The sequence below is a fragment of the Micromonospora sp. HUAS YX12 genome, from assembly GCF_040215685.1.
GTDB lineage: Bacteria > Actinomycetota > Actinomycetes > Mycobacteriales > Micromonosporaceae > Micromonospora > Micromonospora tulbaghiae.
The window spans coordinates 5,320,497-5,435,839 of the sequence record NZ_CP157974.1 but is presented as its reverse complement, the minus strand read 5'-3'; the positions used below and the strand labels follow the sequence as shown (position 1 = coordinate 5,435,839).

Here is a 115,343-nt window from a genome sequence, read left to right as displayed (position 1 = left end):
TCAACGGCTTCGCCGCGTCGTAGATGCGCTTGCCCGCGTCGGTGTCGGAGAACGGCTCGACCGCGGCGGCCACCGCGCCCACGTCGGCACGGCGGTAGAGGTGCGGGGCGCCGCGTACGGTCCAGAGCAGGGCCAGGTCGTCACCGGTCAGCGGGGCCACATCGACACCGCGCGCGGCGAGCGCCCACCGGCCGCCGTCGGAGCCGGTGTCCTGCACGCCGATGTCGAGCACGGCGGTGTCGGCGAGCGAGCCCTCGGCCCGGTCGAGCTGCTGAGCGCGGACCCGGAAGGCCATCACCTGGCGCCTGTCGATCATCGCCACAGCGTAGGCGGCGGCACCGACACGTCCGGCGCAGCGCACGGGCCGGCGTGGCCGGATGCCGTCAGCGAGCGGCGTGCGGCACGGACTCCGTCCGCCGGTCGCCGCCGGAGCGCTTGAGCAGGAACACCCCACCGCCGACGAGAACGAGGCTGAACACGATTCCGAACAGGTTGCCCTCGGCGAGGGTGGAGAAGATGCCGAGCAGGCCGAAGATGACGGCCACACCCCCGACCAGACGCATGAGGTAACGACCGACTGACTTGCCCCGTGAATCCACCATGGACTCCCGTCTACCCCTGCCCCCGCGCCACCAAACGGGCGACCGGTCCGGCGGGGCACCGGTGCAGTAGGGTCGCGCGGTGACCGCCTACGACATCGCCGCGAAGCTGCCGGGCATCGACCTGCTCAGGCAGCGGTGCCGGGCGCTCGCGGTCCTGGAACGCCTCCTCGACGAAGGTCACCCCTACTACGCCTACGACCCGGCATGGGGAGCTGACGAGGCGGCGCTGATGAGCAACGGCGGCGGGGACGAGTGGGCTGTGGTGTTCGCCCCGGAGGGAGCCTTCATCCGGGTCTTCGACCACGAGTCGTCCATGTCGCCGTATGCCGACGACGACCTCGAACTGTGGCCGGGCCTGCTCGACGGCCTGCCGGCGCAGTTCCATCGGCTGGTCGAGGAGCCCGCGTTCGGCGACGAGGGCCGGTTCGTCGCCACCGCTGTCCTGTGGCGGCTGGCCGGCGACGACCGCTGGCACGCCGGCCAGGGAATCGACTTCCCCCCGTCGCGCGGGCCGTACGACGACACCGGACCGGACGGGTCACCGATGTTGGAGATCCTCTGCGACGACGTCGTGGACGAGTTCGTGGAGTTCGCCGGCGAATACCACGAGGTGGCACTGGATCGGGACGCGGTCGCAGCCGTCGTCGCCCACCGGCCGCTCACGGAGGCGTTGGTGCGGGCCGTGAACCCGGAGGCGTCCCTCAGCGCGGTCCGTGCCGACGTCGAGAACATGGGTTACCCGGTCGCCTGAGAGCGCTCGGTCAGCGGCCGGCGAGCAGCCGTTCGCGGACCTCGCGGCGCAGGATCTTGCCGATCTGGGAGTAGGGCAGCTCGTCGACGACCACGACCCGGCGCGGCACCTTGTACCCGGCCAGGTGGGTGCGGCACGAGGTCCGGATCGCCTCCGGCGTACCGGCCACCGCCGGGTCGACCACCACCGCGGCGACGACCTCCTCACCGTCGTCGGTGGGCATCCCCACGGCGGCGGCCTCGCGTACGCCGGGGACGCGGCGCAGCGCCTCCTCCACCTCGGACGGGTAGACGTTGAAGCCGCCGGTGATGATCAGCTCCTTGATCCGGTCGACCACCGTCACGAAGCCGTCGGCGTCCATGGTGACGATGTCGCCGGTGCGCATCCAGCCGCCGGGCAGCAGCACCTTGGCAGTCTCCTCGGGCCGGTGCCAGTAGCCGGAGAACACCTGCGGGCCGCGGACCAGCAGCTCACCGGCCTCGCCCGGCGCGCGGTCGCGGCTCGGGTCCTCCGGGTCGACGATGCGCACGTCGGTGGAGGGGAACGGCACGCCCACGGTGCCGGGGCGGCGGGCCGGCGCGACCGGGTTGCCCACTGTGATCGGGGACGTCTCGGTCATCCCGTACCCCTCGACCAGCAGGCCGCCGGTCACCTGCTCCCACAGCTCCACCGTGGCCGGTGGCAGCGACATCGCGCCGGAGATCGCGTACCGGATGGAGGTGAGGTCGACGCCGCGTTCGCGGGCGACGGTGGCCAGCTTCGCGTAGACCGGCGGCACCGCGGGCAGGAACGTCGGCGGGCGGCGGCGGACCGCGTCGAGCACCTGGTCGGCGTCGAAGCGGGGGAACAGCACCAGCGTCGCCCCGATGCTCACGGCGAAGGTGAGGCAGAGCGTCAGCCCGTAGGCGTGGAACAGCGGCAGCACCGCGTACACCGTCTCCGCGCCGTCGCGCAGGCCGGGCACCCAGGCCCGGCCCTGCGCGGCGTTGGCGCGCAGGTTGCGGTGAGTCAGCACCGCGGCCTTGGGCTCGCCGGTGGTGCCGCCGGTGTACTGGAGCAGCGCCACGTCCCCGGCCTCCGGCGCGGGATGCCCGGCGGGCAGCGGCCCGGCGGCGGCGACCAGGTCCGACCAGGCCAGGGCGCCGGGCGCGGGGGCGGTCATCGCGGCCCGGGCGGCGCGGACCTTCGGCAGCGGCACCCGCAGCGCCCACCGCTTGAGCCGCGGCAGCACCGCGGTCAGGTCGACCGCCACCACGGTACGCACGGCGCCGCGTCCCGCCACCGGCGGCGCGACCTTGTCCCATGCGATCGCGACTGTGGCACCGTGGTCGGTGAGCTGCCGGTCCAGCTCGTCGGCGGTGTAGAGCGGGTTGTGCTCGACGACCACCGCGCCGAGGCGCAGCACGGCGTAGAACGCGACCACGTGCTGCGGGCAGTTCGGCAGCACCAGTGCCACCCGGTCGCCCGGGCCGACGCCGAGCCGGCGCAGCGCCTCGGCGGCGCGCGCCACCTGGCCGGCCAGCTCGGTGAACGTGGTGGTGGCGCCGTAGAAGTCGAGCGCGACCCGGGGACCGAACCGTCCGGCCGCCTCGGCGAGCAGGTCGACGAGTGAGCCGTCCGGCTCGGCGATCTCGGCCGGCACCCCGGGTGCGTAGCTACGGGTCCAGGGTCGCTGGGCGGTCGCGTCCATCGCCGTTACTCCTCGTCCGCGCGGATGACGCCCCCAGCCTAACTTAACCGCCCGGTAACCTACGCTCACGTAGGTTGCCGGGTGGGTCAGACTCTCCGCACGTCAGCGTCGGCGGGTCGAATGCTGGTGCACCACCCGCCGGCCCTGCACGATCCCGAAGATGATGACCGCGGCGAGCGCGATCACGCCGATGATGACGAGCCAGCGGACCGCCTCCAGCAGCAGCCCGAGCAGGATGAGCACACCGGCGACCACGCCGACCACCCAGAGCAACGCGCGCATGTCCCAGCCTCCAGTCGTACGGTGGGCCGTGCGCTTTCCCGCTGCTCGTGCGGCCATGCGCCGCCGGGCGGTTCAGTGCCGGGCCACGTACACGGTGTTCGCCGCCTCCCGGCCCTGCAACGGGTTCGGGAACCGGACGACGTGCGCCACCGAGGTCGGGAACACCTCGGTGAGCGTGCGCTGGAACGCCGTGTCGGGCGGGTCGTTCGACCACAGCGCGAAGACCCCCTCCGGGTGCAGCAGCGCGGCCAGCCGGCGCAGCCCGTCGACCGTGTAGAACGGGGCGTGGCTGGGGTGCAGCACCTGACGGGGGGAGTGGTCCACGTCCAGCAGCACCGCGTGGAAGCGGCGCCCGGGCTCGTCGGGGTCGAGAGCGCCGGCGGCGACCGCGGCGAAGAAGTCCGCCCGGACGAACCGGGTACGCGGATCGGTGGCCAGACCGGCGGCGAACGGCAGCAGATCCCGCCGGTGCCAGTCGATCACGTCCTCGATCGCCTCGACCACCACCAGCGACCGCACCCGGGGATCCTCCAGTGCGGTACGCGCGGTGTAGCCGAGGCCGAGCCCGCCGACCACCACGTCCAGCGCGTCACCGGCGAGCGGGGCCAGCCCGAGCCGGGCCAGTTCGATCTCCGCGACCGGGAAGGCGCTCGACATGAGGTACTCGTCGTCGAGCTTCACCTCGTACACCTCGGAGCCCAGTGCCGGGTCGCGGCGCCGCCGCAGGCTGATCTCGCCGATCGGCGTCTCACGCCAGGCCAGTTCCTCGAAACGCGCGCCCACCCGGTGTCCTCTCCGCCGATCCGTCCCCGGATGCTACCGGCCGGTCCCGGCCCGGCCCGGCGAAACGACGGGGGCGGCGGTCAGTCGGCGGGGCGGGTGGCCACGACGACGGTGTCCAGCGCGTCGACGGTGCCGCCGTCGGCGTCCGGGACCGGCCGGCGGGTCGTCTCGGCCCGCTGCACGCGCAGCCCGGCCAGCCCGTCGACCACCGACTCCGGCGTGAGCAGCACGTCCGGGTCCTGCGGGCCGCCGATGCCGCCGGAGAGGTTGGCCAGGTCGTGGCCCACCACCACGAGCGTGCCGCCGGGGCGCAGCGCGGACTTCGCCGCGGCGAGCACCCCGGCGAACTCCGGCGCGGGCAGGTGCAGGTAGCTGATCAGCACCAGGTCGTAGCTGTTCGGCACCGGCCGGTACGCGGTCACGTCCGCCACCCGCCAGTCGACTGTGACACCCCGCGCGGCGGCCAGCTCCCGCCCCCGGTCCACGGCCACCGCGGAGAAGTCCACCGCGTTCACCCGCCAGCCCTGACCGGCCAGCCAGATCGCGTTGCGGCCCTCGCCGGCGGCGATGTCCAGCGCTGACCCGGGAGTCAGCCCGGCGACCGACTCGACCACGAAACGGTTGGGCTCAACGCTCCACACCAGTCCGGGCGTGCCGGCGTACCGGCTGTCCCAGGCGCTGCTGTCCACTGTGGTTCCTCCTCCGGCGGCCCCACACCGCCACGGTGACCGTACCGGCCACGGCAAGCACTCCCACGGCGAGTCCCCACACCGGCGGCAACTGCTGCGCGAGCACGAACACGCCCATCACCACGACGAACCAGCCGAACCCCCGGCGCAGCAGGCCGGCCGGGATCCGGCCGGCGATCCGGCCGCCGAGCAGGCTGCCGACGACGGCGGCGGCGGTGACCCCGGCGGCCAGCCCCCAGTGGATCTGCACGCTGGACAGGTAGCCGGCCAGGCCGGCGAACGACTTCATCGCGATGACGACCAGCGAGGTGCCGACCGCGACCGGCATCGGCAACCCGCCCAGCAGGGCCAGGGCGGGTACGACCAGGAAGCCGCCGCCCGCGCCGACGAGGCCGGTGACCAGGCCGACGACCACGCCGTCTCCGACCACCCGCAGCACCGGCAGCTCGCACGGCGCCGGCCGCCCCTCGGCGGACCGGCTGCCCCGGAGCATCGCGACCGCGGTGGCGAGCATCATCAGGGCGAACCCGGTGAGCAGGACGCCGGCCGGGACGAACTCGGCCAGCCGGCCGCCCGCGTACGCGCCGGTCATGCCGGCCAGGCCGAAGATGAGCCCGGTGCGCCAGCGGACCCGGTTCGCGCGGGCGTGCGGCAGCACGCCGACGGCGCTCGTCACGCCGACGACGAGCAGCGAGGTGGCGATCGCCTCCTTGGCGGGCAGACCGGCGACGTAGACCAGCAGCGGCACGGCGAGGATCGACCCGCCGCCGCCGAGCAGACCCAGCGTCACGCCGATCAGCACCGCGCCGGCCAGCGTGAGCGCGAGGGTGGTCACTTCCGGATCCCGTCGCGCAACTGCCCCACGATCGTGTCGAGGTCGCAGCTCGCGCCGCGGTTGTAGGGCAGCTTGCTCAGCAGCATGCCCATGGCGCAGGTGTTGGTGAGCGCGGCGAACGTGAGGCCCGCGCCGATGAACGCGGCGACCCACTTCAGGCCGGGCACGAACACCGACCCGGCGACGGCGGCGAGCACGATCGAGCCGGCGACGAGGCGTACCTGGCGCTCCAGGTCCCAGCGCGACCGGCCCTGGTTGACCGGGGCGTCGGTGGCCTGCCAGGCCAGCATGCCGCCGTCGAGCACCTTGACGTTGGGCAGGCCGACGGTGCCGAGCGCCTGACCGGCCTGGCTCGCCCGGACGCCGGAGCGGCAGATCAGCACCACGTCCTCGTCCAGGTGGCCGCGCAGCTCCGCGCGGTGCTCCCGGAGCAGGTCCAGCGGCACGTTGTACGCGCCGGGGATGTGCGCCGCCTCGAACTCGCCGGGCGTGCGCACGTCGAGCATCCGGGGCGTACGGCCGGCGGCGATCAGCTCGCGCAGGGTCGCCGCGTCGATGGTGGTGGGGGTGGTCGTGGTCATGCTCTGTCTCCTTCACGGGGTGTTTCCGGGCAGGGTCGGGCGCCGGCCGGCGTAGGGACACGCCGGCCGGGCACTCGGGGAGGGGTCAGGCGGTGGGCGCCATGCGTACGCCGGCCGCCTCGGCCCGGCCGTACGAGTCGTCGATCAGCACCACGTCGCGGCCGGCGTTGGCGAGCAGGGACGCGGCGGCGGTGGCCCGGTAGCCGGAACCGCAGTGCACCCAGATCGTTCCGGCGGGGATGTCGGCGAGCCGCCCGGGCACGTCCGGCAGCGGCACGTGCACCGCACCGTCGATGTGCCCGGCCTTCCACTCGTTGGTCATCCGCACGTCGAGGACGACCTGCGGCTCGGGCAGCCCGGCCGGGGTGTTCCCGGCCTGCGCGGCGGCGAGCGCGCCGAAGTCGGCCACGGGCAGCTCACGCAGCTGCGACGGGTCGCCGGTCCACTGCTCGGGCTCGCCGGTGGCCTGGGCCGCCGGGCGGTCGATGCCGATGCGCACCAGTTCCCGCTGGGCGTCGGCGACCTGCTCCGGGGTCTGCGCCAGGAACGTGATCGGCACACCCCAGTCGATCAGCCAGCCGAGCCACGTCGACATCGGACCGTCCAGGCCGAGGCTGACGGTGCCGGCCAGGTGCGAGGCCGCGTACGCCTTGCGGTGGCGCAGGTCGACCACCCACTCGCCGGCGGCGATGCGACGGCGCAGCTCGCCGGCGTCGGCGCGGGCCACCGGCGTGAGGTCGACCGGGGCGGGACCGGCGGCGTTGGCGACGCCCATGTGGGCGTAGTACGCCGGGTAGGCGTCCAGCCCGGCCAGCGTCTCGGTGACGAACCGGTCGGCGGCCAGCCGCAGCACCGGGTTGGCCTCCTTCTCCCGGCCGATCGTCGACTCGGGCGCGTCGGCCTGGCTGGCCGAGCAGAAGCTGCCGAAGCCGTGCGTGGGCCACACCTGCGCGCCGTCGGGCAGCAGGTCGGCCAGCTTGCGCGCCGAGGCGTGCTGGTGGTGCGCCAGCTCGTGCGCGTACTGCTGGCCGAGCAGGTCGGTGCGGCCGGTGGTGCCGAACAGCAGCGATCCGCCGGTGAACACGCCGGCCGGCGTCCAGCCGCCGTCGGTGGCCTCGTCGATCGCGTACGACAGGTGGTGGAAGGTGTGACCCGGGGTGCCGATCACCCGCAGGCGCATCGTGTCCGACACCGGCACGGTGTCGCCGTCGGACACCGGGGTCCGGTCGAACTCCACCGTGTCGGCGGCGGCCACCAGGTACCGCGCGCCGGTGATCCGGGCCAGCTCCAGGCCGCCGGAGACGTAGTCGTTGTGGATGTGCGTCTCGACCACGTGGGTGATCCGCACGCCCGCGGCGCCGGCCAGGTACAGGATGCGGTCGATGTCGCGCTGCGGGTCGACCACGATCGCCACCCGGCCGTCGGAGGCGAGGTAGCTGCGGTCGCCGAGCGAGGAGGTCGCGATGACGGACACGTCGAGAGTCATGCCGTTTCCTCTCATTGCCTATATACCCCGGGGGGTATGCGTGGGACAGTCTGCGGCCTGGGTCTCCAGGCAGGTGTTTACCCGCCCGCGTCGCTGTCACACGGCGCGGGCGGGACTCAGCCGGTCAGGCGGGCGCCGTCAGGCCAGGGACAGGAAGAGCTTCTCCAGCTCCTCCTCGGTCATCTCCGGTTCCTCGCCCGCCTGGCGGGCGGCGTCGCAGTAGCGCATGCCGGAGGCGATGATCTTGAATCCGGCCCGGTCGATGGCCTTGGAGACCGCCGCCAGCTGGGTCAGCGCGGCGCGGCAGTCCTCGCCGTTCTCCATCATCTCGATGACGGCGTTGAGCTGCCCCCGGGCCCGCTTGAGCCGGGTCAGCGCGTCGCCGGTCATCTCAGGTCGAAGCTTCACGTCCCACCTCCTGCCCCCAACATACCCCAGGGGGTACCCGATCCGCCACCGCCCCTGCGCCGAGCCTCGCTGATCTTGCACTTGGTGTCCGTAGCATGCCCTTTGTGCCCTGTTTGTCGGGGCGGTAAGTGCAAGATCAGCGGGGGGAGGGGTGGGCGGAGGGGACACGGAGGGTCTTCGGGGGAGTGACGGAGCGTCTATCCTGTGCGCCGACCATCCCGGCGGGAAGGGATCAGATGGCGTCGCGGCAGGACCAGCTCCACTCGTACCAGTTCACCGTCCAGCGGGCGGTCGCCGCGCTCGTCATGCGGGAGACGGACCCGCCGCAGTCACCGTTCCGCCGGCTGGCCGGCGCGGGGCTGGCGAGCGTCCTGGTCGCGGCGATCGCGCTCGGCGGCGTCGCGCTCTACGGCCTGTTCACCGGCGGTGGTGACTCGTGGCGCGATACCGGCGCGGTGATCGTGGAGAAGGAGTCGGGTGCGCGGTTCGTCTACCGGGACGACAAGCTGCACCCCGTGCTCAACTACGCCTCCGCGCTGCTGATCATCGGGGCGGAGCGTCCGAAGACGGTGCTGGTCAGCCGCCGCGCCATCGACGGGGTGCCGCGCGGCCTGCCGCTCGGCATCGCCGACGCGCCGGACTCGCTGCCCGCCTCGAACCGGCTCGTCCGCGACGGCTGGACGCTCTGCTCGGTGACGGGCGACGAGGCCGGGCGCGGGGAAACCGGACGGCCGGGCGCGGGGCGCGGCGAGGCCCGGTCGGTCCTGCTGATCGGGCGGGAGGCCACCGGCGGCCGGGCGCTCGGCGACCAGGGCCTGCTCGCCCGGCACCCGGACGGCGGCCTGCACCTGCTCTGGCACGACCGGCGCTACCTGCTGCGCGACACCGACCGGGTGCTCGCCGCGCTCGCCGCCACCCGGGAGCGGGCGGTGCCGGTGGCGGCGGCGCTGCTGAACACGCTCCCGGCCGGCGCCGACCTGGCCCCGCCGCCGGTCGGCGACCTCGGCGAACCGTCCGAGCGGGTCACCGGCGCGACGGTGGGCGACGTCTACCTGGTGCGCAACTCCGGCGGCGGGCGGCAGTACGCGGTGGCCCAGCGCGGCGGGCTGGCCGGCATCACCGAGTTGCAGGCCGCGCTGCTGCTGGCCCGCACCGGCCAGGGCGAGCCGGAACCGATCACGCTCGGCCGGTTCGCGGCGCTGCCGAAGCTGCCCGGTCTGGTGCCCGGCGGGCCGACCGCGCCGCCCGCCGTACCGCCCCGGCTGGCCGCCGCCGAGGGTGCCCTCTGCGCGCGGGCCGGCGACGACAGCGGCGTACGCGAGATCCGCCTCGGCGTCACCGCGCCGGACCCGTCCACCGCCGCGCGGGCGCCGGGCGGCCGGGCCGGGCTCGCCGACGAGGTAGTGGTGGAGCCGGGACGCGGCGCGCTCGTGGAGGCGGTGCCCGCGCCGGGCGCGACCGGCGGCGCGATCTGCGTGGTCACCGACCTGGGCCGGCGGTACGCGCTGACCGGCGCCGACGTGCCCGGCATGCTCGGCTACGCGGGCGTGCGCCCGGCGCGGCTGCCGGCGGGCCTGGTGGACCTGCTGCCCGCCGGCAGCCCGCTCGACCCGGAGGCCGCCCGCACGGTCGCCGCACCCGCCTGAGCGCCGCGCGTCCGGCTCGGACGCCCAGGCGCTGGCCGGGCCCGAGCCGGGCCGAGCCGGGCCCGAGCCGGGGCCGAGCCGAGCCGGGCCGAGCCGGGCCGAGCCGGGCCGGAAAGAGCAACGGGTCAGCCGGCGGGGCGGCGCAGCACCGTCACCGCGAAGTCGGCGTCGTCGCGCCACGGCCGCAGGTCCCAGGTGGCGAAGCGGTGCTCGGGGCGCAGCCCGGCGGCGATCGCGTCGGCGTCCAGGTCGGCCACCGGGTAGCCGCGGTCGGTGGCGAAGCCGACCACCACCAGCCCGTCCGGGCGCACGTGCGCGGCCACGCGGGCCAGCACGTCGCGCTCGGTGCCGGGGGCGACGAAGACCATCACGTTGCCGGCCAGCACGGCGGCGTCGAACGGCTCGGCCTCGCCCTGGGCGGCCAGGTCCAGCTCGGCCAGGTCGGCGACCAGGAAGCGGGGGCCGGGGTGGTCGGCGCGGGCCGCCTCGACCAGCGTCGGGTCGGCGTCCACGCCCACGACGTCGTGCCCGCGTGCGGCGAGCGCGGCGGCGACCCGGCCGGTGCCGCAGCCGGCGTCCAGGACGCGGGCGCCCGGCGGTACGAGCGCGTCGAGCAGCCGCGCCTCACCGGCCAGGTCGGCGCCCTCGGCGGCGAGCTGGCGGAAGCGGTCCACGTACCACTGTGAGTGGCCGGGTTTCGTGTCGGTCACCCAGCGGGTCGGCTTGCCCATGGGGCCACCGTAGCTGATCTTGTGGGACCGGGTCAGGCGAGCGCCAGGAACGTGCCCGCGGCGAGCGGCCCGCCCAGCGCGACGCCGGCCAGCACCTGCGGCCAGGTGTGATCGCGCAGGCGTACCCGGGACCATCCGACGGCCGCGACGAGCGCCCAGCCGACGTGCGCCGCCGGGCCGGCCAGCGGCACCAGCACGGCGACGGTGGCGGCCGCGACCGCCGCGTGGATGCTCAGCTTCCACCAGTGGTTCACCAGCGTGCACGCCGCGCCGACCACGAAGACCACCACGATCACGGCGAACAGTTCGGCGGGCGCGCGTACCGCCGCCAGCAGCAGCAACCCGGCCGCCACCGAGGCCAGCCCGATCGACAGCGGCCGGGCCCGCTGGGTCCGGTCGCCGACGTGCCGGTCGGTGAGCCGCCCCCGGCGTACGCCGTGCACGAGCACGCCGATCGGGATGACGGCGCAGAACGTCAGCGCGATGCCGCCCCAGAGCAGGAACTGGCCCGCCGAGCGGCTGACCCGGGCGGCGGCGATCAGCGGCAGCGCCGTGACCAGGACGGTCGGGGCGAGCGCCTCGGTGAGCAACCGGGCCGCCCGCGCGCCGGCCCGGCGCTCCCGTGATGCTCGCACCCGATCATCCTGACACGGACGCTCAGCCCTTCTCGGCCCCGCTGGTGAGTCCCTCGGTGAGCAGGCGCTCCCCGGCGAAGAACAGCACCACGATCGGCAGCGTGAGGATGACCGAACCGGCCATCAGCACGGTCTTGGGCACCTCGACGCCGTCGGCGAGCAGCGACAGCCCCAGCGACACGGTCCACCGGTCCGGCCGGTCGACCAGGAACAGCAGCGCGAACAGGTACTCGTTCCAGGCGATCATGAAGTCGTACAACGCGACCGCCATCACCGACGGCGCGGCCAGCGGAAGGCTGACCCGGCGGATGATGCCGAGCCGGCCGGCGCCGTCGATCGCCGCGGACTCCTCCAGGCTGACCGGGATGGTCTCGAAGTAGTTCTTCATCATGTAGACCGACACCGGCAGCGTCTGCGAGATGTAGACGAGCACCAGCCCGGTCAGCGACCCGCGCAGCCCGGCCCGGGTGAAGACCACGAACAGCGGGATCGCGATGACGATCGACGGGAACAGGTAGACCGCCAGGAACAGCGCGCTGACCTGCCGGCGGCCGAAGAACCGCAGGCGGGACACCGCGTACGCGCCGGGAATGGCGATCACCAGGGTGAGCGCGGTGGCTGCGAGCGCCACCAGGCCGCTGTTGCGGATGAACGTGAGGAAGCCCTGGCCGCCGTCGGAGACGGACTTCAGCACCTCGGCGTACGTGGCGACGGTCAGCTCGCCGAACGGCACCCAGAGCGAGCCGGGTTCCAGCAGCAGGCGTTCGATCGGGCGTACCGACAGCACCAGCATGTACCAGAACGGCAGCAGCGTGACCACCAGGAACCCGGCGATCACCAGCCGGCGCAGCCAGCGCAGGCTCACCGTCTCGATCCGGTCCCGGTCCATCACGCCTCCCGTCGCGCGCCGAAGAAGCGCAGGTAGATCGCCACGAACACGAGCAGCACCACGGCCAGGACGACCGCCTGGGCGGCCGCCGCGCCGATGTCGGTGCGGGCGGTGAGGAACTGGTAGACCCGGACGCTCACCACCTCGGTGCCGGCCGCTCCGCCGGTGAGCAGGTAGACGTCGTCGAACTTGTTGAACGTCATGATGAACCGCAGCACGCCGATCAGCGCGATCACCGGCATGAGCTGCGGCAGCAGGATGTGCCGGAACCGCTGGGTGGGTGTCGCCCCGTCGACCCGGGCGGCCTCCTCCAGCTCACCCGGCACCGCCTGGAGCCGGGCCAGCAGGAACAGGAAGGCGAACGGGAAGTAGCGCCACGCCTCGAACGCGATCACCGTCCACAGCGCGGTGGACTCCTGGGACAGGAACGGCACCGGCGCGTTCCAGCCGAGGAAGCGCCGCCCCCAGTCGTTGACGATGCCGAGCTGCGGGTCCAGCATCACCTGCCAGACGAACGTCATGGCGACCACCGGCGCCACGTACGGCAGCAGCATCGACGCGCGTACCAGCGTGCGGCCCCGGAACGGCCCGCGTACGGCGAGCGCCGCCGCCAGGCCGACCACTATCGAGCCTGCGGTGCCGCCGACGCTGTAGACCACCGTGGTCCAGAGCGTGTCGGCGAAGCCGGGCGTGTGCAGCACCCGGTCGATGTTGTCCAGGGTCAGCTCGCCGAACAGGCCGGTCTTGCGCAGTGTCGCCAGGCGTACCCGCTGGAAGGCCAGCACCACCGTCCAGACGATGGGTATGCCGATCACCGCGACCACGACGAGCAGGGTCGGGGTGACCAGCGCGAGCCCGGCGCGGGACTCGCGGCGGCGCAGCGTCAGCGGGCGTCGGCCGGGTCGGCGGGGCCGCTCCGGTGCGGGGGAGCGGCCGGCCTCCGGCGCGGTGGTGGTCAATTGACGCCCTTGGCTATCGCCTCGACGTCCTTGCGGGCGCGTTCGGCGGCGGCGCGGGCGTCGGACTTGCCGCCGACGACGTCGGCGAGCGCCTTGGGCACCGGCAGTTCACCGAGGATGGCGCCGACGAGCTTGCCCTGGTTCTCGGTCAGGCCCCAGCGCTGGAACGTGTCCGGGCTGCGCCGCAGCGTGGCCAGTACGTCCTCGCCGTAGACCTCCGACAGCGGCTTCTTGGTGTCCACGCCGGCCGGGCTGGTGTTCCAGGCGGTCCGGAACTTCTGCCGGTCCTCCGGCGTGCCGGTGCGCACCGGGAAGCGCCCCTCGGGGGACATGCCGAACCAGCGCGGATAGCCGTCGGAGAGCATGTACTCCACGAACGACTTCGCCGGGTCGGCGGCGCCGTCGAGCACGGCCCAGGAGCTGACCTCGCCGTACTGGGCCGGTTCGGTGCCGTTGGGGCCCTTGATCGCGGTGACGAAGCCGCTGTTCTTCGCCAGCCAGGCCGGGTCGGACTGGCACTGCGGGCACGTCGGGCGGGCGTCGGCGCGCAGCCCGGCCAGCTCGTCGAGGATGAACGGCGACCAGATCAGCATGGCCGCCTTGCCGGCGAAGTAGGTGGCCCGGGTGGTGTCGACGTCCTGGGCGCCCTTGACCGAGTTGTTCCGCATCAGGTCGCCGTAGAAGCGGAACGCCTCGACGCACTCGGGGGAGTCGAGCGTGACCTTGCCGGAGTCGTCGGTGAGCCGGCAGTTGTTCGCCAGCGCCAGGTGCTCGAACGTCTGCTGGGTGAACACGTCACCGGGGGCGGTGGCCGCGGTGATGCCGGCGACGCCGCCGGTGTTCAGCTCGGCCGCCGCGGCGGCGATCTTCTCGTACGTGTCGGGCGCCGGCAGGCCGGCGGCGGCGAACAGGTCCTTGCGGTAGACCAGCAGCTGGCCCCACCCGTCGCTGGGCACGGCGAGCTGCCTGCCGCCGTCGCTGGTGAGCTCCAGCGCGCGGGGCGTGAACGTGTCCCGGCCGAGCCGGTCGACGACGGTGCCGTTGGCGTCGGCGTCGAGGAGTTCGTTGGCGGACAGCGTGCGCACCCCGGCGAGGGAGACCGAGCCGACCACGTCGGGCAGGTCGCCGGCGGCGGCGCTGGAGGCGATCAGGGACGGGAACTGGTCCTCGTTGACGGTGACCAGGTTGACCTGGACGCCGGTCTTGGCGGTGTAGTCGGCGATGATCGCCTTGGTGGCGGCGACGCGGTCCGCCACGTCTTCCAGGCTCCAGACGGTGATCCGGGAACTGTCGGATTTCTGCCCGTCGTCGCTGCATGCGGCCACGCTGGTCCCGGTCAGTGCCAGGATCAGGCTGATTGCGAGCCGCCGCGTGGAGGGTGATGACATCGGTGGCACTCCTCTCGAAAGAGCACGGCCTGCCGCTAATACCCATCGATTCATCAATCTAATCACATATGCCCATTTTTTGGGTTAGAATCGGGGTCGGCACTTCTCTCGGAGCGACGCCATGAGCAACTGGGTTGTCTCTCTGGCCGGGCCCCGGCACGTACGCCTGGAGCCCTGCCCCACGGACCGGCTCGGTCCGGGCCAGGTCCGCGTCCGCACCCGTTACTCGGGCATCTCCGCCGGCACCGAACTGACGCTCTACCGGGGCAGCAACCCGCGCCTGCGCAAGGACTGGGACGCCGGCACCCGCATGTTCGTGCCCCGCCAGGCCGCGCCCGCGTACCCGGTGGTGGGTTTCGGATACGAGGAGGTCGGCGAGATCGTCGAGGTCGCACCCGACGTGGCCGCGCGGCGGCCCGGCCAGCTCGTCTGGGGCATCTGGGGGCACCGCGCCGAGGCGGTGCTCCCCGCGACGGCGGCGCATCCGCTGTCACCGGGCCTCGACCCGCTCGCCGCCGTGTTCGCCCGGCCCGGCGCCATCGCGCTGACCGCCGTGCTCGCCGGTGACCTGCACCTGGGCGACTGGGTGGGCGTGTTCGGGCAGGGTGTGATCGGGTTGCTCGGCACCCGCCTGGCCGCGCTCTCCGGCGCCCGCGTGGTCGCCGTCGACCGGATGCCCGGCCGGCTCGCGCACGCCACGCGGCTCGGCGCCCGCCGGGTGGTCGACGCCGCCGCCGACTCACCCGCCGCCGCGCTGCGGGCCGCCACCGACGGCCGGGGCGCCGACGTCTGCCTGGAGCTGTCCGGGTCGTACCCGGCGCTGCACGAGGCGATCCGCGCCACCGCACCCGCCGGGCGCGTGGTCGCGGCCGGCTTCTACCAGGGGTACGCCCACGGGCTGGAACTCGGCGAGGAGTTCCACCACAACCGGATCCAGCTCGTGGCCGCCCAGGTCTCCGGGCCGGACCCGGCACCCGGCACGGCCGGCCGGTGGTCCGGGACGCGGATCGCGCACACCTTCATGGACCTGGTGGCCGAGGGCAGCGTCGACCCGCTGCCGCTGGTGAGCCACGTCGTCGACGCGGGCGCGGTGGCCGACGCCCTGGCGTTGCTCGACCGCGGTGACGGTGACGTCCTCCAAGTGGTGCTGAGGTTCTGATGGACATTCCGCTTGCCTGCCAGGAACAGCTGCTTCCCGGCGCCGACCTGACCCGGAAGTACGCCCTCGCCGTCTCCCTCGGCTACCAGGGCGTCGAACTGCGCGGGCGGGGCGGCCTCGCCCTGGCCCGGCGGCTGCCGGAGCTGCGCCGAGCCCGCGCCGCCGGAGTGGTGATGCCGACCGTCTGCGTCGAGATGGACCACTTCATCGGCGACTTCGACCCGGACCGCTCCCGCCACGCGGTGCGCAACCTGCGCTCCCAGCTCTCGGTGATCGCCGAGCTGGGCGGCGTCGGCGCGATGACCCCGGCCGCGTGGGGCATGTTCTCCCGCCGGCTGCCGCCGTTCGAACCACCACGCTCGGCCGACGACGACCGGCGGGTGCTCGTCGACGCCCTGGGCGAGCTGGCCGGGCACGCCCGCGCCGAGGGGGTCACCGTGTTCCTGGAACCGCTCAACCGGTACGAGGACCACATGGTCAACCGGCTCGACCAGGCGGTCGAGCTGTGCCGCGCGGTCGGGTCACCGGCGCTGCGGGTGGCCGCCGACACGTACCACATGAACATCGAGGAGGACGACCCGCACGCCGCGCTGCGCGCCGCCGCGCCGTACCTCGGGCACGTCCAGGTCAGCGACTCCAACCGGCACCAGCCCGGTGCCGGGCACCTGGACTGGGGCGCGTTGCTGGCCACGCTCGACGCGATCGGCTACTCCGGCTGGCTGGCGCTGGAGTGCCGGCTGCGCGGTGAGCCGGTCGCCGCGCTGCGCCAGGCCGCCACCGTGCTGGCGCAGGCCCGTCCGCGGCGGGCCGCCGCATGACGCTGACCACCGGGGTACGCGCCGGCGCCGACCGGCACGCCCGGCTGCGCCGCCTCGCGCTGGCCACCCTGGACGCCAACTGGGAACACGACCACACGGTCCCCTCCCGCACGCTCTACCCGCACCAGTGGAGCTGGGACTCGGCGTTCATCGCGATCGGCCTGGCCCACGTCCGCCCCGACCGGGCCTGGCGGGAACTGCGCACGCTGTTCGCCGCCCAGTGGGTCGACGGGCGGGTGCCGCACATCGTGTTCAACCCCGCCTCGCGCGCCGGGCCGTACTTCCCCGGGCCGCAGTTCTGGGACTCGGCCCGCGCCGACGGCGCACCGGCCCGGCCCACCTCCGGGATCGTCCAGCCGCCGGTGCACGCCCCGGCCGCCTGGCTGGTGCACCGCCACGCGCCCGGCGAGGCGTCGGTGGCCGCGCTGCGCCGGCTCTACCCGAGGCTCGTCGCGCAGCAGCGCTACCTGACCGGGCGACGCGACGCCGGCGGCGGCGGGCTGGCGTCGATCGTGCACCCCTGGGAGTCCGGGCTGGACAACAGCCCCGCCTGGGACGCGCCGCTGGCCGCGGTGCCGGCCGACGAGGCGGTGATGCGCGCGTACCGCCGGCACGACACCGCGCACGCCGACGCGGCGCAGCGCCCCACCGACCTGGACTACGCGCGCTACGTCGCGCTGGTGGACAGCTATCGGGCCGGCCGCTACCGGGACGAGGGACTGCTCGGACGGCACCCGTTCCTGGTGGAGTGCCCGCTGGTGAACGCCGCGCTCGGCGTCTCCGAGTACGCGCTGGCCCGCATCGCCACCGTCATCGGCGCCGACCCGGGACCGCACCGGGACCGGGGTGCCCGGATCACCGAGGCGCTCGTCACCCGGCTCTGGGATCCGGTCACCGGCACGTTCCGTCCCCGCGACGTCCGGGCGGACCGGCTCGTGCCGGCCCGGACCGTGCTCGGGCTGATGCCGCTGGCGCTGCCGGAGCTGCCCGCCGCGCAGGTGTCAGCGCTGCTGGCCGAGGCGTGCTCCCCGCGTTTCGGGCTGGCCGCCCGGATGGACCGGCCGCTGCCCACGTACGACCGCACCGCGCCGGACTTCGAGCCGCTGCGTTACTGGCGCGGCCCGAGCTGGGTCAACACGGGCTGGCTGCTCTGGCAGGGTCTGCGTACCCACCGCCGCGCCGATCTGGCCGCCGGGCTGCGCGAGTCGCTGCTCGACCTGGCCGACCGGGCCGGCTGCCACGAGTACTTCCACCCGGACACCGGCGCCGGTCTCGGCTCACCGGCGTTCAGCTGGACCGCCGCGCTGGTGCTGGACGCGCTCGCCCAGGAGTGACACCGTCGGCCACCTCGTCGGCGGGCGGCTCGGCGGTCAGCAGCCCGGCCGGCACCGGCTCGACCTCCACCCGGCAGTCGTGGAACGTGGGCGCCTCGCCCAGGTCGGTGTCCCGGACGGCGGTGACCGCGTTGACGGTGGACCGCCCCGGGCTGCGCCGCGCCCAGTACGCCTTGTACGTGAACGCCAGGCCGGGCCGGGCCGCCTCGTCCACCGCGACCGCGGCGAGGAACGCGCCCCGCTCGTTGTGCACGCGTACCGCGTCGCCGTCGGCGAGCCCGCGCGCCGCCGCGTCGGCCGGGTGCAGGTGCACCCGGGGCGGCCCGGCGCGGCGGGTGTGCCACGGCAGCGAGGCGAACGTGGAGTTCATCAGGTAGCGGTTGGCCGGGGTGAGCAGCGTCAGCGGGAACCGGCGGGCCAGCTCCGGGTCGGCCGCCTCGGCTGGTGGCGTGTACCCGGGCAGCGGGTCCACCCCGAGCGCGGCCAGCGCCGGGTCGTGCAGCCGGGCCCGGCCGTCCGGTGTGGGGAAACCACCGTCGGCGTACGGCGCGGAACCCACCGGCACACCGGTGAGCCGGGCGTACGTGCGCTCGCGCAACTCCTCGTACGTGATCGGGGCGCCGGCCAGCAACTGCCGGGCCAGATCCTCGTCGCTGTCCCGGAACGCCGGGTGGTCGATACCGAGCGCGGCGGCGATCCGCCGGAAGATCTCGGTGTTCGGCAGCGCCTCGCCCGGCGCGCGGGTCACCGGCAGGTTCAGCGTCGTGTAGTGGTGCCCGTAGGACGTCTGGAGATCCAGGTGCTCGGGCTGCATCGTCGCCGGGAGCACCACGTCGGCGTAGTCGCAGGTGTCGGTCCAGCGCTGCTCGAGCACCACTGTGAACAGGTCCGCGCGGCGCAGCCCGGTCAGCAGCCGGGCCTGGTCGGGGGCGGTCGCCGCCGGGTTGGCGTTGAACACCACGAGCGAGGTGACCGGCGGGTCGGCCTCCCCGGTGAGCACGGCGGCCAGCCGGCTCATGTTCAGCGACCGGGCCGGCGGGGCGGGCATACCGGCCGGCCGGATCACCGGGCCGTTGTCGACCGGGTGGTGGCCGCTGGTGGTCACCAGCGCCCCGCCGCCGGGGTACCGGAAGTCGCCGGTGACCAGCGGCAGCGCGCAGATGGCCCGGATCGCCTGCCCGGCGCCGTGGTGCCGTTGCAGGCCCAGCCCGACCCGTACCGCTGTCGGGCGGGTGGTGGCGATCCGGTCGCCGAGGCGGCGTACCGTCCCGGCGGGCAGGCCGCACTCGGCGGCGGCCCGCTCCACCGGCCAGTCGTCGAGCCGGGCGGCCAGCTCCGGCCAGCCGGTGGTGTGCGCGGCCAGCCACGCCTCGTCGGCCGCCCCGGCGTCGCGGACGTGCCGCATCAGCCCCAGCGCGAGCGCCGCGTCGGTGCCGGGCAGCGGCGCGACGTGCTCGTCGCTGCGGGCCGCCGTGTCGGTACGCAGCGGGTCGATCGTCACCACGTACGCGCCGCGCTCGCGGGCCTGCTGCACGAACGGCCACAGGTGCAGGTTGGTGACGAGCGGGTTGGCGCCCCAGAGCACGATCAGTCCCGCCTCGACGATCGACTCCGGCTCGAAGCCGACCGAGGCGCCGTAGAGCGAGCGCAGCGCCGCCCGCGCCGCCGCCGTGCAGATGGTGGTGTCCAGCCGGGACGCGCCCAGGTGGGCGAAGAGCCGGGGCCCCAGGGTCCAGCCCTGGACCAGGCCCATGGTGCCGGCGAAGTAGTAGGGCAGCACCGACTCCGGGCCGTCCCGCTCGATGCTCGTCCGCAGGCCGGTGGCCACCCGGTCGAGGGCCTCGTCCCAGCTCGCCGGCCGGTACGCGACCCGGCCGGCGCCCTTCGGGCCGGTGCGGACCCGGGGCGTGGTGAGCCGGTCCGGTCCGTTCACCGCGTCCAGGTAGCGGTTCACCTTGCCGCAGAGCGCGCCCCGGGTGAACGGGTGGTCGCGGTCGCCGCGCAACGCGACCGCCCGGCCGTCGTCGACGGTGAGCTGCCAGACACAGGTGTCCGGGCAGTCCAGCGGGCAGGCGCCGGGATGGGTGGTGGCGGGGGCCATGGGCGGATGCTACCCACGCGACCGGCCACCTGCGCTCCGGCTTTTCCGCCTCCCGGTGGGTGGGGCGTTTGGCCGGCGCCCCGGCGGGTACCCGCCGGGGCCGACCGCGGTGGCGTGGTGCCGCCGGCGGCGAGGGGAGGGGTGGGATGCGGTTCCCCCTGTTCGTCGAGGCGGTGTCGCGGCGGGCCGAGTTGCCCGCGGACGAGGCCGCGACCGTCTCCCGTGCGGTGTTGCAGACCCTCGCCGACCGGATCACCGCGGACGAGGCGACGGACCTGGCCGCGCAGCTGCCGGACGACGTGGGCGGCTATCTGGAGCCCGGCGGCACGGCCACCACCGGCGGCGCGGTGGACTTCCTGTATCGGGTGGCCGAACGGGCGGCGGTGGACCCGGCGGTCGCCGAGGTGGGCGCGGTCGCGGTGCTCGCCACGCTGCGCGACACGGTGACGGTGGGGGAGTTCCACGACCTCGTCGCGCAGCTCCCGAAGGGCTTCGACGCCATGGTGGACCCCATCCCGCGCCCACCGTACGATGTCTGAGCAGGCTCCCCGCGACCCGGGTTGAGCTGCGGCACCGAGGCCCTCTGCGGCGAAGATTCCACGGCCTGGAAGTATTTTCACCGTAAAATAACTTGCCGCTCGTCACGTACGCTGTAAAACGTCTACGCGCTAGAGGGATGATCGGACGATTTCCTCCGTCCGAGGTTCCAAGGTGCCTCCCCTCTTCGGCTCAAGCCTCATCGCCGCCCTTCCGGCGCAGGGATCGAGCCATATTCTGCTTCCAATGTGAAATCCTGGGGGGGATCAATGATCACATTCGTCGATCGCTGCGTGCCTGTCCTCTATGGAGCGCAACCCGCTTCCTGACATGGCAGAGACGATGATCATCAATCGTTTCGGCGCGATCTCGGCGGTACACGGCGGACGTCCGGCACTTCTCGGTGAGACCCACGAGGTCACCTACACCGAGCTGGCCGGGGTGGCCGGCGGGCACGCTGCCGTGTTCGCCGCCGCGGGCCTGCGCGCCGGAGACCGGATCGCGCTGCTCACCGCACACGGCGCGCCCACCGTGGCGGCGCTGCTCGGCACCCTCGCCGCCGGGTGCGCGTACGTGCCGCTGGACCCGGGCTTCCCGGTCGCCCGGCTGCGCCACATGGTCGACGCCGCCGGGGTCACCGCCGTGGCCTGCGCCGCCGAGCACCGCGAGCTGGCGTCCACGCTGGCCGGCGAGCGCCCGGTCGTCGCGCTGGACGAGGTGCCGCCCGCTCCGCTGCGCCCGGTCGCGGCCGACCCGGACGCGCCGGCGTACGTGCTGTTCACCTCCGGCTCCACCGGCGTCCCGAAGGCGGTCGGGCAGACCCACCGCAACCTGGCCCACGTCATCGACAACCAGATCGCCGCGCTCGGCGTCGGCCCGGACGACCGGCTCAGCCTGCTCGCGTCGTTCAGCTTCGACGCCGCCATCCCCGACCTCTACCCGGCGCTGCTCACCGGCGCCGCCGTCGTCCCGGTCGACCTGCGCCGCCACGGGCTGGCGCACGCCGTCGACCAGCTCGACCGGCACCGCGCCACCGTGCTGCACTGCACGCCCACCGTCTACCGCTTCCTGCTCGACACGCTCGGCACGCGCCGGCTGCCCACGGTGCGGGCGGTGCTGCTCGGCGGCGAGCAGGCCACCTGGACCGACGCGGCCCGCGGCCGGGACCGGTTCGCCCCCGGCTGCGTGCTGGTCAACGGCTACGGCGCCACGGAGATGACGTTCGCCGCCCGGCACGTGCAGCAGCTGTCCGAGGTGGACCCGGACGCCCGCGGGCCGCTGCCGGTGGGCGTCGCGTTCCCCGGCTACCGGCTGGACCTCGCCCCGGACACCGGCGAGATCGTGGTCCGCAGCCGCCACCTCGCCCCCGGCTACCTCAACCAGGACAGCGACCGGTTCGGCGTCGACGCCGACGGGGTGCCGTCGTACCGCACCGGTGACCTGGGCCGGCTGCTGCCCGGCGGGGAACTGGTCTGCCTCGGCCGGCTCGACCGGCAGGTCAAGGTGCGCGGGCACCGGGTCGAGCTGACCGAGATCGAGGCCGTGCTGTCCGCCCAGCCCGGCGTCGCGGGCGTCCGCGCCGTCGTCCGCGACGGCGAACTGCTCGCGTACGCCCGGCCGGCCGGCGCCCGCCCGGACCCGGCGGCGCTGCGCGCGGCGCTGACCGCCGCGCTGCCCGGCTACGCCGTGCCCCGGGCGGTGGTGGTGGTCGACGAGTTCCCGCTCACCGTCAGCGGCAAGATCGACGAGCGGGCGCTGCCCGACCCGGTCACCGAGGTGCCCGCCGAGGAGGCCCCGGCCACCGACACCGAACGCGCCGTGCACGACATCTGGTGCGCGGTGCTGGGCCGCGACGCGGTCGCCCGCACCGCCAGCTTCTTCGACGTGGGCGGCCAGTCGCTGCTGCTGGGCCAGGTGCAGCAGCGCCTCGCCGAGCGGTTCGGCGTACGCCTGCCGATGCTGCGCCTGTTCGACCACCCGAGCGTCGCCGCCCAGGCGGCGCTGCTGGACGCACCGCCCGACGCGGTCCGCGCCCCGGTGCTGCCCGCGCCCGCCGCGCCGGTGCGCGCCGCCCGCGAGTACACCGGCGACGAGATCGCCGTGGTCGGCGTCGCCGGGCGGTTCCCCGGCGCGCCCGACGTGGCCACGTTCTGGTGGAACCTGTGCACCGGCGTCGACTCGGTGCACGACCACACCGACGAGGAGCTGGCCGCGCTCGGTGTCGGCCCCGCCCTGCGCGCCGACCCCCGGCACGTCCGCGCCACCGGCCGGCTCGACGGGGTGGCCGACTTCGACGCCGAGTTCTTCGGCTTCGGCGCCGACGAGGCCGCCCGTACCGACCCGCAGCACCGGCTGTTCCTGGAGACCGCCTGGGAGGCGCTGGAGGACGCCGGGCACGACCCGGCGCGCTTCCCCGGACTCGTCGGCGTCTACGCCGCCACCTCGGCCAACCGCTACTTCCTGTTCCACCTCATGGACAACCCGGCGGTGGTCGGCGACGTCGACCCGGACGACTGGGAGGCCCGGCTCGTCGGCCGCCAGTTCACCGACCACCTGCCCGGGCAGGTGGCCTACCGGCTCGGCCTGACCGGCCCGGCGATGGCCGTGCAGAGCGCCTGCTCCAGCTCGCTCGTCGCGGTGTGCGTGGCCGCGCAGAGCCTCGCCGACTACCAGTGCGACCTGGCCCTGGCCGGCGGGTCCACGGTGATGTGGCCCCGGCACCGGGCGGGCGGGCTCGCCTCGCCCGACGGGCGGTGCCGCGCCTTCGACGAGGCCGCCGCCGGCTCCGGCTTCGGCTCCGGCGCGGGCGTGGTGGCGTTGCGCCGGCTCGCCGACGCGCAGGCCGACGGCGACCGCATCTACGCGATCCTGCCCGGCTGGGCGGTCACCAACGACGGCCCGGACCGGGCCGGCTTCGCCGTGCCCGGCCCGGCCGGACAGGCCGCCGCCGTCGCGGGCGCGCTCGCCACCGCCGAGGTCGCACCCGGCGAGGTCCGCTTCGTCGAGGGCCACGGCAGCGGCACGCCACTGGGAGACGCCATCGAGGTCGCCGCGCTGCACGAGGTGTACGCGGGCGCCGCGCCCGCCGAGTCCACCGCGCTCGGCTCGGTGAAGACCAACATCGGCCACCTGGACGCCGCCGCCGGCATCGCCGGGCTGATCAAGACGGTGCTCGCCGTCCGGCACGGTGTCATCCCGCCGAACCTGCACTTCACCCGCCCGCACCCGGAGATCGACCTGGGCGCCGGACCGTTCTACGTGCCCGTCAAGGCGCGGGACTGGCCGGACGACGCGCGCCGGGTCGCCGGGGTGAGCGCGTTCGGCCTGGGCGGCACCAACGCGCACGTCGTGGTGGAACAGCCGCCGCCCGCCGAGCCGGCCGACCCGCCCGGCGAGGGACCGTGGCTGCTGCCGGTCTCCGCGCGTACCCCGGCGGCGCTGCGGACCGCGCTGGCCCGCCTGCGGACCCACCTCGCCGGCGCCGCCCCGGCACTGCCCGAGGTGGCCGCCACGCTGGCGCTGGGCCGGCGGGCGTTCGCCCACCGGGCGGCGGTGGTCGCCGCCGACCTACCGGCCGCGCTGTCCGCACTGGACGTGCTGCTGGACACCGACGCCCGCATCGCCGGTGACGGCGGCCCGCTGCGCGAGACGGCCGCCGAGTGGGTCGCCGGGCGCGACGTCGACTGGCACGCGCTGCACCCCGAGGGCACGGTCCGGCGCACCGGACTGCCCACCTACCCGTTCCAGCGCCGCCGGCACTGGATCGACCCCGTGCAGAAAGGTCCGCGGTGAACTGGTTCGTCTCCGCCGGAAGCCGACCCGAGGCGCCGGTGCGGTTGTTCTGCCTGCCCTACGCCGGAGCGGGCGCCAGCGCGTTCCGCCGCTGGGCGGCCGAGTTCGGTGCGAGCGTCGACGTGGTGCCGGTGCAACTGCCCGGCCGGGAGAACCGGATCACCGAGGATCCGCGCTTCAGCGTCGCCGAGGTGGCCGACGCCATCGCCTCCCGCGCCGACCGCCCGTACGCGATCTACGGCCACTCGATGGGCGGACGGCTCGGCTTCGACGTGGTCCGCGAGCTGCGCCGTACCGGCCGCCCGTTGCCGCTGCGGCTCTACGTCGGCGGCGCCCGCGCCCCGCACGTCGCCACGCCGGGCCCGTTCGACGGGCTGTCCCGGGCCGGCGACGACGAGCTGCTGCGCCGCCTCGGCGAGGGCGGCGGCCTCCCCGCCGAACTGCTCGACCACCCCGAGCTGGTGGAACTGCTGCTGCCGCTGCTGCGCGCCGACTTCGGCCGGGTCGACGACTACCGCCACGTGCCGGGCGAGCCGCTGCCGGTGCCGATCGTCGTGTTCGCCGGCCGCACCGACCGGGCGGTCAGCCGGGAGCAGAGCGCCGCCTGGGCCGGGCACACCGCGGCCGGGTTCACCCTGCACGAGCTGGACGGCGGGCACTTCTTCCTGCACGACCGGCTGACCGAGCTGGTCGCGCTGATCCGGGCCGACCTGACCGCCGCGCCCACCGACACCCGCCCCGGCACGCCGGACGCGGGTCCGGACCCGGTGCGCGCCGCCGGTCGCGGGACCGCCGGCGCCGCGCACCGGGTTCCGCTCGGCGACACCGGCTGGTCGGTGTGGCGCGACGCGGTGCTGCGGACCACCGGGTTCCCGGCCGACGGGCTGGACCTGTTCACCGCGCCCCGGGCCGCCGCGGCGGCCGACGAGCTGCTGGCCACCGGTGCCGGTGAGGACCGGTTCGCCAAGGAGTTCGAGGAGGCGCTGCGCGCCGGCGCGCAGCGGTTCAGCGAGCTGGCCGCCGACCCGCTGCTGCGCGAGGCGGTCACCTGGCAGAACCGGGGCGCGCTCGTCGCGTTCGACGGGCTGGTCCGCGGCGGCGCCGACGCGGCCCGCAACGTGCGCCGCCGTGACCGGGAACGGGCGCTGCTGAAGTACTGGCAGCGCTACTGCGGCAAGAACGAGACGGTCGGTTTCTTCGGCCCCAGCTGCTGGGTCACAGTCGATCCCGCGCAGCCGGAGGTTGCCCGAGTCAACCCCGGCGACAGCCTGACCCGGCGGCGCTGGGTGTGGTTCGAGTCGTGGGCGCTGTCCGCGTACGCCGAACGGATCGGCGCGGACCTGGCGGTGCGCCGGTGGTGGCCGCCGATGCTGCGGGCCCACCTGGCGGTCCGGGACCGGGACGTGCTGCGGCCCGGCCGGCCGCCGCTGACGCTGACCCCGGTGGAGGCGGCGCTGCTGCGCGCGGCCGACGGCCGGCGCGCCGCCGCCGACCTGGTCGCCGACCCGGCGATCGGGCTGCGCCGCCCGGAGGACGGCTACGCGCTGCTCGACCGGCTGGCCGAACGGGAACTGATCACCTGGGACGCGGCCCTGCCGGTGAGCCCGGACGCCGAGCGGGTGCTGGCCGACCGGATCGACGCGATCGGCGACGACCCGGCCCGCGCGGCCGCCCGCGCCGGGTTCGACCGGCTGCGCGCCGCCCGCGACGACGTCGCCGCCGCGGCCGGCGACGCGGACCGGCTGCGGACCGCCCTGGACGCCCTCGACGCCACGTTCACCGAGCTGACCGGCGTGCCCGCGGTGCGCCGGGCCGGACAGATGTACGCCGGCCGCACGGTCTGCTACGAGGACAGCGCCCGGAACCTGGACGTGGAGTTCGGCGCACCGCTGCTGGCCGAGCTGGCCGCCCCGCTGGACGTGCTGCTGCGCGCCGCCCGCTGGCTGGCCAACGCGCTCGCCCGCGCCTACCTGGACGTGCTGCGCGGCCTGTACGAGGAGCTGCGCGCCGAGTCCGGCGCCCCGGTGCCGCTGGCCGACCTGTGGTTCCTGGCCCAGGGGATGTTCTGGGGCGACGGGGAACGGCCGGTCGACGCGGTCGCGGCGGACTTCGCCACCCGCTGGGCCGGACTGTTCGGCCTGGACACGCTGCCCGCCGGCGCCACCGACGTACGGCTGCGCGCGGCCGACCTCGCCGGACGGATCGACGCGGTGTTCCCCGGCGACGGTCCCGAGTGGTCGAACGCCGCCATGCACAGCCCCGACCTGCAGATCTGCGCCACCGACGCGGACGCGCTGCGGCGCGGCGACTACACGGTGGTGCTCGGCGAGCTGCACGCCGCCTGGTCGTCGTTCGACTGCGCGGTGTTCACCCCGTCGCATCCGGACGTGGAGCGGCTGCGCGACGCGCTCGCGGCGGACATGGGGCAGCGGCGGGTCCGGCTGCTGTTCCCGGCCGACTGGCCGCGGCGGACCAGCCGTACCGCCGAGTCGCTGACCGGCCCGGCCGACCGGCACCTGGCGTTCCTCGACGCGCCGGGCGCCGACCCGGACCGCGTGCTGCCCACCGTCGACCTGGTGGTCGACGAGGTGGACGGCGAGCTGGTCGCCACCGCCTCGGACGGTCAGCGCTGGCCGCTCGTCGAGATCTTCGCCGAGCCGCTCAGCGCGCACGCCGTGGACGGGTTCAAGCTGGTCGCCGCCGCGCCGTACACGCCCCGGATCACAGTCGACCGGCTGGTGCTGGCCCGGCAGACGTGGCGGACCACTGTGGGCGAGAGCGGCCTCGCCGTGCCCAACGGCGAGCGGGACCGGTTCCTCGCCGTCCGGGACTGGCGCCGCCGCCTCGGCCTGCCCGAGCAGGTGTACGTCAAGCTCGGCACCGAGACCAAGCCCTGCTTCGTGGACCTGTCCGCGCCGGCGTTCGCCACCACGCTCTGCGCGATGGTGCGGGCCGCCCGGGTCGACGGCGGCGACGACGTGTCGTTCACGGTCAGCGAGATGCTGCCCGCACCGGAGCAGGCGTGGGTGCCCGACGGGCAGGGCCGCCGCTACTTCAGCGAGCTGCGCCTGCACATCACCGACGCCCGGCGGGAGGACCACCGGTGAGCCACCTGCTGCCCCTGGGCGAGACCGGCTGGTCGGTGTGGCGGGACGTGGTCCTGCGTACCGCCGGTTTCCCGGCCGCCGGGCTGGACCGGTTCGCCGCGCCGGACTGCGCCGCCGCCGCGGACGCGCTGCTCGCCGGCGACACCGCCCCCGAGGTGTTCGACAAGGTGCTGGCCGAGGCGTTCGCCGAGTCCTCGGCGGTGGCCGGCGAGCTGGCCGCCGACCCGCTGCTGCGCGAGGCGGTGACCTGGCAGAACCCGGACATGCTCATCGCGCTGGACGGGCTGCTGCGCACCGACCCGCAGGTCCGCAACGTCCGCCGCCGCAAGCGCGAGCTGAGCCTGCTGCGGTACTGGCAGCGCTACTGCGGCAAGGCCGAGACCATCGGCTTCTTCGGCCCGGTCTGCTGGGGCACGTTCGACACCACCCGCCGCGGCGTGCACACTGCGCCCGGTGACGCGCTCGTGCACCGGCGCCGGGTCTACTTCGAGGCCTGGGCGCTCATCGCGTACGCCGACCGGCTCGCCGACGACCTCGCGGTGCGCCGCTGGTGGGCGCCCGCCCTGCAACCGCACCTGACCGTCGCCGGGCGGGAACTGCGCTGGCCGCTGCACCCGCCGATCGCGCTCACCCCGGTCGAGGCGCTGGTGCTCGGTGCCTGCGACGGGCGGACGCCCGCCGTGGAACTGGCGCAGCGGCTGTGCGACGCCGGTGAGGTGCACGGCGCCGACGACGTCTACCTGCTGCTCGACCGCTGGGTCGAGCGCGGCCAGCTCAGCTGGGGCGCGAACCTGCCGATCGCGCCGGACGCCGAGCGGGTGCTCGAAACGCGGATCGCCGCGATCGGCGACGAGCCGGTGCGCGCCGCGACGGCGGCCGAGTTCGGCCGGCTCCGCGCGGCCCGCGACGAGGTGGCCGCCGCGGCCGGCGACCCGGACCGGCTCGGCGCCGCGCTGGCCGCGCTCAACGCCCAGTTCACCGCCGTCACCGGCCGCCCGGCCACCCGGCACAGCGGGCAGATGTACGCCGCCCGCACCGTCTGCTACGAGGAGACCGCCCGCGACCTGGAGTTCCGGATCGGGTCGGCGGTGGTCGACGCGCTCGCCGAGCCGATGGCGGTGGTGCTGCGTACCGCCCGCTGGTTCACCGGCGAGGTGGCCGCGCGCTGCGGCGACCTCTTCACCGAGCTGCACGAGGAACTGGCCGCCGACGGCGAACCGGTGCGGCTGGCCGACCTGTGGCTGCTGGCCCAGGGGACGCTCGTCGCCCCGGACGGCCCGATCGGCCGGGCCGGCGCCACGCTCACCGCACGCTGGGCCGAGCTGTTCGGCCTGGCCGGCCTGCCCGAGGGGCAGGCGGAACTGCGGCTGCGCGCCGCGGACCTGACCGAGCGGGCCCGGGAGCTGTTCCCGGCGACGCGGCCCGGCTGGCCGTCGGCCCGGCTGCACAACCCGGACGTGCAGCTCAGTGCCGCCTCGCCGGAGGCCGTCGGGCGCGGCGACTTCCTGCTGGTGCTCGGCGAGCTGCACCCGGCGTCGGTCGCCTTCGACAGCGCGGTGCTCAGCCCGTTCCACCCGGACCCGGCCGCGCTGCGCGCCGACCTCGACGCCGACCTGGGCCCGGTCCGGCTGCGGGTGCTCTGGCCGGACAGCTTCCCCCGCCGCACCACCCGCACCACGTACGCGCTGACCGGCCCGGCGGACCGCCAGCTCGGCATCGACACCGCGCACGGCGCCGACGTGGACCGCCTGGTCCCGGCCACCACGGTGCTGGTGGAGCGGACCGGCGACCACCTCACCGCGGTCTTCCCCGACGGCGCCCGCTGGCCGCTGATGGAGGTGTTCGCCACGCTGCTCGGCTCGCTGCTGCTGGACGCGTTCAAGCTGCTCGGCGCCGCCGCGTACACGCCCCGCATCACCATCGACCGGCTGGTCGTGTCCCGGCGCACCTGGCGCACCACGGCCGGGGCGTGCGGGCTGGGCGGCCACTCCGACGAGACCGCCCGCTACCTGGCGGTACGCCGCTGGCGGGCCGAGACCGGCCTGCCCGAGCGGGTCTTCGTCAAGGTCGGCACCGAGATCAAACCGTGCTACGTGGACCTGACCGGCCCGCTGTACGCGCAGTCGCTGTGCGCGATGGTCGACGCCGCGCTGCGTACCGGGCCGGACGTGCCGGTGGTGGTCTCCGAACTGCTGCCCGCACCCACCGAGGCGTGGGTGCCCGACGCCCACGGCCGCGGTTACGTCAGCGAACTGCGCCTCCAGATCACCGACCCGGCCGAGCACCTTGGAGCACTCCGGTGACCGACACCCTGACCGTCAGCGCCGTCCACGGCCCGGACCTGCCCTGGCCGGACGCCACCCTCGCCGACCTGATCACCGCGCAGGCGGCCCGCACCCCGGACGCGGTGGCGGTGCGCCAGTGGGACACCCGGCTCACCTACCGGCAGCTCGTCGACCGGGCCGCCGGGGTGGCCGCCGTGCTGCGCGAGCACGGCGTCGGCCGGGGCGACCGGGTCGGCGTGTGCGGCGCGCGTACCCCCGACCTGGTCGTGACGGTGGTCGGCGTGCTGCTCGCCGGCGCCGCGTACGTGCCGCTGGAGCCGGGCGGCCCCCGGGCCCGGCTGCGCGGGATCGCCCGCGACGCGGGCGTACGGGTGGTGGCCGGTGACGCGGCGGCGGCCGAGTTCGGCGACGAGCCCGGCGTGACGACGCTCGGCCTGCCCGGCCCGGCCCCGCTCGCGCCCTGCCCGGCCCGCCCCGGCGACCCGGCGTACGTGCTGTTCACCTCCGGCTCCACCGGCCGCCCGAAGGGCGTGCTGACCACCCACCGCAACGCGGTCGAGTTCGTCACCGGCGTGAGCGAGCTGACCGGCGCCGACGCCTCGGTACGCAGCCTCGGCATCGCCTCGCTCGGCTTCGACGCGGCCACCATGGACCTGTTCGTGCCGCTCACGCTCGGCGGCGCGGTGCAGCTACTGGGCGCCGACGACCGGGCCGACCCGGTACGGCTGGCCCGGTTCGTCGCCGAACACGAGGTGACCTGGGGTTTCATCACCCCGACCGTGCTGTCGCTGCTGGACCCGGCCGGATTCCCGTCGTGGCGGGTGCTGCTCTGCGGCGGCGAGGCGGTCCCGGCCGAGCTGGTCGCCCGCTGGGCGCCGGGCCGGCGGTTCCTCAACGGCTACGGCCCGACCGAGACCACGGTGCTGGCGGTCACCTGCGACCTCACCCCGGCCGACACCGACCCGATGCCGATCGGCCGGCCGCTGCCCAACCACCGGGCGTACGTGGTCGACGCCGGCCTGCGTCCGGTGCCGGCGGGGGAGACCGGCGAGCTGCTGATCGGCGGGCCCGGCCTGGCCGACGGCTACCTGAACCGGCCCGGCCTGACCGCCGAGCGGTTCGTGCCCGACCCGTTCGGCGACGCCCCCGGCGAGCGGCTCTACCGCACCGGTGACCTGGTCCGGCAGGCGCCGGACGGCCGGATCGTCTACCTCGGCCGCGCCGACCGGCAGGTGAAAATACGCGGCCAGCGCATCGAGCTGGGCGAGATCGAGGCCGTGCTGGCCGCCTGCCCCGGCGTCGAGCGGGTCGCGGTGGAGGCCGTACCCGGCCCGGCCGGCGCCGAGCTGGTCGCGTTCCTCACCCCGGCCGGCGCGCCGGACGACGACGAGCTGCGGGCGTACGCGGAGACGCGGCTGACCACCGCGATGCTGCCGGCCCGGACGCTGCGGCTGGACGCGTTGCCGGTCAGCGCCACCACCGGCAAGCTGGACCGGCCGGCGCTGCGCGAGCTGGCCGCCGCGGCCCCGGCCACAGTGGCCGGCGCCCCCGACGACGACCCGGTGACGGCCGCGGTCCGGCGCGTCTGGACCCGACTGCTCGGCGCCGCGCCCGCCCCGGACAGCGACTTCCTCGCCGCCGGCGGCAACTCCATCGCCGCGATGCGGCTGGTCGCCGCGCTGCGCGCGGAGCTGGGCCGGCAGGTGGACACGCGGGTGCTGTTCGCCGACCGCACGTTCGCCGCGCTCGTCGAGCGGGTCCGCGCCGCCGACCCCGCCGACGCCGACGGGCTGACCACCGGCAACCCGCCGACGCTGTCCCCGCCGCAGCGGCGGCTGTGGTTCATGGACCAGCTCGCCCCGTCCAGCGCGCCGTACAACATCGCCGTCGCGCACCGGCTGCGCGGGCCGCTGGACGTCACCGCGCTCGGCGCCGCGCTGCGGGCCGTCGCCGAACGGCACGACGTGCTGCGCTGGCGCATCCCGCAGAACAGCGGCGTGCCGTACGCGGTCCGCGAGGAACCCACCGACGTGGCGGTGCCGGTGGTCGACCTGACCGGCGCCGCCGACCCGGACAGCGAGCTGGCCGGCATGCTCGCGGCCGGCGCCGGGCACGCGTTCGACCTGGCCACCGGGCCGCCCTGGCAGGTGACCGTGTACCGGCTCGCCGCCGGGGAGCACGTGCTCGCGGTGACAGTGCACCACGCGGTCTTCGACGGCTGGTCCGAGGCGCTGCTCTACGACGAACTGGCACTCGCGTACGCCCGCGCGCTCGGCCGGTCCGTGCCGGGCCGCCCGCCGCTGCCCGCCACGTACGCCGACTACGCGGTGTGGCGCGCCGACCGGGACCGGCGCCGGGGCGAGACCGACCTGGCCTGGTGGACCGCGCACCTGGCCGGCGCGCCCACGGTGCTGGACCTGCCCCGCGACCGTCCCCGCCCCGCCGTGCAGACGTACGCCGGCGCGGAGGCCGCGGTGCGGCTGGACGAGGCCGCCGACCGGGCCGTACGCGACCTGGCGACCCGGCGCGGCACCACTGTCGCGGCGGTGCTGCTGGCCGCGTTCGGCGAGCTGCTGCGGCGGGTGACCGGCGGCGACGAGCACGTGCTCGGCGCGATCGTCGCGGACCGGCGGCTGGCCGCGTTCGACGAGGTGATCGGGTTCTTCATCGACACCGTGCCGGTGCGGGTCCGCTCCGGCGGCGCGAGCTTCGCCGAGCAGGTCGACCGGGCCGCCGCCGAGCTGCACGAGGTCACCGCCCACCCGGGCGCGCCACTGGAACGCATCGTCGAGGCGCTCGGCGTGGGCCGGGACACCTCCCGCGCCCCGCTGGTGCAGGTGCTGTTCAACGTGCTCAACTTCGTCGCGCCCCGGCTGACGCTGACCGGCCTGGCCGTCGAGCCGGTGCCGGTGCCCAAGCCCGGATCGCCGTTCGACCTGACCGTCTACGTGGTGGAGCGCGACGGGCGGGCCGGCGTCGAGGTGGTGCACAACCCGGACCTGTTCACCGGCGAACGGATCAGCGCGCTCCTGGCCGACCTGGCCGCCCTGGTCGGCGCGCTCGCCGCCGACCCGGACGTCCCGGCCGCCGAGGTCGCGCCCGAGCTGCCCCGTCCGGCGGTACGGGTCGCGGCGCTCGGCGCGATGACGGTCGCCACGGCCGAACCGGCCCGCGCGCCGCTGCCCGCCGGCTCGGACGCGCTCACGGCGACCGAGGAGCTGATCGCCGGGATCTGGCGGGACGTGCTCGGCCGCGACGCCGTCGGGGTCAGCGACAACTTCTTCGACATCGGCGGCCACTCGATGGCCCTGGCTGCCGTGCACGCCCGGCTCACCGAGGCCACCGGCCGCTCGATCACCATGCTCGACCTGTTCCGCCACCCGACCGTGCGGGCGCTCGCCGCCAGCCTCGACGGGGCCGCCGACCGTCCGGAACTGGCCCGCGCCGCGATGCGCGCCGCCGCCCGGCGGGGCCGCGCCCGCCGTACCCCGCCACCTCGCCGACCTCACCCGTGACGCGATCCCTTGTGAATGAAGGAACCCCCATGCAGAACGACATTCCCGCCGACGACGGCGTCGAGCCCATCGCCATCGTCGGGCTCGCCGCCCGCCTGCCCGGCGCGGCCGACGTCGACGAGTTCTGGCGCAACCTGGTCGACGGCGTGGAGTCGACGACCGAACTGACCCGCGAGGAGCAGCTCGCCCGCGGCGCCCAGCCGCAGGAGGTCGACGACCCGGGCTGGGTCAACCGTGCCCCGCTGGTGGACGGCTACGACGAGTTCGACGCCGGCCTGTTCGGGATGACCGCCCGCGAGGCCGAGATCACCGACCCGCAGCACCGGCTGTTCCTGGAGACCTGCTACACCGCGTTGCAGGACGCCGGCTACGACCCGGGCCGCTACGACGGCGCGGTGGGCGTGTACGCCGGCACCGGCGGCAACACGTACCTGCACCGCAACGTGATGCGCAACAAGCGGGTCGGCGGCAATCCGCACGGCGCGGTCTCGCTGGCCACCGGCAACTCGCCGAACTACGTGGCCACCAACGTGTCGTACCGGCTGGACCTGCGCGGCCCCAGCCTGACCGTGCACACCGCCTGCTCCACCTCCCTGGTGGCGTTCCACCTGGCCTGCGAGGCGCTGCGCAACGGCGAGTGCGACATGGCCCTGGCCGGCGGCGTCAACATCGAGCTGCCGCACGTCGGCTACCTCGGCATGGACGGCTTCACCTCGCCGGACGGGCGGTGCCGCCCGTTCGACGCCGGAGCGAACGGCACGGTGTGGGGCAGCGGCGTCGGTGTGACGCTGCTCAAGCGGCTCTCCGACGCGATCGCCGACGGCGACACCATCCGTGCGGTCGTGCTCGGCAACGCGATCAACAACGACGGCGCCGGGAAGGTCGGCTTCACCGCCCCCAGCATCGACGGGCAGATGGAGGCCGTCGCCCAGGCCGTCGCGCTCGCCGGCGTCGACCCGCGCAGCATCAGCTACGTCGAGGCGCACGGCACCGGCACCGCGCTCGGCGACCCGATCGAGGTCGCCGCGCTGTCCGCCGTCTACACCAAGGACACCGACGAGCGCGGCTGGTGCGGCATCGGCTCGGTGAAGTCGAACATCGGCCACCTCAGCCAGCCGTCCGGCATCGTCAGCGTGATCAAGACGGTGCTGGCGATGGAGCACGGGCTGATCCCGCCGACCATCAACTACGAGACGCCGAACCCGGCCATCGACTTCGCCGACACCCCGTTCTACGTGGCGAACACGCTGACCAAGTGGGACACCGACGGCGGGCCGCGCCGGGCCGGTGTCAGCTCCTTCGGCATCGGCGGCACCAACGCGCACGTGGTGCTGGAGGAGGCCCCGGCCGCGGGCCGGCACGAGCCGTCCGCCCGCCCGGCGCACCTGCTCCAGGTGTCGGCGAAGACCCCTGCCGCGCTGGACACCGCCGTGCGGCGGCTCGCCGACCACCTGGAGAGCGGCAGCGACGTGGCGCTGGCCGACGTGGCGCACACGCTGCGCGTCGGCCGCCAGGTGTACGGCCACCGCGCCGCGGTGGTCGCCGGCGACCCGGCGTCCGCCGCCGCCGCGCTGCGCGAGCGGCGCAAGGGTCACCGGGGAGTCGCCGACGGACCCGCGCCCCGGGTGGCGTTCCTGTTCAGCGGCCAGGGCTCGCAGTACGCCGGGATGGGCGCCGAGCTGTACGCGCAGGACGACGCGTACGCCGCCGCCGTCGACCAGTGCGCCGAGCTGCTCCGCCCCGAGCTGGGCCTGGACATCCGCGACCTGATCCTGGGCCGCGACCCGGACGCGGCGGACAGGCTCACGCAGACCCGCTACACCCAGCCCGCCCTGTTCACCGTCGAGTACGCCCTCGCCGCCGCCTGGCGGGCCGCCGGGGTGGCCCCGGCCGCGATGATCGGCCACTCCATCGGCGAGTACGTGGCCGCGACGGTGGCCGGGGTGCTCGACCTCGCCGACGCGCTGCGGGTGGTGGCCGCCCGGGGCCGGCTCATGCACTCGCTGCCGGCCGGTTCGATGCTGGCGGTCGCGCTGGACGAGTCGGAGGTGACCGGCCGGCTGCCCGAGGGCCTGTCGGTGGCCACCGTCAACGGCCCCGGCACCTGCGTGGTCGCCGGCGAGACCGCGCTCGTGGAGGAGTTCGCGGCGAGCCTCGGCGGCAAGAACAAGTCGAAGCTGCTGCGCACCTCGCACGCGTTCCACTCGCCGATGACGGACCCGATCCTGGACGAGTTCACCGCGCTGATGGCGACGGTGCCGCTGCGCGCCCCGGCGGTGCCGTTCGTGTCGAACGTGACCGGCACCTGGATCACCGAGGCGCAGGCCACCGACCCGGCGTACTGGGCCGCGCACCTGCGCCGCCCGGTCCGCTTCGGCGCGTGCGTGGCGACGCTGCTCGCCGAGGGCACCTGGGCGCTCGTCGAGTGCGGTCCCGGCCGGCAACTGGCCAACCTGGCCCGGATGCAGGTCGCCAAGGCCGGCGAGGCGCAGCGCGCGCTGACCCCGCTGGGCAGCCTGCCCGGCCCCGGCGAGCAGACCGGTGACGTGGCCGCGCTGCTCGGCACGGCCGGCGCGCTCTGGTGCGCCGGGGTGCCGGTGAGCCTCCCGGCCGACCCGCACGCGCGGCGGGTGCCGCTGCCCACGTACCCGTTCGAGCGGCGCCGCTACTGGATCGACCCGGACCCGGAGCAGGAGGTCGCCGCGGCGCTCGCCGAGACCGGCCCCCGCCCGCTGCCGGAGTGGTTCGCGGTGCCGGTGTGGCGGCAGGCCGCCCCGGTCCGCACGGCCGAGCCGCTGGGCCGCTGCCTGGTGCTGGCCGACGGCCCGCGCGGCGAGGCGCTCGTGGCCGCGTTGCGCGCCGCCGGCGACGACCCGGTCGAGGTACGCGCCGGCGAGGCGTTCGCCGCCACCCCGAACGGCTTCCGGCTGCGCCCCGGCGTACGCGCCGACGCCGAGGAACTGGTCGCCGCGCTCGGCGCCGACCTGCCCCGGCGGATCGTGCACGCGTTCGCGCTCGACGGCGACCCGGCGGGCACCGACCCGGCGGCCGCCTGGGCGGCGCAGGAGCGCGGCTTCTTCGGCGCGCTGCACCTGGTGCAGGCCCTGGCCGGCGCCGGTGTCACGGCCGACGAGGCGGGCGTACGCCTGGACCTGGTCACCGCCGGCATCGGCGACGTACGCGGCGACGACCTGGTCCGCCCCGAGCACGCCACGCTGGCGGGCCTGGCCCGGGTGCTCCCGGCCGAGCTGCCCGGCCTGACCGTGCGGCTGCTCGACACCGACCCGGCCGCGCGCGGCGTCGCCGCCCTGGTGGCCGAGCTGCGCAGCCCGGTCGACGCCGAGCACCCGGAGGTGGCGCTGCGCGGCGACCGCCGCTGGCTGGCCGGCTACGAGCAGGTCACCGTGGCCGCCGAGGACGAGCCGGGCGTGCTGCGCGAGGAGGGCCGCTACCTGATCACCGGCGGTCTCGGCGGCATCGGCGTCACCCTGGCCGAGGACTTCGCCCGCCGGGTCCGCGCCAAGCTGGTGCTGCTGGCCCGTTCCGGGCTGCCCGAGCGGGACGAGTGGGACGCGCACCTGGCGGTGCACGGCGGCGCCGACCGGGCCGGGCGGGCCATCGCGGCGATCCGCCGGATGGAGGCCGCGGGCGCCGAGGTGCTGGTGCTCGCCGCCGACGTCACCGACGCGGACGACCTGCGCCGGGTCCGCGACGAGGCGGAGCGCCGGTTCGGCGGGCTGGACGGCATCGTGCACGCCGCCGGCCTGCCCGGCGGCGGCATGGCCGAGGTGAAGGAGCGCGACGAGGCGCAGCGGGTGCTGGCCCCGAAGCTGGCCGGCACCCTGGCGCTGGCCCGGGTCTTCGGTGACCTGCCGCTGGACTTCGTCGTCCTCTGCTCCTCGATCACCGCGGTGATCGGCGGTTTCGGCCAGGTCGACTACTGCGCCGCGAACAACTTCCTGGACGCGTTCGCGCGCTCCGGCACCGGGTTCCGCGCGCCGGTGGTGTCGCAGAACTGGGGCGGCTGGGCCGAGGTCGGCATGGCGGTGGAGACCGCCGCACCGGCCGCGTTCCGGGCCGCCGGACGGGACACCGTGACCACCGCGGTCACGCACCCGGTCCTCACCACGATGGTCGCCGGCCCGGACGGCACGGTGCTGCACGGCCTGGTCTCGGCGGACACCCACTGGCTGCTCGACGAGCACCGGATCGGCGGGGTGCCGGTGGTGCCGGGCACCGCCCACCTGGAGTCGGTGCGTGCCGCGGTGGTCGCCGCGCTGCCCGCGCCGGGGCCGGACGCCGCGGTGGAGCTGCGCGACGTGGTGTTCCTGGAGCCGTTCCCGGTGCCGGACGGCACCGTGGCCCAGTACCGGGTCGAGCTGACCCCGGCCGAGGACGGCACGGACTTCACCGTCGCCAGCCTCGCCGCCGGCCAGGCGCGCACCCACGTACGCGGCACCGCCGGGTGGACCACCGACGCGGCCCCGCCGGCCGCCGTGCCGGCAGTGGCCGGGCGGCGGGTCGACGACGACGCCTCGTTCGGCCGGGGACGCACCAGCATGCTCACGTTCGGGCCGCGCTGGGCGGCGCTGGCCGAGCACCACCTCGCCGACGGTGAGGAGCTGGCCCGGGTGCAGGCACCAGCCGCCGCGCTCGGCGACCTGCCCTCCTGGGGAATGCACCCGGCGCTGCTGGACGTGGCCACCGCGTTCGGCCGCGGGCAGGGCTCCGGTACCTACCTGCCGCTGTCGTACGGCCGGATCGTGGTGCGCGGGCCGCTGCCGGCGACGTTCCACAGTCACCTGCGGCACCGGCCCGCCGCCACCGACGAGGTGGTCGCCGCCGACCTGTCGCTGCGCGACCCGGACGGCCGGGAGCTGGTCGCGATCAGCGACTTCGTGCTGCGCCGGGTCGACCAGGACGCGGTCACCGGCAACCTGGCCGAGTCCCCGGCCGCGGCCGGTGACGCCCCGGCGCCGGTCACCGAGGACATCCGCCCGGTCGACGGCGCGGAGGCGTTCCGCCGCAGCCTCGCCGCCGGTCTCGGCGCCCAGGTGGTGATCACCACCCGGACCGTTGCCGACATCCGGCGCCGGGCGGCCCGGGTCACCACGGACAGCCTCACCGAGGAGACCGACGCGCCGGCCGGTACGACGCCCGCCACCGGCGGCGGCTCGGCGGCGCCCGGCACCGAGCTGGAGAAGACGATCGCCCAGGTGTGGCGCGACGGCCTCGGCGTCACCGACGTCGGCGTGGACGACGACTTCTTCGCCCTCGGCGGCAACTCGCTGGTCGCCGTGCAGCTCATCGCCGCCATGCGCAAGGCGACCGGCGTACGGCTGCCGATGCGCAGCCTCTTCGAGACCCCCACGGTGGCCGGACTGGCCGCCCGGATCGAGGAACTGCGCGCCGAGGCGCCCGCCGACGCACCGGCCGCCCCGGCGGCCATCCCGGCCATCCCGCGGCTGCCCCGCGGCTGACATCCCGACGCAGAACCAGGAGACACCGCACCATGAGCGAGACAACCACGACGCTGCCGGTGGTCGTCGAGAGCGACGGCCGGGCGCTGACCGACCTGATCGCGGCCCGCCGCGCCGAGCTGCGGGACACCCTCGTCGCCAGCGGAGGGCTGCTGTTCCGCGGCTTCGACGTGGGCGGCGTGGACGGCTTCGACCAGGCCGTACGCGCGCTCGCCGGCGAGCCGCTGACCTACACCGAGCGTTCCTCGCCCCGGCACTCCATCAAGGGCCGGGTCTACACCTCGACCGACTACCCGCCGGACGAGGAGATCTTCCTGCACAACGAGAACTCGTACCAGGCGCGCTGGCCGCTGACGCTGTTCTTCTACTGCGTCACGCCGCCGCAGACGCAGGGCGCCACGCCGCTGGCCGACGTGCGCCGGGTGTACGAGCTGATCGACCCGGCGGTCCGCGAGGAGTTCATCCGCCGACGGTGGATGCTGGTGCGCAACTTCCACGGCGACTTCGGCACCCGCTGGCAGGAGGTGTTCAACACCGAGAGCCGCGCCGAGGTCGAGGCGTACGCGGCGGACAACGGGATCACGGTGGAGTGGGTCGGCAAGGACGGCCTGCGTACCCGCGCGGTCCGCGACGTGGTGCACCACCGGCCCGGGTCGGACACCCCGCGCTGGTTCAACCACGCCACCTTCTTCCACCTCAGCACGCTGCCGAAGGACTACCAGGAGGGGCTGCTGGCCATGTTCGGCGCCGACGGGCTGCCGTCGAACACCTACTACGGCGACGGCGGCGAGATCCCCGCCGACGTGATGGACCACCTGCGCGCCGCCTACCGGGCGGCCACCGTCCGCTTCGACTACCAGCGCGACGACGTGCTGGTGGTGGACAACATGACCGCCGCGCACGGCCGGGAGCCGTTCACCGGCCCCCGCAAGATCGCCGTGGCGATGGCCGAGCCGCACACCCCCGAGAACGCAGGAGCGAACTGACATGGCCGAACCCCGATTCCTGGTCGTCCGCAACGACGAGGAGCAGTACTCGATCTGGTCGGCCGACCGGGACCTGCCCGCCGGCTGGCACGGCACCGGCTTCGCCGGCACCCGCGAGGAGTGCCTGGCCCACGTGGACGAGGTCTGGACCGACATGCGTCCCCGCTCCGTGCGCGAGGGGCTCTCATGACCCAGGAGTGGACCTTCCCGGCCTCCTACGCCCAGGAGCGGGTGTGGATGGCCAACCAGCTCGACGCCGGGTCACCGGTGTTCAACGTGTCCTTCCCGTGGCTGTTCCCGGCCGGCGTGGACGCCGGCACGGCCAGTGACGTGGTCAACCGGGTGATCGCCCGGCACGAGGCGCTGCGTACCCACCTGCGGACCGACGACGGCGCGCTGGTGCAGGTCGTACGCGCCCACGAGCCGGCGCCGCTGCCGGTCACCGACGTCACCCACCTGCCGGCGGGTGAGCAGCGGGCCGAGTTCGAGCGCATCCGCGGCGAGATGGCGCGGCTGCCGATCCCGCTGGACGCGGCGCCGCTGTGGCGGGCCCGGCTGATCCGCATGACCGAAGGGCTGGCGCTGGCGTTCGTGGTGCACCACGCCGTCTTCGACAGCCACTCGGCGGTGCTGTTCCACACCGAGCTGGTCGCGTTCTGCGACGCCGCGCGCACCGGCGCCGAGCCCGCCGTGCCCGAGCTGCCCATCCAGTACGCCGACTTCGCGGTCTGGCAGCGCCAGCAGCTCACCGGCGAGGAACTGGACCGGCAGCTCGCGTTCTGGACCGGTCACCTGGCCGGCGCGCCGCCGGTCACCGGCCTGCCGCTGGACCGGCCCCGCCCGGCCCAGCTCGGCTTCGCCGGTGACGAGGTGCGCTTCACGCTGCCCGACGGGCTGCTGGACCGCGTCGGCGCGCTGGCCACCGGCGCGCAGGCCACCCCGTACATGGTGCTGCTGGCCGGTTTCGCGGCGCTGCTGTCGCGGATCTCCGGCGACGCCGACGTGGTGGTCGGCGTCTCCACGGCGGGCCGGGACAACCCGGAGCTGACGCCGCTGATCGGCATGTTCGTCAACCCGGTGGCGCTGCGCTGCGACGTCTCCGGCGACCCGACGTTCGCGGCGCTGCTCGGCCGGGTCCGCAACGGCCTGATCGACGCCATGGAGCACGGGCAGACGCCGTTCCAGAAGATCGTCGAGGCGGTCGACCCGCAGCGTGACCCGGCGGTGCAGCCGATCTTCCAGACCGCCCTGAACTGGATCCCGGACTCCGGACTCGACCCGGTGGAGCTGGGCACCACGAAGGACGACCTGGCCTTCGACATCACCACCGGCGACTGCCGCCTGGTCTACCGCACCGACCTGTTCGACCGGTCCACGGCCGAGACGGTGGTCCGCCGATACGTACGGCTGCTCGACGCCGCCGTCGCCGAGCCGGAGCGTACGGTCGGCGCGCTGCCGCTGCTCACCGACACCGAGCGGGACCGGGTGCTCGGCGCCTGGAACGACACCGCCCGCGACGTGCCGGTGACCACAGTGGTCGACGAGGTGCAGCGGCAGGCCGCCGCCACCCCGGACGCGGCGGCGCTGGTGTGCGACGGCGTGACGCTCGGCTACGGCGAGCTGAACACCGCCGCGAACCGGCTGGCCCGGCTACTCGTGGCGCGGGGCGCCGGCCCGGAGACCCGGGTCGCGCTGGCGCTGCCCCGCTCCTGCGACCTGGTCGTGGCGATGCTGGCGGTGCTCAAGGCCGGCGCCGCGTACGTGCCGGTGGACACCGCGTACCCGGCCGGGCGGATCGCGTACCTGCTGGCCGACGCCGCGCCCGCGCTGGTGGTGACCGCGCCGGACACCGCCGCCCTGGTGCCCGGCGACGCGCTGGTGCTCGACGGCGAGGTCGGCTCGGACCAGTCCGGCGACGACCTCACCGACGCCGACCGGGTCGCGCCGCTGCGCCCCGAGCACCCGGCGTACGTGCTCTACACCTCCGGCTCGACCGGCCGCCCGAAGGGCGTGGTGGTCGAGCACCGGGCGGTGACCGCGTACCTGGCCTGGGCCCGCGCCACCTACCCGGGGCTGGCCGGGGTGGCGCTGCTGCACTCGCCGGTCTCGTTCGACCTCACCGTCACCGGCCTGCTCGGCACGCTCACCGCCGGCGGCACGGTGCGGCTCGCCGCGATCGACGATCCCGCCGCCCGCGCCGGCGGCCGGCCGGCCTTCCTCAAGGTCACGCCGAGCCACCTGCCGCTGCTCGACGCCGAGCTGTCGCCCACGGCCGACCTGGTGATCGGCGGCGAGGCGCTGACCGGGGAGCAGCTCGCCGCCTGGCGGGCCGCGCACCCCGAAGTGGCGGTGATCAACGAGTACGGCCCGACGGAGGCCACTGTGGGCTGCGTCGCGGCCCGGGTCGCCCCCGGCGAGCCGGTCCCGGCCGGTCCGGTGCCGATCGGCACGCCCACCTGGAACACCCGGGCGCTGCTGCTCGACGCCGCCCTGCGGCCGGTGCCCCCGGGCGTGGTGGGGGAGCTGTACGTCACCGGCACCCAGCTCGCGCGCGGCTACCACGACCGGCCCGGCCTGACCGCCGAGCGGTTCCTGCCCTGCCCGTACGGCCCGCCCGGCGCCCGGATGTACGCCACCGGCGACCTGGCCCGCTGGCGTGCCGACGGCACGCTGGACTACCTGGGCCGCCGCGACGACCAGGTCAAGGTGCGCGGCATGCGCATCGAGCTGGGCGAGGTCGAGGCCGCGCTGCTGGCCCACCCGGACGTGCGCGCCGCCGCCGCGGCGGTACGCACCGACGGCGGCGAGCCGACGCTCGTCGGCTACCTGGTGGGCCCGGCCCACGAGGACTCGGTCCGCGCCGAACTGGCCCGCGAGCTGCCCGCGCACCTGGTGCCGGCCGCCCTGGTCCGGCTGGACGCGCTGCCGCTGACGCCCAACGGCAAGCTGGACCGCGCCGCGCTGCCCGCCCCGGCGGCGGCCGAGCCGGCCCAGGACAGCTACGTCGCGCCCCGCACCGAGGCCGAGGCCCTGGTCGCCGAGGTGTACGCCGAGATCCTCCAGGTGGAGAAGGTCGGCGCCCTGGACGACTTCTTCGCCCTCGGCGGCAACTCGCTGCGCGGCATGCGGGCGATGGCCCGGATCCGCGCCGAGGTGGACGTCGACCTGCCCATGCGGGCGCTGTTCAGCAGCCCCGCGGTGGCGGACCTGGCCGCCCAGATCGAACAGCGGATCGCCGCCGAACTCGACGGGCTCTCCGACACCGAGGTCGCCGCGCTGCTCGCGGCGGAAGAGGGAACCAACTGATGACCGACCTGAAGGATCCGGCCCGCGAGGCGGCCCGGCAGGCGCTGATCGCCCGACGGCTACGCGCCCGCCAGACCGCCCCCGCGGCCCGGATCGCCCCCCGCCCGTCCGGCGCCCAGGTGCCGCTGTCCTATGCCCAGGAGCGGGTCTGGTTCATGGACCAGCTCGCCCCGGGCGAGGCGGCGTACCACATCGCGGTGCCGCTGCGGGTACGCGGACCACTCGACGTGGACGCGCTGCGCGCCGCGCTGACCGCGCTGGCCGACCGGCACGAGTCGCAGCGCACCCGCTTCCCGGCCGACGCCGACGGCCGTCCCACAGTGGTCGTCGCGGACACCGCCGACGTGCCGCTCACGGTGGTGGACGCGCCGGACGAGGCCGCCGCGCAGGCGCTCGTCGACGCGGCGGCGGCCGAGCCGTTCGACCTGGCGAACGGACCGCTGCTGCGGGCCCTGCTGATCCGTCTGACCGCCGAGGACCACGTGCTGTTCCTCGCCCAGCACCACATCGTCGGCGACGGCTGGTCGGTGGACGTGCTGCTGCGTGACCTGATCACGCTCTACCGGGGCGGCGAGCCGCCCGCCCTGCCGATCCAGTACGGCGACTTCGCCGTCTGGGAGGCCCAGGAACTGGACGGCCCGCAGGCGCGGGCGCACGTCGACTACTGGAAGCAGCGGCTGGCCGGCATCACCCCGCTGGAACTGCCGCTGGACCGGCCGCGCCCGGCCACCCAGACGTACCGGGGCGACTTCGTCGAGTTCCAGCTCGACCCGGCCGCCACCGAGGCGCTCAACGCGCTCACCCGCGACAGCGGCGGCACGCTGTTCATGACGCTGCTCGCCGCGTACCAGGTGCTGCTGGCCCGGCACGCCGGCCAGGACGACTTCGCAATCGGCGCGTCGGTGGCCGGCCGGTCCGCGCCGGAGCTGGAGAACGTCGTCGGCATGTTCATCAACATGCTGCCGCTGCGCGCCGACCTGGCCGACGACCCGACGTTCGCGGAGCTGCTGGAGCGCACCCGGCGTACCGTGCTGGACGGGTTCGAGCACGCCGAGGTGCCGTTCGCCAAGGTGGTCCACGAGCTGGGCCTGCCGCGCGACGTCAGCCGCTCCCCGGTGTTCCAGGCCATGTTCGTGCTGCAGAACTACGAGATGGGCCGGTTCACCGGCGTGTCCCGCACCGACGAGGTCACGTTCTCCTGGACCCCGATGGAGTTGCGGGCCACCCGGTTCGACTTCGAGCTGCACGCGGTGGAGACCGTCGACGGGCTCTGGGGCAAGCTGGTCTTCAACACCGACCTGTTCGACCGGGCCACAGTCGAGCGGATGGCGCAGCGGTGGACCGCCCTGCTGGACGCGGTCGTCGCCGCGCCGGACACCCCGGTGTCCCGCCTGCCGCTGCTGCCCGCCGCCGAGCGGGAACTGCTGGCCGCCTGGAACGACACCACAGCCGGCTTCCCGCACGAGCAGACGCTGCACGGCCCGATCGAGGCGCGCGCCGCGGCCACCCCGGACGCCGTCGCGGTCACCATCGACGGGCACAGCCGCACGTACGCCGAGCTGAACGCGCAGGCCAACCGCGTCGCGCACCGGCTGCGCGCGGCGGGCGTCGGCCCGGAGACCCTCGTCGGGGTCTGCGCGGAACGCTCCGTGGAACTGGTCGCCGGGCTGCTCGGCGTGCTCAAGGCCGGCGGCGCGTACCTGCCGCTGGACCCGGAGTACCCGGCCGACCGGCTCGCGTTCATGGTCGGCGACGCGGACGCGCCGGTCGTGCTGATCCAGTCGCACCTGCGCGACGTGCTGCCGGACACCGGCGCCACTGTGCTCGAACTGGACGACGCCACGGTCTGGGCCGGTCAGCCCGAGACCGACCCGGCGCCGGCCGCCGGGCCGGAGCACCTGGCGTACGTCATCTACACCTCCGGTTCCACCGGCCGCCCGAAGGGCGTGCCGAACACGCACCGGGGCATCGTCAACCGGCTCGACTGGATGCAGAGGACGTACGGCCTCGGCGCCGACGACGCGGTGCTCCAGAAGACCCCGGCGAGCTTCGACGTGTCGGTGTGGGAGTTCTTCTGGCCGCTGCGCACCGGCGCCCGCCTGGTGCTGGCCAAGCCCGGCGGCCACAAGGACGCCGGCTACCTGCGCGACCTGCTCGTGTCCGAGCGGATCACCACCGCCCACTTCGTCCCGTCGATGCTCACCGTCTTCCTCGCCGAGGACGGCGTCGAGGCGGCCACCGCGCTGCGCCGGGTGATCTGCTCCGGTGAGGAGCTGCCGCTGGCCTCGGCGGCCGACTTCACCGCCCGGCTGCCCTGGTGCGGCCTGCACAACCTGTACGGCCCGACCGAGGCGGCCATCGACGTGACCGCCTGGGCGTGCGAGCCGGACCGGCTCGCCGAGGTGACGAGCGTGCCGATCGGCGCGCCGATCGCCAACCTGCGACTGCACGTGCTCGACCCGTCCGGCGCGCAGTGCCCGGTCGGGGTGGCCGGTGAGCTGCACATCGGCGGCGTCGGGCTGGCCCGCGGCTACCACCGCCGGCCCGCGCTGACGGCGGAGAAGTTCGTCCCCGACCCGTTCTCCTTCGAGCCGGGCGCCCGCCTCTACCGCACCGGTGACCTGGCCCGCTGGGTGGTCGGCCCGGACGGTGCCGGGGTGATCGAGTTCCTGGGCCGCATCGACCACCAGGTCAAGCTGCGCGGCCTGCGCATCGAGCTGGGCGAGATCGAGAGCGCGCTGCGCGAGCAGCCGGGCGTCACCGAGGCCACGGTGGTCGTCCGGGAGGACAGCCCGGGCGACAAGCGGCTCACCGCGTACCTGGTGGGGGAGGCCGAGCACGCCGCGCTGAAGGCGGCGCTGAAGGACACGCTGCCGGAGTACATGGTGCCGGCCGCGTTCGTCACGCTCGACGCGCTGCCGCTGACCCCGAACGGCAAGCTGGACCGCAAGGCGCTGCCCGCGCCGGTGGTCGCCCGCGAGGCGTCGGTGGCGCTTGTGGAGCCGCGCGACGACACCGAGCGGGCGCTCGCAGCGATCTGGTCCGAGGTGCTGGGCGTGGACACGCTCGGCATCGACGACGACTTCTTCGACCTGGGCGGGCACTCGATGCTCGCCACCCAGGTGGTCGCGAAGATCCGCAAGGCGGAGCTGGGCGGCCGGGCGGTCGGTGTGATGGACCTGTTCCAGCAGCGCACCATCCGCGACCTCGCCGCGTTCATCTCCGGCGACGCCGCGCAGGAGGGGCCGCGCCGGCTGCTCTACGAGCTGACCAAGCCGATCCCGGCGGGCAAGCGGGTGCTGACGTACGTCTGCGTCCCGTACGGCGGCGGCAGCGCCATCGTCTACCAGCCGCTGGCCGACGCGCTGCCGGCCGGGTACGGGCTGTGGTCGCTGGCGATCCCCGGCCACGACGTGGGTCTCAGCGAGGACGCGCTGCCGTTCGACGAGCTGACCAGCCGGGTCGCCGACGAGATTCTGGAGCGGGTCGAGGGGCCGATCGCCCTGTACGGCCACTGCGGCGTGGGCAGCGCCATCCTCGCCGACGTGGCCCGCAAGGTCGAGGCAGCCGGCCGGGACCTGGAGGCCGTCTACATCGGCGCCATGTTCCCGTTCGCCCGCCCGAAGGGCGTGATCGCGGCGCTGCGCGACCGCCTCGAGCGGCTCAGCAGCAACAGGCACTCCGCGAGCTGGCTCAAGTCGATGGGTGTGGACACCGACGAGCTGGAGCCGGAGCAGGCCGACCGGATCATCAGCAACATGCGGGCCGACTCCCGCGCCTCGGAGGAGTACTTCACCCGGCTGCTGGACCAGCAGGCGGCGAAGCTGCGCGCGCCGATCATCTCGGTGGTCGGCTCCGAGGACCCGGTGACCGACTACTACCGCGAGCGGTACGCCGAGTGGCAGTTCCTCAGCGACACGCTCGGCCTCGTGGTGCTCGACCAGGCCGGGCACTTCTTCCTCAAGTACCGGGCCGAGGAACTGGCCGAGATCGTCACCCGGGTGCACCCGGCGGTGGCCGCCGGTGACGTCGGCGCGCTCACGCCGGAGGCCCGCGGTGAGGACGCCGGCTGGGTGGTGGCCGACACGCTGCGGGTCGGGGAGGACCGCAAGCCCACCAAGACGGTCAAGCCGAGCATGGGCCGGTTCATGGCCATCACGACCGGCCAGCTCATCTCCAGCACCGGTTCCGCGCTGACCGCGTTCGCGCTGCCGATCTGGCTGTTCAACCGCACCGGCTCGGTGGCGAACCTCGGCCTGCTCTGGGCGCTCGCGCTGATCTGCGGCGTGCTCATGCTGCCGGTGGCCGGCGCCCTGGTCGACCGGGTCAGCCGGCGGCGGATCATGATGACGGCGAGCTGCTTCGCCGGTTCCGTCCAGCTCGTGCTGGCCGCCCTGTTGTGGACCGACAACCTGGTGCTCTGGCACATCTACATGCTGGTGGCGCTGAGTTCGGTGGCCGGTTCGTTCCAGCGGATCGCGTTCCAGTCGGCGGTGCCGCAGCTGGTGCCCAAGCGCTACCTCGGGCACGCCATGGGCATCACCCAGCTCTCCACCGGTGTGGCGACGCTGCTCATGCCGGCGTTCGCGGCCGGCCTGCTCGCCACCATCGAGCTGAAGGGCATCCTGCTGGTCGACGTGGCCAGCTACGTGTTCGCGGTGCTCACTCTCGCCGTGGTCCGCTTCCCGGACGCGCTGGGCTGGCGGCCCCGGGAACGGCTGCTGGTGGCCATCGCCAACGGCATGCGCTACTCCTGGCGGCACCGCGGGTTCCGGCTGATGCTCGGCTACTTCGCGCTGGGCAACATCTTCCTGGCGCCCGCGCTGGTGCTCATCACGCCGCTGGTGCTGTCGTTCGGCAGCCCGACGCAGGTGGCGCAGGTGGCGCTGGCCGAGGCGGTCGGCGCGGTGCTCGGCGGCGTGCTCATGTCGCTGTGGGGCGGCCCGCGCAAGCGCCGCATGATCGGCGTGCTGATCGGCAACCTGGGCACCGCGATCGGCTGCGTGCTGATCGGCCTGGACGCGTCGGTGGCGATGATCTGTGTCGGCTTCTGCTGGCTGGCCATGTCGATGACCACCGCGCAGTCGATCTACGCGACGATCGTCCAGGTGAAGGTGCCGCAGCGCTTCCACGGCCGGGTGTTCAGCCTCAACCAGACCATCTCCTGGTCGACGCTGCCGATCGGGTTCGCGCTGCTCGCGCCGGGCGCCACCGCGCTGTTCGAGCCGATGCTCGCCCCGGGCGGGGCGCTCGCCGGTTCGGTGGGCGCGGTGATCGGCACCGGTCCGGGCCGGGGCATCGGCTTCGCGTACATCTGCTTCGGCGTGGCGCTGATCCTGATCACGCTCGGCGGTTTCGCGATCCGGCTGCTGCGACGGTTCGACCTGGAGGTGGAGGACTCCCTGCCGGACGACCTGATCGGCGCCCAGGAGCGCGAGAAGCGCCTGGCCGCCAAGGCCGAGAAGAAGGAACTCGCTTCGGTCTGACCGTGTCGATCAAGGAGTTCGCGTCGTCCCGGCCGGCGCGAACTCCTTGATCACCGGGCTAGCATCGGTGCGGTGAGCGAGGACTTCACCGACGCGTTGCTGCGGGAGACGGGACGCCTCGATCCGTGTGCGGCGTTGGTCGAGGCCGGTGAGCAGGACGTCGACGGGCTCACCGACTACAGCCCGGACGGTCATCAGGCCCGCGCCGATCTCGCCGCCCGCGCCCTGCGCCGGCTCGGGACGCTGCCCGCGACGCCGCTGCACGCTCACCTCGCCGAACGGCTGCGCGCCCGGATCGCCTTCCACGACGCCGGGGAGGACCTGCGGGAACTGCACGCCGCGGCCACCGGCCCGCTGCAGCTCATCCGCCAGTGCGTCGAATCAGCGGTGCCGGGCCGCGACGCCGGGAGCGCGGCCCACGAGGAGGGCTGGGCCCGCGTCGGCGCGCGCCAGGCCGCGATCCCGGCCGCGCTCGACGGGTACGCCCGCAGCCTCCTGCTCGCCGCCGGGCGCGGCCACCTGCCGGCCCGGCGCCAGGTGGAGCTGGTGACGCGGCGTTGCCGCGCCTGGATCGACGACGACATCGCCCTGGTCCAGCGGTACGGCGACGGCCCGCAGCGCCGGTCGTTGCGGGCGGCGGCGCGGGACGCCCACGCGGCGTACCGGAGATTCGCCGAGACGCTCACCGCGGACCTCGCGCCGCGTGCGCACGACGACGAGGCGTTCGGCCCGGCGCGGTACGCGCTCTGGGTGCGTGCCTTCCTCGGCGCGGAGCCGGACCTGCGCGAGCTGTACGAGTGGGGCTGGGACGAGTTCACCACGATCGAGGCGGACCTGGTCGCGGAGGCGAAGGCCCTGGGCGGCACCGTGCCCGAGGTGCGGGACCGGCTCGACCGTCCCGGCGCACCAGGCGTCCTGCACGGCCGGGACGCGTTCGGAGCCTGGCTCCAGGAGCTGCTGGAGGCCACCACCGAGCGGCTGCACGGCACCCACTTCGACATCCCCGCGCCGCTGCGGCGCATCGAGTCACGGGTCACCGCGTCGGGCGGCACCGCCTACATCGGGCCGTCGCGGGATCTGACGCGGCCGGGCCGGGTCTCGTGGTTGCTGCCCGAGGGCCGGGAGAGCTTCCCCACCTGGTGGGCGTACAGCACCGCGTACCACGAGGGTGTCCCCGGCCACCACCTGCAACTCGGCTCGGAGGCGTGCCGGGGCGGCCCCGGGCAGCGGCTGAACCTGCTCGGCGGGCTCTCCGGCGCCCAGGAGGGCTGGGCCCTGTACGCCGAGCGGTTCATGGACGAGCTGGGGCTCTACGAGCAGCCGGGCGCCCGGCTGGGACACCTGTTCATGCAACTGCTGCGGGCGGCCCGGGTGGTGCTCGACATCGGCCTGCACCTGCGGCTGCCGATGCCGGCCGGCGGCGGCGCGCCGTGGACGCCGGACGCCGCGCTGGACCTGCTGCGCGACCGCTGCCACCAGGGCCCGTACGCGCCTCTGGAACTGGCCCGCTACCTGGGCCGGCCCGGGCAGGCGCTCACCTACAAGGTGGGGGAGCGGGTGTGGCGCGACGGCCGCGCGGCGTTCCCCGGCGACCGGCGCACGTTCCACAACCGGGCCCTGGAACTCGGCTCGCTGGGACTGGACCAGCTCACCAGTGCGCTCGCCGCCTATCCGGCCTCGTCGGCGGGCAGCTCGTCCGGGTCGGCCACCCAGGCGGAGTAGACCGGCAGCGCGTGCCACGGGCCGCCGGCCGGGTCGGTGGTCACCGCGACCACCGCGTACGGGTGGCCGAAGCGCAGCTCGGCGACGCGGGCGACCCCCTCCGGCGGCAGGCCGGCCACCATGCCGAACGCGGTCACCGCGGCGGCCTCGAAGCCGTAGCGGCCGAACCGGGCCACCGCCGACTGCGCGGCGTCGAACCCCGGCCCGGTCAGGCCCAGCAGCTCGCCGAGCGCCCGGGCCGCCGCGTCGAAGCCGAACCCGGGCGCGGTCAGGTCGTGCCGGCTCCGCGCCGACCAGCAGGGCAGCACCGCCGTAGCGCGCTCCTCCCGGCCGTCCGGCGCGAACGTGTTCACCGGCTTCTCCCGCATCGTCCACAGCGGCGTCTCGCCCAGCGGCAGGTCGAACAGCGACCGGCGGCCCGGCATCGAGTCCGGAACGAGCGCGGCGGCGCTCGCCAGCTCCTGCGCGGCGGCCAGCACCTCGGCCGCCGGCACCTCGGGCGCGGCGGCCACCGACACCACGAGCATGCCGGCGCCGTCGTCGCCGGCCGGCACCGCGTGCACCGCCACGTCCCCGGCCCGGTCGGTCGATGCCACCCAGCAGCGGTGCCCGAACGGCGGCGTGCGCAGCACCCACCGCAGGCGGCTCGACCAGGCGCTGCCCGCGCCCAGCTCCGCGCCCGGGGCGGTGTCGAACGGGTCGGCCCACGACACCCTTGTCGCGAGCGCGTTGGCCAGGACCAGCAGCGTGTCCGGGGTGACGTCGACCGGGAAGCGGTCGATCAGCCCGCCGGTACGCTCCCGGGCCCAGGCGTCGAGCGCCGCCTGGTCGGGCAGCGCACCGCGCTCGGTGTCCTCCGGCAGGGCGGCCCGCCAGGCGGCCAGCTCCGCCGCGGGCGTGCGCTCCCACAGCGCGGTGGCCGCGGCGACCATCGGGTGCGGCGCGGCGAGCAGCGCCCGGGCCTCGGCGGCGGCGTCGTCCGGGTCGGCGCCGAGCGCCTCGGTCAGCGCCGCCCGGGCGTCGCCGGTGGCGGCCGGGCCGGTCAGCGCCAGCAGCAGCCAGGCGCCCAGCGGGGAGGCGACGTGGTGGGTGTCACCGGCGGCGCGGTGCAGCCGCTCGGCGTAACGGGCCAGGGGTGCGCGCAGAGGAGTCACGGCTCCACTCTGCCCGGTGGCGCGCCCGGCGGCATGCCACGCTAGGACCACAGCTCGAACGGCTCGTCGATCTCCGTCCCGGCCAGGAACGTCGGCAGCAGTTCCGGCAGCCGTCCGGGATAGCAGCGCGGCCGGTCGGCGAGCACCTCGGCCAGCGGCCACCAGCGGAACCCGAAGTAGTCCTCCACCTCGTAGTCCAGCCGCAGCGCCTCGTCCACGTCCGGCCCGGGGCCGGGCAGCCGTACCGCCACCACTACCTCGTCCTGGAGGTGGCGGCGCTGCCGGTGCCGGAAGCTGGCCCGCCGCCGCCACGTCGGCGCGCCCACCTCGTCCGGGCCGATGGCGATGCCGGTCTCCTCGCGCAGTTCGCGGACCGCCGCCTCCCGGTACGTCTCGCCCGGGTCCAGCCCGCCGCCGGGCAGCTCCCACCACACGCCGAGGTCCGGGTGATCCGGGTCGCGGGTGTGGAACAGCAGCAGGCGGTCGGCGGCGTCGAGCACCACCAGCCGCACCGCCCTGCGCTCGAACAGCGGCAGATCGTCGGGTAACTCCACGCCCCCAGCGTAAGGAAGGGCCCCTTCTTAACGCCTCCGGTAGGAGAAGGGCCCCCTATTAACAGCGCGCCCCAGGGCGCCCCGCCTCGCGGCACCCGCCCAGCCCGTGCGCTGCCGGTCGCTCAGCCGGCGTCGACGACGCGGGCCACCTCGGCCGGCAGCGGGTACGGCCGTTCCACCGGCAGCAGCGCCGACGCCCCGGCCTCGTCGCCGTCGGTGAGGCGACCGTGCACCGACCGGGCCAGCCCGGTGACGTCGGTGAGCCCGACCACCCACTCGTCGACGTATCGGCGTACCGCCTCGCCGGTCAGCCCGACCTGCAGCGAGCGGTACGGCAGGGCGGCCAGCCGCAGCGAGCGTTCCGGATCCCACTGCACCCGCACCGGGCTGACCCGCAGGCTGCGCCGCCATGCCTCCCGGTCCGGGTGCAGGCGGGGGTCGTAGCTGCTGAGGCAGGCGTGCCGCAGGGCCCACTCGAAGCCGGCCCGGCTGATGTCGACCGCCAGCACCCGTTCCTGGCCCGGCTTGAGTGCCCAGCCGCAGCGGTACATCATCCAGCGGAACGAGGGCTTGATCCAGGTCATCCGCTCCCGCTTGAACGGTGGCACGAACCGGCCCGCGCGCATCGCGGCGTCGGCGATCTCCGGCGGGTATGCCTGGTAGACGGTGACGGCGGTGTCGGTGAACGCGGCGCGGATCTGATGGCGGGGCACTGTCACCGGGGCATGATGGCACCGCGCACACAGCCCGGCGACCCGATTCCGGTGCCGGCTCACCTCTGCCGATAGGCTGCCCGCCGTGGCAGGTCTGTTGAGGAACGTGGCGTCCCGGCTCAGCCGGATCACCGGCGGCGCCGCTGCGCCCACCCGCACCGGCGGGCCGATCCCGGCCCAGGTCGCGCGCCGCCGCCAGGTCAGCGCGTTGCAGCGCCGCGAGCTGTCGTACGCGCCGGAGCCGGACGGGCAGGCCGACCCGGGCGAGATCGTCTGGACCTGGGTGCCGTACGAGGACGACCCGCGCCAGGGCAAGGACCGCCCGGTGCTGGTGGTGGGCCGGCACAGCCGCACGCTGTTCGGGCTGATGCTGTCCAGTCAGAGCGACCGGGACGGCCAGCGGCACTGGCTGGCGCTCGGCCCGGGGGAGTGGGACCGGGACAACCGGCCGAGCTGGGTACGCCTGGACCGGGTGCTCACCATGCGCGAGGACAGCATCCGCCGCGAGGGCGCGGTGCTGGACCGGCCGCGGTTCGACCGGGTCGGGCAGGCGTTGCGCGCCGGCTACGGCTGGCGCTGACCCGCCGGAGGGCGCCGCGTGCCGACCGGGTGCGGCCCGCTGTCGCCCCGGCGTGGGTGACGCGCCGCCGCCGGGCGTTCCGGGACCGGGTACGCCGGGATCCGGTACGCGCGCCGGGCGGGCGGAGCGCGGTCAGCACTCCGCGACGAGCTGGCGGGCCGGGCGGGCGGCGCCGAGCGTCTTCGCCTCGTACATGGCCGCGTCGGCGCGGCAGAGCGCGTCGGTGAGCTGGGTGGGGCAGTGCACCGGTGCGAGCCCGACCGAGGCGGTGACCTGGATGCTGCGCGCCCCGAGCGGGATCGGCGCGGCGAGCGCCTCGCAGAGCCGCCGGGTGGCGTGCTCGATCCACCGGCGGTCCGCCGTGGGGCTGGCCAGCAGGCCGGCGAACTCGTCGCCGCCGAGCCGGGCGACCAGGTTGGGGCCGGCGAACGCGGCCAGCCGCTGCGCCACGCTGACCAGCACCTGGTCCCCGGCGGCGTGCCCGTAGCGGTCGTTGACCTGCTTGAAGTTGTCCAGGTCGAGCACCACCGCGACGAGCGGCTGCCCGGCCGGGTCGGTGAGCAGGGCGGCGGCCAGGCGGAAGAACGCGCGGCGGTTGGGCAGCCCGGTGAGCGGGTCGTGGCTGGCGGCGTGCCGCTCGGCGGCCAGTTCGGCCTGGAGCAGCTCGATCTCGGCTTCGGCGCGCAGCGCGCGGCGGCGTAACTGCCAGGCGGAGACGAGCGCGCCCGCCGCGGAGATGCCGGAGGCGATGGTCATCGGATCCGCCAACGCGTCCCTCCTCACCGCAGTCCCGAAGCCGCGCTGAGCGGCGTCCCGGGGCCGGGCTCGGGTCACCGTGCGTGAACGAACCGGCACACCGTATTTCGGCTATCATGCTCTCTGTCCATTGCAGATGCAATAGCAGATGCACGTGCATCTCACTCCTCAGTCGACAGACGTCGCCACCCACCGCTCCTCCCCGCGGCCTCGGCTGGCTCATCCCGAAGGACGCCCATGCAGCAACCCCCGAACGGCGTGCCCGCGACCGAGTTGCCACCGATGCGCTGGCTGAAGAGCCGCCGCAGCAACCCCAGCGGCAACTGCGTGGAACTGGCCGAGTTGCCCGGCGGTGGCGGCATCGCGGTCCGCAACTCCCGGCACCCCGAGGGTCCGGCGCTGATCTACACAGTGGACGAGATCGCCGCGTTCGTGCTCGGCGCCCGGGACGGCGACTTCGACCACCTGATCCCGCCGTCCCGTACACGGGACTGACTCCGTCCGTCCGGAGGAGTTCGCCTCACTGTCGGTTCATGGCATGCTTACTCGTCGGTCCGGGACGGTGCCCGGCCGGGGCGGTCGGGATGCGAGGGCGGTCAGGTGGCGACGGTGCCCGTCGAGGGTGGTCCGACAAGCGGTCCGACAGTGCTGCGCATGCTGCTCGGCGGGCAGCTGCGCCGGCTGCGGGAGAGCGCCGGGGTCAGCCGCGAGACCGCCGGCTGGGAGATCCGCTCGTCGGAGTCGAAGATCAGCCGGATGGAGCTGGGCCGGGTCGGCTTCAAGGAGCGCGACGTGGCCGACCTGCTCACGCTCTACGGCGTCACCGCGCCGGAGGACCGCGACGCGCTGCTCAAGCTGGCCCGCGACGCGAACAGCCCGGGCTGGTGGCACCGCTACGGCGACGTGCTCCCCGCCTGGTTCCAGTCGTACCTGGGCCTGGAGGCGGCCGCCGCGCTGATCCGTACGTACGAGGTGCAGTTCGTACCCGGCCTGTTGCAGACGGCCGCGTACGCCCGGGAGGTCATCCTGCTCGGCCACCGCGGCGCGTCGGCGGCGGAGCTGGACCGGCGGGTGGAGCTGCGGATGCAGCGCACGGAGCTGCTGCGGCGCCCCAACCCGCCGCAGCTGTGGGCGGTGCTCGACGAGGCGGTGCTGCGCCGCCCGATCGGCGGCGCCGCGGTGATGCGGGAGCAGATGGACGCGCTGATCGAGGCGACCTCCGGCCCGCACGTGCGGTTGCAGATCGTCCCGTTCGCCGCCGGCGGGCACGCCGCGGCCAGCGGCGCGTTCAGCATCCTGCGCTTCGGCGACGCCGACCTGCCCGACATCGTCTACATCGAGCAGCTCACCAGCGCGATCTACCTGGACAAGCGCGACGACCTCGACTTCTACGCCGAGGCGATGGAACGGCTGTGCGTGGAGGCCGCGCCACCGGAGCGGACCCCCGAGTTGCTGGCCCAACTGCGCGACGAGCTGTACCCCGCCTGACCGGGGGAGGAGCGGGCGGAAGAACGCCGGAACGGGACGAAACGGGGGCGCGGGTTGGTGCGGTCGGTGCCGCGCATGGCAGCCTGGTGAATTATGTCGCCGTTCACGCCCGCCCTGCGCCTGCACGACCGATACGTCCTGCGCGAACGCATCGGCCTCGGCGGTATGTCCGAGGTGTGGCGCGCCGACGACGAGGTGCTGCACCGGCCCGTCGCGGTCAAGGCCCTCGCCGGGCAGCTCGCCGCCGACCCGCAACTGCGGGCGGTCATCCAGCGCGAGGCCCGCGCGGCGGCGCGGCTCACCCACCCGCACGTGACCCAGGTGTACGACTACGGCGAGGCGACGCTGGACAGCGGCGTCGTGGTCCCGTACCTCGTGATGGAGCTGGTGGAGGGTCAGACGCTCGCCGACCGGCTGGCCGGCGGGCCGCTGGCCTGGCCGGACGCGGTACGCACGGCCGGGCAGGTCGCCGGGGCCCTGGCCGCGGCGCACCGGATCGGCGTGGTGCACCGCGACATCAAGCCGGCCAACGTGATGCTCACCGAGACCGGCGCGAAGGTGCTCGACTTCGGCATCGCCGCGCCCGCCGGCCCGCACCCGGTCACCGGGCAGACCGGCGCGCTGCTGATGGGCACCCCCGCCTACTTCGCCCCGGAACGCCTCGACCCCGGCCCGGCGAACCCGGCCGGCGACGTGTACGCGCTCGGCGTGCTGATGTACCGCAGCCTCACCGGTCGGGCGCCGCTGCCGGTGCGCAGCTGGGACGACGTGCTGGACGTGCGGCGCAACCAGCCGGCGGTGCCGCCGCTGCGGGTGCCCGGCCTGCCGCCGGAGATCGCCGACCTGGTCCTGGCCTGCCTCGCCGTGGACCCGCAGCGGCGGCCCGCCGCGGCCCGGCTCGCCGAGCGGCTCGGCGCGGGCCGTCCGGTGGACCCGCCGACCGCGATCCTGCCCACGGTGGCGCCGGTGGCGCACCCGCCCACCCTCGTCGAGCGGTCCCCGGCCGCCGCGTCCCGCCCGGTCCCGCCGGCACGTCCCGTCGCGCCGCCGCGACCGGCGGTCTCGTCGAACCGGCTGCTCGGGCTGCTCGTCGCCGGCGCGGTGGTGCTGCTGCTCGCGGTGGTCGGCTCGCTGGTGTGGGGCGACGGCTCCGGCACCCCGCCGGCCGCCGCGCCCACCGCGGGCCCGTCGACCGGCGCCGCCGAACCGCCCGCCCCGAAGCCCAGCAGCGCCGCGCCGCCGTCGACGGCACCCGAGCCGGTGACGCTGCGTCAGCTCGGCGACCGGTTCGATGAGCTGCTCGACCGGGCCGAGGCGGTCGGGCTGATCGACCGCAAGACCGCCGACGACCTGCGGAAGAAGGCCGCCGAGCTGGACCGGGGCAGGCCGAAGGACCGGGACAAGCGAGTCGAGGATCTGCGCGAGAAGATCGAGGACGCCGCCGAGGACGACAAGATCGACCCGGTTACCGCCGCCGCGCTGCGGAAGCTGATCGACGGCTACGAGCGGCTGCGCGGCGGCGCCGGCGAGGGCTGAGCGTCACCGCAGCGTCCCGGTGACCACCTCGCCGACGGCCGTGCCTGCGCGGACCACCGGCGCACCGTCCGGTGACCAGATCCCCGAGCCGCCAGCGGCCCGCGCGTACCCGCCTCCGGTCGACCCGGCGAAACTCGCCGTCACCACCCACACGCCGTGCGCGGCGGCGACCCGGCGGGCACGTTCGTCCGGCACCGCCGCGTCCTCGGCCGACTCCAGCACCCCGGCCAGGTAGGCGTCCGCGCCCAGGGCCGCCGTCGCCGCCGCGTGCTCCGGCGTGCCGGTGTCCTTGCACACCGCCAGGCCCAGCCGCCAGCCGTCCACATCGAGCACCGCCGGCTCCCGGCCCGGTCGCATGTGCCGCGGCTCCGCGCCGCCCAGGCACATCTTCCGGTACGTGACCCGCACGCCGTCGGCGTCGACCGCGAGCACCCCGATGCGCGGCCCGGCCACCGGCGCCCCGGCCAGCGCCAGCGTCCCGGTCTCGGCGCAGGCCGCCCGCAGCGGCGCGAGCCTCGGGTCGGCCGGATCCAGTGGCGCGGCGGTCAGCTCGTACCCGGTCAGCGACATCTCCGGGAAGACCACCACCCGGGCCGCGGCGGCGCGTACCGCGTCGGCGTGCCGCGCGGCGTTGCCCTCGACGTCGTGGGCGCGGGTCAGCGGCTGGGCGGCGGCGATCCGCAACGGCGTACGCATGGCGTACACGATAATGGTTTCCATGACGCGTGGTCGTCTGCGGCTTCGCCCCGTAACGTTGGTCCGATGATCGGAAACGCACAGCTGCTCGCCGTCCCCCGGGTGAGCACCTCGCGGGCCGCGGAACCGGCCGGCGACGGAGTAGCCGGCTGGGTCACCGGCCTGATGGAACGGCTCGGTGGGCCGGGCGCCGGCCTCGCGGTGGCCCTGGAGAACCTGTTCCCGCCCATCCCCAGCGAGGTGATCCTGCCGCTGGCCGGCTTCACCGCGAGCCAGGGCAAGATGAGCCTGGCCGGCGCGATCTTCTGGACCACGCTCGGGTCGATCGTGGGCGCGCTGGCGCTCTACTACATCGGCGCGGCCCTCGGGCGGGACCGGATGCGTGCCCTGGCCGGGCGGCTGCCGCTGATCAAGCTGGAGGACGTGGACCGCACCGAGGCGTGGTTCCTGCGCCACGGCGTCAAGGCGGTGTTCTTCGGCCGGATGATTCCGATCTTCCGCAGTCTCATCTCCATCCCGGCCGGGGTGGAACGGATGCCGGTGCCGGTCTTCCTGCTCTACACCGCGCTGGGCAGCCTGATCTGGAACACCACGTTCGTGCTCGCCGGTTACCTGCTGGGCGAGCAGTGGCACGTGGTCGAGGCGTACGCGGGCACGTTCCAGAAGGTCGTCATCGTGGCCGTCGTGGCCGGCGTCTGCTGGTTCGTGGTCAGCCGGGTGCGCCGCTCCCGCCGCACCGCCGGCGACGTGCCGCCGCAGCCGGAGCCACAGCTCGAGCCGGAGCCGGCCCCGCAGGGCACGATCTACCGGGGCGGCTGGTACGGCCGGGCGGAGGACTGAGGGCAGGCTCAGCAGGGCGGGTGGAGCGGGCGGGTGCCGGCGCCGGCGGCCCGGGCGGCGTCCGTCCCGCGGACCGCTCACACCAGCCCGTGTGCCAGCATCGCCTCGGCCACCCGCCGGAACCCCTGGATGTTCGCCCCGGCCACGTAGTCGCCGGGCAGGCCGAACTCCTCCGCGGTCGCCCAGCACCTGTCGTGCACGTCCCGCATGATCTCGCGCAGCCGCTGCTCCGACTCGCCGAACGTCCACGTGTCGCGGCTGGCGTTCTGCTGCATCTCCAGCCCGCTCACCGCCACCCCGCCGGCGTTGGCGGCCTTGCCCGGAGCGAACCGCACTCCGGCCCGGCCGAGGATCCGCACCGCATCCGGCGTGGTGGGCATGTTCGCCCCCTCCACCACCGCGACGCAGCCGCCGGCCACCAGCGCGGCCGCCTCCGCGCCGCCGATCTCGTTCTGCGTGGCGCAGGGCAGCGCCAGGTCGCAGGGCACCTCCCACACGCTGCGGTCCGGGACCGCCACCGCGTTGCGCGCGTGCTCCGCGTACTCGGCCAGCCGTCCCCGGCGCTGCTCCTTCAGCTCGCGCAGCAACGCCAGGTCGATGCCCTTCTCGTCGACCACGTAGCCGCCGGAGTCGGAGCACGCCACCACGGTGCCGCCGAGCTGGTGCACCTTCTCGATCGCGTAGATGGCCACGTTGCCGGAGCCGGACACCACCACCCGCTTGCCCTCGAGGCTGTCGCCCGCCTGCCGGAGCATCTCGTCGGCGAAGAACACCGCCCCGTAACCGGTCGCCTCCCGGCGCACCTGCGCGCCCCCGTACGCCAGGCCCTTGCCGGTGAGCACGCCCGCGTCGTACCGGTTGGTGATGCGCTTGTACTGCCCGAACAGGTAGCCGATCTCCCGGCCCCCCACCCCGATGTCACCGGCCGGCACGTCGGTCTGCGGGCCGATGTGCCGGTACAGCTCGGTCATGAAGCTCTGGCAGAACCGCATCACCTCGCGGTCGGAGCGGCCCTTCGGGTCGAAGTCCGCGCCGCCCTTGCCGCCGCCGATGGACAGCCCGGTCAGCGCGTTCTTGAAGATCTGCTCGAACCCGAGGAACTTCACGATGCCCAGGTAGACCGACGGGTGGAAGCGCAGGCCGCCCTTGAACGGGCCGAGCGCGCTGTTGAACTCCACCCGGAAGCCGCGGTTCACCCGTACCCGGCCCTGGTCGTCCTCCCACGGCACGCGGAAGAGGACCTGCCGCTCCGGCTCGCAGACCCGCTCGACCACCTCCGCGTACTCCGGATGCCGGGCCAGGGCCGGACCGATGCTCTCCAGCACCTCGCGGACCGCCTGGTGGAACTCGGGCTCTCCCGGGTTCCGGGCGACCACGCCGGCGAACACCGACTCGACGGTCTCCGGCATCACGGGCATCTCCTCTCGGCTGGGACGCGGGCCCCCTGGCCGACGTCGCCCCAGGATACGAACGGTGCCGGGGTGGGGTTCACTGGTCGGCGTGGACGCCACCATCTGGACGACGGCGCGGGACGCGCGCGCCTGGCTCGACGCCGCGAACGGCCGCGGCGACACCGAACTGACCTGTCGCATCCTCAAGGTCGGCGAGGAGGCCGGTGAGGTCGCCGCGGCCTGGATCGGCCTGCTCGGGCAGAACCCGCGCAAGGGGGTGACGCACACCCGCGAGGAGGTCGCCGCCGAACTGGCCGACGTGGCGTTCACCGCGCTGGTCGCCATCGAGAGTCTCGGCCTGGACGCGCACGCGGTGCTGGCCACGTGTGCCGACAAGGTGCGCGCGCGCACCGGGGCGGGAATGAACCGGGACGCCGACGCGGACGTATGACCTGGTGGGGACCGGCGAGAGGGGACGACCATGACCGCATCCGAGGACGACCCCGACCTGGCCCGGCCTCGGTGGTCCGGCGGAGCCCGGTTGCTGGCCGCCGCCGCGGTGCTGGTGGTGGTGCTCGGCGCGGTGGCGGTGGCGGTGACGCTGTCCAACCCGGCCCGTCTCGGCGTGGTCTTCTCCGGCGGCGCGCCGCCGTCACCGGTCACCGGGAGCGGTGGCTCGGACGGGGCGGGCACCGCCGAGGTGGCCGGCGCGGAGACCGTCGCCCCGCCCCGCGGCGACCGGCAGCGGGCCCAGTTCGAGCTGGTCGACGGGCTGGCCCGGTTCACGCTGCGGGCCGCCGACCTCGGCGACGACCTCTACCGGATCGGCGCGCCGGACGGCTCGGGCGTGACGCCGCGCCCGCAGCTCGTGGGCGACCGGGTCCGGCTGCGGATCGAGGAGAACGGCCGCCCCGGCCCGGCCGCCGTCGAGGTGGTGCTCAACTCCCGGGTCACCTGGCGCCTGCGGCTGATCGGCGGCGTCAGCGAGCAGCGCCTCGACCTGGGCGAAGCCCGGCTCGCCGGGGTCGACCTGGTCGGCGGCGCGTCGCGTACCCGGCTGCTGCTGCCGCGGATCGACGGCTCGCTCACCGTCCGGATGACCGGCGGGGTCAGCGAACTCACCGTCACCGTGCCCGGCGGGCCGCCGGCCCGGGTGCGGGTGGTCACCGGTGCCGGCTCCCTGACCCTGTACGACGAGCGGCGCGGCGGGATCGCCGCCGGTGACCTGGTCAGCTCGCCGGGCTGGGACCGTGCCGCCGACCGGCTCTACCTCGACCTGGTCGGGGGCGCGAACGCGGTGAGCGTCACCGCGGCGTGAGCGTACAGTCGGGCGGTGGACCGCACCGAATCCCTGCCCGCGCAGACGCTCCCACCGGGCGTCGGCCCGACCGACCCGAGCAGCGTGCTGCTGCCCGGCCACGACGTCCCGCTCGGCCGCTACACCACCGTGCGCCGGCTGCTGCCGCAGCGGCAGCGCCGGATGGTCGGTGCCTGGTGCTTCGTCGACCACTTCGGGCCCGACGACGTGGCCGACCGGCCCGGCATGGAGGTGCCGCCGCACCCGCACACCGGGCTCCAGACCGTCACCTGGCTGCTCGACGGGGAGATCCTGCACCGCGACAGCCTCGGCAACGTGCAGCCCATCCGCCCGGGTCAGCTCAACGTGATGACCTCCGGGCGCGGCATCGCCCACTCCGAGCGCTCCCCGCTGGGGCATCCGCCGCTGATGCACGGCGTGCAGCTGTGGGTGGCGCTGCCCGACCCGGCCCGGGCCGGTGACCCGGACTTCGCCCACCACGCCGACCTGCCCCGCTTCCGCGACGGCGACCTGGACGTCACGCTGCTCGTCGGCGACCTCGGCGGGGAACGCTCGCCCGCGGTCGTGCACACCCCACTGGTCGGCGCGCAGATCGAGGTCCGCGGGCCGGCGCCGGCCACGCTGCCGCTGCGTCCGGACTTCGAGTACGGGCTGCTGGCCATGTCCGGGGCCGCCGAGTGCGACGGCACGGCGCTGGCTCCCGGCGCGCTGCTCTACCTGGGCCTCGGGCGGCGCGCGCTGACCCTGCGCGCCGAGCCGGGCACCCGGCTGCTGCTGCTCGGCGGCACCCCGTTCGAGGAGCCGCTGGTGATGTGGTGGAACTTCGTCGGCCGCTCGCACGAGGAGGTGGTGGCCGCCCGGGAGGACTGGATGGCCGGCCGCCGCTTCGGCGTGGTCGCCGACGACGCGGCACCACCGCTGCCCGCGCCCGCGCTGCCCACCACCCGGCTCAAGGCCCGCGACCGCGGCGGCGACGTACGCGGCTGACCGTCGTACCCGAATGCCGCGCCGCCGCCCGGGTAGTCGGCGGCATGCCGACACAGACCGCCCCGCGCGACGTCGCGGACAAGAAGCGGCTCGCCCGCCGGCTCGCCGGCGACGGCCGCGGGTTCGCCGAGTGCTTCGGGTTCCGGGTGACGAACAACCCGGCCCAGTTGTTCCAGGTGCTGTACCTGGCCGTCCTGCTGGCCCGCCGGGGCGACTTCCACCGGGCCGTCGACGCCGCCACCGCGCTGCGTGACGCCGGCTGGGACACCGCGGCCCGGATGGCCCGCTCCCGGCACGAGGACCGGGTACGCGTGCTGCGCGCCGCCGGACTGCGCGGTGACCTGGCCGGGGTCGCCGACACTCTCGGCGACCTGGCCCGCACTGTGGTCGAGACGTACCGGGGCGACCTGCGCCGGCTGCGGACCGCCGCGCACCAGGATCCGGGTGAGGAGCGGCGGCTGCTGACCGCGCTGCCCGGAGTGGACGACGAGGTGCGCGACCTGTTCCTGCGCGAGGCGCAGGCGCTGTGGCGCGAGGCGGCGCCGGTTGCCGACCGGCGGGCGCTCGCGGCGGCCCGGCGGCTCGGGCTGGGCCGCACCGCCCGCGACCTCGCCGGACTGACCGGCAGCGGCGAGTCGGAGCAACTGTCGTGGCTGGTCGGAGCGCTGGCGCGAGTGGACCTGGAGCGGCGGTACGCCGAGGTGACCGCCTGAGCGTGCACGTGCGCCCGGACACACTTCCGCGATTCTCACCCGTTCGGCTGATGCCGCGTCGTATGATGATCGTGGCAGCGATGCCCGCCCGGTTCGGGCGAACATCTCACCGCTCTGCGGTCGCGACCCGGTTCGGGCGTGAACCGCGGAGGGCAGGTGCTGCGGGGCGCCCCAGGTCGCGGTTCGTGACCCGGGGCGCTCGCCTGTCCAGGGCGTGCCGACGGGCACACGGGAGTGCGCACGACCGCCCACCCGCGACTGTCGTACGCCGGGCTTGTCCAGCACGCACAGAGGCCGGCGGCCGTGTCGCCCGCCGGCCCGCCGCCGTGCTCAGATGCCGCGCAGGTGCTGCGACACGCGCAGGTGGTTGTCCCGGGCCTGCGCCGCGCGCTGCGAAGGGCTCACCTCGGGAGCCGCGTCGATGCCGGCCGAGCGGGCCACCTCGGTGCCGTTGGCGTAGTCCACCGGGGGCAGCGCGCGCAGCGCCCGCAACACGTCCGGCGGCGCGCCCTCCCGTTCCGCCTCCCGGATGACGTCGTCCTTGCCGGCCGGGTAGTCCAGCGCGGACAGGTACTCAAGGACATCCGTGTAACTCGCCATGGGTCGGGCTCCTCGTGGCAGTAGTCGCGGTCATGACCGGGCGGCGGTTACCCGTCGCGCCGCCGCTCACGCCCGCGAACGCGGAAATCCCGCCGCCGTTCTCGCCCTGGTGACCGGCGCCGTTTCCGATGCGCCGTCGCGGGTAGCCGCGGTGGGCGCACCGAAGGGGGTACCACGGATGCACTACCTGACCTTCGTGAGCCGGGTCGCCCGGCTCACCGGCACCAGCGAGGACCGGGCCGCCACGCTCACCGGGGCCACGCTGGAGACGTTCGCCGAGCGGCTGACCGGCGGCGAGGTGCTCGACCTCGCCGCGCAGCTGCCGAAGCCACTGCAGGGGCTGCTCAGCCCGTATCCGCGCGACGAGGCGGCCGAACGGTTCGGCGCGGCGGAGTTCGTCGCCCGGGTCGCCCGCCGGGCGGACTGCGACGAGAACACCGCCCGGGACGCGGTACGCGCGGTGTTCGTCACGATGCGCGAGGCGATCCGGGGCGGGGAGTTCCAGGAGGTCGTGGTCCAGTTCCCGCGCGACTACCGGGACATGGTCGAACCGGCGCTGGCCCCGGCCACCGCGAACCGCCGCTGAGCCGGTTCGCGGACGGTCAGCCGATCACACCGGCGGCGCGCAGCGCGGCGATGCGGTCGGCGTCGATCCCGGCGTCGGCGAGCACCTCGTCGGTGTGCTCGCCCGGGGACGGCGGTGGGCGCCGGACAGAGGTCGGGGTGGCCGAGAAGCGCGGCGCCGGCGCGGGCTGGGTGACGCCGTCCGGAGCCACGAAGACCTCCCGCGCGCGCAGGTGCGGATGCGCCGGCGCCTCGGCCCACTCGAGCACGGGCGCCACGCAGGCGTCGGTGCCGGCCAGCAGTTCCGTCCACTCGTCCCGGGTCCGGGTGCGGAACAGCCGCGCCCAGGCGGCCCGCAGCGCCGGCCAGTTCGCCGGATCGTTCCGGTCCAGCGCCGCATCGCCGTCCGCCGCGCCGCCGTCCGCCGGGCCGTCGCCGCCGTCGAGCGAGAAGCCGGTGAGGCGGACCAGTTCGGCGTAGAACTGCGGCTCCAGCGCGCCCACCGCGACGTACCGCCCGTCGGCGCACTCGTACGTGTCGTAGAACGGCGCGCCGCCGTCGAGCAGGTTCACCCCGCGCCGGTCCTGCCACAGGCCGATGCCGCGCAGCGCGTGGATCTGGGTGGCCAGCACCGACACGCCGTCCACGATGGCCGCGTCGACCACCTGGCCGGGCGCGCCGCCGCGCACCGCGTACAGTGCCGCGACCACGCCGAGCGCCAGCATCATGCCCCCGCCGCCGTAGTCGCCGAGCAGGTTCATCGGCGGCACCGGGCGCTGACCGGCCCGGCCCACGCCGTGCAGCGCGCCGGTCAGCGCCAGGTAGCCGATGTCGTGCCCGGCGGTGTGGGCCAGCGGCCCGTCCTGCCCCCAGCCGGTCATCCGCCCGTACACCAGGCGGGGATTGGCGGCGAGGCAGTCGTCCGGGCCGAGGCCGAGTCGTTCGGTCACCCCGGGCCGGAAGCCCTCCACCAGCGCGTCCGCGCCGGCGACCAGGGTGAGCACCAGGTCGCGCCCCTCGGGCTGCTTCAGGTCCACCGCGATCGAGCGGCGGTTGCGGTTGAGCAGGTCGCCGGGGAAGGCGCCGAACCCTCCACCGCCGGGCCGGTCGACGCGCACCACGTCGGCGCCGAGGTCGGCCAGCATCATCGCCGCGAACGGACCGGGGCCGATGCCGGCCAGCTCGATCACCCGTACGCCGGTCAGTGGTCCCTGGTTGGTCACGCGCGTCACCATAGGGGCCCGGGTGACCTGGCGCCATGCCCTCCGCCGCCGTGCAGCGGTTGACCAGGGCAATCAACCGGTGGCCCGACTTGGCGTCCGGTCCCGCCGTGACCTAGCCTTGTCCACGCGAGGGGAGTACTTCCCACGAATCATTCCGGTCAGTACGGCAAGCCGCCGAGGCGAGCCCCGGGTGGTTGCCCACGAAAACGTGGGTGAAGGAGACCTCGAACATGACACGGTGTTCGAGGAGGCCCCATGCCCGAATTGTCGCCCCTGGCCGCGGCCGAGTTGTCGTCTGTCGGCACGCCCACGCTGTGGGCCGTGACGATCGTCGGCGTGCTCGTCCTGCTGGCGCTCGACTTCCTGGTCACCAGAAAGCCGCACGAGGTCTCGATCCGTGAGGCGCTGGGCTGGTCGGCCTTCTACATCGCCCTGCCGCTGGCCTTCGGCGCCTGGATCTGGTCCCGCTACGGCAGCCAGCAGGGCATCGAGTACCTCACCGGTTACCTGGTCGAGAAGTCCCTCTCGGTCGACAACCTGTTCGTCTTCATGCTGCTGCTGGCCGCGTTCGCGGTGCCCGCGGTGCTCGCCCAGCGGGTGCTGCTCTACGGCATCGCCGGCGCCCTGGTGCTGCGCGGTGTGTTCATCGCGCTCGGCGCCGCCGCGCTCCAGACGCTCGACTTCGCCTTCCTGCTGTTCGCGCTCATCCTGATCGCCACCGCGGTCAAGCTGCTGCGCGACGCCCTCTCCGGGCACGAGCAGGAGGTCGACATCAACAAGATGCGGTCGGTCCGGCTGCTCCGCAAGATCATGCCGGTGGTCCACGAGTACCACGGCACCCGGATGACGATCCGGCAGGCCGGCCGGCGGGCGCTCACGCCGTTCGCACTCGTCGTGGTCGCCGTGCTGGCCACGGACATCGTGTTCGCCGTCGACTCGGTGCCCGCCGTCTACGGCATCACCGAGGACCCGTACCTGGTCTTCGCCACCAACGCGTTCGCGCTGCTGGGCCTGCGGGCGCTCTACTTCGTGCTGCACGCCGCGCTGAGCCGGCTCGTGCACCTCAGCTACGGCCTGGCCGTCATCCTGGCGTTCATCGGCGTCAAGCTCGGCCTGCACTGGGCGCACGGCATCTGGAAGGGCGTGCCGGAGATCCCGACGCTCGCCTCGCTCGGCGTGATCATCGGTGTCCTGGTGGTCGTCACCATCACCAGCCTGCGGGCCACCCGCAACAGCGGCGACGGCAAGCGCACCGTCGTGCACGGGGCGTCGGGCGGAGGTTCCGCCTGACTCGGTGGGAACCCCTGCCCCGGCGCGACCGGCGGTGGTACGACTGACGGGTGGGAATCGTCTCGCCCGGCTTCCAGGGCCGGCCCCGTTCGTCCGCGCCCGACCTGCCGCCGGGGCAGTACCTCACCGAGGACTTCCCCGTGCTCTCCGCCGGCCCGACGCCCCGCGTCTCCCTCGACACCTGGGAGTTCGTGCTGACCAGCGAGACCGGCGCGGAGTACCGCTGGTCCTGGGACGAGCTGATGAGCCTGCCGCAGGACACCCCGACGGTGGACCTGCACTGCGTCACCCGCTGGTCCAAGCTCGGCACCACCTGGCAGGGCGTCTCCCTGGACACGCTGCTCGACGGCGTCGACACCGGCGCCCGGTACGCGCTGGCTCACTCGTACGGCGGCTACACCACGAACCTGCCGCTGGACGACCTGCGCGGCGGGCGGGCGTGGGTGGTGCACACGTACGACGGTGGGCCGCTGCCGGCCGAGCACGGCGGCCCGGCGCGGCTGCTCGTACCGCACCTGTACCTGTGGAAGTCGGCGAAGTGGGTGCACGGGATCCGGCTGCTCGTCGACGACCGGCCCGGCTTCTGGGAGACCGCCGGCTACCACGACTACGGCGACCCGTGGCGCGAGCAGCGCTACCAGGGCGACTGACGTGACCGCGCAGGCGCAGGGCCGCCGCGTCGCGCCGCTGATGTGGCGGGTCGCCCGGCTGGTCGAGCGGCGGATCGAGACGCCCACCGCGCAGACACTGGTGCTGGACGTGCCCGGCTGGCCCGGGCACCTGCCCGGGCAGCACGTCGACCTGCGCCTGACCGCCGAGGACGGCTACCAGGCCGCCCGGTCGTACTCGCTGGCCGGCCCCGCCGACGGCGAGCGGATCGAGGTGACGGTGCAGCGGGTGCCCGACGGCGAGGTGTCGCCGTACCTGACCGACACCTACGCCGAGGGCGACCCGCTGGAGGTACGCGGCCCGGTCGGCGGCTGGTTCGTCTGGCGTACCGACGACACCGCGCCGGTGCTGCTGGTCGGCGGCGGATCCGGCGTCGTGCCGCTGATGGCGATGATCTGCGCACGCCGGGCCGCGGGCAGCCGGACGCCGTTCCGGCTCGTCTACTCGGTGCGCACCCCCGACGACGTCATCTACGCCGGCGAGCTGCGCCGCCGCGCCCGCGACGACCAGGGCCTCGACGTCGCGTACGTCTACACCCGGTCCGCGCCCGACGGCTGGCGCGGCGAGCCGCACCGGATCGGCCTGGCCGACGTGAACAGCCACGGCTGGCCGCCCGACCTGGAGCCGCTGTGCTACGTGTGCGGGCCCACCGGATTCGTGGAGACCGTGGCCGACCTGCTGGTGGGGCTGGGTCACCCGACCCGGCGCGTGCGGACCGAACGGTTCGGCCCGACCGGCTGAGGACCCGAGGAGGGCGTATGACCGACCTGTCCTACCTGGATGGCAACATGCTCGACGGGCCGTTGCGCGAGTTGCTCGCCGTCGACCTGAGCGCCACCACCGGCCGCTGCGACACCTGCGGGATGACCGGCCCGATGGCCGGGCTGCACGTCTACTCGCACGCCCCTGGCCTGGTCGGGCGCTGCCCTGCCTGCTCCGGGGTGATGGTGCGGCTGGTCCGCGCGCCGCAGCGGGCCTGGCTGGACCTGCGCGGCACCACCTACCTCCAGGTGTCCGTGGCGGCCGAGCAGGGCGTCCACGCCGTGCCCTGACGCCTGCGCCCCGGCCGGGCCGCGCCGCCCGCGCCGGCGCAGCCGCCCGACGAGCTGCCCCACAGTCACCGGCACCACCGACAGCACGAGCTGACCGTTGCGCGGGTCGACTGTCGCCGCCACCCCGTACAGCCGGGCTCCGCGCCGCAGCAGCCGGGGCCGCCCGGCGGCGAGCCGCGGCGCGCGCACCGCGGCGCCGCCGCGTCCGTGACCGCCGTCCACCTCGGCCCGGACCGGGTGGCGCTGCCCGCTGGCGGAGCTGGCGGCCAGGAGCCGGTCGAGGGCGAAGTCCGTGCGGAGCGTGCGGCCGGCCGGATCGCCGGCGTCCATCCGGGTGGCACCCACGACCGGACCGGCCAGCATCCGCACCGGCCCGGCCTCCGTGGCGAACCGGGGGTACGGGCTACGCGTGGTCACTGTCAGCGTGTGCCCGTCGGCCCAGCTCACGTCGACGGTGTCCAGCCGCGCCAACCAGTCGGCGCGCACGTCGGTGACGTCGGTCCACCGCGCCGGGGCACCCGGGTAGCCCGCGTGCCACCGGTCACCGGCGAACACCGTCGCCGGTACGCCCCGGCCGCTGTCCTGCTCGATGACCGCCAGCAGGTCGTCGACCCCGCCCGCTGTCACCGCGCCCAGGCGCAGCCGGGCCTCGATGTCGAGCCGGTCCCGCAGGCCGTCGGTGACGTGCCGCCGCACCAGCCGGGCGACTGTGGCGTGCACCCGCTCCTGCGCGGCCCGGGCCAGGTGCCGGAAGTCGTCGCCGACCAGGTTGGCCAGTTCCAGCCCGGCGTGGCGGCGCAGCACCGCGTCCCGGCGCGCTCCGGCGGGGATCAGGTCGGTCACGTACGCGAACAGCCGCTCCACGCTGACCAGGCGCTGCTCGATCCGGCTGTGGTAGGTGATGTTGCGGGCGTCCAGCCGGCGTACCGCGTGGTAGTAGTCGTAGTCGGCGAGCACGGAGATCCGCCGGGCGTGGTAGCAGGCGGCGAGCGTGAACGGCTGGTCGCTGAGCACCGGCATGTCCTCCGGGAACCGCAGCCCGAGCCGGTCCACGAGGTCGCGCCGGAACAGCTTCGTGTTCGCCAGCGACCACGGCAGCGCCGAGTCGTACAGGCTCACGTCGACAGCGTTGCCGCCGGCGAACACGTCGGAGAAGACGTGCCGGCCGTTGACGCCGACCACCTTGCCGAGCACCACGTCCGAGCCGTACCGGTCGGCGGCGGCGACAAGACGTTCGAGGGCTTCCGGGCCGAGCCGGTCGTCGGAGCCGAGGAAGAAGACGTACCGGCCGGTGGCCAGGTCCAGTCCTCGGTTGCAGGGCGCCGCCGGGCCACCGGAGTTGGGCTGGTGGACCACCCGCACCGTGCCGGGGTGCTTCGCGGCGTACCGGTCCAGCAGGCGACCGCTGCCGTCGGTGGACCCGTCGTCCACCGCCACGATCTCCATCCGGTCCGGCCCGATGGTCTGCCGCAGCACCGAGTCGAGGCAGGACCGCAGGTAGCGCAGCGTGTTGTAGACCGGCACGACGACGCTCACGTCGGGGCGGCTCGCCGCGGGTGGGCGGTGCGTGGTCGGTGGGCGGTGCGTCGCCTCCTCGGCTGCCACTGCTGCTCCTTCGCGGTCGCCCGGACGATCCGGCGCGACCCAGCGTGGTGGAGCGACCCGTCCGGGTGACGACACCGGCGTGACGGCGAGGTGACCGGCAGGCAGCCGTTGGATACGCACGACAAGGGCCCGACCCCTGTGGTGGGGTCGGGCCCTTGGTCTTGCTGTGGGGCGGGTGTTCTCAGCTGGTGCTGTAGCCGCGGGTGGCGATCCAGTCGGCGAGGTTGTCGATGCTCATCCGGTAGGTGGCGGTGTCGGGGTCGGCGCTGTCGGCGATGGTGACGGTGTGGCCGTCGTCGCGGTAGCCGATGACGCTGATGTAGTGGCCGCCTTCGAAGGAGTGGGTGTTGCCGTCGGTGTCGGTGGCGGTGCCGGCGATGTTGGCGACGACGGCCCGGCCGGCGTCGACGGTCTTGACGACGTCGGTGCGCAGGGTGTCGGTCTGCTTGTCGTCGGCCTTGGGGGTGCTGATCTCGACCGACTTGTAGGCGTTCTTGGCGCCGGTCTCCTTGTTCAGCACGGGGGTGATGTCGTTGATGCTGTCGGTGCCGGCCTCGGTGGTGCCCATCTCGCGGGCCATGGCGTGGACGTCGATGTTCTTGCCCTGTACGGACAGGGCGTTGCGGGCGGCGGCGGGGCCGCAGAAGTAGAAGTTGGGCTGGGCCTCGTAGCGCACGTCGAGTTCACGCTCACCGTGACCGCCCTTGCGGTCGGCCACGACGGCGGCCTTCTCGGCGGGGGCGGCGTGGGCGGCGATCGCGGGGCCGGCGATGCCACCGGCGGTGGCGGCGATACCGGCAGCGGTCAGCACGGTCTTACGCAGCAGAGTGGTAGCCATGATGGTTGCCTCCCTGGTCGGGGGAAAAGCGCGGCGGGGGTGCCGCGCGAGGGGAAAGAGTCTTGGGGGGTGCCCGTCGAAGGGCTGGCACACGGGCGGCCCGGGGGGCCTGCTCCGCGGCTCGGGGGTGTAACGACGGCCGGGCCGGGGTCATTCCCGCCGGCGGCGGGGTGCCCGTCGCTCGGGGATGTAACGACGACCGGGCCGGGCCGATTCCCCGACTTGCCGTGGGTGCCGGGCGGGCCGGTGTCCGGCGCTCGGCCCTGGTGCCTGGGCGGTCAGCCATGTACAACGCCCCGCGCCCGCCAGCGATTCCACCCTCACGATGGCACCGACCACAGCCACGCCCCCACACCGAACCGGACACAACTCACCAAACCCGTCGCGCCGTCGCCCGAGCGGACTGCATCACCGCGCGATCTTGCATCTTGGTCTCCGGTGAACCCCACGCAAAGCGGACATCACGCGGGCGTCAAGTGCAAGATCGCGGGAGTGTGGGATGCCCGGGAGGCTTGGGGTGGGGGGTGGTGGCGGGGGAGTGCACCCCGGGTGGGGCGGGTGGGGGGCGGTGGCCGAGAGTGGAGCTGTGCGATATCTGCGCAGTGACGGACGCGTCGCCATCCGCCGTCCCCGTCCGGCCGACGAGGCGGAGTTCGTCGCCGCCGCCCGGCGCAGCCGCGACCTGCACCATCCGTGGCTGTCCGCGCCCGATGACGCACAGCGGTACGCGGCGTACCTGCGCAGGATCCGGGCGCGGGACAGCTCCGGGTTCCTGTTCTGCGACCGGGCCACCGGCCAGATCGCCGGTTACGCGAACATCAGCGGCATCGTGCTCGGCGCGTTGCGTGGCGGTTACCTCGGATACGCGGCGTTCCGCCCGTACGCGGGCACCGGGCACGCCTCGGCGGGGGTGCGGCTGGTGATCGAGTACGCGTTCGGGCCGCTGGGACTGCACCGGCTGGAGGCGAACATCCAGCCCGGCAACGAGCCGTCGAAGCGGCTGGCGCGCCGGCTCGGCTTCCGGCTGGAGGGGTTCTCGCCGGAGTACCTGTTCATCGACGGCGCGTGGCGCGACCACGAACGCTGGGCGATCACCGCGCCGGCCGCCCCGGCGCCGGACTGAGCCGCCCGGCGCCGGGGTGACCGTCGAAAGGACTGTCAGCTACCGGGCTTCGGGAACGCGACCGGGCTGCGGTGCCCGGCCCGGTCCACCGCCCGTACGCCGAAGAACACGTTGTCCTTGGACAGGTCGATCGTCACCTCCGTGACGTCGCCGACCGGCAGCACCTTCTGCCACCGGTCGGCGGTGGTCTCCCGCCACACCACCTCGTACCCGGCCAGGTCCGGCTCGGGCCCGCGCTGCCACCGCAGGGTGGTGTCGTTGGTCAGGTTCGTGGTCACCACCGTGACGCCCTTGGGCGTACCCGGCGCCTGGGCCAGCGACCACAGCGTCGCGGCGTTCACCCGCGCCACCCGGGTGATGTAGCCGAAGTCGCAGAACTCGGGCAGGTCGCCGTACTGCACCCCGTCGACGACCCGCACGTCCTGGTGCTGGTGGGCGAAGTCCTCGTTCGGCTCGGTGAACCGGCCGGCCGGCCACCCCTCGCGCAGGAACGAGATGTGGTCGCTGCCGCGCAGGTAGCGGTCCCGCCGGTAGATGACGCGTACGTCCATGCCGGTGGCGGAGTTCTCGGCCACGTCGGTGACGAACCGGGCGAGCTGCCGTGACGGCGAGTCGTTCTCGCCGCCGACGGACTGCCGCACGCTCGCCTCGGCCGGGGTCTCGGCGGTGGGCACGCCCTCGGCGAACAACCGCACGGTACGCGGGTCGCGGGTGCCGTCGTCGGCCGTGCTGGACCCGACGATGTCGTTGCTGAACATGGCCTGGACGTCGGCGCCGGCCGCCTTCAACTGCGCGGCCAGGTACGCCGAGCCGTACAGTCCCTGCTCCTCGGCGGCCACGGCGGCGAGCACGACGGTGGCCTCGGTGCGGCGGGTGGACAGCACCCGGGCCAGTTCCATCACGACCGCCACGCCGGATGCGTCGTCGTCGGCGCCGGGCGCGTCGCCGGCCGCGTCCATCACGTCGGTCGCCCGGGAGTCGTAGTGGCCGGTGATGACGTACACCCGCTCGGGCGTGACGTCGCCGCGCAGGGTCGCCACCACGTTGGTGACGGTGGTCGGGACGGGGATGCGGGAGGCGGGCTGCTGCACGTACGACTGGAGTTCGACGCTCATCCGGCCGCCGGACGCGGCCGCGTACCCGGAGAGCTGGGCGTGGATCCAGTCGCGGGCGGCGCCGATGCCGCGTACCGGATCGGTCTGGCTGGACAGGGTGTGGCGGGTGCCGAACGCGGCGAGCCGGCGCACGACGGCCTCGATCCGGCGGCTGTCGATCTCGCGCAGCAGCGCGGTCAGCTCCCGGTCGGGCCGCTGCGGCCGGGCCGGACGGCCCGGACCCGGCGGCGCGCCGGTCGCGGCGGCGGCCGGGGCGGCGGTGACCGGGGTGGCGACGGCGGCGGCGGTGGCCGCGGCGGAGGCGGTCAGGAAGGTACGCCGGCTGGACCTCGTGGGCCGGCCCTCGGCGGTCTCGTGGTTTCCCATCCCGGCATCCTCGCGCCGATCACGAGGAATGTCCATATAGCTGCCGATGGATGGATCATGGGTACGTTTGTCGCAGGTCTGCCCGGGAACGGCAGAAGGCATGACGAAACCACGGGTGGTGATCGTGGGGGCCGGGTTCGCCGGGTACCACGCGGCCAAGACGTTGCGCCGACTGGCCCGCGACCGGGCCGAGATCGTCCTGCTGAACACGACCGACTACTTCCTCTACCTGCCGCTGCTGCCCGAGGTGGCGGCCGGTGTGGTGGAGCCGACCCGGATCGCGGTGCCGCTCGCCGGCACGCTCGACGGCGTCCGCGTGGTGGTCGGCGAGGCCGACCGGGTCGACCTGCAGAACCGGTGGGTGGGCTACCGCTCGGTCGAGGGCGAACACGGGCAGCTCGCGTACGACCGGCTCGTGCTCAGCGTCGGCAGTGTCAACAAGCTGCTGCCGATCCCCGGCGTGACCGAGTACGCCCACGGCTTCCGCGGCCTGCCCGAGGCGCTGTACGTGCACGACCACGTGGTCCGGCAGGTCGAGCTGGCCGAGCTGACCGAGGATCCGGCCGAGCAGCGGGCCCGCACCACGTTCGTGGTGGTCGGCGCGGGCTACACCGGCACCGAGGTCGCCGCGCACGGGCAGCTGTTCACCGACCGGCTGATGGCCCAGCGCCCGCACCTGTCGGTCCGGCCGCGCTGGATGCTGCTGGACGTGGCGCCCCGGGTGCTGCCCGAACTGGACCGGAGGATGTCGGTCACCGCCGACCGGGTGCTGCGCAAGCGCGGCGTGGACGTACGGATGGGCACCTCGGTCGCCGAGGCCACCCCGGACGGGGTGATGCTCACCGACGGCGAGTACGTCCCGACGTGCAGCCTCATCTGGTGCGTCGGCGTACGCCCCGACCCGTTCGTGGCCGAACTGGGGCTGCGCACCGAGAAGGGCCGGCTCGTGGTCGACGAGTTCCTCAACGTCCCCGGCTACCCGGAGGTGTTCGCCTGCGGCGACGCCGCCGCCGTGCCCGACCCGACCCGCCCCGGGCAGGTGTGCGCGATGACCGCGCAGCACGCGCAGCGCCAGGGCAAACTGGCCGCGCACAACATCGCCGCCTCGTACGGGCAGGGCGTGCGCAAGTCGTACAAGCACCACGACCTGGGCTGGGTGGTGGACCTGGGCGGCAAGGACGCGGCGGCGAACCCGCTCAAGGTGCCGCTGGCCGGGCTGCCGGCCAAGGCCGTCACCCGGGGCTACCACCTGCTGGCCATGCCGGGCAACCGTCCCCGGGTCGCGGCGGACTGGGCGCTGGACGCGACGCTGCCCCGGCCCGCGGTGCAGCTCGGCCTGGTGCCGGCCAACGCGGTGCCGCTGGAGAGCGAGTCACCGGAGCTGGTCCGCCGCCGCTGAGCGCCGCACGCACCGGCCGGCCGCCTCTCACCCGCCGGCCGGCGGCCGTTCCGCCGCACCGGCGCCGCCGGCCCGCGGCTGCTCCGTCGCGATCGAACCGGCGGCCGGACCGGTGCGGGGCGGACCCGCCGGTTCGCCGTCGGCGGGCCGCGGCAGGGCCTGGCGCCCGGCCGGCACGAACTCGCGCAGCAGCACCTGCGCGATGCCGGCCGCCGGGATCGCCAGCAGCGCGCCCACCAGCCCGGCCAGCTCGGCCGACAGCAGCACGCTGACCAGCACCGTCAACGGGTTCAGCCGGACCGCGCGGGCCATGATGACCGGTTGCAGCAGATGGTTCTCCACCTGCTGGTAGATCACGAAGAAGACCAGCACCACGACGCCGTCGGTGGGGGAGTGCAGGAACGCCGCGCCGGCCGCGGCGATCGCCCCGAGCGTGGCGCCGACGAGCGGGATCAGGTCGAACACGGCGACCGTCAGCGCGATCACCGCGGCGAACGGCACACCGAGCAGAAACAGCACGACGAACGTCAGGCCCCCGCAGATCACGCTGATCAGCAGGTTGCCGCTCAGGTAGCCGGTGACGATCCGGGACGAGTCGCGCCCGATGCGCCGCAGCCGCGCCGCCGGGCCGTCGCCGGCCAGCCGCAGCGTGGCGGCCACGATCCTCGGCGCCTCCAGGACCATCAGGTACGCCAGCACGACCACCGTGATCAGGGCGACGACCGCCTGGGCCACGCTGCGGACCACCCCGACCGTCGGGTCGCCGAGCCGGGCGCCGTACCGGCGGAGCTGGCCGGGTTCGGCGTACCGGAGCAGGTGGAAGCGGTCCAGCAGCCGCCCGAGCGGCCCCTGCCCGGCCTGCGCCTCGCGTACCAGCTCCGGCGCCCGGTCGGCGAACCGGCCCACCTCGTCCACCAGCGGCACCACGATCAGCGCGCCGACGGCGGCGAACAGCGCGAACGCGGCCAGGAACACCAGCAGCGTGGCGAGCGCGCGGCGGCGTACCCGCCGTTCGAGACGGTCCACGAGCGGTTTGAGGGCGACCGCGAAGAACACCGCCACCAGCCCCCACACCAGCACCCGCCGGGTGGCCCAGACCAGCGCCAGCCCGACCACCGTGGCGAGGACCAGACCGATCACGATCAGCGTCCGGCGCGCGGTGGACCGGTCCTCGGCGGCGCTCATCCGGCGCGGCTACCCGCGACACCGATGAGGAAACCGGCTCAGCCGAGGTCGGCGTCGGTGACCGGGAGGGCGCCGGCGGCGAACGCGTCGAGCGTCCCGGCGTGCAGCACCGTTCCGGGCACCGGGTCGGCGGCCACGCGGGTGGCGAGCCGGCCCACCGGCAGCCGCCCCGCGGCGGGCGAGGCGGCCAGCACCACGTTGCCGTACCGGCGGCCGCGCAGCATCCGCCGGTCGGCGACCAGACACACGTCGGCGAAGACCGCGCGCAGCGTGGCCACCTGTGCCCGGGTGTGCGCCAGCGGCGGCAGGTCGGTGAGGTTGATCAGGTAGAGGCCGTCCGGGCGCAGCACCCGGGCCACCTGCGCCGCGAACTCGAGCGCGGCGACGTGCGGCGGCATCCGGGCCGCCCGGTACACGTCGGCCACCACCACGTCGTACGTCCCGGACGGCGCCCCGGCGACCGCCTCCCGGGCGTCGCCGAGTGCCACCACCACCTCCGGCGGCAGCGGCGGCAGCTTCCGCCGGACCAGCTCGATCACGGCCGGATCGCGCTCGATCACCCGCTGCGCCGAACCGGGCCGGGTGCGCGCGAGCCAGCGCGGCAGCGTGAGCGCGCCCCCGCCGAGGTGCAGCGCGGTCAGCGCCGCGCCGCGCGGGGCGGCCAGGTCGATCGCGGCGGCGATCCGCCGCACGTACTCGAAGTGCAGGTACCGGGCGTCGGCCACGTCGACGTACGACTGCTCGACCCCGTCGGCCAGCAGCGTGCGCCCGGACGGGCGGGCCGGGTCCACCACGATCTCCAGGGTCTCGGCGTCGTCGTGATCCACGGCGGGACACGGTACCGCGCGGCCACGGGTGGCTCCGGCCCGCGTGGGACCGGAGCCGTCCCGCCGCCGGCTCAGCCGGCCGCCATCCCGGCGCCGGCCTCGTCGACTGCCGCGTCCACCCGGTGCGCGAGGTCCACGTCCGCCGCCGTCACGCCGTCGACCTGCTGGGTCCGGACCGTCAGCACGGCGTTGTCCGGGTCCGGCCGCCCGATCTGCGGCGACCGCCCCACCTCGGACTTGAGCCGGTCCAGCCGGTCGAGCACCCGGTCCAGGTTGCCGCCGGGCAGCTCGATCGTGCGCACGAGCGACCGCCGGTCGCTGGACCAGTAGGGCAGCGTGGCGAGCGCGTCGCGCAGCTCCGCCTCGGTGAGCGGCGCGGTGGCCGAGGACGCGCCCACCAGGCCGCCGCCGAAGTCGGTCGGCCCGAGCAGGTCACGCAACTCGTCGGGTACGCGCAGCGACTCGACCAGATCCGCGTCGGCCTCGGCGAGCGCGGCGAGCGTCGCCGCGGCCTGGTAGCGCGCCTGCTCCGGGGTGAGGCGGCTGTACCGGCCGACCTCGGCCAGGAAGCCGGGCAGGTCGCGGCGGGGTTCCAGGCCGTACATCGGCACCACGTCGTGCAGGCTCAGCGGCACCGCCTCCAGCAGCCGCTCCCGTTCCGCCTCGTCCAGTGCCTTGGCCAGGGCCAGCACGGTGCCCTCCGCCGCGACCTTGGCCGTGGTGAAGTCCACCCCGGCGCGCCGGCTCACGTCGTCGACGAGATCCCGGTAGCCCATCGAGACCCCGGTCGGCGGCCTCGGGTCCGGCAGCGGGCGCTGATGCTCCGCGACGGCGACCGGCGGCGGCGCGGGGCCACCCCGGGTGCTGTCCGGCTTGTGCCGTCCCGCCGGCGGCGGGCCGGACCGCTCGTGCTGGTCCAGCGAGGTGACCTGCTTGGACGCGCTCAGGCTGGCGCCGAACTGGCTCGGCCGCAGCCCTCGCTCACGGGCCTCGCGGGCCAGGGCCCGGCGGCGCTGGTTGTCGCCCTCCATCTGCTTGCGCATCGTCGCACCTCGTTCCTGGGTCGGTTTGCGCTTGCGCCTGCCGCGTTCCCGGCGCTGCCGGGAAGGTAACGGCGGACCGCCCGGCGGACGCTTCATTCGCTGCGGGTGAGGAGCGCTCACCCCGGCGGGCGGCAGGCTCGAACGGACCGGACAACTTCCGACGCACGCGGAAGGGCAGGTCGACATGAAACGGATCGTGGAGATCGTCCCCGCCCGTCCCGGCTGGTACGCCCGCTGGCGGGTCGGCCCGGACGCCACCCGCTCCTACCCGGTGACCCTCTGGGCCCTGCTGGAGCACCACGACGGCAGCGGACGCGAGGTGGTCGGCGTCGACTGCGTCGGGCAGTGGCCCGGAGCGGACGACGACGGCGTGAGCGGGAACTTCGTCCGTTATCTGTTCCAGACGCCCGATTCCGGCGCCCCGGAGGACGTCGAGCCTCCGCTCGCGGGGCAGTCGCGCGGCGAGACGCCGCACCGGCAGACCGCGCCCGCCGCCTGAGCCATCCTCCCGGCCCCCGGCCCCTGGTCCCAGGGCCGGGGGCCACCCCTGTCCGCCGGTCGCTCAGCCCGCCTGGCGGGCCTCGCCGGTCGGGGCAGCCCTCGCCGGACGGGTCAGCCCACCTCGCGGGCCTCGCCGGTCAGGTCGCGCGGCGGGGCGGCCAGCAGTTCGGCCAGGCCGGTGCGGTCCAGCAGCTGCCGCACCTGCGGGTTCAGGTTCAGCAGACGGACCGCCCCGGTGCCGGCCCGGTGGATCACCACGAGCGCGCTCAGGCCGGAGGAGTCGCAGAGGTGCACCCCGGCGAAGTCGAGTTCCAGCTCCTGGTGGCCGTCGCGGCGCAGGTCGGCCACGACGTCGACGAGTTCCGGCGCGGTGTCGAAGTCCAGCTCTCCGGCCAGCCGCACCCGGGCGGAACCGGCGTCGAGCCGGTCCACCTCGATGCTCAGCGTCTGGGAGGGCACGTATCCATGTTCCCAGCCGGGCACGGCCGGGAAACCCCCGGGGTCACGCGGACGCGGTCGAATCCGGCGCCGGGTGGCCGGGCGCGTCGTCGACCGGCGAACGGTCGAGCAGGCCGGTGACGCCGGTCAGGTCGAGGATGGTCTCCAGGAAGCGCGGGACCGCGCGCAGCTCGATGACGGTGCCGGCCTGCTGGCCCTCCCGCCAGGCGTGCACGATCACGGACAGGCCGGTGCTGTCCATGAACTGCAGGTCACCGAAGTCGAACACCAGCGCCGCCGGGCACCCGGCGAGCAGTTTCTCGACCTCGGCGCGCAGCGGGGCGGCAGTGGCGTACGCCAGGTCGCCGCCGACGACGACCACCGGGACGGCCGGGTCGGATCGATCCACGGAGACGCTCAGCGGGCTCGCCTCGGGCCTTCTCCGTTGAGGAACCACGTCATGCCTTTCCGCGGGGCTGCCGGTCGCCGACCGGGATGACAGGATCGTAACAACAGCGGCATCACCTCGCTGAACGCCCGAGCGGGGCCGGCAGCGCCGTGGGGTGGCGGTCCCGGCACACCGGCGTAGGGTGGGCGGGAAGACGTGACCACAGGCGCCGGGTCCGGCGCCCCCGGGTGTCGACGAGGAGAGTGGGGCTCAGCTGGTGACTGCTGCCGACGTCAGGGGTGCCGACCCGGGCGACGGACGGATCTCCACGCCGAGCGCCGCACGGGCTCCGGCGTGGTCCGCCGCCGCGCCGGAGCCGTCCGCCCTGCCGCCGCTTGCAGCCGACCGTGACCTCACCGTCTCGAACTGGTCCGAGGTGGTCGAGCACTTCCGCGAGGGCCTGGTGGTCTGCGACGCCGTCGGTGTCGTCCAGCACGTGAGCCCGGTCGCGGAGCGGCTGATCCCCGAGGTGACGCCCGGCGAGCTGCTGGCCGCCGCCGGGCCGGCCCCGCTGCGCGGCGACGGCCCGGCCGAGTTCACCCACCACGGGCGGCGGCTGCGCGTACGCCCGGTCGGGTTGTCCCACCGCCGGCGCTGCTGGTACGTCGACGACGTCACCGAGAGCGTCAGCCGGGCCGACGCGCTGCTCGCCGAGCGGGCCCGCTCGGCGTTCCTCGCCGTGGTCGGCGAGAAGCTCGGCAACCCGCTGCACCCGGACCGGGCCGCCGCCGCCGTGGTCCGCCTGGCCGTGCCCACGGCGGCCGACGTGGCGGTCCTGGTGCTCGCTCCCCGCTCCGGCCGCGCCCGCTGGTGGCGTGCGGTACGCGCGGACGACCGGCCGCCGGTGGTGGACAGCGGGGTGCTGCCCGCCCCGGCGCTGCCCGCCGCCATCGAGGCCGGACTGTCCGGCGCCGAGCCGCACGAGCTGGACTGGCTGGTCGAGCAGGCCGCCGAGGCGGGCTGGCTGCCCGGCCTGGACGCCTCCGGCGCCACCGCCCGGGTGGTGCCGCTGCCCGGCCGGGAGGCCCCGGCCGGCGCGCTGCTGGTGGCCCGGCGCGCCGACCGCTGGTACGACGAGGCCGACGTGGACCTGGTCCGCGCGTTCGCGGCCCGGGCCGGCGCGGCGCTGACCACCGCCATGCTCTACCGCGACCAGGCCGAGGTCGCCGACACGTTGCAGGCCAGTCTGCTGCCGGTCGAACCGGCCCCCGCGTCCGGCGTGCAGTGGGGCACCGCGTACCGGCCGGCGCAGGCCGGGCTGCGCATCGGCGGCGACTTCTACGGCTCGCACCGGCTCGCCGACGGCGGCTCGGTCTTCTTCCTCGGCGACGTGTCGGGCAAGGGCGTGGAGGCGGCCGTCTTCACCGGCCAGCTTCGCCAGTGCCTCCAGGCGCTGCACCGGGTCGAGACCCAGCCGGGGCGGCTTCTGAAGCTGCTCAACGACGCGCTGCTGGAGACCACCCAGGCGCACGGGCAGGGCCGGTTCGCCACCATGGTGCTCGGTGTGGCACGCCCGCTCCGCGACGGCGGCCTGACCCTGACCCTGGCCGGTGGCGGGCACCTGCCGCCGCTGGTGCTGCGGGAGTCCGGCGACGTCGAGGTGGTGCCGTTGCGCGGCATGCTGATCGGCGTGGTGCCCGATCCCCGCATCGGCGAGGTCACAGTGCACCTGGCGCCGGGGGAGACCTGCCTGTTCTACAGCGACGGGGTGACCGAGGCGCGGGGCGGGCGGCGCGGCGACGAGCAGTTCGGCGCCGAGCGGCTGCTCAACGCGGTGGTCGGCTGCCACCGGATGCCGGCGCCGGCGCTGGCCGAGCGGGTCGAGCAGGTGACCTGCGACTGGCTCGCGCACGGCGAACACGACGACATCGCGGTGCTGGCGCTGCGGGCGACCGGCCCGGCCGGGCGGGTGTCCCGCCACCTGCGCGCCGTGCCGGATCCGGCCGCGGCCGAGTGAGCGAGGGAGTGGTCCGTGTGACCGTGCCAACCGTCGAGGCCGACCCGGCCCGCGCCTTCGGCCGCTACCTGGAGTGCCTGGCCGACGCCGACGAGTCCGCCGCCGTGGCGGTGGCCCGCGGGCTGCTGGAGGCGGGGGTGCCGGCCGAACGGGTGCTGCTGGACCTGGTCGCCCCGGCCCAGGCCGAGGTGGGCGAACGCTGGGCCCGCAACGAGTGGAGCGTCGCCCAGGAGCACGCCGCCACCCACATCAGCGAGCGGGTGGTGGCCGCGGTGGCCGCGTACGCCGATCCCCGCCCGACCCGGGGGCGGGTCGTGATGGCCTGCATGGACGGTGAGTGGCACGCTCTGCCGGCCCGGCTGGTGGCCGAGGTGCTGCGGCTGCGCGGCTGGCAGGTCGTCTTCCTCGGCGCCAGCGTCCCGGCCGCGCACCTGGTGTCCTACCTGCACCGCTACGACGCGGAGGCGGTGGCGCTCGCCTGCGCCCTGCCGATGCGGCTGCCGCACGCCCACCGGATGGTGGAGGCGTGCCGCCGCTCCGACGTGCCGGTGGTGGTCGGTGGCCGGGGCTTCGGAGACGACGGCCGCTGGGCCCGCGTGCTCGGTGTGCCGTGGGCGCCGGACGCGCCGGCCGCGGCGGACCTGGTGGCCGACGAGCGGGCGCTGCGCGAGGCGCCGTCCGCGCGGCTGGACCACCTGGCCGACGACGAGTACGCCAGCCTGGTCAAGCGGCGCGGCGAACTGATCGACAGCGCCCTGGCCGACCTGCGGGAGCGGGTGCCGTCGACGGCCGGCTACACCCCCGCGCAGCTCGACTCCACGATCAGCGACCTCGGCTACATCCTGGACTTCCTGGCCGCCGCGCTGTATGTGGACGACGCGACGCTGTTCACCGGATTCGTCGAGTGGCTGGTGGAGATCCTGGTCAGCCGCGGGGTGCCGGCGGCCGCGGTGGGGCTGACGCTGGAGCACTATGGACAGCAGCTGCGCGACTTCCCGCGCGCGGCCGCCTTCCTCGACCGGGGGCGCGCTCTGGTGGGCGGCCTGTCGGCGGCGGGCCGCTGACGGGCGCCGGGTCTGCCGTCGCATATACTTGCACCACTGCAAGGGTTCGCCTGCGGTGGGAGTGAGAGGGGCCACTGTGACGTTCACCGTCACGTACGCCCAGCGGGACGGGGGCGGTGCCTGCCTCCGGCTGGCCGGCGAGCTCGACCTCGGCACGGCCGGAGAGCTGAACTCGGTCATCGACCGGCTGGTCGCCGAGGGGCACCGCGAGCTGCTGCTCGACCTCACCGAACTGACGTTCTGCGACTCCACCGGCATCGCGGCCTTCGTCCGGGGCGACAATCTCGTCGCCGCCGACGGCGGATGGCTGCGGCTCACCGGAGCGACCGGCCGGGTGGCCCGGGTGCTCCAGGTGACCGGGCTGGCCGAGGTGCTCCACCTCGGCCGCGACACGGCGGGCCCGACCGCGCCGGCCGCCTCCTGATCCGGTACATTTCCCCGCCAGCAGCCGGCCGTGCGGCCGGACGCCCTCCTCACCGCGAAGCAGGTAAACCCATGGGTCAGACCAGCCCCAGCCCCGTTCGCATCCTGGTGGTGGACGACGACCCGGGTGACGTCCTGATGATCGAGGAGGCGCTCGCCGACTCGGACGTCGACAAGGTCATCGACGTGGTCGCCGACGGCCAGGAGGCGATGGAGTTCCTCCGCCGCGAGGGCCGGCACACCGAGGCGCAGCGCCCGGACGTGATCCTGCTCGACCTGAACATGCCCCGGATGGACGGCCGGCAGGTGCTCGGCGAGGTCAAGGGTGACGAGAGCCTGCGGACCATCCCGATCGTCGTGCTGACCACCTCCAACGCCGACACCGACGTGGTCAGCAGCTACACGTTGCAGGCCAACGCGTACGTGACGAAGCCGATCGACCTGGACGACTTCAACGACGTGGTGCGCCGGATCGACGAGTTCTTCGGACGGGTGGTCGTGCTCCCGAAGCACCCGTAGGGGCGGGAAGTCCGGGCCACCGCATCCTGAACATTTTGCGGGAACGGCCGCGCCCGGGAGCGCCGGAACCGCAGGATCGGCAGGTGGGGACGCACACCGGCTGCCTGGGGGGCGACGCATGAGGTTCTCGGTGGTGGAGACCGGCTACGACAGGCGTCAGGTCGATGCCTGTCTGGACGAGCTGAGCCTGCGTCTGGGGCGGCTGGCGGCGCGAGCGGAGGGCGCCGCCGGGGCCGGCCGGGAGTGGGACCAGATCCGGTCGGACGCCCTGCACCTGTGCGACTTCCTGCATCGCCGTACCGCCCCGGTCGAGTCAGGCGCGTCCCGCCCGTCGGCCGCCGAGCGGGAGGCCGCCGAGCTGCTGGCGCAGGCCCGCGCCGAGCTGGAGGCCGCGCGCGAGGAGGCCCGCCGGTTGCGGGAGGAGGCGTACGCCGAGGCCGTGCGGGCGCGCCGCGAGTTCGAGGCGGCCCTGCTGGCGCGCCGGCGCCGGGAGTCCCGGGTCGACGAGATCCTGGCCGGGGCACGGGGTGGGCGGGTGGCTGTGGACACGCCCACCGCCGCGGCGGGCGTTCGGCCCGGTGGCGCCGGGCGCAGCGCCGCCTGAGCCGCGCCGGGTCAGACCAGCGCCGCCACCACCGTCGTGGCGCGCTTCTCGTGCCGGGCGTACGCGTCGGGGTAGGCGGACACCTGCACCGCCTGGGCGGCGGCGGTGACGCTCATGTCCTCCCAGCCCGGCACCTCGCGCAGCGCGGCGTAGAAGGCCCGGGCCGCGTACGCCGGCCGCATGAGCTGGGCCACGGTGCCCCAGCCGCTGCTGGGGCGCTGCTGGAACAGCCCGACCGAGTCGTGGTCGGAGCCGCTGCCCTGGTGCGGGTGGTCGAAGGACTCCGGCAGCACGTCGCTGGCCAGGTTGTAGAGGTTGCTCTCCTGCATGGCGGTGGCCACGGCCACGACCAGGGCCCGGCGGGGCATCTTCATCTCGCGCCCCACGTCGACGATGGCCTTGGCGTTGTCCATCTGCCGCTGGTCCAGGCCGGCGACCGGCCGGGGGCGCTTGGGCGGCACCGGCTTGCGCGGCGGCTTCTTCGTCGCCGGGGTGGCGCTGGGCGTGGGAGCCGGTGGCGGCAGGGCCCCGGCGGCCGGTGGCGCGACCCGGGTGAAGTCGCGGGAGGCGCGCTGGTCGGCGGCGGCCCGGTCGGCGACCGCCTCGCGTACCTCCAGGGGCGCCGGGCCGGTCTCGCCGACGCCTGCCACGCCGATCAGGCCGAGGCAGCAGGTGACGCCGGTGGCCACCGCGATCCGGCCGGGTACGGACCGGGCCGGTCCGCGCCGTGGCGGTTCCGGGGCGCGGTGACGTCCCACCCTCCGTTCGGCTGATGCCGGGTCAATCGTTCGGCGAACCGGGCGGTTGGCGGGCAACGGCTGATGATCGGGGTCGTCGGGATGCACCCGCCGAGGCTAGAAAGCTTCCGGCCCTTTGCCATCGGGGTGATTGGTGGCATGCGCCACAATCTGCCGGATTCGCGGGTGGCATTAGGGGTGGCGGATCATGAAAACCGCCAACCTCGCGTACCCGGAAGAAAGCCTATGTCGGTTTCGGCAGTGCGAAACGGACGTCGGCCGAGCCGGCGGCGGCGTACACCCGGCTCCTCCGTTCGGCGGAGGGTGCCCTGGTCGGACGGCCCTCGCCCGGCGGCGGTCCGCCGACCCGCCGGGATCGACTGCTCGCGATCCGGCGGCTCCCGGTGCCGGGGACTGTGGATCATGGCGAGGCCGCCGCGCGGCGACCGGGGCGCTCGATACGATTCCGACGGTGACGGAGCGGATGGTCGACGAGCGCCCGCCCGGCCCCCGCAGCCGGCGCGGCACGATCCTCATCGTCTGCGCCGTGCTGCTCGCGCTGCTGCTGGCCGGGCACCGGGCGGTGCCGAACGTCCACGGCCTGGGCAGCCTGGTGGACAGCGTCATCCCGCTGCTCGGGATCGCCGTACCGCTGCTCGCGCTCGCGGCGCTGCTGCGCCGCTCCCGGCCGGCGCTGCTGGCGGTGCTGCTGCCGGCCGTGGTCTGGGCCGGGCTCTACGGCCGCGCGTGGCTGCCCCCGGCCGCGGGCGCGGACGGCGCCGCGGTCCGCGTGGTCAGCCAGAACCTGCGCGTGGGCAACCCCGACCCGGCCGCCACCGTCGGCGCGCTCACCGGCGACGCCCCGGACCTGATCGGGCTCCAGGAGGTCGCCGACGGCGACCGGGTGGCGCCCGTGCTGGCCGAGCGCTACCCGCACCGGGCGGTGGTGTCGACAGTCGCGCTGTGGAGCCGGTGGCCGATCCGCGAGGCGCACGGAGTCGACACCGGGCTGGGCTGGGACCGCGCGCTGCGGGCCGTGGTCGCCGCACCCCGGGGCGACCTGACCGTGTACGTGGTCCACCTCGGCTCCGCGCGGGCCGGGCACACCGCCACCCGGGACCAGACCGTCGCCGCGCTCGCCGGCGCCGTGCGCGCCGACCCCGCCGACCGGCTGGTGGTGCTCGGCGACCTGAACACCGCCACCACCGACCGGGTCTTCGACCCGCTGACCCGGCTGCTCGGTGACGCGCAGGCCGAGGCCGGGCAGGGATTCGGCTTCACCTGGCCGGCGGAGCTACCGGTCACCCGCCCGGACCACGTCCTCTACCGGGGACTGACGCCGACCACCGCCGGAGTGCTGCGCACCCCGGACAGCGACCACCGGGCGGTGACCGCCGGTTTCCGCTGGTGACGGCTCAGTGCCGGCCGTTCTCCGCCGGGGTCACGGTGAGCCGGTGCCGGCTCGGGTCGTCGCTGGAGAACGGCCAGAGCCGGTCGGCGAACGCGACCAGGTCGGCCAGCTGGTCCCGGGTCAGTCCCGCCGAGGAGATCTCGGCGTGCACGTCGGCCCGGTAACGGCCGTCGACGTCGCGGCCCAGCTTCGCCTCGGCGGTCACCTGCACGGTGTGCGCCTCGTCGGTGATCTCCCCGGCCGCCTCCACCGCCGCGTGGTGCAGGCAGGAGGCGAACGCCGCGGCCAGGAGCTGCTCCGGCGTCAGGCCGGTGCAGTGCGGCGCCAGCGGGGACGCCAGGGCGGAGGAGAGCCCGCCGTCGTCGGTGCGTACGTGACCGCCCGCCGCGGTCGCCGTGGCCGTCTCGGCCAGCCAGGAACTCGGATCCGGCATCGCGTTCCTCCCTCACTCACCGGGCCGCGTTCCCGGACCCCGAGTGGCGAAACCGCGCCCGGTCAGGTAGTAGGAGCGTTCAGCCGACCCGGCCGCTCGGCGCGGCGTCGACGGCCATCGCCTCGGTGGCCTCGGCGGCGGCCCGGCTGGTCCACGGCGACACCTGCGGCGCGCGCTGCCGGGGCGGCATCGCGGTCATCGGCACGTAGACCCGGGCGTCCACGGCCTCGGCCAGCAGCAGCGCGGCCATCGGACTGGTCGGCCGGGCGCACGGGTCGGCGTCGAGGCAGCGCCGGCACAGCTCGGCCACCTCGCCTGGCAGGCCGGGAACCTCGGGCAGCGGGCGGGGCGGGCGGCGGCGGCGCGACCCGAGCAGCTGCGTGGTGCTGCCGGCCTCGTACGGCAGAGCGCCGGTGAGGCAGTAGTACAGCAGCACGCCGAGGGCGTACATGTCGGCGGCCGGGGTGGCGGGCTGCCGGTCGAGCTGTTCCGGCGCCAGGTAGGCCGGGGTGCCCACCACGACGCCGTCCGGTGTGTGGTCGGTCGCGCCGGCCGGGGTGGCGATGCCGAAGTCGAGCACCTTCACCCCGCACGGGGTGAGGATCACGTTCGCGGGCTTCACGTCCCGGTGCACGATGCCGTGCGCGTGCGCGGCGGCGAGCGCGGCGCACACCTCGGCGCAGACGCGCACCGCGATCCGCCAGTCCAGGGGACCGTTGCGCAGGTGCGCGGCGAGCGTCTCGCCCTCGGCCAGCTCCATCACGATGTACGGCACCGGCCGCCCGTCCGGCAGCGTCGCGGTGCCGAAGTCGTGGACGCTCGCGACGTTCGGGTGCACCAGCCGCGCCGCCGAACGCGCCTCGGCCCGGATCCGTTCCACCGAGCCGGCGTCGCCGTCCAGCGCGGGCGAGATGAGCTTCACCGCGACGGTCCGGTCCAGCACGCGGTCGTGCGCGCGCCACACCTCCGACATGCCACCCAGGCCGGCCCGCTGTTCGAGCTCGTACCGCCCGCCCAGCGTCCTCATCGCCCACTCCCTCGCCTCGTCCGGTGCCCTCCGGTCCCGCTACCCGGCCCCGGAGCTGTGCAAACCGCCGAGGGTTCGCACCGCGGCGGGGTAGCTTCGCGGCGAGGGCGTCGGCGGACGGAGGGCAGCGGTGGCCGTGGTGCGCGTACGGTTCGTCGGCGGGCCGGCCGACGAGCTGACCCGGGAGCTGCCCGCCGGGCCGGACGGCGCGCCGCCGCCCCGCTGGGTGCTGCGCCATCCGGAGGAACCGGCCGAGGGGGTGGCCGAACACCTCTACGAGCGCGACGACCACGCGTCGCCCGGTGGCTGGACGATGCGGTACGTGCACACGTTCCCGTTCGGCGCGACCGAGTGACGTCCCGGAGCGGCCGGACGCGAGGCGTCAGGCCGGCCGGACGCCGGTGGTGCCGAGGATGACCGAGGCGACCAGTTCCGGGTCGTCGTGCATCGGCACGTGCCCGCAGCCGGGCAGGTCCAGGTGCCGGGCGCCGGGCAGCCGGGTACGCGCCAGCGCCGCCTGCCGGTACGGCAGGATCCGGTCGCGCGTACCCCACGCGACGGTCACCGGCACGGTCGGCGCGCCCGCGTAGGCGTACCCCCGTCCGGCGCGGGCGACGGCGCGGAACGCCCGTGCCTGGCGCAGCGCGCGGGCGTCGGCGAGCGCGTCGTCGAGGGCCATCCGGTTGGGCCGGGCCAGGATCATGCCCATCGCCAGCATCCGCAGCGCGGGCGCGGCGAACAGGCGGCGCAGCACCGGTTCGGGCAGCCGGGCCGCGTTGCGGTGCAGGGAGAGCACGGTCAGCGCCCAGCGCAGCTCGCGCGCGGTGCAGAACCCGGCCGGCGACAGCGCGGTGGCCGAGGAGACGGCGCCGAGCGCGGCCAGTTCCAGCGCGATCGCGCCGCCGAGGCTGTTGCCCGCGACGTGCGGGCGTTCCAGCCCGAACGCGCCGAACAGTTCGAGCACGGCCGCGGCCAGCCCGGGCATGTCGGCGGGCAGCCCGGCGGCGGGCACCGGGGAGCGGCCGAAGCCCGGCAGGTCGACAGCGATCACGTCGTGCGCCTCGGCGAGGCGGTCCAGCACCGGACGCCAGGCGGCCCAGTGGTGACCGATGCCGTGCAGCAGCACCAGCGCGGGCCCGGCGCCCCGCCGCTCGTAGACGACCTCCACCGCCGTGGTCACGGCCGCCCCTGCGGCGTGCTGGCGCCGAAGCCCCGGCCCAGCGCCCGGGACTGCTCCTCGATCAGCGGCACGGTGGCCCGGGCGGTCCGGCCCACCAGCCGGTCGGCCAGCGGGCTGACCAGCACCGACCGCATCGCCTGCACGCCGGCCACGGCGCGTGGAACGTACACCCGGCGGCTACGGCGCTCGATCGCCCGGACGAACGCCTCGGCGCACTCGGTCACCGTGGTGGTGCGCCGCAGCGGCCAGGGCAGCTTCGCCAGCGCCGTCTCGAAGGCCGGCAGGTCGGCGCGCGCCTCGCGGACCAGGTCGGTGTCCACCCACGACGGATGGGCGGTGCCCACGGCCACGCCCCGGTGCGCCAGCTCCAGCCGGACCGCGTTGCCGAACTGTTCGACGCCCGCCTTGGAGGCGCAGTAGGCGGCCATGCCGGGCAGTGCGGCGAACGCCGCGGCCGAGGAGACGATCAGCAGGTAGCCACCCCGGTCGACGAGCGCGGGCACGGTCGCCGCCGCGGTGCGCATCACCCCGATCAGGTTGACCTCGACGGTACGCACCAGCGCCTCGACGTCGCCGACGGCGATCGTGCCGCGGTTGGCCACGCCGGCGTTCGCCACCACCGCGTCGATTCCGCCCAGCGCCGTCAGTGTCCCGTCCACCGCCGCGGCGAGGGCGTCCTGGTCGGTGACGTCGGCGGCGAACCAGGCGTGCCCCGGGCCCAGCTCGGCGGCGAGCGCGGCGAGCCGGTCGGGTTCCAGCCCGACGAGGGACAGCCGGGCGCCGCGGGCCGCCGCGAGGCGGGCGGTGTGCTCGCCGATGCCCCGGGCCGCGCCGGTCACCAGCACCACCTTGCCAGCCAACCGGCCGGAAACACGACCATCGATGGACATGCCGGGAAGTTACCACCGGGTAGCCCGGGTGCGGAAGACCCGGCCGGACCTGCCCGGATCGTCACCGTACGGCGCGCACAGCTGGTACACAGGATCGGGACAGCCCGCCGACAGCGGGTCCGCCCACGATGGGGGCATGGTCATGAACGCGCAGTCCGCGCAGGGTCGCATCGAGCTGCGCCGACCGGACGGCGAACCGGTGCGGGTGCTCGTCGTCGACGACGAGCCGACACTCACCGACCTGCTCTCGATGGCCCTGCGGTACGAGGGCTGGCAGGTCGCCACCGCCGGCAGCGGCATGGCGGCGGTCACCACCGCCCGCCAGTTCCGCCCGGACGCCGTGGTGCTCGACGTGATGCTGCCCGACCTGGACGGCTTCCAGGTGCTGCGCCGCCTGCGCGAGCAGTCCCCGAGCGTGCCGGTGCTGTTCCTCACCGCCCGCGACGCGGTGGAGGAACGCGTCGCCGGGCTCACCGTCGGCGGCGACGACTACGTCACCAAGCCGTTCAGCCTGGAGGAGGTGATCGCCCGGCTGCGCGCGCTGCTGCGCCGCTCCGGCTTCGCGGTCGCCGCCCGCCAGGAGGCGGTGCTCACCGTCGGCGACCTCACCCTCGACGAGGACAGCCACGAGGTACGCCGCGGCGACGACCTGATCACGCTCACCGCCACCGAGTTCGAGCTGCTGCGCTACCTCATGCGCAACCCGCGCCGCGTGCTCAGCAAGGCGCAGATCCTCGACCGGGTGTGGAACTACGACTTCGGCGGCCAGGCCAACGTCGTCGAGCTGTACATCTCGTACCTGCGCAAGAAGATCGACGCGGGCCGCGCGCCCATGATCCACACCCTGCGCGGGGCGGGCTATGTCCTCAAGCCCGCCGAGTGACGGGCGCGGCCGGCTGCGCCGCCGCCTGGCCGGCTGGTCGCTGCGCCGCCGGCTGGTGCTCTCCGTGGTGGCGCTGCTCGCGCTGGTCAGTGTCGGCATCGGCGGCCTGACCACCGTCGCGCTGCGGCACTTCCTGATCGACCAGATCGACAACCAGCTCACCTTCGGCGACCGGCGGCCCGCCGACTTCGAACGCTGGGCCCGCCGCGGCATCGACCCGCCGCGCCCGGACCAGCTGCCCACCCCGCCGGACTCCGACGAGGTGGCGCCGGACCCCCCGGGCGGCTTCCCGCCGGGCTCGATCGCGGTCCGGGTGCCCGCCACCGCCGAACCCGTCGGCCGGGTCCGGTCCGAGAGCGGCGGCAGCGAGGAGGTGCCCGCCGCCGACCTGACCGCGCTGGCCCGCGTACCCGTCGGCGACCGCCCGCACACCGTCGTCGTCGGCGACCGGGGAGACTACCGCGCCATTGCGCTGCCGTCGCCGCGCGGAGACGGCGACGTGCTGGTCCTCGCGATCCCGCTGGCCCAGGTCGGCGACACCGTCATGTGGATGCTCGTCGCGCAGGCCGGGGTGATCGGCGCCGGTCTGGTCATCGCCGGCGCCCTCGGCACGCTCATCGTCCGGGTCACGCTGCGGCCGCTCAACCGCGTCGCCGCCACCGCCGCCCGGGTCACCGAACTGCCGCTGGACCGCGGCGAGGTCGCCCTGTCCGTGCGGGTACCGGCCGCCGACACCGACCCCCGCACCGAGGTCGGGCAGGTCGGCGGCGCGCTCAACCGGATGCTCGGCCACGTCGCCGCCGCGCTCGCCGCCCGGCAGGCCAGCGAGACCCGGGTACGCCAGTTCGTCGCCGACGCCAGCCACGAGCTGCGCACCCCGCTGGCCGCCATCCGCGGGTACGCCGAGGTGGCCCGCCGGGGCCGCCAGGAGGTGCCGCCCGACGTGGCGCACGCGCTGCGCCGCGTCGAGTCGGAGAGCACCCGGATGACGAGCCTCGTCGACGACCTGCTGCTGCTGGCCCGGCTGGACTCCGGCCGCCCGCTCGCCGCCGAGCGGGTCGACCTGACCGCCATGGCGGTGAACGCGGTCAGCGACGCGCACGTCGCCGGGCCCGGCCACCGCTGGCAACTCGACCTGCCGGACGAGCCGCTCACCGTCACCGGCGACACCCACCGGCTGCACCAGGTGCTGGCGAACCTGCTGGCGAACGCGCGGGTGCACACCCCGGCCGGCACCACTGTCACCGTCCGGCTCGCGCCCGCGCCCGGCGGCGTCGAGCTGCGCGTCACCGACGACGGGCCGGGCATCCCGGAGCAGTTGCAGCCGGAGGTCTTCGAGCGGTTCGCGCGCGGCGACAGTTCCCGTTCCCGGGCCCAGGGCAGCACCGGCCTGGGGCTGGCCATCGTCGCCGCCGTGGTGGAGGCGCACCACGGGCGGGTCGACGTGGTCAGCCGGCCCGGCCACACCGCGTTCACGGTCTGGCTGCCGGGATCCACAGCCGACGCATAGGCCGCTCACGGGAGCGGGCCAGCGGGCCCGCCGAGGCTTGCCGGCATGGACAGAATCGAGACGCTGCCGGCCGCCCCGCCGGCCGGACCACCCGGCGCCGTGCCCGTACCCCTGGAGACCCGCACCGGCTCCGATCCGCGCTGGGCCCGGCCGGCCCTGCTCGGCCTGCTGGCCGTGACCGCGCTGCTCTACCTGTGGGGACTGGGCGCCTCCGGCTGGGCCAACGCGTTCTACTCGGCCGCCGTGCAGGCCGGGTCGCAGAGCTGGACGGCGTTCTTCTACGGCTCCTCGGACGCGGCCAACTCGATCACCGTGGACAAGACCCCGGCGTCGCTGTGGCTGATGGCGCTCTCCGTGCGGATCTTCGGTCTGAGCGGCTGGTCGATCCTGGTGCCGCAGGCGCTGCTCGGCGTCGCCTCGGTCGGCGTGCTGTACGCGTCGGTCCGCCGCTGGTACGGCCCGGCCGCCGGCCTGCTCGCCGGTGCGGTGCTCGCGCTCACCCCGGTGGCGACGCTGATGTTCCGGTTCAACAACCCGGACGCGCTGCTGGTGTTCCTGCTCGTCGCCGCCGCGTACGCGACGGTGCGCGCGGTCGAGACGGCGAGCACCCGGTGGATCGTGCTGACCGGGGCGCTCGTCGGCTTCGGCTTCCTCACCAAGATGCTCCAGGCGTTCCTGGTGATCCCGGTCTTCGCCGGGGTCTACCTGCTGGCCGCGCCGACCGGCCTCGGACGGCGGATCCGCCGGCTCCTGCTGGCCGGGCTCGCCGTGGTCGTCTCCGCCGGCTGGTGGGTGGCGATCGTCGAGCTGGTGCCGGCGAGCGCCCGCCCGTACATCGGCGGCTCGCAGAACAACAGCATCCTGGAGCTGACCCTCGGCTACAACGGCCTGGGCCGCATCACCGGCGACGAGGTGGGCAGCGTCGGCGGCGGTGGCGGACGGCCCGGCGGGGGAGGCGGCGGGCCGTGCTCCGGCCAGACCGGGCTGCTGCGGATGTTCGACACCGAGGTCGGCGGGCAGATCTCCTGGCTGCTGCCGGCCGCGCTGATCCTGCTGGTCGCGGGGCTGTGGCTGGCCGGGCGGGCGCCGCGTACCGACCGCACCCGGGCCGGTCTGCTGTTGTGGGGCGGCTGGCTGCTGGTCACCGGTCTGATCTTCAGCTTCATGTCCGGGATCTTCCACGCGTACTACACGGTCGCCCTGGCCCCGGCCGTCGGCGCGCTGGTCGGCATCGGGACCACCCTGCTGTGGCGGGCCCGCTCAGCGCCGGGCCGGTGGCGCCGGTTCATCGCCACGCTGGTCCTGGCCGGCACCCTGGCGGTCACCGCCTGGTGGTCCTGGCACCTGCTCGGCCGCACTCCCGACTGGCACCCCTGGCTCCGCGTCACAGTGCTGGCCCTGGGCCTGACCACCGCCGCCCTCCTGGCCGCCGCGGCCTTCCTCACCCGTCCCCACCGGCCCGTTCCGCCCTCTCAGTCCTCCCCGCCCTCCCCGGTGATCAAGGGGTTCGTGTCCGGAAACGGCGTTCAGGGTGACGCAAACTCCTTGATCAACCCCGAGGTGGGGGCGACGGCGGGGCAGAGGGCCGGGTTTGCCGGGCGGGTTGTGCGGTGGGTCGTCCCGGTGCTGGCGGTCGCCGGTGTCGGGGTGGCGCTGGCCGGGCCGGCCGCGTACGCGATCCAGACCGCTGCCACACCGCACTCCGGCGCGATCCCGAGCGCCGGGCCGGCCGGAGCGGGTGGCTTCGGCGGCCCCGGTGGACCGGGCGGCCGGATGCCGGGCGGTGCGAACGGACAGTTCCCCGGTGCTCCCGGGGGCGCGAACGGGCAGTTCCCGGGCTTCCCGGGCGGCCCGAACGGCACCGGACCGTTCGGCACCGGCCAGGACGGCGGGGCGAACGCCGGTGGATTCCCCGGCTTCCCGGGCGGTGGCCAGGCTCCGGGCGCACCCGGCGGTACCGGGCAGGACGGCGGTACCGGGCAGGACGGCGGTACCGGGCAGGACGGCGGCGACGGCACCGGCAGCGCCGGTCCGGAGGGTGGCCCGGGCTGGGACGGCCGGGGACAGCGCGGTGGCGGCATGGGCGGGCTGCTCGACGCCCGCGAGCCGAGCGCCGCGATGACCGCGCTGCTCACCGCCGACGCCGGCGACTACACCTGGGTCGCCGCCACGGTCGGCTCGAACAACGCCTCCGGTTACCAGCTGGCCACCGGCCGGCCGGTCATGCCGATCGGCGGCTTCAACGGCAGTGACCCGTCGCCGACGCTCGCCCAGTTCCAGCGGTACGTCGCCGACGGGCGGATCCACTACTTCCTCGGCGGGGGCGGTTTCCGGGCCAACGGCGGCAGCAACGCCTCGGCCGAGATCGCCGCCTGGGTCGCCGAGACCTTCACCGCGACCACCGTCGACGGCGTGACCGTGTACGACCTGAGCAGCGGAAAGCAGGGCTGAGCCATGACTGGTACGTACGCGCCGCGGGCCGCCGTGCAGGCCCGGCCCGCCGCCGACAGCGCGGTGCTCGACGTGGTGGTTCCGGTGTACAACGAGGAGGCCGACCTGGGCCCCTGCGTCCGGCGGCTGCACGCGCACCTGACCGCGCACTTCCCGTACCCGTTCCGGATCACGGTGGCCGACAACGCCAGCGTGGACGGCACCCCGGCGGTGGCGCGGGCGCTCGCCGACGAGCTGCCCGAGGTGGGGGTGCTGCGCCTGGACGAGAAGGGACGCGGGCGGGCGCTGCGCGCCGCCTGGTCGGCCTCGCCGGCGCCGGTGCTCGCGTACATGGACGTGGACCTGTCCACCGACCTGGCCGCGCTGCTGCCGCTGGTCGCGCCGCTCATCTCCGGGCACTCGGACCTGGCCATCGGCACCCGGCTGGCGCGGACCAGCCGGGTGGTCCGGGGTGCCAAGCGGGAGGTCATCTCGCGGGGCTACAACCTGCTGCTGCGCGGCGCGCTCGCGGCGCGTTTCTCCGACGCCCAGTGCGGGTTCAAGGCGATCCGCGCCGACGTGGCGGCCGAGCTGCTGCCGCTGGTACGCGACACCGGCTGGTTCTTCGACACCGAGCTGCTGGTCCTGGCGCAGCGGGCCGGGCTGCGCATCCACGAGGTGCCGGTGGACTGGGTGGACGACCCGGACAGCCGCGTCGACATCGTCGCCACCGCGCTCGCCGATCTGCGGGGCATCGGCCGGCTGGGCCGTGCGCTGGTGACCGGGGCGCTGCCGCTGGCGCAGTTGCGCGCCCAGCTCGGCCGTGGGCCGTTGCCGGCACCGCCGGCGCAGGTGCCGTTCGGGTTGCCCCGCCAGCTCGCCCGGTTCGCCGCGGTGGGCGTGGCGAGCACACTCGCGTACCTGCTGTTGTTCCTGCTGGCCCGCGGCCCGCTCGGGGCGCAGCCGGCGAATCTGCTGGCGCTGCTGCTCACCGCGGTGGCCAACACGGCGGCCAACCGGCGGCTCACGTTCGGGGTCACCGGGCGCCGGCACGCCGGGCGCCACCACCTCCAGGGGCTGCTCGCGTTCGCGCTCGGCCTTGCCCTGACCAGCGGCTCCCTGGCCGTGCTGCACGCCACCACCGCCCCGAACCGCGGCTTGGAGCTGACCGTCCTGGTCGCGGCCAACCTGGCCGCGACGGCCCTGCGTTTCCTCCTGCTCCGCCTGGCCATGCACCACCGCCCCTGACCCCCCACCTCCACGGTCGATCATGAGGTTGGCGGCGCGACACGCCGGGCGCCGGTGCCGTGAACTTCATGATCGACGGGGAGGTGGCAGGGTTGGGGGTGTGTACCGGGAGCGGGCAGTGGCGGGGATTCCCGGCGGGGTGCTGTGGAGCAGCTTCTCCGGTGGGGGCGAGACCCGCGTGCTGCCGGACGGGTGCCTGGACCTGCTCTGGTCCAGCCGGTCCGGGCTGCTGGTCGCCGGCCCGGACCGCACCGCACACCTGTCGCGATCCGCGCCGGGGGACCGGTGGATCGGGCTGCGCCTGCCGCCGGGGACCGGCCCGGCCGTGTTCGGGGTGCCCGCCGAGGAGCTGCGGGACCGCCGCGTACCGCTGGCCGACCTGTGGGGCCGCGCCGCCGCCGAGGTGACCGAGCGGGTCGAGACGGCGCTTGACGCGCCGGGCACCGGGACCGCCGCCGCGGTGCTCACCCGGGTCGCCCGCGACCGGCTGCGCGCGGCCGGCGGCCCCGACCCGCTCGGCGCGCGGGTCGCCGCCCGCCTGGCCGCCGGGGCCACCGTCGCCGCGACCGCCGCCGAGGTCGGCCTGGGCGAGCGCGCTCTGCACCGGCGCAGCCGGGCCCTGTTCGGGTACGGCCCGAAGACGCTGGCCCGCATCCTGCGGATGCGCCGCGCGCTGGACCTGGCCCGCACCGGCGCGCCGCTCGCCGAGGTGGCGGTGCGCAGCGGGTACGCCGACCAGGCCCACCTGACCCGCGAGGTACGGGAGCTGGCCGGGGTGCCGCCGACCCGGCTGCTCGGTCGCGACTGACCGCCGGTCAGTCGCCGGTGGGCAGCGGGGCGAACAGGTCCACGCCGTTGCCGTCCGGATCGTGCAGGACCGCGTACCGCTGGCCCCAGAACGCGTCCCACGGCGGCAGTTCACCGTGGTACCCGGCGCCGGTCAGCTCGGCGTACCAGCGGTCCACCTCGGCCGCGTCGGCGCACCGGAAGGCCAGGCTCATCCGGGTGTTGCCGCCGGACGGGTCGAAGCCGGGGTGGAAGCTGCGGATCGTCTCGACCGTGTCCCAGGCCAGCCGTACTCCGTTCGGCAGGGTGACCTCCACGTGCGGCTGCGTCTCGGCGCCGGCCGGGATCGGCAGCCCCAGCCGCCGGTAGAAGTCGAGCGTGCGGGCCATGTCGGTGACCACGGCCCCGACCAGATCGAACTGCGGTGTCATGCCGGCCACGGTAGGCGTGACCGGCCCGGCCCGTCTTGAACGGATCGGACGGGGGACGAGTGGCCGGTGTGGCCGCGCGCCCGGTCACCGAGACGTTACGGTGGGGGACAAGTCCGGCGCCGAGCAACGAAGCTCGCATTCCGGGCGTGCTCCGATGACCCGGCGACGGAAGGAAATGCAGCCGTGACGCATCTGGCCTACCTGGACGCGGGATCCGGCAGTCTCATCGTGCAGGCGGTGGTCGGCGGGGTGGCCGGGGTGGCCGTGGCCGCCAAGCTCTACTGGCGCCGCCTGGTGTCCCGGTTCCGGCGCCAGCCCACCGACCAGGGCCCGGCGGCGTGACGATCCCCGACACCGGCGTCCGCGTCGAACCCGGCTCCTTCCGCGACCCCGGCAACCGGGTGTTCCACCGGGGTGAGGAGGTGCTGCGCGGGCTCGACGAGCGCTCCGCCCGTGACTGGCGCGCGCTGTCGGTCACCGACTTCTTCCGGCAGGCCACCTCCCGGGGGCAGATCGTCGGCACCGAGGAGCTGACCCCGACCCCGGTCGACGCGCCCTGGACCGCGGTGCTGCGGCACGAGCGGATCCCGTTCGTCTCGCACCCCTACGAGTGGTCGTACGCGATGCTGCGCGACGCCGCGCTGCTGCACCTCGACGTGCTGCGCGCCGCCCTGGAAGCCGGCTTCACCACGAAGGACGGGTCGGCCTACAACGTGCAGTGGCGCGGCGCCCGGCCGGTCTTCATCGACGTCGGCTCGTTCGAGGCGCTGCGCGACGGCGAACCCTGGGCCGGCTACCGGCAGTTCTGCCAGACGCTGCTCTACCCGCTGCTGGTCCAGGCCCACCTCGGGCTGGACTTCCAGCCGTTCCTGCGCGCCCGCGTCGACGGCGTCGAGCCGGACCAGATGCGCCGGCTGTTCGGCGGCACCCGGCGCTGGCGGGCCGGCGTGCCCACCCACGTGCACCTGCACGGCGCCATGCAGGCCCGCAACTCCGCCGCGAGCACCACCGACGTCCGCGCCCAGTTGCGCGCCGCCGGGTTCTCCCGCGAGCTGGCGCTGGCCACGGTACGCGGGCTGGCGAAACTGGTCCGCCGGCTCGACCACCGGCCCGGCGACAGCCACTGGTCGGACTACCAGCGCACCTGCGCGTACTCGGTGCCGGACCGGCAGGCCAAGGAGGAGTTCGTCGACCGGGCGGTGGCCGCCACCGGAGGAGGCTCGGCGCTGGACCTGGGCGCCAACGACGGCCGGTACGCCCGCATCGCCGCCCGGCACGCCGCGCACGTCGTCGCCGTCGAGCAGGACCCGGCAGTGGTCGACACGCTCTACCGCGCGCTGCGCGACGAGGGCGAGACACGGATCCTGCCGCTGGTGATGGACCTGGCCGACCCGTCGCCCGGCGGCGGCTGGCGCGGCGTCGAGCGGGCCGCGTTCGCCGACCGGGCCCGCGCCGACAGCGTCCTGGCCCTGGCCGTGGTGCACCACCTGGCGATCGGGCGCAACGTCCCGCTGCCCGAGGTGCTCGACCAGCTCACTGCGCTCACCGCCACCGGCGGCAGCCTGGTGGTGGAGTTCGTCCACCCGGACGACCCGATGGCCGGCCGGCTACTGGCGAACAAGCCGGACGGCCTGTTCCCGGACTACCGGCGGGACGCGTTCGAGGCGCTGCTGGCCCGCCGGGGCCGGGTCGTCGCCCGGACCGAGCTGCCGTCCGGCACCCGCACGCTCTACCAGGTGGTGGTGGGTGGCTGAGGACACCCTCGCATCACCCCGGAACCGCGCGGCCGGCCCGGACCGGCGGGAGCGCCGGCCCTGGTGGCGGGCCGAGGCGGCCCGGCTGGCCGAGGTGGCCGCGCTGGCCGGGCTCGTGGTCACCCAGCCGCTGCTCGACGTGCTCGGCCGCAGCCCCGACTTCTTCCTGTTCCACCGCGCCTCCCGGGCCGACGTGTTGCTGCTGGTCGCCCTGATCGCGCTCACGCCGACGGTGCTGTTCGCGCTCCTGGGCGCGCTCGCGTTGCCCGCCGGACGCCTCACCCGGGCCGCCGTGCACACCGCGATCGTGGGCCTGCTGCTCGCCGCGCTGGCGGTCCAGGTCGGCCGGCACGTCACGCCGCTTCGGGGCGTACCCCTGCTGGTCGTCGCCGGTGTGGCCGGAGCCGCGGGGGCGGCCGCGCACCGGCGGTGGCGGGCGCCCCGGCGGGTGCTGCGGGTGGCCGCCGCCGGGCCGCTGGTGTTCGTCGGGTTGTTCCTGTTCGCCTCGCCGGCCTCGGCGGTGGTGCTGCCGCGCGGTGAGGGCGGCGCCGCCGGGGTGGCCGGCGCGGGCGCGCACCCGCCGGTGGTCATGATCGTGCTGGACGAGCTGCCGCTGGTCTCCCTGCTCGGCCCGGACGGCCGGATCGACGCCGACCGCTACCCGAACTTCGCGGCGCTGGCCGGCGGGTCGACCTGGTACCGCAACGCGACGGGCGTCAGCGGCTGGACGCCCTACGCGCTGCCCGCGATGCTCACCGGGCGCTACCCGGAGCGGGGGGCGGCGCCGCACTACTCGCAGTACCCGGACAACCTGTTCACCGCGCTCGGCGGCCTCTACCGGATCAAGGCCGAGGAGAGCATCACCCGGCTCTGCCCGCCGAGCCGCTGCGAGCAGGCGACCACCCCGGAACAGGGGCTCGGCGTGCTGGTCCGGGAGAGCGGCAGGCTGCTCGGCCGGATCGCCGCGCCGGTGGACAGCCGGATCGACCCGGAGGACTCCTACCGCGAGCGGACCGCCGCCGAGGCCGGGCTGGACGCCGCCGAGCCGGTGCCGGACGACCCGAAGTTCCGCTGGGACACCCTGGACGACAACCAGCCGGCCCGGTTCACCTCGTTCCTGGCCGGGCTGCGCCCCGACACCCGGCCCACGCTGCACTTCCTGCACCTGCTGATGCCGCACTCGCCGTGGGCGTACCTGCCGTCCGGGGCGCACTACGCGGCGCCGGAGGACCTGCCCAGCGACGGCGCCGGCTGGGTCGACCTGGCCCGCGCCCGGCACCTGGCCCAGCTCGGCTACACCGACCGGCTGATCGGCGAGACGCTGCGGACGCTGCGCGCCACCGGCCTCTACGACCAGGCGCTGGTGGTGGTCACCGCCGACCACGGGGTGAGCTTCCGCCGCGACTGGCAGGGCCGGGGGATGGACGCCATCAACCATGCCGCGAACGAGGTGGCCTGGGTGCCGATGTTCGTCAAGGAGCCCGGCCAGCGCGCCGGACGGGTGGACGACCGCAACTGGGAGCACGTCGACCTGCTGCCCACGATCGCCGACGAGACGCACATGAAGGTGCCCTGGCGGATGGAGGGCCGGTCGGCGAAGGCGGCCCCGCGCGAACGGGCGGACAAACGCTTCTACGACCGCCCCGCCCAGCCGGTCACGATCACCGGCGGCGTGCCCGCCCCGCTCCCATCGGTTCCGGTCGACCCGCTCGTCGGCACCCGGGTCGCCGATGCGCCGGCGGGCGGGTCCGCCACGGTGGCGAACCGGGCCGCGTTCGACGCGGTCGACCCGGCCGGTGGCGGGCTGCCGGCGCTGGTCTGGGGCACCGTGCCGGACGGCGTACCCGACGGCACCCGGCTCGCCGTGGCGGTCAACGGGACGGTCGGCGCGGTGGTGCCCGTGCTGCCGCCGGACGCCGGTGGACGGCGCTTCGCGGCGCTGCTCGCCGACGACCGGCTGTTCGCCGCCGGAGCCAACCGGCTCGACCTCTACCGGGTCGGTGACGACGGGGCGCTGCGGCGGCTCACGCTGTCGTGACGGACCTCCCGAACGTGCCCATGGCCGCGCTCCCATCCGTTTCCGGACCGGCTGGCCGGGAAACAGGTGACGCACACCTCACCCCGAAACCATGACGAGCGGTGTTCTCCGCGCCGTGATTACGGTAGAAGCGAAGGCAATTCAACGAAGATCTTGCCGGCGAAGCGAGGAACAGATGACGGAAGTCAAGCTCGACCACCCCGGTGGGCAGCTGTCGATGCCGGTGCAGCCCGCGGTCGAGGGCCCCGCCGGGATCGGGGTGAGCAAGCTGCTCAAGGAAACCGGGATGACCACGTACGACCCCGGTTTCGTGAACACCGCGTCCTGCTCGTCCGCCATCACCTACATCGACGGTGATGCCGGCATCCTGCGGTACCGCGGTTACCCGATCGACCAGCTGGCCGAGAAGTCCTCCTTCCTGGAGGTCTCCTACCTGCTGATCTACGGCGAGCTGCCGTCCCAGACGCAGCTCACCGAGTTCAGCGAGCGGATCCGGCGGCACTCGCTGCTGCACGAGGAGATGCGCCGCTTCTTCGACGGCTTCCCCCGCGACGCGCACCCGATGGCCGTGCTCTCCTCGGCCGTCAGCGCCATCTCGACCTTCTACCAGGACAGCCTGGACCCGTTCGACTCCGAGCACGTGGAGATGTCCACGGTGCGGCTGATGGCGAAGGTGCCGACCATCGCCTCGTACGCGTACAAGAAGTCGATCGGACAGCCGCTGCTGTACCCGGACAACTCGCTGGGCTACGTCGAGAACTTCCTGCGGATGACGTTCGGCGTACCGGCCGAGCCGTACGAGGTCGACCCGGTGGTGGCCCGGGTGCTGGACATGCTGTTCATCCTGCACGCCGACCACGAGCAGAACTGCTCCACCTCGACCGTGCGGCTGGTCGGCTCCAGCAACGCCAACCTGTTCGCCTCGGTCTCGGCCGGCGTGAACGCGCTGTTCGGCCCGCTGCACGGCGGCGCCAACCAGGCCGTCCTGGAGATGCTCCAGAAGATCCAGGCCGAGGGTGGCGACGTCCGCTCCTTCGTGCAGAAGGTGAAGGACAAGCAGGACGGCGTGAAGCTGATGGGCTTCGGGCACCGGGTCTACAAGAACTACGACCCGCGCGCCGCCATCGTGAAGAAGGCCGCCCAGGACGTGCTCGGCCGGATGGCCAAGCCGGACCCGCTGCTGGACCTCGCGGTGCAGCTGGAGGAGATCGCGCTCGCCGACGACTTCTTCGTGTCCCGGCGGCTCTACCCGAACGTGGACTTCTACACCGGCCTGATCTACAAGGCCATGGGCTTCCCGACCAAGATGTTCACGGTGCTGTTCGCGCTCGGCCGGCTGCCCGGCTGGATCGCGCAGTGGCGCGAGATGATCAACGACCCGGAGACCAAGATCGGTCGCCCGCGGCAGATCTACACCGGCGCCACCGAGCGGGACTACGTCCCCGCCGAGAAGCGCTGAGCGTGCAAGGAAGGGCCCCTTGTTAACGCCTCCGGTAGAGGAGGGGCCCCCTTTTAACAGGTGGACGACGAAGGCCGCCGACCCGAGCAGGGTCGGCGGCCTTCGTCGTGCGCGCCGGGGTGGGGACGTTAACAAGGGGCCCTTCCTCTACCGGAGGCGTTAATAGGGGGCCCTTCCTTACCGGAGGCCGGCGGCGGTCAGGAGGTTGCCCTCGGGGACTCGCGGGGTGGCCCGGCCGTGTTCCATGCGGTGCTGGGCGCGGGCGGCGGTGAACGCCGGGTCGCCGGCGATGGCGGCGGCGTACGCGCCGGCGGTGCGGGACGCGATGGCCGCCCAGCCGTACTGCTCGTGCACCATGACGCGGGCCCGCCGGGCGAGCGCACGCGCCCGGTCCCGGTCGGACAGCAGCGTGTGCACCGCCTCGGCCAGCCCGTCCGGGTCGTGCGGGGCGAACGTCATCCCGGTGACGCCCGGCTCGACGATCTCGGCCAGCCCGCCGGTACGGGCCACTGCGAGCGGCGCGCCCGCGGCTGCCCCCTCCAGCGCCACCATGCCGAACGGCTCGTAGATGCTCGGCACGGCGAAGCAGTCCGAGGCGGCCATCACGGCGGGCAGGTCGGTGCCGCCGAGGAACCCGGGCATGCTCACAGTGGCGCCCAGCCCGAGGCGGTGCACCTCGGCCTCCAGGTCGGCCCGGTACGGCCCGTCGCCGACGATCACCGCGCGCAGCCCGGGGTGCCGGTCACGCAGCCGGGGCAGCCCGGCCAGCAGGTGCTGCACGCCCTTCTCGTACACCAGGCGGCCGGCGAACGTGACCAGCGGGCCGTCGGCGGCGAACCGGGCCCGGGCGGCGGCGACCGCCGACGCGGGCACCCGCCAGCGGTGCGGCTCGACGCCGTTGGGAACCACGTCGACCCGGGCGGCGTCGACGCCGAACAGCGCGCCCACCTCGTCGCGCATGTAGCCGGAGCAGACGATCACCCGGCCGGACTCCCCGGCGAGCCAGTGTTCGACGCCGTGGATGGTGCGGTTCATCTCCTCGGGCAGCCAGCCCTGGTGCCGGCCCGCCTCGGTGGCGTGGATGGTGGTGACCAGCGGGACGTCGAGGTGTTCGCGCAGCGTCATCGCGGTGTGTGCGACGAGCCAGTCGTGGGCGTGGATGACGTCGTAGGAGCCGGCGGAGGCGGCGCGCAGCGCGGCTCGGGTCAGGGTGTGGTTGAACGCCATGGTCCAGGCCAGCAGCGAGCCGGTGGCGAGGGGGAAGCGGACCGGGTCCTCGGCGGCGCGGACGATGCGGACGCCGTCGGCGTACTCCTCCAGGGGTGCGCCCTCGGCGTGGCGGGTGACGACTGTGACCTCGTGCCCGGCGGCGGCCAGCGCCACGGACAGCGCGTGGACGTGGCGGCCGAGCCCGCCGACGAGCACCGGCGGGTACTCCCACGACAGCATCAGGATGCGCCGGGTCCGGGGCGCGGCCCCGGCCGGCGACGGCGGGGCCGGGCGGGAGGTGAGGGTGGGCCGGTGGAGCCGGTCCATCGCGGTGGCGGGCTGAGCGCCGACCCGCAGAGTGGTCACGTCGATCTCCGTCCATGCATGGTGAGGCACGCCGGCATCGGTGGCGGCGACGAGCGGTGGTGAGGGGTGGCCGAACGGCCCGGGCGGGCCCCGCGCGCGCGTGGGCCCGCATCCAGGAAAGTCCATCTGCCGCCGCGCCGCATCTTCAAAAGGGCGATCGTGACGGATGACACTCGAACGTCTATCCGGACTCAGGAGGGCGGATTCGGTTACGGTCCGAACGGGGGGATTGACGGCGGGTACGACGGGGCATCACCGGCGTGCGCATCGGCGGCTCCCCTGTCCGGTGCGCTCACGATCATGGGCCGAAGGAGCGACATGCAGGTCTGGCCGGGCGACAGCTACCCCCTCGGCGCCACGTACGACGGGATGGGCACCAACTTCGCGATCTTCTCCGAGGTGGCGGAGAAGATCGAGCTGTGCCTGTTCGACGAGTGGGACATCGGCACCGAGCGCCGGGTGGAGCTGCGCGAGGTCGACGCGTACGTCTGGCACGCCTACATCCCGGGCGTCGAACCCGGCCAGCGGTACGGCTACCGGGTGCACGGGCCGTGGAACCCGGCCGAGGGGCTGCGCTGCAATCCGCACAAGCTGCTGCTCGACCCGTACGCGAAGGCGGTCGACGGTGAGGTCACCTGGCACCCGTCGGTCTACGACTACGAGGTCGGCGGCGACCCGGACCGGATGAACACCGCCGACTCGGCGCCGTACATGCCGAAGTCGGTGGTGGTGAACCCGTACTTCGACTGGGGCAACGACCGGCCGCCGCGCACCCCGTACCACCACTCGGTGATCTACGAGGCGCACGTGCGCGGCCTGACCATGCGCCACCCGGGCATCCCGGAGGAGCTGCGCGGCACGTACGCGGCGATGGCCTCACCGGTGATGATCGAGCACTTCAAGCGGCTCGGCGTGACGGCGGTGGAGCTGATGCCGGTGCACGAGTTCGTGCACGACCACCGCCTGGCCGACCTGGGGCTGCGCAACTACTGGGGCTACAACACCATCGGCTTCTTCGCCCCGCACCACGGCTACTCCGCGCTGGGCCGCCTCGGCCAGCAGGTGCAGGAGTTCCGGGGCATGGTCAAGGCGCTGCACGCGGCCGGCATCGAGGTCATCCTCGACGTGGTCTACAACCACACCGCCGAGGGCAACCACCTCGGGTCGTCGCTGAGCTTCAAGGGCATCGACACCCCCAGCTACTACCGGCTCTCCGAGGACGACCGGCGCTACTTCGTCGACTACACCGGCACCGGCAACAGCCTCAACGTGCGCAGCCCGCACTCGCTGCAACTGATCATGGATTCGCTGCGCTACTGGGTGACCGAGATGCACGTCGACGGCTTCCGGTTCGACCTGGCCGCCACGCTGGCCCGCGAGTTCTACGAGGTGGACCGGCTGTCCACGTTCTTCGAGGTGGTGCAGCAGGACCCGGTCGTCGGCCGGGTCAAGCTCATCGCCGAGCCGTGGGACGTCGGCCCCGGCGGCTACCAGGTCGGCAACTTCCCGCCGCAGTGGACCGAGTGGAACGGCAAGTACCGCGACACCGTACGCGACTTCTGGCGCGGCGAGCCGGCCACGCTCGCCGAGTTCGCCTCCCGCATCTCCGGCTCCGCCGACCTCTACCAGGACGACGGCCGCCGCCCGTTCCACAGCATCAACTTCGTCACCTGCCACGACGGGTTCACGCTCACCGACCTGGTCTCCTACAACGACAAGCACAACGAGGCAAACGGCGAGGACAACCGGGACGGGGAGAGCCACAACCGGTCCTGGAACTGCGGCGTCGAGGGGGAGACCGACGACCCGGGCGTGCTCGCGCTGCGGGCCCGGCAGCGGCGCAACTTCCTGGCCACGCTGATGCTGTCCCAGGGCGTGCCGATGCTCGGCCACGGCGACGAGCTGGGCCGCACCCAGCGCGGCAACAACAACGCCTACTGCCAGGACAGCGAGATCGCCTGGGTCGACTGGGACCGGGCCGACACCGAACTGCTGGACTTCGTCCGCCGGCTCACCGAGTTCCGCAACCGGCACCAGGTGTTCCGCCGCCGCCGGTTCTTCACCGGCCTGCCGGTGGGCGGCCGGGCCGCCGGCTCCGGGCTGCCGGACCTCGCCTGGTACACCCCGGACGGCCGGGAGATGACCGGCGAGGACTGGGGCAACGACTTCGGCCGCTCGGTGGCCCTGTTCGTCAACGGCGACGGCATCGGCGAACGCGGCCAGTACGGCCAGCGCCACCGGGACAGCTCCTTCCTGCTGCTGTTCAACGCGCACGACGCGCCGCTGGACTTCACGCTGCCCGGCGAGGAGTTCGGCACCCGGTGGGAGCTGGTGATCAGCACCGCGGAACCCGATCCGGAGAAGACGACGCTCGTCGAGGCGGGCGGCACGGTCTGCGTGCCGGACCGCTCGCTGCTGGTCCTGGAGAGGACGGCCTGACCGATGCCCGACACCCCCCGCTCGACCTACCGGGTGCAGGTGCGTCCCGGCTTCGACCTGGACGCCACGGCCGAGCTGGCGGGCTACCTCGCCGCGCTCGGCGTTACCCACCTCTACACCGCGCCCCTGCTCACCGCCACCCCCGGCTCCACGCACGGCTACGACGTGGCCGACCACCGCGCGGTCAACCCGCAGCTCGGCGGCGAGGCCGCCCGGGCACGGCTGGTCCGGGCGCTGCGCGCGTCCGGGCTGGGCCTGGTCGTGGACATCGTGCCCAACCACGCCGGGGTGGCCCGGCCGGAGGCCAACCCGGCCTGGTGGGACGTGCTGCGCCGGGGGCGCGACTCGGCGTACGCGCGCTGGTTCGACATCGACTGGGACCGCGGGCGGCTGCTGCTGCCGGTGCTCGCCGACACCGCCGACGCGCTCGACGACCTGAAGCTCGTCGACGGGGAGCTGCGCTACCACGAGCACCGCTTCCCGGTCGCCGAGGGCACCGGCGACGGGACACCCGGCCAGGTGCACGACCGGCAGCACTACGAGCTGGTGAACTGGCGGCGCGGCGACGCCGAGCTGACGTACCGCCGGTTCTTCGCCGTGTCCGACCTGGCCGGCCTGCGGGTGGAGGATCCGGAGGTCTTCGACGCCACCCACGCGGAGATCCTGCGCTGGGTCGGCGCCGGGGAGGTCGACGGCATCCGGGTCGACCACCCGGACGGGCTGCGCGACCCGGCCGGCTACCTGGCCCGGTTGCGCGCCGCCGCGCCGGAGCGCTGGCTGGTGGTGGAGAAGATCCTGGAGTACAGCGAGGACCTGCCGGACTGGCCGGTCGACGGCACCACCGGCTACGACGCGCTGGCCGCCGTGTCCGGGCTGTTCGTCGACCCGGACGCCGAACCGGAGTTCACCACGCTCGACGGCCGGCTGACCGGGCGGCACACCTCCTGGGCCGACCTGACGCACGCCACCAAGCTGGAGGCCGCCACCCGGCTGCTCGCCGCCGAGCTGACCCGCCTGGCCGCGCTCGTGCCGGAGCTGCCGGGCGAGGAGGTCCGCGCCGCCCTGGCGGAGCTGGCCGCGTGCTTCCCGGTCTACCGCAACTACCCGCCCGAGGGTGCCCGGCACCTGGCCGCCGCCCGCAGCGAGGCCGGCCGCCGCCGCCCCGGCCTGGCCGGCGTGCTGGACGCGGTCACCGCCCGGCTGCGCGATCCCGGCCACGAACTGGCCGCCCGGTTCCCGCAGTTCACCGGCGCGGTGATGGCCAAGGGCGTGGAGGACACCGCGTACTACCGGTGGAGCCGGTTCGTCGCCCTCAACGAGGTCGGCGGCAACCCGGACCACTTCGGCGTGCCCCCGGCCGAGCTGCACCGGTTCGCCGCCTCCCGGCACGTGCGCTGGCCGGCGAGCATGACCGCGCTCTCCACCCACGACACCAAGCGCGGCGAGGACGTCCGCGCCCGGCTCGCGGTACTGTCCGAGCTGCCCGGCCGCTGGGCCGAGCGGGTCGCCGACTGGATGTCCCGGGCGCCGCTGGCCGACCCCGCGCTGGCCCACCTGCTCTGGCAGACCGCCGTCGGGGCGTGGCCGATCGAACGGGAACGACTGCACGGGTACGCCGAGAAGGCCGCCCGGGAGGCGTCGGTCACCACCAGCTGGGCCGACCCGGACCCGGCCTTCGAGCACGAGCTGCACGCCCTGGTCGACCGGATGTACGACGACCCGGAACTGCACGCCCAGATCACCGCGTTCGCCGCCGAGATCACCCCGCCCGGCTGGTCGAACGCGCTCGGGCAGAAGCTGGTCCAGCTCGCCATGCCCGGGGTGCCCGACGTCTACCAGGGCACCGAGCTGTGGGAGAACTCGCTCGTCGACCCGGACAACCGGCGGCCGGTCGACTTCGCCGTACGCCGGAAGGTGCTGGCCCGGCTCGACGCCGGATGGCGGCCCGCGGTGGCCGGCGACGGCGCGGCCAAGCTGCTCGTGGTGTCCCGGACGCTGCGGCTGCGCCGCGACCGCCCGGACCTGTTCGGCGGCTACCGGCCGGTGCCGGCGCGCGGCCCGGCCGCCGTGCACGCGGTGGCCTTCGACCGGGGCGGCGCGGTCGCGGTGGCGACCCGGCTGCCGCTGCGGCTGGCCCGTTCCGGCGGCTGGCGGGGCACGACCCTGTCACTTCCTGTTCACGAGTGCACCGACTTGTTCACCGGGCGGGTCTACAGTGGTTCTGAGCTGCTCCTGGATGATCTGCTGAGCACCTATCCCGTCGCCCTCCTCGCACCCACCGACTATGTGGAGGCCGCCGCATGACCGAGTTCACGGTGTGGGCGCCCGAGGCCGCCCGGGTGCGGCTGCGCCTGCCCGGCGCCGCCGACCACGCGATGCGTCCCGGGCCGGACGGCTGGTGGCGGGTCGAGGTGCCCGACGCCGGGCCGGGCACCGACTACGCGTTCCTGCTCGACGACGACGACCAGGCGCTGCCCGATCCCCGCTCGGCCTGGCAGCCGGCCGGGGTGCACGGGCCCAGCCGGCTCTACGACCACGCGGCGTTCGGCTGGACCGACGCCGCCTGGACCGGCCGGCAGCTGCCCGGCAGCGTGCTGTACGAGCTGCACATCGGCACGTTCACCCCGGAGGGCACGTTCGACGGGGCGATCGCCAGGCTCGACCACCTGGTCGACCTCGGCGTCGACATGGTCGAGCTGCTGCCGGTGAACGCGTTCAACGGCGAGTACAACTGGGGCTACGACGGCGTCTGCTGGTACGCCCCGCACGAGCCGTACGGCGGCCCGGACGGCCTGAAACGGTTCGTCGACGCCGCCCACGCCAAGGGCCTGGGGGTGATCCTCGACGTCGTCTACAACCATTTCGGGCCCTCCGGGGCCTACGCGCCGCGGTTCGCGCCGTACCTCACCGAGCAGAGCAACACCTGGGGCCGCACCGTCAACCTGGACGGCCCGCACTCCGACGGGGTACGCCGCTACATCGCCGACAGCGTGCTGACCTGGCTGCGCGACTACCACGTCGACGGGCTGCGGCTGGACGCCGTGCACGCCATGCCGGACGGCCGGGCCGTGCACTGGCTGGAGGAGGTCGCCGCCGAGGTGGAGGCGCTGTCGACGCACCTCGGGCGGCCGCTGTCCCTGATCGCCGAGAGCGACCTCAACGACCCGCGCCTGATCACGCCCCGCGAGGCGGGCGGGTACGGCCTGCACGCCCAGTGGAACGACGACGCCCACCACGCGCTGCACACGCTGCTCACCGGCGAGCGGCAGGGCTACTACGGCGACTTCGGCTCCCTCGAATGCCTCACCGACGTGCTGACCGGCGGCTTCTTCCACGCCGGCACCTGGTCCAGCTTCCGGGGCCGTAGCCACGGCCGCCCGGTCGACCGGCAGCGCACGCCCGGCCACCGCTTCGTGGCGTACCTGCAGAACCACGACCAGATCGGCAACCGGGCCACCGGCGACCGGATCTCCGCCACACTGTCGCCCGGCCTGCTGCGCGTCGGCGCGACGCTGCTGATGACCGCGCCGTTCACGCCGATGCTGTTCATGGGGGAGGAGTGGGCGGCCGCCACGCCGTGGCAGTTCTTCACCAGCCACCCCGAGCCGGAACTCGCGGCGGCGGTCGCGACCGGCCGCCGACGCGAGTTCGCCAGCCACGGCTGGGCCACCGACGACGTGCCCGACCCGCAGGATCCGCAGACGTTCCTGCGGTCCCGGCTGGACTGGGCCGAGCTGGACAAGCCGGAACACCGCGAGACGTACGACCTCTACCGGCGGCTGATCACGCTGCGCCGCTCCCGGGCCGACCTGTCCGACCCCCGGCTGGACCGGGTCGACGTACGCCACGGCGACCGGTTCCTGGTGATGCGGCGCGGCGACACGCTCGTGGTGGCGAACCTGGCCGGCCGGGCGCAGCGGATCAACCTGCCCGGGGTGGTACGCCGCGTGCTGCTCGCCACGTCCGAGGGCGTCACGGTCATGCGCGACGGCATCGAGCTGCCGGCGGAGTCCGCCGCGATCGTGGCGCTCTGACCGCCTCACGGGCCGGGGCACGCGCTCAGCTTCCGCCGTACCGCCTCGGCGTCGGCGTGACCGAGTTGCTCGTACAGCGCGAGTGACCGACGCCAGGCGTCCCGGGCCGCGTCCGTCCGCCCGGCCGCGGCACACGTGTCGCCGAGGTGATCCAGCACGATGCCTTCGGCGTGCCGGTCACCGATCTCGGTGAACAGGGCGAGGGCCTGCCGGAAGCAGTCGACCGCCTGCTCGTACTCGCCGAGGTGGTGGTGGGCGAAGCCGATGCTGTCCCACGTGTTCGCCTGCCCGTACGCGCTCCCGGCCTGCTCGGACAGGGCGAGCGCGCGGCGGCAGTAGGTGATCGCGTCGTGGTGCTCGCCGAGCTGCGAGTGGTACCAGCCGATCGCGTTGAGCGCGACTGCCTGCTTGAGCGGACCGCCGACCCGCTCGTAGAGGGCGAGGCTCCGCCGTGCGTGCGGCAGGGCCTCCCGGGGCTGCCGCTGCCGGTCGTGCAGCATGCCGAGGTCGAAGTGGGTGTGCGCCCGCCCCTCGTCGTCACCCAGTGCCGCGAACAGGTCCAGCGCGGCGAGCAGGTTGCGCTGCGCCTCGGCGTACCGGCCGAGGTTGGAGCACGCCCCGGCCAGGAGCCGGTGCGCCTGGGCCTGCGCCGGGCGGTCACCGGACCGCCGGGTCGACCCGACCGCCCGGCGGGCCACGGTGGCCCAGTCGTGCCAGTGGCCCTGCCTGTCGAAGTAGGTGGCCAGGGTCCACGAGAGCTGACCGGCCGCGGTGTCGAGGCCGTTGCCGGCGGCGTACTCGATGATCGCGAGGAGCACCTGGTGTTCGCGCGTGAACCAGGCCAGCGCCGCCGTGAGGTCGTCGAGCCGTTCGGCTGCCACCCCCGCCGCGGCGGGGGCCAGCGTCAGTGGGTCGCGCTGCGGGGAGAGCAGCAGCGCGGCCGCGTGCGCGGTGTGCAGATGGTGGTCGACCAGCCGGCACAGCGCGGACCGGCAGCCGGCCGGGTCCCCGGCCGCCCGCTCGACCGCGTACGTCCGGACCAGGTCGTGCATCCGGTACCGGCCCGCGACGTGTTCCTGCACGAGGTGCGCGTCGACCAGCTCGCGCAGTGGCGGGCGCAGCTCGTCCGGCGTACGGGCGGTCAGGCCGGCCGCCGCGGCCCGGCTGATGTCCGGGCCCGGGGCGAGGCCGAGCAGCGTGAACACCTCCGCCGCGGCCGGTGTGAGCGCCGCGAGCGAGCGGGACAGCACCACGCGCAGGTTCGTCGTCGCCTCGTCGCCGGCCAGCGCGTCCAGCGGGCGGACCGCCGTGGTCAGCTCCTCCGCGACCGACGACAGGGGGAGGTCGGGGTGAAGCGCCGCACGGGCCGCCACGATCCCGAGCGCCAGCGGCAGACCCCCGCAGAAGCGCAGGATGTCCGCGACGGCGTCCGGCTGTCCCGCCACCCGCGCGGCACCCACCTGCCGGACGATCAGCTCGTACGCCTCGTCGTCGGGCAGCACGTCCAGCGGCAGCGGTCGCGCGCCGTGGGTGGTGACGAGGGTGGCCAGCTGCCGGCGGCTGGTCACCAGCACCGCACTCGTGGGCGTGCCGGGCAGCAGCGGGATCACCGTGGCGGCGTCGCGGGCGTCGTCGAGGACGACCAGCAGCCGGCGGCCGGCGACGAGCGTGCGGTACAGCGACGCCTGGGCCTCCGGGTCCGCCGGGACGCGTGCCGGTTCGACACCGAGCGCTTCGAGGAAGCCGCGTACCGCCGCCGGCCACCCCACCGGGTCCGCGGTCGGGTCGAAGCCGCGCAGGTTGACGTAGAGCTGCCCGTCGGGGAAGCGATCGGCGTTGGCGTGCGCCCACCGCAGGGCCAGCCACGTCTTGCCGACTCCACCGCCACCACCGATGGACGAGATCACCACCGGCGACCCGGCGCCGTCCGGGCGTCCCGCGTCGCCGAGCTGGTCGTCGAGGCGCGCGAGCTGGGCGGTCCGGCCGGCGAAGACCCCTGGTGACGCGGGCAGCTGCCGGGGCACGGTGCCCGCGTCCCGTGCCGTGCCGGTTGCCGTCGCGCTTGATTCGTCGCGGCCCGGCAGGTCCGGCGGCGCGATCGCCGGGTCGGCGGTGAGGATCTGCTGGTAGAGCTGTGCCAGCGGCGGGCTGGGGTCGGTGCCGATCTCGGCGGCCAGCCGGCGGCGCATCCGGTGGAAGTGCTCGAGCGCGTCGGCCTGCCGTCCGCACCGGTACAGCGCGAGCATCGCCTGCGCCGCCAGACGCTCGTCCCACGGGTACCGGCTGCTCAGCGCCAGGACGTCGGGGAGGAGACGGGCGTGCCCGCCGCGTCGCAGGGCGATGTCGTTGCGGTCCAGGGCGGCCGCGAGCCGCTGCCGGTCGAGGGTCTGCCGGTAGGCCGCCAGCCACTGTGTGGTCAGCCCGTCGAACGCCTCGCCGCGCCAGAGCCCCAGCGCCCGCTCCAGGCAGCTGATCGCCGTCGCGTCGTCCTCGGCGCGCCGCGCCTGCTCGGTCAGCTCGCGGAAGCGGTGCAGGTCGACGCGGCCCGGGTCGACGGCGAGCAGGTAGCCGGGATGGCGCCGGACGATGCGGACCTCGCCGGCGCCGGCCAGGGCCCGGCGGAGCCGGGACAGGTAACCACGCAGGGTGGCGGTGGCCCCGTCCGGCACCTCGTCGCCCCAGACCCGGCTGATGAGCTGTTCGGTCGCGACGACACGGTTGGGCTCGACCAGCAGGGCGGCGAGGACGCACTGTTGGCGGGCGTGACCGATCCGGACCGTCCGGCCGTCGACCCGGACGTCCAGGTCGCCGAGCACCCGGAACTCCACCGCCACGGACTGTCACGGTAGCCGCGGCCGGTGGTGGTCGGACCGGGCGTGACGACGATCCGACAGGCGGCAGCGCGGCGGTCCGCAGGGCCCGTTCTCTGAGCCCCGCGGACCGCCGTGCCGACGGGATCAGGGGCAGTTGGTCGGGTTGTCCACCGTGGGCCGGCAGTCGTCGAACACCACGTCCGGGCCTCCGTCACCGTCGTCCACGCCGGGACCGCCGACCAATGTGTCCCCGCCCTGGTCGCCGTAGAGGTGATCGTCGTTGCTGCCGCCGTCGACGCGGTCGTTGCCGTCCAGGGCGCTGGGCCCGATGAAGCGGTCCCCGTGGATGGTGTCGGCGCCACCGTCGCCGTGGAGGTTGTCGTTGCCCAGGTCGCCCCAGATGTCGTCGCCGGTCAGCCCGCCGTAGACGATGTCGTCGCCGCTGTTGGCCTGGATGTCGTCGTTGCCGTCGAGCCCGCAGATGACGTCGTCGTCGACGCTTCCGACGATGACGTTGCGAGCTGTCGTGCCGACGATGAACTCCGGGCCGTTGGCGTTGTTGCTGATGTAGAGCGCGCCGGCGAATCTCAGGGTGTATCCGGCCGGCACCGGCGCCCCGGAGTAGGGGCCGCAGTCGGCGGGGACCACGTAGGCCGCGGACGCCGGGGTGGCGGCGCCGGCCAGGCCCGCGGTGGTCAGGACGAGTGCACCGGCCACCGAGGCGGCGGCACGGGCGGTGGAGAGGTAACGGTGTGACATGACGCTTCTCCCTTGCGGTTGATGTGTACGAGAAGCGTCACCGGCGAGCGTTGAGCGTACGTGCAGCAAACGTTGAACCCCCGCCCCTCTCCGCCGATCTCGGACTTGTGGCGCCTCGAAGGTCGCGCATGTCCGGTTCGCGAACCACCACAACTCCAAGATCGGCGGAGAGGGGAGCGGTGAGTTCGCTGCGGCGGCGTGGTCCAACCCTCCGACGACCGACTCTGGAGGTTCCCCCATGTCCGACAACCCCGGCCGTGACGAGCTGTGGGCGCTCGCGCACGCCGAGCGCGCCGCCCTGGCCGACGATCTCGCCGGTCTCGACGCAACGCAGTGGGAGCGGCGCTCGCTGTGCGGCCGGTGGACGGTGGAGGAGACGCTCGCGCACATGACCGCGGCGGCGAGCGTCGGCCGTGCCCGCTGGGTCGCCAGCGTGCTCGGCGCCCGGTTCGACTTCGATCTGCACAACGACCGCCGGCTGGCCGAGCACCGGGGCGCCGACCCGGGGGAGACGCTCGACCGGTTCCGCCGGATCATCGGCAGCACCACGTCGACGTTCGGGCCGACCGAGGCGTGGCTCGGCGAGGTGGTCGTGCACGCCCAGGACATCCGGCGCCCGCTCGGCCTGACACGTACGCCGTCGGTCGAGGCCGTCACGCCGGTCGCCCGGTTCTACGCCGGGCGGGACTTCACGGTGGCCGGGCGCAGCGCGATCGACGGCCTGCGGGTGGAGGCGACCGACGGGCCGTTCACCGCCGGCGCCGGCCCGCTGGTCAGCGGCACCACTGTCGCGCTCATGATGGCGATGGCCGGGCGGGCCGCCTACTGCGACGACCTCACCGGCCCCGGCGTACCCACCCTGCGTGAGCGCTGCGTGCCCGCCTGACGGCGATCGGCGGCGGGAACGCGGGAGAGCCGCGGAGGCCTGCCGCAGCGAAGGTCACTGCTTCGGCAGCGTCAGGATCTCCGCGCCGTCGTCGGTGATGGCGATGGTGTGCTCGCTGTGCGCCGTGCGGCAGCCCGTCGCGCTGCGCAGCGTCCACCCGTCGGCGTCGGTGACCAGCGTGGCGGTGTCCGCCATCACCCACGGCTCCAACGCCAGCAGCAGCCCGGGGCGCAGCGTGTAGCCGCGCCCGGGCCGCCCGATGTTCGACACGTGCGGATCCTGGTGCATCGTCGACCCGACGCCGTGGCCGCCGAACTCGGTGTTGACCGAGTATCCGGCCTCGGTGAGGACCGATCCGATGGCGTGCGAGAGGTCGCCGACGCGGGCGCCGGGACGGGCCGCCGCGATACCGGCGCGCAACGCCCGCTCCGTCGCGTCGATGAGCGCGACGCTCTCCGCGGGCCGGGCGTCGCCGACGAGGAAGCTGATCGCCGAGTCCGCCACCACTCCGCCGAGGCTGACGGCCAGGTCGAGGCTCAGCAGGTCGCCGTCGGCGAGCGCGTAGTCGTGCGGCAGCCCGTGCAGCACCGCGTCGTTGACCGAGGTGCAGATGTAGTGGCCGAACGGCCCGCGCCCGAACGACGGCGCGTAGTCGACGTAGCAGGACTGCGCCCCGGCCTCGGCGATCATGCGCTGCGCCTGCCTGTCGATGTCGAGCAGGTTCGTGCCGACGGTGGTGCGGCTGCGCAGCGTCTGGAGGATGTGGGCGACCAGGGCGCCGGTGTCCCGCGCCCGCCGGACGTCGGCGGGGCTCAGGATCTCGATCATGCGGGCGCCTTCCTCGTGGAACCAATAAGTATCCCGGTCATGTTATCCCGGTATTAGAATCCTGGCATGGTCCGGTTGCCCCTCACCCCCGCCGAGGTCGAGCGCGGGCAGCGCCTCGGCGCGCTCCTGCGCCGCGCCCGGGGTGAGCGTTCGATGCTGCTCACCGCGCTGGACGCGGGCGTCTCCCCGGAGACGCTCCGGAAGATCGAGTCCGGCCGGGTCGCCACGCC

95 protein-coding genes and 1 pseudogene (2 of these 96 cut by a window edge) are annotated in these 115,343 nt (G+C 74.7%); 54 read left to right on the top strand and 42 right to left on the bottom strand.

What is annotated here, in order from left to right:
* Positions 1-316, bottom strand: the start of a protein-coding gene (locus ABIH81_RS25860) for a winged helix DNA-binding domain-containing protein (protein WP_349877470.1). 776 nt of this gene lie to the left of the window's left edge; 316 of the gene's 1,092 nt are visible here — the first part of the coding sequence; its start codon is at positions 314-316; its stop codon lies off the left edge, out of view.
* A gap of 67 nt (positions 317-383) precedes the next feature.
* Positions 384-563 carry a hypothetical protein gene (locus ABIH81_RS25855; RefSeq protein WP_349877469.1) on the bottom strand — a complete coding sequence of 60 codons (180 nt, stop codon included), beginning with the start codon at positions 561-563 and terminating at the stop codon, positions 384-386.
* Between the two features lie 118 nt (positions 564-681).
* Here ABIH81_RS25855 and ABIH81_RS25850 point away from each other — a divergent pair, with 118 nt between their 5' ends.
* Positions 682-1,353, top strand: a complete 672-nt coding sequence (locus tag ABIH81_RS25850) for a hypothetical protein (protein ID WP_349877468.1) — start codon at positions 682-684, stop codon at positions 1,351-1,353.
* 10 nt (positions 1,354-1,363) lie between these two features.
* Here ABIH81_RS25850 and ABIH81_RS25845 read toward each other — a convergent pair whose 3' ends face one another.
* The 8 genes from ABIH81_RS25845 to ABIH81_RS25810 all read right to left on the bottom strand — a co-directional run bounded on the left by ABIH81_RS25845 (position 1,364) and on the right by ABIH81_RS25810 (position 8,107).
* Complete coding sequence (locus ABIH81_RS25845) at positions 1,364-3,043, bottom strand: long-chain-fatty-acid--CoA ligase (RefSeq protein WP_349877467.1); 1,680 nt, start codon at positions 3,041-3,043, stop codon at positions 1,364-1,366.
* Positions 3,044-3,145: 102 nt separating this feature from the next.
* The gene (locus ABIH81_RS25840; protein ID WP_349877466.1) at positions 3,146-3,325 is read right to left on the bottom strand and encodes a hypothetical protein; all 180 of its coding nucleotides are present in this window, start codon (positions 3,323-3,325) and stop codon (positions 3,146-3,148) included.
* A 72-nt stretch (positions 3,326-3,397) separates the two neighbouring features.
* The gene (locus ABIH81_RS25835; protein WP_349877465.1) at positions 3,398-4,108 is read right to left on the bottom strand and encodes a spermidine synthase; all 711 of its coding nucleotides are present in this window, start codon (positions 4,106-4,108) and stop codon (positions 3,398-3,400) included.
* A gap of 80 nt (positions 4,109-4,188) precedes the next feature.
* Positions 4,189-4,797: a class I SAM-dependent methyltransferase gene (locus ABIH81_RS25830; RefSeq protein WP_349877464.1), complete on the bottom strand. Its 609-nt coding sequence runs from the start codon at positions 4,795-4,797 to the stop codon at positions 4,189-4,191.
* A complete protein-coding gene (locus ABIH81_RS25825; RefSeq protein ID WP_349877463.1) occupies positions 4,736-5,632 on the bottom strand; it encodes a sulfite exporter TauE/SafE family protein in 897 nt (298 codons plus the stop codon). The genes ABIH81_RS25830 and ABIH81_RS25825 overlap by 62 nt, the downstream gene beginning before the upstream one ends.
* The gene (locus ABIH81_RS25820) at positions 5,629-6,213 is read right to left on the bottom strand and encodes a rhodanese-like domain-containing protein (protein ID WP_349877462.1); all 585 of its coding nucleotides are present in this window, start codon (positions 6,211-6,213) and stop codon (positions 5,629-5,631) included. Before ABIH81_RS25820 ends, ABIH81_RS25825 begins: the two co-directional genes overlap by 4 nt.
* A gap of 85 nt (positions 6,214-6,298) precedes the next feature.
* Positions 6,299-7,699, bottom strand: a complete 1,401-nt coding sequence (locus tag ABIH81_RS25815) for an MBL fold metallo-hydrolase (protein ID WP_349877461.1) — start codon at positions 7,697-7,699, stop codon at positions 6,299-6,301.
* 138 nt (positions 7,700-7,837) lie between these two features.
* Complete coding sequence (locus ABIH81_RS25810; RefSeq protein WP_120570221.1) at positions 7,838-8,107, bottom strand: metal-sensitive transcriptional regulator; 270 nt, start codon at positions 8,105-8,107, stop codon at positions 7,838-7,840.
* A 236-nt stretch (positions 8,108-8,343) separates the two neighbouring features.
* On the opposite strand from ABIH81_RS25810, the gene eccB reads away from it, so the two are divergent.
* Complete coding sequence (gene eccB / locus ABIH81_RS25805) at positions 8,344-9,753, top strand: type VII secretion protein EccB (RefSeq protein ID WP_349877460.1); 1,410 nt, start codon at positions 8,344-8,346, stop codon at positions 9,751-9,753.
* Between the two features lie 125 nt (positions 9,754-9,878).
* Here eccB and ABIH81_RS25800 read toward each other — a convergent pair whose 3' ends face one another.
* From ABIH81_RS25800 to ABIH81_RS25780, 5 genes are read right to left on the bottom strand one after another with little or no spacing between them, the layout of a single operon-like run.
* Complete coding sequence (locus ABIH81_RS25800; RefSeq protein ID WP_349877459.1) at positions 9,879-10,484, bottom strand: class I SAM-dependent methyltransferase; 606 nt, start codon at positions 10,482-10,484, stop codon at positions 9,879-9,881.
* A 32-nt stretch (positions 10,485-10,516) separates the two neighbouring features.
* Entirely contained in the window at positions 10,517-11,119 is a 603-nt protein-coding gene (locus ABIH81_RS25795) for a phosphoesterase PA-phosphatase (RefSeq protein WP_349877458.1), read from the bottom strand.
* Between the two features lie 22 nt (positions 11,120-11,141).
* Positions 11,142-12,008, bottom strand: a complete 867-nt coding sequence (locus tag ABIH81_RS25790; RefSeq protein ID WP_349877457.1) for a carbohydrate ABC transporter permease — start codon at positions 12,006-12,008, stop codon at positions 11,142-11,144.
* The gene (locus ABIH81_RS25785; RefSeq protein WP_349877456.1) at positions 12,008-12,967 is read right to left on the bottom strand and encodes a sugar ABC transporter permease; all 960 of its coding nucleotides are present in this window, start codon (positions 12,965-12,967) and stop codon (positions 12,008-12,010) included. The genes ABIH81_RS25790 and ABIH81_RS25785 overlap by 1 nt, the downstream gene beginning before the upstream one ends.
* Positions 12,964-14,355: an extracellular solute-binding protein gene (locus tag ABIH81_RS25780; protein WP_349877455.1), complete on the bottom strand. Its 1,392-nt coding sequence runs from the start codon at positions 14,353-14,355 to the stop codon at positions 12,964-12,966. Before ABIH81_RS25780 ends, ABIH81_RS25785 begins: the two co-directional genes overlap by 4 nt.
* A 121-nt stretch (positions 14,356-14,476) precedes the next feature.
* Here ABIH81_RS25780 and ABIH81_RS25775 point away from each other — a divergent pair, with 121 nt between their 5' ends.
* Genes ABIH81_RS25775 through ABIH81_RS25765 form a run of 3 tightly spaced genes read left to right on the top strand, consistent with a single transcriptional unit; the run spans position 14,477 to position 17,666 of the window.
* On the top strand, positions 14,477-15,514 hold the full coding sequence (locus tag ABIH81_RS25775) for a zinc-binding dehydrogenase (RefSeq protein ID WP_349877454.1): 1,038 nt from the start codon (positions 14,477-14,479) through the stop codon (positions 15,512-15,514).
* On the top strand, positions 15,514-16,332 hold the full coding sequence (locus ABIH81_RS25770) for a sugar phosphate isomerase/epimerase family protein (RefSeq protein ID WP_349877453.1): 819 nt from the start codon (positions 15,514-15,516) through the stop codon (positions 16,330-16,332). Before ABIH81_RS25775 ends, ABIH81_RS25770 begins: the two co-directional genes overlap by 1 nt.
* Positions 16,329-17,666 carry a hypothetical protein gene (locus tag ABIH81_RS25765; RefSeq protein ID WP_349877452.1) on the top strand — a complete coding sequence of 446 codons (1,338 nt, stop codon included), beginning with the start codon at positions 16,329-16,331 and terminating at the stop codon, positions 17,664-17,666. Before ABIH81_RS25770 ends, ABIH81_RS25765 begins: the two co-directional genes overlap by 4 nt.
* On the opposite strand, the gene ABIH81_RS25760 is transcribed toward ABIH81_RS25765, so the two are convergent.
* Positions 17,620-19,767: a molybdopterin-dependent oxidoreductase gene (locus tag ABIH81_RS25760; RefSeq protein WP_349877451.1), complete on the bottom strand. Its 2,148-nt coding sequence runs from the start codon at positions 19,765-19,767 to the stop codon at positions 17,620-17,622. The two genes, ABIH81_RS25765 and ABIH81_RS25760, sit on opposite strands and share 47 nt — an antisense overlap.
* 146 nt (positions 19,768-19,913) lie before the next feature.
* Between ABIH81_RS25760 and ABIH81_RS25755 the strand changes: the two genes are divergently transcribed.
* From ABIH81_RS25755 to ABIH81_RS25705, 11 genes are all read left to right on the top strand, one after another.
* Positions 19,914-20,306, top strand: a complete 393-nt coding sequence (locus ABIH81_RS25755; protein WP_349877450.1) for a DUF2267 domain-containing protein — start codon at positions 19,914-19,916, stop codon at positions 20,304-20,306.
* A gap of 328 nt (positions 20,307-20,634) precedes the next feature.
* Complete coding sequence (locus tag ABIH81_RS25750) at positions 20,635-24,096, top strand: AMP-binding protein (RefSeq protein WP_349877449.1); 3,462 nt, start codon at positions 20,635-20,637, stop codon at positions 24,094-24,096.
* Positions 24,093-27,203, top strand: a complete 3,111-nt coding sequence (locus ABIH81_RS25745) for a thioesterase domain-containing protein (RefSeq protein ID WP_349877448.1) — start codon at positions 24,093-24,095, stop codon at positions 27,201-27,203. The genes ABIH81_RS25750 and ABIH81_RS25745 overlap by 4 nt, the downstream gene beginning before the upstream one ends.
* Positions 27,200-29,506: a lantibiotic dehydratase gene (locus ABIH81_RS25740; RefSeq protein ID WP_349877447.1), complete on the top strand. Its 2,307-nt coding sequence runs from the start codon at positions 27,200-27,202 to the stop codon at positions 29,504-29,506. The genes ABIH81_RS25745 and ABIH81_RS25740 overlap by 4 nt, the downstream gene beginning before the upstream one ends.
* Entirely contained in the window at positions 29,503-33,003 is a 3,501-nt protein-coding gene (locus ABIH81_RS25735; protein WP_349877446.1) for an amino acid adenylation domain-containing protein, read from the top strand. Before ABIH81_RS25740 ends, ABIH81_RS25735 begins: the two co-directional genes overlap by 4 nt.
* Before the next feature lie 29 nt (positions 33,004-33,032).
* A complete protein-coding gene (locus ABIH81_RS25730; protein WP_349877445.1) occupies positions 33,033-38,483 on the top strand; it encodes an SDR family NAD(P)-dependent oxidoreductase in 5,451 nt (1,816 codons plus the stop codon).
* 32 nt (positions 38,484-38,515) lie between these two features.
* Positions 38,516-39,469: a TauD/TfdA family dioxygenase gene (locus ABIH81_RS25725; protein WP_349877444.1), complete on the top strand. Its 954-nt coding sequence runs from the start codon at positions 38,516-38,518 to the stop codon at positions 39,467-39,469.
* Between the two features lies 1 nt (position 39,470).
* Entirely contained in the window at positions 39,471-39,659 is a 189-nt protein-coding gene (locus tag ABIH81_RS25720) for an MbtH family NRPS accessory protein (RefSeq protein ID WP_349877443.1), read from the top strand.
* Positions 39,656-42,775 carry an amino acid adenylation domain-containing protein gene (locus ABIH81_RS25715; RefSeq protein WP_349877442.1) on the top strand — a complete coding sequence of 1,040 codons (3,120 nt, stop codon included), beginning with the start codon at positions 39,656-39,658 and terminating at the stop codon, positions 42,773-42,775. The genes ABIH81_RS25720 and ABIH81_RS25715 overlap by 4 nt, the downstream gene beginning before the upstream one ends.
* Positions 42,775-48,261 carry an amino acid adenylation domain-containing protein gene (locus tag ABIH81_RS25710; RefSeq protein ID WP_349877441.1) on the top strand — a complete coding sequence of 1,829 codons (5,487 nt, stop codon included), beginning with the start codon at positions 42,775-42,777 and terminating at the stop codon, positions 48,259-48,261. Before ABIH81_RS25715 ends, ABIH81_RS25710 begins: the two co-directional genes overlap by 1 nt.
* Before the next feature lie 72 nt (positions 48,262-48,333).
* Positions 48,334-49,983 carry a DUF885 domain-containing protein gene (locus ABIH81_RS25705; RefSeq protein ID WP_349877440.1) on the top strand — a complete coding sequence of 550 codons (1,650 nt, stop codon included), beginning with the start codon at positions 48,334-48,336 and terminating at the stop codon, positions 49,981-49,983.
* On the opposite strand, the gene ABIH81_RS25700 is transcribed toward ABIH81_RS25705, so the two are convergent.
* From ABIH81_RS25700 to ABIH81_RS25690, 3 genes are all read right to left on the bottom strand, one after another.
* Entirely contained in the window at positions 49,929-51,137 is a 1,209-nt protein-coding gene (locus ABIH81_RS25700) for a hypothetical protein (protein ID WP_349877439.1), read from the bottom strand. The genes ABIH81_RS25705 and ABIH81_RS25700 overlap by 55 nt on opposite strands.
* A gap of 41 nt (positions 51,138-51,178) precedes the next feature.
* On the bottom strand, positions 51,179-51,691 hold the full coding sequence (locus ABIH81_RS25695; RefSeq protein ID WP_349877438.1) for an NUDIX domain-containing protein: 513 nt from the start codon (positions 51,689-51,691) through the stop codon (positions 51,179-51,181).
* Between the two features lie 122 nt (positions 51,692-51,813).
* Positions 51,814-52,410, bottom strand: a complete 597-nt coding sequence (locus ABIH81_RS25690) for a DUF4291 domain-containing protein (RefSeq protein WP_349877437.1) — start codon at positions 52,408-52,410, stop codon at positions 51,814-51,816.
* Positions 52,411-52,489: 79 nt separating this feature from the next.
* On the opposite strand from ABIH81_RS25690, the gene ABIH81_RS25685 reads away from it, so the two are divergent.
* On the top strand, positions 52,490-52,984 hold the full coding sequence (locus tag ABIH81_RS25685) for a type II toxin-antitoxin system PemK/MazF family toxin (protein WP_349877436.1): 495 nt from the start codon (positions 52,490-52,492) through the stop codon (positions 52,982-52,984).
* A 132-nt stretch (positions 52,985-53,116) separates the two neighbouring features.
* Here the strand turns inward: ABIH81_RS25685 and ABIH81_RS25680 are convergent, their stop codons facing one another.
* The gene (locus ABIH81_RS25680) at positions 53,117-53,752 is read right to left on the bottom strand and encodes a GGDEF domain-containing protein (RefSeq protein ID WP_030269102.1); all 636 of its coding nucleotides are present in this window, start codon (positions 53,750-53,752) and stop codon (positions 53,117-53,119) included.
* Positions 53,753-53,977: 225 nt separating this feature from the next.
* Here ABIH81_RS25680 and ABIH81_RS25675 point away from each other — a divergent pair, with 225 nt between their 5' ends.
* From ABIH81_RS25675 to ABIH81_RS25665, 3 genes are all read left to right on the top strand, one after another.
* Positions 53,978-54,235 carry a DUF397 domain-containing protein gene (locus ABIH81_RS25675; protein WP_120570193.1) on the top strand — a complete coding sequence of 86 codons (258 nt, stop codon included), beginning with the start codon at positions 53,978-53,980 and terminating at the stop codon, positions 54,233-54,235.
* A 105-nt stretch (positions 54,236-54,340) separates the two neighbouring features.
* A complete protein-coding gene (locus ABIH81_RS25670; protein ID WP_349877435.1) occupies positions 54,341-55,228 on the top strand; it encodes a helix-turn-helix transcriptional regulator in 888 nt (295 codons plus the stop codon).
* 93 nt (positions 55,229-55,321) lie between these two features.
* A complete protein-coding gene (locus tag ABIH81_RS25665; protein ID WP_349877434.1) occupies positions 55,322-56,764 on the top strand; it encodes a serine/threonine-protein kinase in 1,443 nt (480 codons plus the stop codon).
* A 3-nt stretch (positions 56,765-56,767) separates the two neighbouring features.
* On the opposite strand, the gene ABIH81_RS25660 is transcribed toward ABIH81_RS25665, so the two are convergent.
* Entirely contained in the window at positions 56,768-57,460 is a 693-nt protein-coding gene (locus ABIH81_RS25660) for a carbon-nitrogen hydrolase family protein (RefSeq protein WP_349877433.1), read from the bottom strand.
* Between the two features lie 66 nt (positions 57,461-57,526).
* Here ABIH81_RS25660 and ABIH81_RS25655 point away from each other — a divergent pair, with 66 nt between their 5' ends.
* Entirely contained in the window at positions 57,527-58,300 is a 774-nt protein-coding gene (locus tag ABIH81_RS25655; protein ID WP_349877432.1) for a DedA family protein, read from the top strand.
* Between the two features lie 77 nt (positions 58,301-58,377).
* Here ABIH81_RS25655 and gdhA read toward each other — a convergent pair whose 3' ends face one another.
* The gene (gene gdhA, locus ABIH81_RS25650) at positions 58,378-59,709 is read right to left on the bottom strand and encodes an NADP-specific glutamate dehydrogenase (protein ID WP_349877431.1); all 1,332 of its coding nucleotides are present in this window, start codon (positions 59,707-59,709) and stop codon (positions 58,378-58,380) included.
* Positions 59,710-59,800: 91 nt separating this feature from the next.
* Between gdhA and ABIH81_RS25645 the strand changes: the two genes are divergently transcribed.
* From ABIH81_RS25645 to ABIH81_RS25630, 4 genes are read left to right on the top strand one after another with little or no spacing between them, the layout of a single operon-like run.
* On the top strand, positions 59,801-60,142 hold the full coding sequence (locus tag ABIH81_RS25645) for a MazG-like family protein (protein WP_349877430.1): 342 nt from the start codon (positions 59,801-59,803) through the stop codon (positions 60,140-60,142).
* Positions 60,143-60,172: 30 nt separating this feature from the next.
* Positions 60,173-61,009: a hypothetical protein gene (locus ABIH81_RS25640; RefSeq protein WP_349877429.1), complete on the top strand. Its 837-nt coding sequence runs from the start codon at positions 60,173-60,175 to the stop codon at positions 61,007-61,009.
* Positions 61,010-61,024: 15 nt separating this feature from the next.
* Entirely contained in the window at positions 61,025-61,996 is a 972-nt protein-coding gene (locus tag ABIH81_RS25635; protein WP_349877428.1) for a pirin family protein, read from the top strand.
* Between the two features lie 44 nt (positions 61,997-62,040).
* Positions 62,041-62,709, top strand: a complete 669-nt coding sequence (locus ABIH81_RS25630) for a hypothetical protein (protein ID WP_349877427.1) — start codon at positions 62,041-62,043, stop codon at positions 62,707-62,709.
* Between the two features lie 330 nt (positions 62,710-63,039).
* On the opposite strand, the gene ABIH81_RS25625 is transcribed toward ABIH81_RS25630, so the two are convergent.
* The gene (locus tag ABIH81_RS25625; protein WP_349877426.1) at positions 63,040-63,309 is read right to left on the bottom strand and encodes a DUF2795 domain-containing protein; all 270 of its coding nucleotides are present in this window, start codon (positions 63,307-63,309) and stop codon (positions 63,040-63,042) included.
* A 178-nt stretch (positions 63,310-63,487) separates the two neighbouring features.
* Between ABIH81_RS25625 and ABIH81_RS25620 the strand changes: the two genes are divergently transcribed.
* On the top strand, positions 63,488-63,895 hold the full coding sequence (locus ABIH81_RS25620; RefSeq protein WP_349877425.1) for a DUF2267 domain-containing protein: 408 nt from the start codon (positions 63,488-63,490) through the stop codon (positions 63,893-63,895).
* Positions 63,896-63,911: 16 nt separating this feature from the next.
* Here the strand turns inward: ABIH81_RS25620 and ABIH81_RS25615 are convergent, their stop codons facing one another.
* Entirely contained in the window at positions 63,912-65,108 is a 1,197-nt protein-coding gene (locus tag ABIH81_RS25615) for a CaiB/BaiF CoA-transferase family protein (RefSeq protein WP_349877424.1), read from the bottom strand.
* A gap of 243 nt (positions 65,109-65,351) precedes the next feature.
* Here ABIH81_RS25615 and ABIH81_RS25610 point away from each other — a divergent pair, with 243 nt between their 5' ends.
* The 4 genes from ABIH81_RS25610 to ABIH81_RS25595 are packed head-to-tail and all read left to right on the top strand — an operon-like array spanning position 65,352 to position 68,107.
* A complete protein-coding gene (locus tag ABIH81_RS25610) occupies positions 65,352-66,386 on the top strand; it encodes a TerC/Alx family metal homeostasis membrane protein (protein WP_349877423.1) in 1,035 nt (344 codons plus the stop codon).
* A gap of 50 nt (positions 66,387-66,436) precedes the next feature.
* A complete protein-coding gene (locus tag ABIH81_RS25605; protein WP_349877422.1) occupies positions 66,437-67,036 on the top strand; it encodes a sulfite oxidase-like oxidoreductase in 600 nt (199 codons plus the stop codon).
* Positions 67,037-67,076: 40 nt separating this feature from the next.
* Entirely contained in the window at positions 67,077-67,796 is a 720-nt protein-coding gene (locus ABIH81_RS25600; protein ID WP_349881198.1) for a ferredoxin reductase, read from the top strand.
* A 17-nt stretch (positions 67,797-67,813) separates the two neighbouring features.
* The gene (locus tag ABIH81_RS25595) at positions 67,814-68,107 is read left to right on the top strand and encodes a DUF6510 family protein (RefSeq protein ID WP_349881197.1); all 294 of its coding nucleotides are present in this window, start codon (positions 67,814-67,816) and stop codon (positions 68,105-68,107) included.
* Positions 68,108-68,143: 36 nt separating this feature from the next.
* Here ABIH81_RS25595 and ABIH81_RS25590 read toward each other — a convergent pair.
* Positions 68,144-69,712: pseudogene (locus tag ABIH81_RS25590) on the bottom strand (glycosyltransferase family 2 protein); the annotation flags it as partial.
* Positions 69,713-69,893: 181 nt separating this feature from the next.
* Positions 69,894-70,550 carry a C39 family peptidase gene (locus ABIH81_RS25585; protein WP_349877421.1) on the bottom strand — a complete coding sequence of 219 codons (657 nt, stop codon included), beginning with the start codon at positions 70,548-70,550 and terminating at the stop codon, positions 69,894-69,896.
* Between the two features lie 586 nt (positions 70,551-71,136).
* Between ABIH81_RS25585 and ABIH81_RS25580 the strand changes: the two genes are divergently transcribed.
* On the top strand, positions 71,137-71,673 hold the full coding sequence (locus ABIH81_RS25580; RefSeq protein WP_349877420.1) for a GNAT family protein: 537 nt from the start codon (positions 71,137-71,139) through the stop codon (positions 71,671-71,673).
* A 35-nt stretch (positions 71,674-71,708) separates the two neighbouring features.
* Here ABIH81_RS25580 and ABIH81_RS25575 read toward each other — a convergent pair whose 3' ends face one another.
* Complete coding sequence (locus ABIH81_RS25575; protein ID WP_349877419.1) at positions 71,709-73,154, bottom strand: M20/M25/M40 family metallo-hydrolase; 1,446 nt, start codon at positions 73,152-73,154, stop codon at positions 71,709-71,711.
* A 100-nt stretch (positions 73,155-73,254) separates the two neighbouring features.
* Here ABIH81_RS25575 and ABIH81_RS25570 point away from each other — a divergent pair, with 100 nt between their 5' ends.
* Positions 73,255-74,553: an NAD(P)/FAD-dependent oxidoreductase gene (locus ABIH81_RS25570; RefSeq protein WP_349877418.1), complete on the top strand. Its 1,299-nt coding sequence runs from the start codon at positions 73,255-73,257 to the stop codon at positions 74,551-74,553.
* A gap of 27 nt (positions 74,554-74,580) precedes the next feature.
* On the opposite strand, the gene ABIH81_RS25565 is transcribed toward ABIH81_RS25570, so the two are convergent.
* The 3 genes from ABIH81_RS25565 to ABIH81_RS25555 all read right to left on the bottom strand — a co-directional run bounded on the left by ABIH81_RS25565 (position 74,581) and on the right by ABIH81_RS25555 (position 77,608).
* A complete protein-coding gene (locus ABIH81_RS25565; RefSeq protein ID WP_349877417.1) occupies positions 74,581-75,738 on the bottom strand; it encodes an AI-2E family transporter in 1,158 nt (385 codons plus the stop codon).
* A gap of 38 nt (positions 75,739-75,776) precedes the next feature.
* On the bottom strand, positions 75,777-76,565 hold the full coding sequence (locus ABIH81_RS25560) for a fused MFS/spermidine synthase (protein ID WP_349877416.1): 789 nt from the start codon (positions 76,563-76,565) through the stop codon (positions 75,777-75,779).
* Between the two features lie 71 nt (positions 76,566-76,636).
* Positions 76,637-77,608, bottom strand: coding sequence for a DUF2267 domain-containing protein (locus ABIH81_RS25555; protein WP_349877415.1), 972 nt, complete (start codon positions 77,606-77,608; stop codon positions 76,637-76,639).
* A gap of 184 nt (positions 77,609-77,792) precedes the next feature.
* Here ABIH81_RS25555 and ABIH81_RS25550 point away from each other — a divergent pair, with 184 nt between their 5' ends.
* On the top strand, positions 77,793-78,107 hold the full coding sequence (locus ABIH81_RS25550; protein WP_349877414.1) for a hypothetical protein: 315 nt from the start codon (positions 77,793-77,795) through the stop codon (positions 78,105-78,107).
* A 113-nt stretch (positions 78,108-78,220) separates the two neighbouring features.
* Here the strand turns inward: ABIH81_RS25550 and ABIH81_RS25545 are convergent, their stop codons facing one another.
* Positions 78,221-78,568 carry an STAS domain-containing protein gene (locus tag ABIH81_RS25545; protein WP_349877413.1) on the bottom strand — a complete coding sequence of 116 codons (348 nt, stop codon included), beginning with the start codon at positions 78,566-78,568 and terminating at the stop codon, positions 78,221-78,223.
* A gap of 43 nt (positions 78,569-78,611) precedes the next feature.
* Positions 78,612-78,956: an STAS domain-containing protein gene (locus tag ABIH81_RS25540; RefSeq protein WP_349877412.1), complete on the bottom strand. Its 345-nt coding sequence runs from the start codon at positions 78,954-78,956 to the stop codon at positions 78,612-78,614.
* A gap of 256 nt (positions 78,957-79,212) precedes the next feature.
* Here ABIH81_RS25540 and ABIH81_RS25535 point away from each other — a divergent pair, with 256 nt between their 5' ends.
* From ABIH81_RS25535 to ABIH81_RS25515, 5 genes are all read left to right on the top strand, one after another.
* Entirely contained in the window at positions 79,213-80,952 is a 1,740-nt protein-coding gene (locus ABIH81_RS25535; protein ID WP_349877411.1) for a PP2C family protein-serine/threonine phosphatase, read from the top strand.
* A gap of 17 nt (positions 80,953-80,969) precedes the next feature.
* Positions 80,970-82,016, top strand: coding sequence for a cobalamin-dependent protein (locus ABIH81_RS25530; protein WP_349877410.1), 1,047 nt, complete (start codon positions 80,970-80,972; stop codon positions 82,014-82,016).
* A gap of 76 nt (positions 82,017-82,092) precedes the next feature.
* Complete coding sequence (locus ABIH81_RS25525) at positions 82,093-82,440, top strand: STAS domain-containing protein (protein ID WP_349877409.1); 348 nt, start codon at positions 82,093-82,095, stop codon at positions 82,438-82,440.
* A gap of 71 nt (positions 82,441-82,511) precedes the next feature.
* Complete coding sequence (locus ABIH81_RS25520) at positions 82,512-82,958, top strand: response regulator (protein ID WP_013285990.1); 447 nt, start codon at positions 82,512-82,514, stop codon at positions 82,956-82,958.
* 118 nt (positions 82,959-83,076) lie between these two features.
* Positions 83,077-83,562 carry an ATPase gene (locus tag ABIH81_RS25515; RefSeq protein ID WP_349877408.1) on the top strand — a complete coding sequence of 162 codons (486 nt, stop codon included), beginning with the start codon at positions 83,077-83,079 and terminating at the stop codon, positions 83,560-83,562.
* An 11-nt stretch (positions 83,563-83,573) separates the two neighbouring features.
* Here the strand turns inward: ABIH81_RS25515 and ABIH81_RS25510 are convergent, their stop codons facing one another.
* A complete protein-coding gene (locus ABIH81_RS25510) occupies positions 83,574-84,320 on the bottom strand; it encodes a hypothetical protein (protein WP_349877407.1) in 747 nt (248 codons plus the stop codon).
* A gap of 451 nt (positions 84,321-84,771) precedes the next feature.
* On the opposite strand from ABIH81_RS25510, the gene ABIH81_RS25505 reads away from it, so the two are divergent.
* Positions 84,772-85,710, top strand: a complete 939-nt coding sequence (locus tag ABIH81_RS25505) for an endonuclease/exonuclease/phosphatase family protein (RefSeq protein ID WP_349877406.1) — start codon at positions 84,772-84,774, stop codon at positions 85,708-85,710.
* 4 nt (positions 85,711-85,714) lie between these two features.
* Here the strand turns inward: ABIH81_RS25505 and ABIH81_RS25500 are convergent, their stop codons facing one another.
* Both ABIH81_RS25500 and ABIH81_RS25495 read right to left on the bottom strand, forming a co-directional pair.
* Positions 85,715-86,143 (bottom strand): OsmC family protein, encoded by a 429-nt coding sequence (locus ABIH81_RS25500; protein ID WP_349877405.1) that lies wholly within the window; start codon positions 86,141-86,143, stop codon positions 85,715-85,717.
* Positions 86,144-86,222: 79 nt separating this feature from the next.
* Positions 86,223-87,170, bottom strand: a complete 948-nt coding sequence (locus ABIH81_RS25495; RefSeq protein ID WP_349877404.1) for a serine/threonine-protein kinase — start codon at positions 87,168-87,170, stop codon at positions 86,223-86,225.
* Positions 87,171-87,300: 130 nt separating this feature from the next.
* Between ABIH81_RS25495 and ABIH81_RS25490 the strand changes: the two genes are divergently transcribed.
* Entirely contained in the window at positions 87,301-87,525 is a 225-nt protein-coding gene (locus ABIH81_RS25490; RefSeq protein WP_349877403.1) for a hypothetical protein, read from the top strand.
* A gap of 27 nt (positions 87,526-87,552) precedes the next feature.
* On the opposite strand, the gene ABIH81_RS25485 is transcribed toward ABIH81_RS25490, so the two are convergent.
* Complete coding sequence (locus tag ABIH81_RS25485; RefSeq protein ID WP_349877402.1) at positions 87,553-88,350, bottom strand: alpha/beta fold hydrolase; 798 nt, start codon at positions 88,348-88,350, stop codon at positions 87,553-87,555.
* On the bottom strand, positions 88,347-89,240 hold the full coding sequence (locus ABIH81_RS25480) for an SDR family oxidoreductase (protein ID WP_349877401.1): 894 nt from the start codon (positions 89,238-89,240) through the stop codon (positions 88,347-88,349). Before ABIH81_RS25480 ends, ABIH81_RS25485 begins: the two co-directional genes overlap by 4 nt.
* Positions 89,241-89,382: 142 nt before the next feature.
* Between ABIH81_RS25480 and ABIH81_RS25475 the strand changes: the two genes are divergently transcribed.
* The 5 genes from ABIH81_RS25475 to ABIH81_RS25455 all read left to right on the top strand — a co-directional run bounded on the left by ABIH81_RS25475 (position 89,383) and on the right by ABIH81_RS25455 (position 96,119).
* Positions 89,383-90,123 (top strand): response regulator transcription factor, encoded by a 741-nt coding sequence (locus ABIH81_RS25475; RefSeq protein WP_135243922.1) that lies wholly within the window; start codon positions 89,383-89,385, stop codon positions 90,121-90,123.
* A complete protein-coding gene (locus ABIH81_RS25470; RefSeq protein ID WP_349877400.1) occupies positions 90,101-91,633 on the top strand; it encodes an ATP-binding protein in 1,533 nt (510 codons plus the stop codon). The genes ABIH81_RS25475 and ABIH81_RS25470 overlap by 23 nt, the downstream gene beginning before the upstream one ends.
* A 45-nt stretch (positions 91,634-91,678) precedes the next feature.
* A complete protein-coding gene (locus ABIH81_RS25465; RefSeq protein ID WP_349877399.1) occupies positions 91,679-94,084 on the top strand; it encodes a glycosyltransferase family 39 protein in 2,406 nt (801 codons plus the stop codon).
* Between the two features lie 3 nt (positions 94,085-94,087).
* On the top strand, positions 94,088-95,311 hold the full coding sequence (locus tag ABIH81_RS25460; protein ID WP_349877398.1) for a dolichyl-phosphate beta-glucosyltransferase: 1,224 nt from the start codon (positions 94,088-94,090) through the stop codon (positions 95,309-95,311).
* Between the two features lie 118 nt (positions 95,312-95,429).
* Positions 95,430-96,119 (top strand): helix-turn-helix transcriptional regulator, encoded by a 690-nt coding sequence (locus ABIH81_RS25455; RefSeq protein ID WP_349877397.1) that lies wholly within the window; start codon positions 95,430-95,432, stop codon positions 96,117-96,119.
* Between the two features lie 7 nt (positions 96,120-96,126).
* Here ABIH81_RS25455 and ABIH81_RS25450 read toward each other — a convergent pair whose 3' ends face one another.
* A complete protein-coding gene (locus ABIH81_RS25450) occupies positions 96,127-96,528 on the bottom strand; it encodes a VOC family protein (protein ID WP_349877396.1) in 402 nt (133 codons plus the stop codon).
* Positions 96,529-96,711: 183 nt separating this feature from the next.
* Here ABIH81_RS25450 and ABIH81_RS25445 point away from each other — a divergent pair, with 183 nt between their 5' ends.
* From ABIH81_RS25445 to ABIH81_RS25430, 4 genes are all read left to right on the top strand, one after another.
* Positions 96,712-96,870, top strand: coding sequence for a hypothetical protein (locus ABIH81_RS25445; protein ID WP_018787270.1), 159 nt, complete (start codon positions 96,712-96,714; stop codon positions 96,868-96,870).
* Entirely contained in the window at positions 96,867-98,282 is a 1,416-nt protein-coding gene (locus ABIH81_RS25440) for a methyltransferase domain-containing protein (protein ID WP_349877395.1), read from the top strand. The genes ABIH81_RS25445 and ABIH81_RS25440 overlap by 4 nt, the downstream gene beginning before the upstream one ends.
* The gene (locus tag ABIH81_RS25435) at positions 98,275-100,320 is read left to right on the top strand and encodes a sulfatase-like hydrolase/transferase (RefSeq protein ID WP_349877394.1); all 2,046 of its coding nucleotides are present in this window, start codon (positions 98,275-98,277) and stop codon (positions 100,318-100,320) included. Before ABIH81_RS25440 ends, ABIH81_RS25435 begins: the two co-directional genes overlap by 8 nt.
* A gap of 175 nt (positions 100,321-100,495) precedes the next feature.
* The gene (locus ABIH81_RS25430) at positions 100,496-101,779 is read left to right on the top strand and encodes a citrate synthase (protein WP_349877393.1); all 1,284 of its coding nucleotides are present in this window, start codon (positions 100,496-100,498) and stop codon (positions 101,777-101,779) included.
* Positions 101,780-101,956: 177 nt separating this feature from the next.
* Here ABIH81_RS25430 and ABIH81_RS25425 read toward each other — a convergent pair whose 3' ends face one another.
* A complete protein-coding gene (locus ABIH81_RS25425; protein ID WP_349877392.1) occupies positions 101,957-103,354 on the bottom strand; it encodes a glycosyltransferase family 4 protein in 1,398 nt (465 codons plus the stop codon).
* Between the two features lie 318 nt (positions 103,355-103,672).
* Here ABIH81_RS25425 and glgX point away from each other — a divergent pair, with 318 nt between their 5' ends.
* From glgX to treZ, 3 genes are read left to right on the top strand one after another with little or no spacing between them, the layout of a single operon-like run.
* Complete coding sequence (gene glgX, locus ABIH81_RS25420; RefSeq protein ID WP_349877391.1) at positions 103,673-105,793, top strand: glycogen debranching protein GlgX; 2,121 nt, start codon at positions 103,673-103,675, stop codon at positions 105,791-105,793.
* A gap of 3 nt (positions 105,794-105,796) precedes the next feature.
* Positions 105,797-108,097 (top strand): malto-oligosyltrehalose synthase, encoded by a 2,301-nt coding sequence (gene treY, locus ABIH81_RS25415; RefSeq protein ID WP_349877390.1) that lies wholly within the window; start codon positions 105,797-105,799, stop codon positions 108,095-108,097.
* Complete coding sequence (gene treZ / locus ABIH81_RS25410) at positions 108,094-109,827, top strand: malto-oligosyltrehalose trehalohydrolase (protein WP_349877389.1); 1,734 nt, start codon at positions 108,094-108,096, stop codon at positions 109,825-109,827. The genes treY and treZ overlap by 4 nt, the downstream gene beginning before the upstream one ends.
* A gap of 5 nt (positions 109,828-109,832) precedes the next feature.
* Here treZ and ABIH81_RS25405 read toward each other — a convergent pair whose 3' ends face one another.
* Positions 109,833-112,661 (bottom strand): BTAD domain-containing putative transcriptional regulator, encoded by a 2,829-nt coding sequence (locus ABIH81_RS25405; protein ID WP_349877388.1) that lies wholly within the window; start codon positions 112,659-112,661, stop codon positions 109,833-109,835.
* 123 nt (positions 112,662-112,784) lie between these two features.
* Positions 112,785-113,399: a hemolysin gene (locus ABIH81_RS25400; protein WP_349877387.1), complete on the bottom strand. Its 615-nt coding sequence runs from the start codon at positions 113,397-113,399 to the stop codon at positions 112,785-112,787.
* A 238-nt stretch (positions 113,400-113,637) separates the two neighbouring features.
* Here ABIH81_RS25400 and ABIH81_RS25395 point away from each other — a divergent pair, with 238 nt between their 5' ends.
* Complete coding sequence (locus tag ABIH81_RS25395) at positions 113,638-114,285, top strand: maleylpyruvate isomerase family mycothiol-dependent enzyme (protein ID WP_349877386.1); 648 nt, start codon at positions 113,638-113,640, stop codon at positions 114,283-114,285.
* 54 nt (positions 114,286-114,339) lie between these two features.
* On the opposite strand, the gene map is transcribed toward ABIH81_RS25395, so the two are convergent.
* Positions 114,340-115,113, bottom strand: coding sequence for a type I methionyl aminopeptidase (gene map / locus ABIH81_RS25390; RefSeq protein ID WP_349877385.1), 774 nt, complete (start codon positions 115,111-115,113; stop codon positions 114,340-114,342).
* Between the two features lie 66 nt (positions 115,114-115,179).
* Between map and ABIH81_RS25385 the strand changes: the two genes are divergently transcribed.
* Positions 115,180-115,343, top strand: the 5' portion of a protein-coding gene (locus ABIH81_RS25385; RefSeq protein WP_349877384.1) for a helix-turn-helix transcriptional regulator. The gene runs 127 nt beyond the window's last position; 164 of the gene's 291 nt are visible here — the first part of the coding sequence; its start codon is at positions 115,180-115,182; the stop codon falls past the right edge of the window.

What these genes read in the sequence shown, in the direction of transcription:
- ABIH81_RS25855 (WP_349877469.1), bottom strand. Translation starts at nt 563, where the DNA reads ATGCGTCTGGTCGGGGGTGTGGCCGTCATCTTCGGCCTGCTCGGCATC.
- ABIH81_RS25845 (WP_349877467.1), bottom strand. Translation starts at nt 3,043, where the DNA reads ATGGACGCGACCGCCCAGCGACCCTGGACCCGTAGCTACGCACCCGGG.
- ABIH81_RS25840 (WP_349877466.1), bottom strand. Translation starts at nt 3,325, where the DNA reads ATGCGCGCGTTGCTCTGGGTGGTCGGCGTGGTCGCCGGTGTGCTCATC.
- ABIH81_RS25820 (WP_349877462.1), bottom strand. Translation starts at nt 6,213, where the DNA reads ATGACCACGACCACCCCCACCACCATCGACGCGGCGACCCTGCGCGAG.
- ABIH81_RS25815 (WP_349877461.1), bottom strand. Translation starts at nt 7,699, where the DNA reads ATGACTCTCGACGTGTCCGTCATCGCGACCTCCTCGCTCGGCGACCGC.
- eccB (WP_349877460.1), top strand. Translation starts at nt 8,344, where the DNA reads ATGGCGTCGCGGCAGGACCAGCTCCACTCGTACCAGTTCACCGTCCAG.
- ABIH81_RS25800 (WP_349877459.1), bottom strand. Translation starts at nt 10,484, where the DNA reads ATGGGCAAGCCGACCCGCTGGGTGACCGACACGAAACCCGGCCACTCA.
- ABIH81_RS25790 (WP_349877457.1), bottom strand. Translation starts at nt 12,008, where the DNA reads ATGGACCGGGACCGGATCGAGACGGTGAGCCTGCGCTGGCTGCGCCGG.
- ABIH81_RS25780 (WP_349877455.1), bottom strand. Translation starts at nt 14,355, where the DNA reads ATGTCATCACCCTCCACGCGGCGGCTCGCAATCAGCCTGATCCTGGCA.
- ABIH81_RS25775 (WP_349877454.1), top strand. Translation starts at nt 14,477, where the DNA reads ATGAGCAACTGGGTTGTCTCTCTGGCCGGGCCCCGGCACGTACGCCTG.
- ABIH81_RS25770 (WP_349877453.1), top strand. Translation starts at nt 15,514, where the DNA reads ATGGACATTCCGCTTGCCTGCCAGGAACAGCTGCTTCCCGGCGCCGAC.
- ABIH81_RS25765 (WP_349877452.1), top strand. Translation starts at nt 16,329, where the DNA reads ATGACGCTGACCACCGGGGTACGCGCCGGCGCCGACCGGCACGCCCGG.
- ABIH81_RS25760 (WP_349877451.1), bottom strand. Translation starts at nt 19,767, where the DNA reads ATGGCCCCCGCCACCACCCATCCCGGCGCCTGCCCGCTGGACTGCCCG.
- ABIH81_RS25755 (WP_349877450.1), top strand. Translation starts at nt 19,914, where the DNA reads ATGCGGTTCCCCCTGTTCGTCGAGGCGGTGTCGCGGCGGGCCGAGTTG.
- ABIH81_RS25750 (WP_349877449.1), top strand. Translation starts at nt 20,635, where the DNA reads ATGGCAGAGACGATGATCATCAATCGTTTCGGCGCGATCTCGGCGGTA.
- ABIH81_RS25730 (WP_349877445.1), top strand. Translation starts at nt 33,033, where the DNA reads ATGCAGAACGACATTCCCGCCGACGACGGCGTCGAGCCCATCGCCATC.
- ABIH81_RS25725 (WP_349877444.1), top strand. Translation starts at nt 38,516, where the DNA reads ATGAGCGAGACAACCACGACGCTGCCGGTGGTCGTCGAGAGCGACGGC.
- ABIH81_RS25720 (WP_349877443.1), top strand. Translation starts at nt 39,471, where the DNA reads ATGGCCGAACCCCGATTCCTGGTCGTCCGCAACGACGAGGAGCAGTAC.
- ABIH81_RS25715 (WP_349877442.1), top strand. Translation starts at nt 39,656, where the DNA reads ATGACCCAGGAGTGGACCTTCCCGGCCTCCTACGCCCAGGAGCGGGTG.
- ABIH81_RS25710 (WP_349877441.1), top strand. Translation starts at nt 42,775, where the DNA reads ATGACCGACCTGAAGGATCCGGCCCGCGAGGCGGCCCGGCAGGCGCTG.
- ABIH81_RS25675 (WP_120570193.1), top strand. Translation starts at nt 53,978, where the DNA reads ATGCAGCAACCCCCGAACGGCGTGCCCGCGACCGAGTTGCCACCGATG.
- ABIH81_RS25665 (WP_349877434.1), top strand. Translation starts at nt 55,322, where the DNA reads ATGTCGCCGTTCACGCCCGCCCTGCGCCTGCACGACCGATACGTCCTG.
- ABIH81_RS25660 (WP_349877433.1), bottom strand. Translation starts at nt 57,460, where the DNA reads ATGCGTACGCCGTTGCGGATCGCCGCCGCCCAGCCGCTGACCCGCGCC.
- ABIH81_RS25655 (WP_349877432.1), top strand. Translation starts at nt 57,527, where the DNA reads ATGATCGGAAACGCACAGCTGCTCGCCGTCCCCCGGGTGAGCACCTCG.
- gdhA (WP_349877431.1), bottom strand. Translation starts at nt 59,709, where the DNA reads ATGCCGGAGACCGTCGAGTCGGTGTTCGCCGGCGTGGTCGCCCGGAAC.
- ABIH81_RS25640 (WP_349877429.1), top strand. Translation starts at nt 60,173, where the DNA reads ATGACCGCATCCGAGGACGACCCCGACCTGGCCCGGCCTCGGTGGTCC.
- ABIH81_RS25630 (WP_349877427.1), top strand. Translation starts at nt 62,041, where the DNA reads ATGCCGACACAGACCGCCCCGCGCGACGTCGCGGACAAGAAGCGGCTC.
- ABIH81_RS25625 (WP_349877426.1), bottom strand. Translation starts at nt 63,309, where the DNA reads ATGGCGAGTTACACGGATGTCCTTGAGTACCTGTCCGCGCTGGACTAC.
- ABIH81_RS25620 (WP_349877425.1), top strand. Translation starts at nt 63,488, where the DNA reads ATGCACTACCTGACCTTCGTGAGCCGGGTCGCCCGGCTCACCGGCACC.
- ABIH81_RS25615 (WP_349877424.1), bottom strand. Translation starts at nt 65,108, where the DNA reads ATGGTGACGCGCGTGACCAACCAGGGACCACTGACCGGCGTACGGGTG.
- ABIH81_RS25610 (WP_349877423.1), top strand. Translation starts at nt 65,352, where the DNA reads ATGCCCGAATTGTCGCCCCTGGCCGCGGCCGAGTTGTCGTCTGTCGGC.
- ABIH81_RS25600 (WP_349881198.1), top strand. Translation starts at nt 67,077, where the DNA reads ATGTGGCGGGTCGCCCGGCTGGTCGAGCGGCGGATCGAGACGCCCACC.
- ABIH81_RS25595 (WP_349881197.1), top strand. Translation starts at nt 67,814, where the DNA reads ATGACCGACCTGTCCTACCTGGATGGCAACATGCTCGACGGGCCGTTG.
- ABIH81_RS25585 (WP_349877421.1), bottom strand. Translation starts at nt 70,550, where the DNA reads ATGGCTACCACTCTGCTGCGTAAGACCGTGCTGACCGCTGCCGGTATC.
- ABIH81_RS25575 (WP_349877419.1), bottom strand. Translation starts at nt 73,154, where the DNA reads ATGGGAAACCACGAGACCGCCGAGGGCCGGCCCACGAGGTCCAGCCGG.
- ABIH81_RS25570 (WP_349877418.1), top strand. Translation starts at nt 73,255, where the DNA reads ATGACGAAACCACGGGTGGTGATCGTGGGGGCCGGGTTCGCCGGGTAC.
- ABIH81_RS25565 (WP_349877417.1), bottom strand. Translation starts at nt 75,738, where the DNA reads ATGAGCGCCGCCGAGGACCGGTCCACCGCGCGCCGGACGCTGATCGTG.
- ABIH81_RS25555 (WP_349877415.1), bottom strand. Translation starts at nt 77,608, where the DNA reads ATGCGCAAGCAGATGGAGGGCGACAACCAGCGCCGCCGGGCCCTGGCC.
- ABIH81_RS25550 (WP_349877414.1), top strand. Translation starts at nt 77,793, where the DNA reads ATGAAACGGATCGTGGAGATCGTCCCCGCCCGTCCCGGCTGGTACGCC.
- ABIH81_RS25520 (WP_013285990.1), top strand. Translation starts at nt 82,512, where the DNA reads ATGGGTCAGACCAGCCCCAGCCCCGTTCGCATCCTGGTGGTGGACGAC.
- ABIH81_RS25515 (WP_349877408.1), top strand. Translation starts at nt 83,077, where the DNA reads ATGAGGTTCTCGGTGGTGGAGACCGGCTACGACAGGCGTCAGGTCGAT.
- ABIH81_RS25500 (WP_349877405.1), bottom strand. Translation starts at nt 86,143, where the DNA reads ATGCCGGATCCGAGTTCCTGGCTGGCCGAGACGGCCACGGCGACCGCG.
- ABIH81_RS25495 (WP_349877404.1), bottom strand. Translation starts at nt 87,170, where the DNA reads ATGAGGACGCTGGGCGGGCGGTACGAGCTCGAACAGCGGGCCGGCCTG.
- ABIH81_RS25480 (WP_349877401.1), bottom strand. Translation starts at nt 89,240, where the DNA reads ATGTCCATCGATGGTCGTGTTTCCGGCCGGTTGGCTGGCAAGGTGGTG.
- ABIH81_RS25475 (WP_135243922.1), top strand. Translation starts at nt 89,383, where the DNA reads ATGAACGCGCAGTCCGCGCAGGGTCGCATCGAGCTGCGCCGACCGGAC.
- ABIH81_RS25470 (WP_349877400.1), top strand. Translation starts at nt 90,101, where the DNA reads ATGTCCTCAAGCCCGCCGAGTGACGGGCGCGGCCGGCTGCGCCGCCGC.
- ABIH81_RS25465 (WP_349877399.1), top strand. Translation starts at nt 91,679, where the DNA reads ATGGACAGAATCGAGACGCTGCCGGCCGCCCCGCCGGCCGGACCACCC.
- ABIH81_RS25460 (WP_349877398.1), top strand. Translation starts at nt 94,088, where the DNA reads ATGACTGGTACGTACGCGCCGCGGGCCGCCGTGCAGGCCCGGCCCGCC.
- ABIH81_RS25450 (WP_349877396.1), bottom strand. Translation starts at nt 96,528, where the DNA reads ATGACACCGCAGTTCGATCTGGTCGGGGCCGTGGTCACCGACATGGCC.
- ABIH81_RS25430 (WP_349877393.1), top strand. Translation starts at nt 100,496, where the DNA reads ATGACGGAAGTCAAGCTCGACCACCCCGGTGGGCAGCTGTCGATGCCG.
- glgX (WP_349877391.1), top strand. Translation starts at nt 103,673, where the DNA reads ATGCAGGTCTGGCCGGGCGACAGCTACCCCCTCGGCGCCACGTACGAC.
- treY (WP_349877390.1), top strand. Translation starts at nt 105,797, where the DNA reads ATGCCCGACACCCCCCGCTCGACCTACCGGGTGCAGGTGCGTCCCGGC.
- treZ (WP_349877389.1), top strand. Translation starts at nt 108,094, where the DNA reads ATGACCGAGTTCACGGTGTGGGCGCCCGAGGCCGCCCGGGTGCGGCTG.
- ABIH81_RS25400 (WP_349877387.1), bottom strand. Translation starts at nt 113,399, where the DNA reads ATGTCACACCGTTACCTCTCCACCGCCCGTGCCGCCGCCTCGGTGGCC.
- ABIH81_RS25395 (WP_349877386.1), top strand. Translation starts at nt 113,638, where the DNA reads ATGTCCGACAACCCCGGCCGTGACGAGCTGTGGGCGCTCGCGCACGCC.
- map (WP_349877385.1), bottom strand. Translation starts at nt 115,113, where the DNA reads ATGATCGAGATCCTGAGCCCCGCCGACGTCCGGCGGGCGCGGGACACC.